Genomic DNA, 91,044 nt, shown 5'->3' with positions numbered 1-91,044 from the left:
GACGTCGGCGGCGCGGGCGCGCGCTTGGTCGAGCCCCTGCACGGTGGCCTCGAGGTCGCCGGTGCCCAGCGTCGCGCGCAGGGCGTGCAGCGGCGCGGTCACGTCACCACGCCGCGGGGTCGAGCGCGTCGCCCGCGTGCCGGTCGGCGTCGCGGTAGGCGGCTGCCGTCGCGCGCACCGTGTCGGCGGCCGCCGACAAGCGCGTCCCGAGTACGCGCGCCGCGTCGGCCTGGCGGTCCAGCGCGGCGATCAGCGCCGCGACGAAGCGGGTGCCGGTGGGTCCGAAGACGCTCGCCCCCGGGGCGACGACGCGCAGATCGGCTGCGATGCCTGCCAGTGCGGTGGCGTGCCGCGCCTGGGCCGCGGCGAGGTGATTCAGGGCGGGGATGTCAGCGTGCACGTTCGGTATGACGCGGCCGAGCGCCATTCGGTTCCACTAGGGTTCGACCCCATGGACGTCCGGATCGTCGATCACCCCCTGGCCGCTGCCCGGCTGACCACGCTGCGCGACGCGCGCACCGACAACGCCGGATTCCGCGCCGCCCTGCGCGACCTGACCATGATGCTGGTCTACGAGGCCACCCGGGCCGCGGCCAGCGAGCCCATCCGCGTGCGCACGCCCGTCGCCGACACCGAGGGCTCCCGGCTGGCCACCCCGCCGCTGCTGGTGCCCGTGTTGCGCGCGGGCCTGGGCATGGTGGACCAGGCCCACGCCCTGATCCCGGAGGCGCAGGTGGGCTTCGTCGGCATCGCGCGCGACGAGACCACCACGCTGCCAACGCCGTATCTCGAGTCGCTGCCCGACGACCTGAGCGCCAAGCCCGTGCTGGTGCTCGACCCGATGCTCGCGACCGGCGGCTCGATGGCCCACACCCTGGGCCTGCTGAAGGCGCGCCGTGCCGTCGACATCACCGCCGTGTGCGTGGTGTGTGCGCCGCAGGGCATCGCCGCGCTGGAGCGCGTGGTGCCCGACCTGAAGCTCGTCACCGCCGCCGTCGACGCGGGGCTCAACGAGCACGCCTACATCGTGCCCGGGCTCGGCGACGCGGGAGACCGGCAGTTCGGCCCGAGGTAGCTCCGCGTCAGATCCGAGGCAGGTCCGTGGTGCGCCGGTCGGCTCGCCGACACGCCGCTCGTTGCCTCGCCCCCCGGCGTGTCGCGTCAGCAATCGTGCGCTCGGCGGCCGTGGTCGGAAAGGTCGCGGTCGGAAAGGTCCCGGTCGGAGAGGTCATGTGAGCGCGCGTACCGCCTCGGACAACTCGGTCAGCAGGGCCTCGGCGTGCGCCATGGCCGGGGGCACGTCGTCGGTCGGGGGCAAGCGGATCTCCAGGTAGCACTTGAGCTTCGGCTCGGTTCCCGACGGCCGCACCACCACGCGCGCGGAGGCCCCGGCGCTGGTGAACACCAGCGCATCGGTGCGCCCGCGGCCGCGCCGGTGGTTCAGGTCCTCGACCGTCACGGGGTGACCCGCGAGGCTCGAGGGCGGGTCGGTGCGCAGCCGTGCCATGACGTCACGCGCCTGCGCCACGTCGTCGAAGCGGCGCGACACCGCCGACGTGACGTGCACGCCGTGGCGGGCGAACAGGCCGGCCAGGGCGGCGGGCACCGTGCGGCCCGCCCGACGCAGCGCGGCCACCAGGTCGCAGACGAGCACGGCGGCGGAGATGCCGTCCTTGTCCCGGACGGCCGCCGGGTCGACGCAGTGTCCGATGGCCTCCTCGTAGGCGTACAGCAGCGTCATGCCCGGCAGGTCCGCGTCGGCGCGCGCCAGCCACTTGAAGCCGGTGAGGGTCTCGACGTGCTGGGCGCCGTAGCCGGCGGCGATGGCTCCCAGCATGCGTGAGGACACCACGGTGCTGGCCACCACCGAGGCCCGCGCGACGTCGGGGTCAGCGTTTGACAGCACGTAATCGCCCAGAAGCCAACCGGTTTCGTCGCCCGACAGCATGCGCCAGCCGGTGTCGGTGGGGATGCCGACGGCGCAGCGGTCGGCATCGGGATCCAGGGCGATCGCGACGTCGGCGTCGACGTCGGCCGCCAGCGCCAGCAGCAGGTCGGTGGCGCCCGGCTCCTCCGGGTTGGGGAACGCGACGGTGCGAAAGTCGGGGTCGGGTGCGAACTGCTCGGTGACGACGTGGACGTCGGTGATGCCCGCCGCGTTGAGCACCTGCAGCGCCACCTCGCCGCCCACGCCGTGCAGGGCCGTCAGTGCCACGCGCACGTCACCGGCCCCGCGGCGCACGCCGGCCGCGCGCCGGACGTAGTCGTGCACCAGTGCGGTGTCGGTGGGCTCGGTGTCCGCGTGCGCCGGGTGCGCGGGCGCCTCGGCCATCGCGGCCTCGATCTCGCGATCGGTGGGGCTGATGATCTGCAGTCCACCCTCGGCGAACACCTTGTACCCGTTGTCGCCCTTGGGGTTGTGGGAGGCCGTGATCTGCACGCCGGCCACCGCGCGGGTGCGCCGTACCGCGTAGACGACCACCGGGGTGGGCACCGGGTCGGGTAGTAGCGTCACCGAGAATCCCTGGGCGGCAAGCACTTCGGCAGTAGCCAGCGCGAACTCGTCGGACTGGTGCCGGGCGTCACGGCCGACGACGACCGTCGACCCGGCGAGGCAACGGTCCTGCAGCACGCGCGCCAGCGCCCACGTCGCGCGTTCCACGGTGGCCACGTTCATGCCGTCCGGTCCGTCGCGCAGTGGCCCGCGCAGGCCGGCGGTACCGAACTCCAGGTGGGTCATGCACTCATTCTGGGGTGCGGCCGGGTGGGGTGCGGCCGGGTGGGGTGCGGCCGGGTGGGGTGTGGCCGGGCGCGGGCGGACCCTCGGCCAGTTTTCGCAACACCGGCGCCACCAGCATCAGCAGGTCGATCTCGAGGTCGGTCAACGTCTCGCGCATCGCGTCGTGCAGCCACGCGTCACGCTCGGCGCGGTCGGCCTCCAGCAGGGCCGTGCCGTCGGCGGTCACCTCGATGAGCTGTCGACGCCGGTCGTCGCTGTCGGTGCGGCGGGCCACCAGGCCGCGGGCGGCCAGCTGGTTGATGCTCTCGGTGAGCGACTGCACGCGCACGTGCATGCGGATGGCCAGTTCGGCCGGCGTGGTGACGCCGGTGCGGCTCACCTCGCCGAGCACCTGCTGTTGGGAGAGCGTGAGGCCGTTGTCGCTGCGGTGTCTGCGCAGCTGGCGGGTCAACGCCATGATCGATTCCCGCAGTTCGGTCGCCGCATGGATGCCGGGTTCACGCATTACCAAGTCATACCTTAATGATTCCGCGAGTCATAGCAGATTGTGATCGTGAAATACGAAGTCCATACTTGGCTTCATGCTGAAGTGGGTGCTGCTGGCGGTCACCACGGTCGCCGTGACCGTTCCGCTCACCCTCATCGGGGTGCCGTCGGCCGCCCTGTTCGCAGCCCTGGTCGTGGGCATCGCCCTGGCCCTCGCGTCACTGGCACCTGCCCGGGTACCCCGGATCGCCGGGCTCGCCGCGCAGGGCGTGCTCGGCGTCTACATCGGCACCATGGTCCACCGCGACGCGCTCGACGCCCTCGGCCCGGACTGGGCGATCGTGCTGGGCGTCGCCGTCGCCACCCTGGCGCTCAGCGTCCTCGCCGGCGCCCTGCTGGGCCTGCACCGCGACGTCACCCCGCTCACCGGATCGCTGGCGCTGGTGGCCGGCGGCGCGTCCGGGCTGGTGGCCATCGCGCGCGAACTCGGCGGCGACGACCGCGTGGTCGCCGTCGTGCAGTACCTGCGGGTCGCGCTGATCACGGCGTCGATGCCCGTCGTGGTCACCGTGGTCTACCACGCCGAACGCACCGATCACGCCGCGCCGGTGCAGGACACCGGGTCCCTGCCCTGGTATCTCGGCGTCGCCATGCTCGTCGTCATCGTCGCAGTCGGCACCGTCGCCGGCAGGCTGGTGAGACTGCCCGGCGCCGGACTCCTCGGCCCCATGGCGGTGACCATCGCACTGGAGCTGACCGGCACCTCCTTCGGGCTCTCGGTGCCGCTGGTGCTGGTGCAGTTGGGCTACGCCGTCATCGGCTGGCAGGCCGGGGTCAGCTTCACCAGGGAGTCCCTGCGCGCCATCGGCAGGGCCCTGCCTGCCGCGCTGGCGCTCATCGTCTTCCTCAACGTCGCGTGCGCCGGCCTGGGCGTGGTGTTGGCCGAGGTCGCCGGGATCAGCCCGCTGGAGGGCTACCTGTCGACCAGCCCCGGCGGCATCTACGCCGTGCTTGCGACCGCGGTCGAAACCGGCTCCAACGTCACGTTCATCGTGGCGGCGCAGGTGGTGCGGGTACTGCTGATGCTGTTCGCCGCACCGCTGCTGGCGCGCGGCCTCGCGGCGCTCACCCGGCGCTACAGGCGCGACAGCACGTCGGCCAGCAGCGAACCCATCCGCGTCGCCGACTGACGGCCGGCCTCGAGCACCTCGGCGTGCGACAGCGGCTGACCCGTCATGCCCGCCGCCAAGTTCGTCACCAGCGACACCGCGAGCACCTCGGCGCCGGCGGCCCGGGCGGCGATGGTCTCGTGCACGGTCGACATGCCGACCAGGTCGGCGCCCAGCGTGCGCAGCATGCGGATCTCGGCGGGCGTCTCGTAGTGCGGGCCGGGTAGGCCCGCGTACACCCCCTCGACCAGCGTCGGGTCGACGGCGGTCGCCAGCGCGCGCAGCCGCGGCGAGTAGGCATCCACCAGGTCGACGAACTGGGCCCCGACGAGCGGCGACCGGGCCGTGAGGTTGAGGTGATCGCTGACCAGCACGGGCTGGCCCACCGCGTACTCGGGACGCAGGCCGCCCGCCGCGTTGGTCAGCACGACGGTGCGCGCGCCGGCCGCGCACGCGGTGCGCACCGGGTGGACCACGTGAGCGAGGTCGTGGCCCTCGTAGGCGTGGATGCGGCCCAGCAGCACCAGCACCCGCGTCCCCGCGACCGTCACCGCGAGGACCGTCCCGCCGTGACCCTGTGCCGTCGGCGGGCGGAACCCCGGCAGGTCGGCCATGGGGATCGTCGCGTGGGGCTCGCCCAATCGCGCTGCCGCGGGCACCCATCCGGAGCCCAGGACGACGGCGGCGTCGAAGCGGCGGCCGCCCGTGCGTTCGACGATCGCGTCGGCAGCGGCGGTGGCGGTGGCGTCGTTCACGGCCCGTGGATCGGTCACGGACAGCAGCCTACGGACCACGGGAGGAGCGGTTTGCCCGCCGGTGAGATACTGCGGAGATGCCCACCGCCAGCGCCTCGACCGTCGTCGAGGAGACCGTGCGTCGTCGCGGCGGTGATCTCGTCGCGCTGTCGCACGACATCCACGCCGAACCGGAGTTGGCGTTCCACGAACACCGCAGCTGCGCCAAGACCCAGGCCCTGGTCGCCGAACGGGGCTTCGAGATCACGGCGGGGGTCGCCGGCCTCGACACCGCCTTCCGGGCCAGCTTCGGCAGCGGATCGCTCGTCGTCGGCGTGTGCGCGGAGTACGACGCGCTGCCCGAGATCGGGCACGCGTGCGGACACAACGTCATCGCCGCGTCCGCCGTCGGCACCGCGTTGGCGCTCGCCGACGTGGCCGACGACCTCGACCTGACGGTGGTGCTGCTGGGCACCCCCGCCGAGGAGGCCGGCGGCGGCAAGGTGCTGATGCTGGAGGCGGGCGCGTTCGACGACGTCGCGGCCGCGGTGATGCTGCACCCCGGTCCGATCGACATCGCCAGGGCGCGCTCGCTGGCCCTGTCGCAGGTCGCCGTGAGTTACCTCGGTCGGGAATCGCACGCCGCGGTGGCGCCGCACCTGGGCCTCAACGCCGGGGATGCCATCACGGTCGCGCAGGTCGCCATCGGCCTGCTCCGTCAGCAGTTCGCCCCCGGTCAGATGACCCACGGCATCGTCACCAGCGGCGGGCAGGCCGCCAACGTCATCCCCGGCCACGCCGAGATGGCCTACACGATGCGCGCCAACGATGCCGCGTCGCTACGCGAACTGGAGAGCCGCATGTCGGACTGCTTCCTGTCCGGTGCCATCGCCACCGGATGCGAGCACCGGGTGGAACCCACCGAGCCCGCCTACCACGAGCTGACGCCCGACGCGTGGCTCGCGGAGACGTTCCGCGCCGAGATGGTGCGCCTGGGTCGCACGCCGGTGGGCCCGGAGGTCGAGCAGGCCTTCCCCCTGGGCAGCACCGACATGGGCAATGTGACGCAACTGCTGCCCGGCATCCATCCCGTCGTCGGCATCGACGCGGGCGGCGCCTCGGTGCACCAGCCGGGCTTCGCCGCCGCGGCGGCCGGCCCCAGCGCCGACGCGGCGGTGGTCGAGGGCGCGGTGATGCTGGCGCGCACGGTGACGCGACTGGCCGAGACGCCCGACGAACGCGACCGGGTGCTGGCCCACCTCGAGCGGCGGCGCGCGTGAACCTCACCCAACACACCGACGCCTGGCTGGCCGCCCACGGCGACGAGCTGATCGCCTGGCGCAGGCACCTGCACCGCAACCCCGAGCTGGGGCGCCAGGAGTTCGCGACGACGCAGTTCGTCGCTTCGCGGCTGGCCGACGCCGGCCTGAACCCCAAGGTGCTGCCCGGCGGCACGGGACTCACGTGCGACATCGGGCCCGAGGGTCCGCGGGTGGCCCTGCGCGCCGACATGGATGCGCTGCCGATGACCGAACGCACGGGCGCGGAGTACGCGTCGCTCGTTCCCGGTGTCGCGCACGCGTGTGGACACGACGGGCACACCTCGGTGCTGCTGGGGACGGCGCTGGCGTTGGCGTCGGCGCCGGAACTCCCGGTCGGCGTGCGGCTGGTGTTCCAGGCCGCCGAGGAACTGATGCCGGGCGGTGCCATCGACGCCGTCGCCGCCGGTGTGCTCAACGGGGTGTCGCGGATCTTCGCGCTGCACTGCGATCCGCGCCTGGAGGTCGGCAAGGTGGCCACGATCGTGGGGCCCATCACGTCGGCGGCCGACCAGGTCGAGATCACCGTGCAGTCGCCCGGCGGGCACACCTCGCGGCCGCACCTGACCGGCGACCTGGTGTACGCGCTCGGCACGCTGATCACCGGCGTGCCCGGGGTGTTGTCGCGGCGCGTCGACCCCCGCAACAGCACGATCATGGTGTGGGGTGCGGTGAACGCCGGGCTGGCCGCCAACGCGATTCCGCAGACGGGCACGCTGGCGGGCACCATCCGCACCGCCAGCCGCGAGGCGTGGGTCGCGATGGAGGACCTGGTCGGTGAGATCGTCGCGGCGCTGCTGACCCCGCTGCAGGTCGAGTACGCGGTGAACTACCGCCGCGGCGTGCCGCCGGTGGTCAACGAGGAAACCGCGACCCGCATCCTGGTGCATGCGATCGAGGCGATCGGTCCGGATGCGCTGGCCGACACCCGCCAGTCCGGGGGCGGCGAGGACTTCTCCTGGTATCTCGAGGAGGTGCCCGGTGCCATGGCGCGCTTGGGCGTGTGGTCGGGCCGCGGCCCGCAGCTGGACCTGCACCAGCCGACGTTCGATCTGGACGAGCGGGCGCTGGCCGTGGGGGTGCGGGTGATGACGAACGTGGTCGCGCAGAGCGCGCTGGTCTGACGGGGCGCAGAGCGCGCTGGTCTGACGGGGCGCAGAGCGCGCTGGTCTGATGGGGCGCAGCGCGCGCTGGTCTGACGGGGCGCAGCGCGCGCCGGTCTAACCCGTGGTGCCCGGTCCGACGTTGCTCGACGGCCGCGTCCGCAGGTCGTGCACGTACTCCGCCGGTGCGCCGGCGATCTCGGCGGCCTCCGCCATGACGCCCAGGTAGCGGGCCGACGGGATGCCGCCCTCCCACGCGTCGACGACGTAGAGCCACGCCAGCACCGGGTCGGTGTCGGTGTCCGACGAGGTGCGCTCGACGCGGCAGCGGATCTTCTTGTGAAAGCCCAACTCGGAGCCTTCCCAGCGGTCGAGGTTCTCCTCGTCCTCCTTGGTCATGTCGTAGAGCACGACGAAGACCTTGGAGTCGGGGTCCTCGACCAGGGTCGCGAGCGCGCCCTCCCAGCCGATGTCGGCGCCGCCGAACGTCAGCCGCCACCCGTGGAGCCAACCGGTCCCGGCCATGGGGGAGTGCGGCGCGCGTTCCAGCATCTGCTCGGGATGCATGTTCGACCCGTACGCGGCGTAGAGCGGCACCCGACAAGACTAAGCGTTGACCGACGGGCGCGACCGGTGGGTCTAAGGGTTAGATGGAGTCGTGGTTACCCGCATCGTGATCATCGGTGGCGGCCCGGCCGGTTACGAGGCCGCACTGGTCGCCGCCAGCCGTGGACCCGACGTCGCCCAGGTCACCGTCGTCGACGCCGACGGCATCGGCGGGGCGTGCGTGCTCTGGGACTGCGTGCCGTCCAAGACGTTCATCGCGTCCACCGGCGTGCGTACCGAGCTGCGCCGCGCCAACGGTCTCGGTTTCGACATCGCGATCGAGGACGCCAAGATCTCGCTCGAGCAGATCCACAACCGCGTCAAGACACTGGCCCGCTCCCAGTCCGCCGACATCGGCTCCAACCTGCTGCGGGAGGGCGTGACGGTGGTCGCGGGCCGCGGCGAGCTGGTCGACGACGTGCCCGGCATGGCGCACCACCGGGTGAAGGTCACCACGCCCGACGGCAAGGTCGGCGTGCTCAAGGCCGACGTGGTGCTGATCTCGACCGGTGCCAGCCCCCGCGTGCTGCCCGGGGCGGTACCCGACGGCGAACGCATCCTGAACTGGCGTCAGCTCTACGATCTGACCGAGTTGCCGTCGCATCTGATCATCGTGGGTTCCGGGGTCACGGGCGCGGAGTTCTGCAGCGCGTACACCGAGCTGGGGGTGCAGGTGACGGTGGTGGCCAGCCGCGACCAGATCCTGCCGCACGAGGACTCCGACGCCGCCGCCGTGCTCGAGGAGGCCTTCAACGAACGCGGCGTCAAGCTCGTCAAGAACGCGCGGGCGGATTCGGTGACCCGGACCGGCGACGGGGTCCGCGTGGCCCTCGCCGACGGCCGCGTCGTCGAGGGCAGCCACGCGCTGATGACGGTGGGCTCGGTGCCCAACACCGGTGGTCTGGGCCTGGAACGGGTGGGCATCGAGCTGGGTCGTGGCGATTACATTCCGGTGGACCGGGTCTCGCGGACCACGGCGGCGGGCATCTACGCCGCAGGGGACTGCACGGGTCTGCTGCCGCTGGCGTCGGTCGCGGCGATGCAGGGCCGCATCGCGATGTATCACGCGCTGGGCGAGGGGGTGTCGCCGATTCGGCTGCGCACCGTCGCCGCGGCCGTGTTCACGCGGCCCGAGATCGCCGCGGTGGGCGTCCCGCAGACCAAGATCGACGACGGCACCGTGCCTGCGCGGACCTTGATGTTGCCGCTGACCACCAATGCGCGCGCCAAGATGTCGCTGCTGCGAAGGGGTTTCGTCAAGATCTTCTGCAGGCCCGCCACCGGTGTGGTGATCGGCGGGGTGGTGGTGGCACCCATCGCCTCGGAGTTGATCCTGCCCATCGGGTTGGCGGTGCAGAACAACCTCAGCGTCACCGACCTGGCGCAGACGCTGTCGGTGTATCCGTCGCTGTCGGGTTCGATCGTCGAGGCCGCCCGCCGACTGATGGCTCACGACGACTTGGACTGAGCATCCGACGCCGACGACCACGACAAGAGCGACACGACCCAGAAAGGAACTCGGCGTGAACGATCCGATCCCCGGTCCTGGCAGCGGGCAGACCCTCCTCGGCCCGCAGCAGCGGGCCACCGCGTGGGAGAGGCTGGGCAGCGAGCAGTTCGACGTCGTCGTGATCGGGGGTGGGGTGGTGGGCGCGGGTGCCGCGCTCGACGCCGCGACCCGCGGGCTCAAGGTGGCGCTGGTGGAGGCGCGCGACTTCGCCTCGGGGACGTCGAGCCGCAGCAGCAAGATGTTCCATGGCGGGTTGCGCTACCTGGAGCAGCTGGAGTTCGGTCTGGTGCGCGAGGCGCTGCACGAGCGCGAGCTGTCGCTGACGACGCTGGCGCCGCACCTGGTCAAGCCGCTGCCGTTCCTGTTCCCGCTGACGCAGCGGTTCTGGGAGCGGCCGTACGTGGCGGCCGGCATCTTCCTCTACGACCAGCTGGGCGGCGCGAAATCCGTTCCTGCGCAGAAGCATCTGTTGAAGGCCGGGGCGCTGCGGCTGGCGCCGGGACTCAAGCGCAGCTCGCTCATCGGCGGCATCCGGTACTACGACACGGTGGTCGATGACGCGCGGCACACCACGACCGTGGCGCGCACCGCCGCCCACTACGGCGCCGTGGTGCGCACCTCGACGCAGGTGGTGGCGTTGCTGCGCGAGGGTGACCGGGTGACCGGCGTGCGCATCCGCGACTCGGAGAACGGCGCCACCACCGAGGTGCACGGGCACGTGGTGGTGAACGCGACCGGCGTGTGGACCGACGAGATCCAGGCCCTGTCCAAGCAGCGCGGCCGATTCCGCGTGCGGGCGTCCAAGGGCGTGCACATCGTGGTGCCCCGCGATCGCATCGTCAGCGAGGTCGCGATCATCCTGCGCACCGAGAAGTCGGTGCTGTTCGTGATCCCGTGGGGCACGCACTGGATCATCGGAACCACCGACACCGACTGGAATCTCGACCTCGCGCATCCCGCGGCGACGAAGGCCGACATCGACTACATCCTCGGTCACGTCAACACCGTGCTGGCGACGCCGCTCACCCACGACGACATCGACGGGGTGTACGCGGGGCTGCGGCCGCTGCTGGCCGGCGAGAGCGAGGAGACCTCCAAGCTCTCCCGCGAGCACGCCGTGGCCGTGCCGTCGCCGGGGTTGGTGGCGATCGCGGGCGGCAAGTACACCACCTACCGCGTCATGGCCGAGGACGCCATCGACGCGGCGGCCGAGTTCGTGCCCACCCGGGTGGCGCCGTCGATCACCGAGAAGGTGCCGCTGATGGGTGCCGACGGTTACTTCGCGTTGGTGAACCAGACCGAGCACGTCGGCAACCACTACGGCCTGCACCCGTACCGCGTGCGGCACCTGCTGGACCGCTACGGATCGCTGATCGGGGAGGTGCTCGACCTCGCCGACGGCAAGCCGGAACTGTTGACGCCCATCACCGAGGCGCCGGTGTACCTCAAGGTGGAGGCGGTGTACGCCGCGGCTGCCGAGGGGGCGCTGCACCTCGAGGACATCCTGGCCCGTCGCATGCGGATCTCGATCGAATACCCGCACCGCGGCGTCGACTGCGCGCAGGAGGTCGCCGAGGCGGTGGCGCCGGTGCTGGGGTGGTCTGCCGACGACGTCGACCGCGAGGTGTCGACGTATCGCGCGCGGGTCGAGGCCGAGGTGCGGTCGCAGACCCAGCCCGACGACGAGTCCGCCGACGCGTTGCGCGCGGCCGCGCCGGAGGCCCGCTCCGAGATCCTGGAACCGGTGCCGCTGAATTGAGGCCCGGCTTCGAGGGGATCGGCCCGGCCCGGGTGCGCGTCCACGGCGGGCGGTTGGTCGACGAGTTCGAGCGACGGTTCGGCGCCGGCGCGAAGGTGCTTGCCGGTGAGGTGTTCTCGGCCGACGGTACGCCGTACGACGCAGCGACGGTGCTGCCCGCGGGTGCGCGGGTGTACCTCTACCGCGATCTGCCCGACGAGGTGCCGGTGCCGTTCGACGTGCCGGTGCTGCACCGCGACGACGACGTCGTGGTGGTGGACAAGCCGCACTTCCTGGCGACCATGCCGCGCGGCGCGCACGTGGTGCAGACCGCGCTGGTGCGGCTGCGGCGGTCCCTGGACCTGCCCGAGCTGAGCCCCGCGCACCGGTTGGATCGGCTCACCGCCGGGGTGCTGCTGTTCACGGTGCGGCGCGAGGTGCGGGGCGCCTACCAGACGATGTTCGCCCGCGGCGAGGTGCACAAGACCTATCTGGCGCGGGCCGGGGTGGATCCGGCGCGCACGTTCCCCGTGACGGTGCGCAGCCGCATCGTCAAGCAGCGCAGCCGGTTGCAGGCGTTCGAGGAGGACGGTGAGCCCAACGCCGAGACCGTGGTCGAGCACCTCGGTGACGGGCTGTACCGGCTGACGCCGCACACGGGACGCACCCACCAGCTGCGCGTGCACATGGCGTCGCTGGGCCTGCCGATCGTCGACGATCCGCTGTATCCGCGGGTCGTCGAGGTGGCGGCCGGCGACTTCAGTCGCCCGCTGCGGCTGCTGGCGCACACCCTGGCCTTCGACGATCCGCTCACCGGACGGCCGCGGACGTTCACCAGCGCCCGGACGCTCGCCGACGCGTGACGTTTTCGTCGAATCCGGCGTCGACGCGAGCGGCGCGGGCGCACCATGATCCGATGGCGACGAGACGTTGCGCGACGGTGTTGGCGGCGCTGCTGCTGTGCGGTGGCGCCGGTGTGGTCGCGGCCCCGCAGGCCGGCGCCGTGTGCGGGTCGATCGGCGGCAGGCACGTGGACGTGAGCGGCTGTTCGGATCCGCTGTCCGAGCTCGACGGCGTGCTCGCCCCACCGCCACCCCCACCGCCGCCGCCGGGCGCGCCACCACCACCGCCGCCGCCGGTGTACGTGCCGCCGCCCCCCGCGCCCAACGTCAGCGTCTGTGCCAACGTGGGCCGGCGCATCAGCGTCAGCGGGTGCATATGAGCGGGCTCGCGCCGACCGCCGAACAATTGGCGGCGCTTCGGCGGCGTCCGGCCGGGGAACCGGTGGTGATGGTCAATCTCCTGCGTTTCGGCGTCGCCGGCGGCCGGGAGCACTACCTGAGGTACGCGCGGGAGGTCATGCCGCACCTGGAACGTGCCGGGGCCACGGTGCGGTATGCCGGCACGGCGCCGACGGTCGTCATCGGTGAGGGGAGCGGCCCGAATGGGACGCCGTGCTGGTGGTCGAGTATCCCTCGCCCCAGGCGTTTCTCGACATGATCGCCGATCCGGACTATCTGGAGGTGCACGCGCACCGGGCGGCCGCGCTGGAGCGCGGCGACCTGATCGCCACGTCGAATTGGGCGATGGCCGACTGACCCACTCCGTCGTCGGCTTGACACGTGTTCTACTGGCGGCATGGATCGCTCTGCCTTCGACCGGCTCTTCGACTTGACCGACCGCACCGTCATCGTGACGGGCGGCACCCGCGGCATCGGGTTGGCCCTCGCCGAGGGCTTCGTGCTCGCCGGCGCCCGTGTCGTGGTGTCCAGCCGCAAGCTCGACGCCTGCGAGCAGGCCGCCGAACATCTGCGCGGCCTGGGCGGACAGGCGATCGGGGTACCTGCGCATCTGGGCAGCGTCGAGGACCTGGACGTCGTGGTGGAGCGCACCGTTGCGGAGTTCGGCGGCATCGACGTCGTGGTGAACAACGCCGCCAACGCGCTGGCGCAGCCGCTGGGGGAGATGACGGTCGAGGCGTGGGCCAAGTCCAACGAGGTGAACGTCCGCGGGCCGGTGTTCTTGACGCAGAAGGCGTTGCCGCACTTGCGGCGCAGCCCGCACGCCGCCGTGCTCAACATGGTCTCGGTGGGGGCGTTCCTGTTCGCGCCGAGCCTGTCGATGTACGCCGCGGGCAAGGCTGCCCTGATGTCCTACACCCGTTCCATGGCAGCCGAATTCGCCGGCGACGGCATCCGCGTCAACGCGATCGCGCCGGGGCCGGTGGACACCGACATGATGCGCAACAACCCGCAGGCGGCCATCGATCACATGGTGGGCGGCACGCTGCTCAAGCGGCTGGCGACGGCCGACGAGATGGTGGGCGCGGCGCTGCTGTTGTGTTCGGATGCGGGCAGTTACATGACGGGGACGGTCGTCATCGTGGACGGCGGCGGGACGCCGCGCTAACCCCGCGGGCGCTGGGTGAAGGCCAGGGTGGCCGCGCGCAGTTCACCGGAGGTCGACGCCAGGATCTGGCTGCGGTTCTCGACGTGCAGCGCGGCTCGCAGGCTGGGGGCCTCGAGGTTGGCCCACAGCACCTGTTTGGTGGATTCGACGCCGAAGGTCCCGTAGCCGCACAGGGTTTCGGCGATCGCGAGCGCGTCGTCGATCACCGAGCCCTCGGCCAGGCGGGACACCAGCCCGATGCGCAGCGCCTCCTCGGCGTCGACGGTGCGGGCTGTGAGGATGAGGTCGAATGCCTGGCCGGCGCCGACGACGCGGGGCAGGGTGTAGCTGACGCCGATGTCGGCGCCGCCGAGGCCCAGCTTGATGAACTGGGTGCAGAACCGGGCCTGCGCGCCGGCGATGCGGATGTCGGACGCCAGTGCCAGCGCGAAGCCGCCGCCGTAGGCGGGGCCGTTGACGGCGGCGATCACGGGTTGGCGCAATTCGGTGAGCTTGGTGGTGAGTTCGGCGATGCGCTCCTGCCATCGCATGCCGCCGCGCGGCGCGTCGAGGCCGCCGGTGGCGGCGTCGGGGAACGGCTCGGTGAGGTCCAGCCCGGAGCAGAAGCCGCGACCGGCTCCGGTGAGTACGACCACGCGGCAGGTGTCGTCGGCCCGGAGGGCGTCGAGGGCGCGGTGCAGGTCCTCGACCAGCTCGTGGTTGAGGGCGTTGAGCTTGTCCGGCCGATCGAGGGTCAGGACCACGACGGCGGGGTGCGGACGGCTCGTCTCGAGGGTCGCCATGTGCTCACCCTAGGGGGTGTCGCTGCGCCACTCCGAGATGCCGACGACGATCATGCGCAGTTGTTTGACGGCGATGCGCCGGATCTCGTCGAGTGCCGCGGCGTCGTTGGCGTCCTCGACGGCTTCGGCGATCGAGATCATGGCGTTGACGAACAGCGTGGCCAGGATGTTCAGGTCCTCGCTGCTCCACTCGTTGAGCCCCGGGAAGCGGGCCAGGTCGATCGCGAGTTCGGAGGTGATGAGCCGGATCTCGGTGCGGATGGCGTAGCGCAGGACCGTGAGTCCGCTGCTGCGTTCGCGGCCGATGAACAGCCAGTTCTCGCGGCGTTCGTTGACGCTGGCGATCAGGATGTCGACGGAGGATTCGATGACGCGGTTGGGGTCGAGTTTGCCGGCGCGGGCGCCGCGCAGCATGTCTCGCAGCGCCCGGAACGACTCGTCGATGAGGACGAGGCCGAGGGCCTCCATCGACTCGAAGTGCCGGTAGAAGGCGGCGGGGACGATGCCCGCCTCGCGGGTGACCTCGCGCAGGCTGAGCGCGCTGAAGCTGCGGTTGTCCAGGAGGCGCAGCGCGGCCGACACGATGGCGCGGCGAGTGACCTCCTTGCGCTCCTCGCGTGACAGACCGTCCCGCGACGAGCGGGACGAGTGTGACTTGGGAGTACGACTGTTCACTGTGTGTGAACTGTACCACGAACAGCCGAAACCCCTTGACGATCTGCGCCCGCCGGGCGCACGGTGTACACATGTTCACTCAATCACCGACGCTCCGGCTACGCGATCGAGTGCTCCGCTCGCCGCTGGTCGAGCTGCTGACCGGACCACACGGGGTCGACCGCTTCACCGAACTCGTCGAGCCCACCTGGACCCTTTCGGACGCCCGCGCCAAGATCGTCGCGGTACGCCGCGACACCCCGCGCAGCGTCACGCTGACCCTCGAACCGAACCACGTGTTCACCGCCGGACCGGCGGTGCGCGCGGGCCAGCACGTCAACCTCACCGTCGAGGTGAACGGCCGCCGGTACACGCGGTGCTACTCGCCCGCGAACGCCGAGGGTGCCCGACACCTCGAGCTGACCGTCGGCGTACACGACGGCGGCGTGGTGTCCACCTACCTGTTCGAGCACGCCCGGCCCGGGATGGTCGTGGGCCTCGACGGCGTGGGCGGCGACTTCGTCCTGCCCGCCGTTCGTCCCAAGCGCATCCTGTTCGTCTCCGGCGGCAGCGGCATCACGCCCGTGCTGTCGATGCTGCGCACCCTGCTGGCCGAGGGACACGACGGCGAGATCGCGTTCGTGCACTACGCCCGCAGCCGGGAAGAGGCCTGCTACCGCGAGGGCCTCGACGGGCTGGCCGGCGTCCGGGTGCTGCACGGTTACACGCGCAGCGCCGACGCCGGCGACCTGGCCGGGCGCTTCGACGCCGATCACCTCGCCGCGGCCATGCCGAACCCGGACGCCGTGTTCGTCTGCGGGCCGCCCGCACTGGTCGAGGCCGTCGAGGCGCACTGCCCGCAGGCGTCGTCGGAGAGCTTCGTGCCCCCGGTCTTCACCGTGCCCGCCGAGGCCTCCGGCGGCCAGATGACGTTCACCGCCAGTGGCGTCGACGTCGTCGACGACGGTCGCTCGATCCTCGAGCAGGCCGAGGCCGCCGGGCTGCGACCCGAGAACGGATGCCGCATGGGCATCTGCCACACCTGCACCCGCCGCAAGACCGGTGGTGCCGTGAAGAACCTGATCACGGGGGCCGTGTCGGCCGCCGATTCCGAGGACGTCCAGATCTGCGTCACCGCACCGCTCGGTGACGTCGAGATCGACATCTGACCATCCCCACGAGAGGAGAACAGTCATGACTGCCATGCTCGATCGCTCCACCGAAACCACCACCGAAGCCACCACCGAAACCACCACCAGGACCCCGGCGCCCGGCGGCGTCAGCAAGTCCGTCAACGGCACGGTCATCAGCCTGAGCCCCGAGCAGGTCGAGGCGTTCGGCCGCGACCTGGACGCGATCCGCGAGCGCGTGATCGCCGACCTCGGCGAGCGCGACCTCACCTACATCCGCCGCGTCATCAAGGCGCAGCGCGGTCTCGAGGTGGGGGGGCGTGCCCTGCTGTGGGCCGGGGTCCTGCCGCCCGCGTGGATCGCCGGCACCGCGATGCTCGCGCTGTCGAAGATCCTCGACAACATGGAGATCGGCCACAACGTCATGCACGGCCAGTACGACTGGACCGGTGACCCGAGCCTGGCCAGTCGAGACTTCGAGTGGGACTCGGCCTGCCCCAGCGACCAGTGGCGGCACTCGCACAACTACATGCATCACACCTACACCAACATCGTCGGCATGGACCGCGACGTGGGCTACGGCATCCTGCGCATGAGCGAGGACCAGAAGTGGGTGCCGTACTACCGCGGCAACGCGGTGTACGCGTTCCTGCTCATGGTGCTGTTCCAGTACGGGGTGGCACTGCACGAACTGGAGACCGAGCGCATCCGCGCCGGGGAGATCACCATCGCCGACAAGCGGGAGATCCTGGCGGGCATCTGGAAGAAGGTGCGACGCCAGACCCTCAAGGACTACGTGGCGTTCCCGCTGCTGTCGGGTCCGTTCGCGCCGTTCACGTTCGCGGGCAACATGACCGCGAACCTCATCCGCAACGTCTGGTCCTACGCCATCATCTTCTGCGGACACTTTCCCGAAGGCGTGCAGGAGTTCTCGATCGAGGAGACCCAGAACGAGTCGCGCGGGCAGTGGTACTTTCGGCAGCTGCTGGGTTCGGCGAACCTCACGGGCGGCAAGCTGTTCCACGTCCTGAGCGGCAACCTGTCCTTCCAGATCGAACACCACCTGTTCCCCGACATCCCGGCCCATCGGCACGCCGACATCGCCAAGGAGGTCCAGGAGATCTGCGAACGCTACGGTCTGCCCTACAACAAGGGTCCGTTGCCCAAGCAGTTCGCCACGGTGGTGCGCAAGATCATCACGCTGGGCCGCAAGCCCGCCACCCAGGAGGCGTCGGCCGCGTGAGGCGACGCGGCGGGTGCGCGGCGTAAGTCGACTGACAATGAGCGTTTCCCCTAGCTCGGTTAAGTAGCTCCCAGCAGGTCAGCGACGTGGCTTTGCTGCCAGCTAGTTGGCATCGCAAGGGACCCGGTGGCGTTCCCTGCAGAATCCTGTGAGTCCTTCCCGCAACGCGTCGTCGACGACGTACGTTTCAGTGCGTCAGCAACGATGCTGCATCGGGGGATGGTCGACAGGGGGGCCAATTAATGCATGCTACAAAGTCATACGCCCGCGCCGGGGTGGCGATGATGGGGGCCGGCGTCATCGTCGCCACGTCCGCGATGAATCCGGCAGTGGATCTGGCAAAGGATCAGCGCAGTGCGCAGGTGCGGCTGGCCGCGGTCGTCGACGCGGCTCACCTCGCTCAGACGCAGGCCGTGGGCCAGGCGCTGCGCGCGTTCGACCCGGTAGCTGCGTTGCAGGCATTCGTGCAGGGCACGCTGCTGGCGTTCGAACGTCCGGGGCCGGTGCCCTACACGCCGGTCGGCGATCCCGTCGACGGCGTCGCGCACGTCGGCGAAGGTGTCGCCGCCACGGGTCTGCGCGCGGGTGCCGCCGTCGTCAGCCTGGCCGGTGGCGTCGGCGCGCTGTTCCAGGCGGCGTTGGCCGGCGATGGCGCAGCAGCGCTCGAGGCGTTCGTGACCAACGTCGTCGACGGCCCGCTGTGGGTCGTCGACCCCACGCTGTATGCGCTGCGGGACGCACTGCCCGCCCCCCTCGGCGGCGCGGGCGGCTTCATCGAGACGGTCCGCGACCAGATCTGGCGCGCCGCACAGGAGGTCAGCGGCGGGCTGTTGGATCCGGCCGGGGTCGTGCGTGACTTCGTCGACGGCACGCTGCTGGCGTTCCAGCGTCCGGGGCCGGTGCCCTACACCGCACCCACCGGGCCGCTCAACGGCGTTGCCCTGGTGGCGCAGGGGGCCGTCGCCTCCGGGATGCGGTTGGCCATGGCGACCGTGACCCTGCCGCTCGGATTCGTCGACGTGCTGCCCCAGATCGTCGCGGGCAATGGTGCGCAGGCGCTTTCGGCGTTCCTGGAGAACGTGGTGGACGGCTCGCTGTGGATCGCCGATCCGGCGCTGTACGGACTGCGCGATGCGCTGCCTGCGCCGTTCGGCGGCCCGGGGGCGCTCGTCGAGAACCTGCGCAATGCCGTGTGGGCCGCCACCGAGCAGATCAACGCGGCCATCGGCCAGATCTTGGGGGTGGCGCCGGCCGCCGCGGCATCGAGCGCCGCCATGGCCGGTGGCGCGTCCGAGGCCTCGGATGCCGCGGCCATCGCGGCCGTGCCCGCTGCGCGGGCACGGCTCGTCGCCATCGGCACCGGCACGTCGACCGTCGACGACACCGGATCGGTCGCCGTGCAGGCGCCGGAGGCCGAGGAGCCGGCGGCCGCGCAGGCCGAGGATCAGCCAGCGGTCGAGAAGCCCCAGGAGCAGTCGGCGGTCGAGAAGCCGAAGGACGTGCCCGCGGCCGAGAAGCCGAAGGACGAGCCCGCGGCCGAGAAGTCCACGGAGCAGCCCACGGCCGAGAAGCCGAAGGACGAACCGAAGGGTGGGAAGTCCGCGACCGACGACGTGCGTACCGCCGACCGATCGGGAGTCAAGAGCGCCAAGCCCAGCAGCGAACCGGTGAAGCCCGTCAAGCCCGCTACGCCCGCCAAGTCGACCGACGACAAGCAGGCCGACACGGACTCGTCGTCGGACGGCCCCTCGGGCGGCGACGCCTGACGCGAAGATCAGGTCAGGTCTGACAGGCCGGACACCAGAACGAGATCCGCTCGGTGCCGACGACGTCGGCCCGGTCGGACTCGATGGTGGTGCCGCACCGGCGGCACGGCCTCCCGACCCGGCCGTAGACCCAGAGGTCGCGGCCGGGTCGGGTGTCGCCGGTGGTGGTGCGGTTGACGCGGGAACGGTTGAGCCACAGCATGTCCCGGGCTCGCTGTACCACCCGCAGCGGGTCCTTCACCTGCTGCACGGGCGTCGCGGGGCGGTGACCGAACACGAAGCACAGTTCGTTGGCGTAGACGTTGCCCACGCCCGCCATGACCCGTTGGTCGAGCAGCGTCTCGGCCAGGGGCCGGTCGGGATCCGCCACCAGGGACTCGGCGGCCCGTCGAGGCTCCCAGTCGCCGCCGAGCAGATCCGGGCCCAGGTGGGCCACCGCGTCCATGTCACGATCGCGCGGCAGGATCTCGAGGACGCCCAGATCCACGCCGGCCGCGCGAGAATCGCTCGTCTCCAACAGGATTCGCACCTTGTACTCGGGCACCCGGCGGATCTGGCCGCCGACGAGCCAGGCGCCGTCCATCTTCAGATGCGAGTGGATGCTGGCGTCGCCGGCCCGGATGAACAGGTGCTTGCCGCGGCTGAGCACCTCGTCGACCACGCATCCGGTGAGGTCGACGGTGGCGAACGTCGGCACGCGCACGTCGCAGCGGGTCAGCGTGCGGCCTTCGAGCGCCTCGCGCAGCTTGGCCGCGGTGCGGTAGACGGTGTCGCCTTCTGGCATGCCGCCACGGTACCCCGGACGGGTCGGCACGTTACGCCGGCGTTTCGGGTGTGAGCCACCGATAACGTGAACGTAGTCCGCCGATGACCAGCCCGTAATCCGGCCGGACTTTGATCGAGGTGACCGCTCGACCTCGAAACCTGGAGCCCCGCAATGGCGTTTGACGACACGATCACCGAGAACATCAAGACCTCGCTCGCCGAGATCCCGCATCCTTCGTTGCCCAAGGGGTCCAGCATCTACGGCGGCACCAAGATCTTCCCCGACTACCAGGCCGAGGAGGGGGAGTCCTACTTCACGCTGGTGCACGGCATCGCCCACGAGTCCTCGGTGAGCTTCGTCGCCGTGCTGCAGGCCACCCGGGCGTTGCGCAAGGGCTTCGACTCCGCCCTGTACTTCTACGGTCCCGGTGCCATCAACTGCCTTGCGACCCGCGGCTTCCCGAAGACCGGGGATTCGGGCTTCCCGGGTGAGCAGAACATCAACGACGCCCTGGCGACGTTCATCTCCGAGGGCGGAACGGTGTTCTGCTGCCGGTTCGGCCTCGCGCTGCACGGCGGGCGGGAAGAAGACCTGATCGAGGGCGTCATCCCGGCGCATCCGCTCGACGTGCAGGACGCGCTCATCCACTATGCCCGCAAGGGCGCCATCATCAACTCGACCTACATGGTGTGACGTCGTGGCCACCACACTGGCTGCCGCGGCGGCGAACTTCACCCGGGACTTGGAACAGAACTACGCGCTCATCGAATCGCTGACGGCCCAGGCACGCGCCCGCGGCGTCGACTTCCTGGTACTGCCCGAGGCGGCCATCGGCGGTTACCTGTCATCGCTGGGCAACCACGGTGACACCGTCAAGACCACCGCACGGTCGCTTCCTCCGGCCATCCGACTCGACGGACCCGAACTGACCCGCGTGCGCGCCATCGCCGGTGACCTCCTGGTGGCCATCGGGTTCTGTGAACTCGACGACGACGGCGAGACCCGGTACAACGCGGCAGCGGTCCTCGACGGCGGGCAGATCTACGGCACGTACCGCAAGGTGCATCAGCCGTTGGGTGAGGGCATGTCCTATTCGGCCGGGTCCGACTACGGCGTCTTCGACACGCCCGTGGGCCACGTGGGTCTCCAGATCTGTTACGACAAGGCGTTTCCCGAGGCCGCGCGCATCATGGCGCTCAAGGGTGCGCAGATCATCGCGAGCTTGTCCGCGTGGCCGGCAGCGCGCACCGCGACCGCCGCCAACCTGCAGGACGATCGGTGGACCTACCGGTTCAACCTGTTCGATGCGGCGCGGGCGCTGGACAATCAGGTGTTCTGGATCGCCTCCAACCAGAGCGGTACCTTCGGGTCGCTGCGGTACGTCGGCAATGCCAAGGTCGTGGACCCGGGCGGCAATACCCTGGCCACGACGTCGCTCGGCAGCGGCATGGCCGTGGCCGAGGTGGATCTGGACGCCACGTTCCGCACCATGCGCGCCGGCATGTTTCACCTTCGCGACCGCAGACCCGACGTCTACGGGCCGGTGACCGACACCGATGACCTGCAATCGTGGCGGGAGCTGACCCATGCCTGAGATGACGTTCGACGTGCGCTGGCCCGACGGCCGCACCCAGCGGTGCTATTCACCGAGTTTGGTGATGCACGACTTCCTGTCCGTGGACGCCGACTACACCGTGTCCGACTTCCGGCGGCGCGCGACGGCGGCACTGCACGAGGCCAGTGAGCGGGTGCGCACCACGTACGGGTTCGCGTGCACGTCGGCGGCAGCCACGTCCGAGCAGATCGTCGCCACGGCGGCTCGGCACGCCGACGATGCCACCGTGCGGGTCACCGCCATGCATCCGGGTCTGGGGGAATGGTGACCGGGCACGTGGACACCGCCATCATCGGCGGCGGGCAGGCGGGGCTGTCGGTGAGTTGGTACCTGAGCCGGGCAGGCGTCGACCATCAGGTGCTCGAAGCGCACACACCCGTGCACGCCTGGGCCGACACCCGGTGGGACAACTTCACGCTGGTGACCCCGAACTGGCACTGTCGCCTGCCCGGGTACGCCTACGCCGGCGACGATCCCGACGGATTCATGACGCGCGACGAGGTGGTGGCCTGGCTCGACGGGTGGCTGCAGACGTTCACGCCACCAGTGCGCACCCATACCCGTGTGTCCCGCCTGAAGGCCGGCCGCGCAGGGGGATTCGAGCTGACGTTGCGGACCGCCGCGGGTGAAGACACCCTCGTCTGCCGCAACGCCGTGGTGGCCACCGGCGGGTATCCGGTTCCCGTGCTGCCGCCGTTCGCCGCGGCGCTGGACCCCGCCGTCACCCAGCTCCATTCCGAGCAGTACCGCAATGCCGGCCAGCTTCCCGGCGGCGCGGTCCTGGTGGTGGGCACCGGGCAGTCGGGCGCGCAGATCGCCGAGGACCTGCACCTCGCCGGACGGCAGGTACACCTGGCCGTGGGCGGGGCACCGCGGGTCGCCCGGCGCTATCGCGGGCGGGACTGCATGACGTGGCTGGCCGAGATGGGGCTCTACGACAAGGCAGCTCCCGAGTATCCCGGTGGCAAGGCCGCGATCGAGAAGACCAACCACTACGTGACCGGGCGCGACGGAGGCCGCGACATCGACCTGCGGCGGTTCGCGACGGAGGGCATGCGGCTCTACGGCAGCCTCGCCGATGGCAAGGACGCTCGACTGCGCTTCGAGCCGACCCTGCGTGCGGCACTGGATCATGCCGACTCCGTGTACGACTCGATCTGCGCGGACATCGACGCGCACATCGAGCGCGAGGGTCTCGTGGCACCGGCGCCCACGCGGTACGTTCCCGTCTGGGAACCCGACCGTGAAGTGACCGAGCTGGACCTCGCGGCGGCCGGCGTCACCAGCATCGTGTGGGCGATCGGCTACCGACCGGACTACCGGTGGATCGAGGTCAGTGCGTTCGACGGGGGTGGCCGACCGCTGCAGAATCGCGGCATCACCAGCGTGCCCGGTCTGTCGTTCATCGGGCTGCCCTGGATGCACACGTGGGGTTCCGGTCGGTTCCTCGGCATCGACGCCGACGCCCGGCACGTCGCCGAACACGTCATCGCACGACGAGGAAGGAGTGCGGCATGACCATCCCGTCACCCACCCACACGTCGACGCGAGTCGACCTCGCGCTGCTGGGTTTTCGCGGTCGACCGCCCGTGAGCCGGACGGCCGGCGCCGGCCCGAGTGCTGACGGGCACCTGGTGATCGACGGTCTGAACGCCGCGATTCCGCGCAACGACGACAGTCCGTTCGTGTTCGACGGTGCCCGCGTGCTGCGCGACGGCGAGGACACCGGCTTGGACGTCGAGGTGATCGACCGTCCTGCGTTCTACGACCTCACCACCGCCGACGGTGTGCCCTACGAGAAGCTGGCCCGGCTGCACGGTCGGAACGTGTTGGCCACCACGGTGGTACAGACCTGCGTGCGTTACGTCGAGGACCAGCGGTGTCGGTTCTGCTCCATCGAGGAATCGTTGCGCTCGGGAGCGACCACCGCGGTCAAACGGCCCGCCGAACTCGCCGAGGTGGCCGAGGCCGCAGTCCGGCTCGACGGCGTGACGCAGATGGTGATGACCACCGGCACGTCGGCGGGCAGTGACCGCGGTGCCCGTCACCTCGCTCGGTGCGTGCGGGCGGTGAAGGCGGTCGTACCCCACCTGCCGATCCAGGTCCAGTGCGAGCCGCCCGCGGATCTCGCCGTGCTCACGGAGTTGCGCGACGCCGGAGCCGACGCGATCGGCATCCACGTGGAGTCGCTGGACGACGACGTGCGCCGCCGGTGGATGCCGGGGAAGGCGACGGTGCCCATGACGGCCTATCGGGCGGCGTGGCGTGAGGCGGTGCGCGTGTTCGGCCGCAATCGGGTGTCCACCTACCTGCTGGTCGGTCTCGGTGAGGACGCTGACGAGATGATCTCTGGTGCAGGAGATCTCATCGACATGGGCGTCTATCCGTTCGTGGTGCCGTTCCGGCCGCACGGGGGCACGCTGGCGGTCGACGTCGACGGTGCCACCGCGCCCGACGCGGCGGTCGTGGAGCGGGTGTCGCGCGCGGTGGCCGGTGCGTTGCGGGCCGCGGGCATGGCCGGCGCGGACCAGCTGGCCGGGTGCGCGGCATGCGGCGCGTGCGGCGTCCTGCAGAACGTCGGGGGATGAAGGCGGTGCACACCGAGCTGTCGATCCTCGCGGGTGGGCCGCGCACCACCTCGGCCTACCTCATCGGTCCGGCCGCCGATGCGGCGCAGCTCGCGGCCTACCGGAGGCTGCGCGCGCAGGAGTTCGTCCGTACGCAACGACTCTTCGCGGGATCCGACCGCGACGACGTCGACGACGACCCCCGGACCGTCGTCCTGGTCGCGGTGGCCGACGGCGGATCCGTGCTCGGAGGTGTCCGGCTGGCTCCGGTGTGCGATCCCGACATCGGCTGGTGGACCGGCAGTCGCCTGGTGACCTCACACGCGGCACGCGCCGGCGGCGTCGGCGCCGCACTGGTGCGGGCGGCGTGCGCGTACGCCGAGGGAGCCGGGGTGCTGCGGTTCGAGGCCGCCGTGCAACGACGCCACGTGCCGCTGTTCGCCGGCATCGGATGGGAGACGGGTGGTCCGTGCACCGTCGCGGGCACCACTCACGAGCTGATGCGGTGGCCGCTACGCGGGGCGCAGCGGCTGGCCGACGCCACCAAGTCGTTCCTGGGCGACGCGCTGGCGGGGCTGCGGGCGGTGCCCGGCGGTCTCGGACCGGCCGGGTTCGTCGGCGACGACGGCGTACCGCTGCCGGGCAGCGACGTCGTGGCCGCATGTGATGCGATCATCCCGTCCATGGTCGAACGGGATCCGGAATGGGCGGGGTGGTGCTCGGTGCTCGTCAACGTCAACGACCTGACGGCGATGGGTGCGGTTCCCATCGGGCTTCTCGACGCGGTGGGAGCGCCCAACCGGTCGCTGCTCACCCGGATCCTGCGTGGTGTCGCCGCCGCGTCGGCCGCGTGGAACGTGCCGGTGCTGGGCGGCCACACGCAGCTGGGGGTGCCCGCCGCGCTCGCGGTGACCGCGCTCGGGCGCACCCGGACCCCCGTGCCCGCCGGCGGTGGCCGCATCGGCGACGAGCTTCGCCTGACGGTCGACGTCACCGGCGGATGGCGTCCCGGATACCAGGGGCGGCAGTGGGATTCGACGAGTGGCCGTACGCCTGCCGACCTCGCGCGGCTGGCGCGCCGGGTCAGCGACGCCGCACCGCGGGCGGCGAAGGACGTCAGCATGGCCGGCATCGTCGGGACCGCGGGCATGCTGGCCGAGGCATCGGGCACCGGCGTCGACGTCGACGTGCAGCAGGTGCCCCGGCCGGTGCATGTCGACGTGGGACCCTGGCTGACGTGCTTTCCCGGATACGGCATGCTCACGGTGGGCGGAACCGTTCCCGAGGCGCCCGCCGGCGTGGCGAGTGCGGTCTGCGGCCGACTGACCTCGCGCCCCGGGGTGCGGCTGTCGTGGCCCGACGGCGTGACCACCGCGGCGGTGGCGACCGGGGTGACGGGGCTGGGCAGGGCCTGACGTGACGCTCGTGTCGGTGGGAGCCGTCGCCGCGAACTTCGGCCGCGACGTCGACCGCGGCGTGGCCAAGGTGGTGGGCATCATCGAGACCGCCCGCCACGAGGGCGTGCAACTGCTGGTGTTCCCGGACGCCTGCCTGGGCGGCTACCTCGGCGACCTGCGCGCGCCGGACCCGGGTGACCAGCCGCCTGCGCTCGATCCCGACGGTCCGGAGATCGCCGCGATCATCGCGGCCGCCGGCCCCATGACGGTGTGCGTCGGATACGCCGAGGAGGCGCCGCGGGGCCGGTACAACGCCGCGATCTGCGTCTCCGGCGACGGGGTGCTGGGGACGCATCGCAAGGTGCATCAGCCCGCGGGCGAGGGACTGGCCTACCTCGCCGGGGACGGATTCGGCGCCTTCGACACCCCCGTCGGTCGCCTCGGCATGCTGATCGACTACGACAAGACGTTCCCCGAGTCGGCCCGCGCGCTGGCGCTCGACGACGCCCAGATCATCGCGGCGCTGTCCGCCTGGCCGGCCAGCGTCACCGACCGGGCGTCGCGGCTGCCCGCCGACCGGCAGGCGCGGCTGTTCGATCTCTACGACTGCGCTCGCGCGGCCGAGAATCAGGTGGTGGTCGTGTCGTCCAACCTCACCGGGGTGATGGGGGCACTGCGCTTCCTTGGACAGGCCAAGGTGGTGGGACCCGGTGGCGACGTGCTGGCAGGCACCGGGTCGAAGGGGGGACTGGCCAAGGTCACGCTCGACGTCGACGCCGAGATCGCGCGGGCCCGAAAGGTGTTGAACCACCTCGCCGAACGGCGTACCGACGCCTATGGGCCCAGGGGGTGAGACGTGCGCATCGCGTTGCTCACCTATTCGACCAAACCGCGCGGCGGCGTGGTGCACACGCTGTACCTGGCCGAGGCACTGGCCGATCTCGGGCACCAGGTGACGGTATGGTCGCTGGCCCGCCGCGGCGATCGCGGCTTCTTCCGCGACGTCGCCCAGACCGTGCGGGTGCGGCTGGTGGACTTCCCGGATCGCGACGAGACCGTCACCCAGCGGATCGTGCGGTCGATCGAATTGTTGGGCAGCGCCTTTCGCCAAGAGTCCGCCGACTTCGACGTGGTGCACGCCCAGGATTGCATCAGCGCCAACGCCGTCGGCGCCTGCGTGCGCACCATCCACCACCTCGACGAGTTCACGACGCCGGTGCTGGCCGAGTGCCACGAGTCGGCCGTGGTGCGCCCCTATGCCCGCATCTGCGTCTCGGCGGCGGTGGCGGCCGAGGTGTCGGCCCGCTGGCAGCTGCACCCCACCGTCATCCCCAACGGTGTGTGCGCCCAGCGCTTCGTCGACGCGGCGGCGGCGACGCCGGCCGCCCACGCCGCCCGCGCTCGCTGGCAACGGGAGCTGGGTCGCTACGTCCTGGCCGTCGGCGGCATCGAGCCGCGCAAGGGCACCCTCGACCTCGTGGAGTCGTTCGCGTTGCTGCGCCGTCGGTGTCCCGACGTCGCACTGGTGATCGCCGGTGGCGAGACGCTCTTCGACTATCGCGACTACCGCGCGGCGTTCGATGCGCGGTGCGCCGAACTCGGGGTGGCGCCGATCATCCTCGGCGCAGTGGCCGACGCTGAGTTGCCCAGCCTGGTGGCCGCGTCGACGGCCTTCGCGTTCCCGTCGACGAAGGAGGGCTTCGGCCTCGCCGCCATGGAGGCACTGGCTACCGGCCGGCCGGTGGTCGCACGCGACCTGCCCGTGCTGCGCGAGGTGTTCGGGTCCACCGTGGTGTACGCGCGCACGCCCGCCCAGTTCAGCGCACGGTTGGCGCAGGCCGTCGCCGGCCACGTGTCGGCGACCGGTGGGCGCGCGCTCGCCGAGTCGCTGACGTGGGAGGCGGCGGCCCGCGCGCACGTCGAGTTCTATCTCTCACACCCGCGGATCGTTTGACGCGCGGCCGCAGCGGATACCGCAGTGCACATGTCCGAGCAGACCAACGCCGATCACGTCGAGAACGTCGCGCCGGGCGACGTCGTCACGCTGGACCACGGAGAGCGCACCGGCACGTACCGGGTGGTGCACGTCGATGCGGGTGACCCGAACTACCTGCTGACGCTCGAGACCGACGGCGGCGAGACGTTCGACCTGGAGCTGCCCGCGCAGGCCATCGTCACGCGCACGCTGGAGTCGAAGTGGGAGTCGCCTCAGAGCCCGACGCCGCACTCGGGCGACTAGCGGATGTCGATGGCGCGCAGCGCGCGTTCGGCGTCCGCGACCAGCCGTCCCACCAGCGGACCGGCATCGTCGAGATCGTGGATCAGGTCCACCGCCTCGCCCGCCCACACCGGGAGGTAGTCGGGATCGCCGCGCTGGACGCCTGCGGCGTATTCCGCCTTGGCGGCGGCGTCGAAGCGCAGCGCGTCCTCGTGGTCGTGCCAGCGGTCGGTGAACGCGTTGCGCAGCGTGCGCGCGGTGAACCGCCGCGGCCACGGGGAATCGTTGACCACGTCCAGAACGCGGTCACGCGTGGTGCCCGCCGCCGTGGCCGCGACGACGGCCGCGGCCTCGTACTCGCTGACCAGCGCCTGGCGCGTCGCCTCGAACCGCGTGCCCAACATCGCGCCCGAGGCGCCGAGAACCAGCGCGGCCGCCAAGCCCCTGCCGTCGGCGATGCCGCCCGCAGCCACCACCGGAACGTCCCCGGCGAGGTCGACGACGGCGGGCACGAACGGCAGCGTGGCACGTCCCTCCCCGTGGCCGCCTGCCTCGGCGCCTTGGACGACCACCGCGTCGGCGCCGACGTCGAGCGCACGACGGGCATCGTCGAGCGTGGTCACCTGCACCAGCAGCGGGATGCCCGCCGCCCGTACCGCGGGGGCGAACGGCGTCGGGTCGCCGAAGGACAGCATGATGGCAGCCGGGCGCTGCGCGATCACCCAGTCCACCGTCGCCTGGTCGGCTGACCAGCTCAACAAACCTACGCCCCAACGCTTTTCGGTCGTGGTGCGGGCCAGCGAGACCTGGCTTCGAAGCCAGCCCAGGTCTCCGCTGCCCACCAGGCCGAGTCCGCCGCCCTCGGCCACCGCGGCGGCCAGCGCGCCCCCGGCGACGTCGCCCATCGGTGCGTTGAGCACGGGGTGCTCGATGCCCAGCAGCGCGGTGAGTGCGGTGTGCAGACCCATGCCTGCACTGTAGGCACGTGCGTCAGGCGCTGACGAGCGCGGCATCCTGGTGGCGGTGCTGGCGCACCACGACCGCGAAGTAGAACGCGTACGCGAACGCGCAGCTGGTGAACAGGCTGGAGACGAAGAACAGCCATGGGCGCCGGATGCCGCGTCGGTACCCGTCCCACACCGTGAACAGCGGGAGCAGGATCACGTTGATGATGGTGTAGTCCTGACTCGCCGACGCCGCCGCGGGATTGGCGTATCCCAGGGCGATGAACTGCTGCCAGCTGCCCGGTCCCCAGAACGGGTTGCCGCCTGCGACGGCGTATTCGGCGACGAAGCGGTGGTTGAAGTAGTAGCCCAGCGCGATCGAGGCGACGCCCACGACGTAGAGCGCAACCTCCATCGCGGACGCCGGCGGACCCGCCGCGGGCCGCCGGAAGATCTGCGGGTTGGCCCGGACGATCCAGGCGACGACGGCCATGCCGAGGGCCAGGTGGACGGCGAGCGAGACCATGCGGGCAGTATGGGCGGCCGAGGGCGATGTTTCGTCAAATTTGACGAAACATGGGGTTCAGCCGCGCGCGGCCCGGTCGGCGTTCGCGTGGATGGCGTCGTGGCAGAAGGTGGCAAGACCGGGGAGCCCGAAGGATTCGTCATAGGTCGCGACGTACCGCGGATCGCCGACGTACTGATCGCCCAGGCAGCGGTGAAACGACGGCGGGCAGTCGTAGAACCAGCGCTCGACGTGACGCCGGTGACGCTCCGCGGCATCCATCGCCGCGTCCGAATCCGCGGGCAGCCCCGCACGGAACGCGTCGGCCAGCGCCTTCTCGATCGCCTCGCCCTCGGCCTTGAGCTGGAGCCACTCCGCCTTGCCGTACGTCTTCGTGCGGCGTTGCGACTCCTGCCACTGCGGGGTCTCGCCCCACCGCTGCTCGGCCTCGGCCTGATAGTCGTCGAAGGTGTCGCCGAACAGGTCGCGCATGTCGTCGTGAGTCATCGGGGTGTTCGTCATGGCCTTCTCCAATGCCTGATCGATGGCCTCGACGAGCGTGGTCAGCTCGTCGAGTTGGGCTGCGACACGGTCGCGCTGGCGGCGCAGGTGGCTGACCTCGTCGCCGCCGGTCAGCAGCTCGGCGATCTCGTCGAGGGACAGCTCGAGGCGGCGGTAGACGATGATCTGGGACAGCCGCGTCAGGTCGGCGTCCGTGTACACCCGGTACCCGGACGTCGTGCGCCGGCTCGGCGTCAGCAACCCGACGTGGTCGTAATGGTGCAGCGTCCGCACCGTGATTCCGAAGCGCTGCGCGACCTCGCCGACCGTCAGCTCGTCCATCCGCACCTCCTGCGTCACACCGCCGTTGTCCCGCATCACCCCGCCGAGTGTGGTCCCTGACGCGGTGTGAGGGTCAAGTGGCTGGCCGAGGCCGCTGGTCAGCGCAGCCGCAACCCGCGGGGCGTCCGCGAGAACCCCGCCGCCACCAGCGCGTCGGCCACCGCCGCGTGCTCGGGGGTGGGGCTCAGCACGGCCTCGCCGTTGACCTTCTCGACCAGCAGTAACTGCAACCGCCCCGCACCCACCAGGTCGACGAGCGCCACCGCGGCCGCGCGCTGGGCCTCGGCGTCGTCGGAGTACGACAGCAGCGTGCGACCGCCCCGCTCGAGGAACCACGTCAACTCGCCGTCGACCAGCACCACCAGGGCACCCGCCTTGCGGCCGGGCCGATGGGTGCCCTGCGCGGGCCACGGCAGCGCCGCGCCGTACGGGTTGGCGGGATCGGCGGCGGCCAGCACCACCGCCTGGTATCGGCGCGTCTCGGCGTCGACGTCGTCGAGGTAGGTGCGGAGCCGATCGACCGTGGAGGCCACGGCGAACTGCGCCCCACCCAGGGACTCGACGAAGTAGCCGCGCTGGCAGCGACCAGCCTCCTCGAACGCGCTGAGCACCTTGTAGAGCATGGCGAACCCGCCGGTGACGTCCTGGGCCGAGCCCTTCGTCAACACGCCGTACCGGGTGAGCAGCAGCTCGGCCTGGAAGCTGCTCCGGATGGTCGAATCGGGTTCTGCGGCAGGTAGCGCCGACCATCGCCCGGCGACCGTGGGATCGGTCTGCCGCGTCTGCGCGTGGGCGACGCTGTAGCGCGACAGGCGCGGCGGGCGCTTGCGCTGGCGGTGCGCCCCGCCGCGACTGCGGGTCCCGCCCAGGATCGCGCGCACCGGCGCGAACGTGTCGCCGGTGACCCACCCTGCCCAGATCAGTTCCCACAGTGCCTGTTTCACGCTCTCGTCGGTGCCCGCCGCACTGAGCTGCCGGAAGAAGTACGCCCCGCCCCCCGACAGGGTGTCCATGATCTCGCGGTGGGTGTCGGTGAACTCGATCTCGGCGGGCGCGGCCAGCGTCAGCGGCGCGGCGTCGGCCGCGTGGAAGGCGATCCACCCGTCCGACCCGGCGATGGGCCCCGCACCCGACCAGGTGACCTCGCCGGAGGCCAGCAGCTCGTCGAGCATCGCCGGCTGGTAGTCGCGCACGCGTTGGGCGAACACCAGGGGTTCGACGGCCGACGCCGGCATCGCGACGCCCGACAACTGGTCGATCACCGTGGCGAGCCCGTCGATCCCGGAGTTGCGGGTGGAGCCGACGTGCTGCCACGCAGGCAGGAACCGCGCGAACGCCGCGGTGCTGACGGGCTCGACCTGGGCGCGCAGCGCCGCCAGCGAGCGGCGCCGCAGGATCTTGAGTACGTCGGCGTCACACCACTGTTCGCCGCCGCCGGGCAGGTCGGTGAACTCGCCCCGCACCAGCTTGCCGTCGACGGCCATGCGGCCCAGCACGTCGGCGGTGACCCGCAGTCCCAACCCGAAACGCGTCGCCGCGTCGGCGGTGGTGAAGGGGCCGCGGGTGCGCGCGTAACGGCCGACGAGTTCGCCGAGCGGGTCGCGGACGGTCTCGGTGAAGGTCGCGGGCACGCCCACGGGCACGGCGATGCCGACGCCGTCGCGCAGTAGACCCATGTCCTCGATGGCGACCCACCACGTCTCGCCGGCGAACGACACCTGCCACGCCCGGCGGGCCGTGCGCAGGCCCTCCAGCCAGCCGCCCACATCGTCGGCCGTACACCGTTGCGCCACTTCGGCTTCCGTGAGTGGGCCGAGCAGTCGCAGCAGGTCGGCGACCCCCTCGGCGTCGCGCGCCGCCCGGTCCGGAGCCAGGTGCTGCAACTGGGCGACGGTCGACTCGATGACGCGCGGATCCAGCAGGTCGCGCAGTTCCACGCGGCCCAGCAGCTCCGAGAGCAGCACGGTGTCCAGCGACAGCGCCGCGGCGCGCCGCTCGGCGAGCGGGCTGTCGCCCTCGTACATGAACGCGCCGACGTAGCCGAACAGCAGCGAGGCCGCGAACGGTGACGGCGTCGCGGTCTCGACCTCCAGCACGCGGACGCGCCGATTGGCGATGCGCGTCATCAGCTCGACGAGCGTGGGCACGTCGTAGACGTCCTGCAGACACTCGCGCACGGTCTCGAGCACGATGGGGAAGTCGGGGTACTTGCGGGCGACGTCGAGGAGCTGTGCGGCGCGCTGGCGTTGGTGCCACAGCGGGGAGCGTTTGCCGGGGTGCTTGCGGGGCAGCAGCAGCGCGCGGGCCGCGCACTCCCGGAACCGCGAGGCGAACAGTGCCGAGCCGCCGACCTCGGCGGTGACGAGCGGCTCGATCTCGTCGGCGTCGAACACGAACAACTCGGCGCCCGGTGCCACGTCGTCGGTGTCGGGCAGGCGCACGATGATGCCGTCGTCGGAGGCGGTGGGCTTCTCGTCGATGCCGTAGCGCTCCCGCAGCCGCCGACCCACCGCCAGCGCGAGCGGACCGTGCACGCGCAAGCCGTAGGGGGAGTGCAGGATGACGCGCCAGTCTCCGAGTTCGTCGCGGAAGCGCTCCACCAGGAACGTGGTGTCGGTGGGCACCGTCCCGGTGGCCTCGCGCTGCTCGGTGAGCAGCTGATGCAGGTTGTCGGTGGCGAAGTCGTTGAAGCCCATCGTCGCGCAGCGCTCGTCGAACTTCTCGCGCGGCAGTACCGCGAGCTGGCCGGTGAATTCGCCGATGGCCGCGCCGAGTTCGGCGGGGCGTCCCACGCCGTCACCGCGCCAGAACGGCAGGCGGGCCGGTTCGCCGGGCGCCGGGATCACCAGGACGCGATCGTGGGTGATCTCGGTGATCCGCCAGCTGGTGGCGCCGAGCGAGATGACGTCGCCCGGCCGGGACTCGTACACCATCTCCTCGTCGAGTTCCCCGACGCGGGAGGGCTTCTCGGTGTCGGCGTTGGTGGCGAGGAACACGGCGAACAACCCGCGGTCGGGAATGGCGCCGCCGGAGGTGACGGCCAGCCGCTGCGCCCCGGGGCGGGCGGTGAGGGTGCCGTCGTCACGGTCGTAGACCAGGCGGGGGCGCAATTCGGCGAACTCGGTGGACGGATACTTGCCGCTGAGCAGGTCCAGCGTGGCCTCGAAGGCGCTGCGCGGCAACGTGGCGAAGGGGGCCGAGCGGCGCACGACCTCGAACCAGCGGTCGGCGTCGACGGGTTCGAGCGCCGCGGCGGCGACGGTGTGCTGGGCCAGCACGTCGAGAGGGTTGGCGGGCACGCGCAAGGTCTCGATCTCGCCGGTGAGCATGCGCTGCACGGTGACGGCGCAGTCGATCAGGTCGGTGCGATGCTTGGGGAACAGCACGCCCCGCGACACCTCGCCCACCTGGTGTCCGGCACGCCCGACGCGCTGCAAACCGCTGGCCACCGACGGCGGCGCCTCCACCTGGATCACCAGGTCGACCGAACCCATGTCGATGCCGAGTTCGAGGCTCGAGGTCGCGACCACGGCGCGCAGGCGACCGCTCTTGAGGTCCTCCTCGACGATGGCGCGCTGCTCCTTGCTGACCGAGCCGTGATGCGCCTTGGCCAGCAGGGGTGCGGCTCCCGACGCTTGACCGCTGCCCATGACGTGGGCCGGTGCGCCGCCGCCCACCTGCGGGTTGTGGCCTTCGGGCGCCTCGAGGCCCAGGCGCTCGGCGTGGATCTCGTTGAGCCGCGACGTCAGCCGCTCCGCGAGCCGCCGGGAGTTCGCGAAGACGATCGAGCTGCGGTGCGACTCGATGAGGTCGACGATGCGTTCCTCGACGTCGGGCCAGATGGTGTTGTTCTCCAGGTTGGCCATGTCGGGCACCGGCACCTGGACCGCGAGGTCCCACGTCTTGCCCGCGGGCGGGGCGACGATCGTGGTGGGCGAAGCCCCCGACAGGAACCGGGCGACCTCTTCCGGCGGGCGCACCGTGGCCGACAACCCGATGCGCTGCGCCGGCGTGCCGAGCAACTGGTCGAGCCGTTCCAGCGACAGGGCCAGATGTGCGCCGCGCTTGGTGCCCGCGACGGCGTGCACCTCGTCGACGATCACGGTGGTGACGTCGGTCAGCGACTCGCGGGCCGCCGAGGTCAACATGAGGAACAGCGACTCGGGGGTGGTGATGAGGATGTCCGGCGGCTTGCTGACGAGTTCGCGCCTGCGGGCGGGCGTGGTGTCGCCCGAGCGGACGCCGACACTGATGGCCGGGACGGGGGTGCCGAGCCGCTCGGCCACCCGGGTGATGCCGATCAGCGGGGTCGACAGGTTGCGCTCGACGTCGACGGCCAGCGCCTTCAGCGGTGACACGTAGAGCACGCGGGTGCCGGGCCGGGGTGCCTGCTCACGCGGCGGTTCGGTGGCCAGCCGGTCGATGGCCCACAGGAACGCCGCCAGCGTCTTGCCGGATCCGGTGGGCGCGATGACCAGCGTGTCGTCACCCTTGGCGATGGCCTGCCAGGCCTGGGCCTGGGCGGCCGTGGGCTCGGCGAACGTGCCCGTGAACCATTCCCGGGTGACGGCGCTGAACGGCGCCATGGGAGATGGTGCGGAGGTCATCGGTCCATGGTGCCCGGCACCCCCGACAAATCCATGGTGCCCGGCACCCCCGACAAATCCATGGTGCCCGGCACCCCCGACAAATCCATGGTGCCCGGCACCCCCAACGAATCCACGGTGCCCGGCACCCCCGACGAACCAGTCGAACTGGTCATCCCGGCCGCCGCCCGGGTCAGCGGTGGTCCGGGGACACCGCGGCGGCCAGCGCGTCCGGGATGCCGGGCACGCGGGCGATGGCGTCGAGCAGCGCGTGGGCGCAGGAGTCGGCGAGTCGCCCCGGGTCCAGCGACGGGTCCAACACCCGCTGCCGGCACAGCTCGAAGGTGAACGCCAGCCAGCCGTAGACGATGACCCGCAGGTCGCGCTCCAACGTGGCGTCGAGCCCGGGACCGACGGCCTCGGAGATGCGGGTGGCGATGCGGTCGGCCTGGCGGTCGTTGTCGATGTCGTCGATGCCGCGCAGCACCGGATCGGTGCGGACCATCCCCATGTAGGCGGCCCACGCGCCGTGCGGATGCGCCTCGTCGTAGCGCACGTAGGCCAGCACACCGGTGCGCAGTTGGTCGAACAGGCTCTGACCCGGCTGGGGTGGGGTGTTGGTGGCCTCGAACAGGCGCTCGGCCTCGGCCCGCACGACGGCTGCGAAGAACGCCTTCTTGTCCGGGAAGTAGTGGTACATCAGCGCGCGCGAGACGCCGGCCCGCTCGGCGATCTCGTCGATGCGCACCTCGTCGTAGGGGCGCTGCCCGAAGACCTCGGCACCGAGCGCGAGCAACTCGTTGCGGCGGTCGTCGGGGGACAGCCGCCGGCGCGCTGGTTCGGCCATGCGGGTCATCCTAGGGTGGGTGTCCCCGGTGACCAGCGGGGCGGCCTCCCGGGGCCATCGCCGGGCAGGTGTTGCCCCGCCCGGCTCTGCCCCGGGAAGGGCCGATTCATGCGTGCGGCTGGCCTGTAGGTCGCGGTGGGCCCTGCGGCGTCGGCGAGGCCGAACGTCGCGCGGACTGTGACGATGATCTGGCCGGTATAGCGGCTTGCAGACTTCTCCCGTGCGGCAGTCGAATTCGACGGTCGTGCGGTAGAAGTGAGTCCGATACGGCCGCGTAGTGCCCATCTCCGCCTGTCGTTGGTGTTTTCTCCGAGACGAACTCAGACGGGGCCGCCCCGCCGTGATCTTCCATCGATGGTCGGAGCCGCCGTTCCCTCGCATTGCGCCCGTCGTATACCGAGTCCCAGAACCTGGTTTCGGCCATCGCCTTCACCCCCGCGGCTTCTCAGCTCGATGTCAATGGGTCTCTGGCGTGGTGGCCAGTACGAGCCGCGCGAACGTCGCCACGCCCGTCCCCAATCTCCATGTTTCGACTTGCGTTTCTGCGAGTCCCGGTACGTTGAGCAAACCTCGGCATCGAGGCAAGGGTAGGGGGGCCCATGGGGATAGCTGCTGGTTGGTACGACGATCCGTGGAGTCAGGCGGATTTGCGATGGTGGGACGGTCGACAGTGGACGGGGCGCACGGCGACGACTACCCATGGTGCGGCGACCACGGGTCGGCCGGCGAACCCGTCTCCGCCGGGTATCGAGCATCTGATCGGTCGTAACGGCCGGATCGCGGTCATCGACGTCGAGACAACCGGTGTGTACAACAGCGACCGGATCGTCGAAATTGCGATCCTGACGTTGGACTGCGACGGTCGCGTTCTCGATGAGTTCGAGACCCTCGTCCAGCCACTGCGGGACGTCGGGCCCACATGGATTCACGGCATCGAAGCGAGCATGGTGCGTCCAGCACCAACGTTTGCCGAGGTCGCACATCACATCGCAGCGCGGCTGAACGGAGCCGTAATCGCCGGCCATAACGTCCGATTCGACATGCGGATGATCGGCACCGAGTTGCTGGACGCCGGAATCGACATCGAATGGGGGACGGGGCTCGACACTCTTCGAGTCACCGGATGCAAGCTCGGTCAAGCGTGCGAGGAACACGGGATCGTGCTCGACGACGCGCACCGCGCCATTGCCGATGCGCGAGCCACCGCACGACTTCTGTTCGCAACCCGCAATCAATATGTCGACCGATGCTCGCCGGCGACTGCCGCACCGCTGCACGTCACGCCGTTGCGCGTGCATGCCCGAGAAGGGCGCGTCGAGGTGCTTCCGCCTGCACCGTACTTGGCCGACCTGGCCCGTGGAATGCATACGAGCATCGACGTCGCCCCCTACGTCCAATTGTTGGACGGCGCGATGGCCGATCTGAAGCTGACACCCGACGAGAGGGAGGCGCTGAGCGCACTCGCCGCCGATCTCGGCCTTGACGAGCGTGCGGTGGCGCGTGCCCACCGCGAGTTCGTGAACGGACTCGTCGACGCCGCACTCGAGGACGGCGTCGTCACCGACGACGAGCACGAACAACTCTGTCGGGCGGCAGCACTCCTGCAGGTCGACACGAAGCCAGTGATGAGCAGGATCGATCACTACCGCGCCGTCGCTGGCCACCTCGAACTGAAGCCGGGCATGACAGTGTGCTTCACCGGTCAGGGCCGATTAGACGGTGAGAATGTCAGCCGAGCGATGCAGGAACAGATGGCGCAGAAGTATGGCTTGATCGTCGCAAAGTCGGTGACGAAAAAGGGACCCGACATCGTTGTCGCCGCCGACGGGGAATCGCGATCGACAAAGGCTCTCAGGGCTAGACAGGTCGGCATTCCAATCTGTTCCTTCTCCGATTTCTTCGCTGCACTCAACGATGGAACCGCTGTGCCCTCGGCCCGTACGGCCTTGGGTGGAGTAGCGCTGGTGTGCGTCAAATGCGGAGGTTCATGGATGGCTCCCCGTCAGGCCGTTGGGTCGATCTGCCTGGACTGCTCGCGAGATGATCTTCTGCAACGCACCACGAATGCAGCGGAACGGATTCCGAGCGCCAAGGTTGCGACGGCGGTAGTGCTGCTTGTGTGTGCCGAATGCGGGTCTGAGTGGCAGCGGCCAAGAATGCGGGGTCGTAGACCGACCGCGTGTCCTGACTGCGCACCGAAGCTACAGCCCTCATGACCGCGGTCTATCAGTCGGCCGCGGTGGTCGACGCCGCTGACGGCAGCGTCATCGTGTGGCAGGTCGACATGAGCGCGGATGCTGGGCTGACTCGCATGTCCGGGGGTTGGGTGATCGACTCGAACGCCCGCGTCGCACTGCGAAGCCTGACGCAGGGGCGATACCTAGTCGCAACGTCGACGGGAGTGAAGGCATGCGCCAAGGCCGACGCCGGAAGCCATGCCGGAATGATCCACCTTGCGCTCGTGATAGACGCTGTCGCAGCCGAGATCTCAGAGCTACAAGCAACCTTTGATCGAGCATTGTCGAACTCGAGGACGAAGCTGATCGCACCGAAGTGGCCTTGGCTGCCGCCGCTGATCGATCTCGAAGATCCGCCGTACGATCGGAACGCGCCGGGGGGTGTGGCTGCCGCCCTGGGTATCGCACGTTGGCTCGAAGCCCTGGCGTTGGCCTGGGAATCGCTTGAGCAGCAACGCCTCGCCCGTCGATATCTGCGGGGGAAAGAGACGACACAGCGGCCGTTGCCGATCTATGTCGCAAGCTAGGGCAGAGCGGCCGTGAGTACCAATCAGAGCTAGAGGTGAACTGCATGGTCGCTGGAAGCGCTGCGTCTTCGCCCGGCAGAGGGGGCAGGACGCCAAAGGTGAAACTGCGGAACCCGCCCGATGCGTCCCGTGGATCGCGGGCGCACCGCGGACGATTCGCGGCCGCGACGCCCGCTCTCTTGACCCCTGCCGCATGGGCTCGCAGTCCGTGTCGTGAATCATGCGCCCCCGGGCCGCATCGGCTCCTCAGCCTGGAGGGAGCGCGAATGTGGGCCGGCCGTGAGCAGACGCACCCTTGCCAGCCGCGGGGAAGTCCGTTAGGGATGGGTCATGGCAGATGGACCCGCGGAACTCGGTTCGTTCCTGCGAGCGAGGCGTGAGGCGGTGACGCCGCAGGACGTCGGCCTTGTGCCCGGTGACGGCCGGCGGGTGCGGGGCCTTCGTCGAGAAGAGCTGGCTCTCCTCGCCGGATTGAGCACCGACTACTACCGACGGCTCGAACAGGGCCGGGAGCACCGGCCGTCGCTACAGGTGCTTCGGGCGCTCGCCCGCGCGCTGCGGCTCGACGCGCACGCGACCGCCTACCTCGTCTCGCTGGTCCATCCCGTTCCCCTCGCGATGCCGGTTCAATCGACCACGGTCTCGCCGGGGGTCGCGCTCCTGCTCGATTCCGGCTTGCGCGTCCCGGCGATCGTCGTCGACATCGGACTCGACATCCTCAAGATCAACGCGATGGCCGAAGCCATGTACAGCGGCTTCAGCGCGACCGACAACCTCGCCCGCATGGTGTTCCTGGACCCTGCCGCCGAAGACTTCTACACGGAGTGGCATCAGGTGGCCACTCAGGTCGTCGGCAACCTCCGTGCAGGCCTCACCCGGTTCCCGAACGACGACCGCGTCGCCGCGGTGGTCGACGAGATCTCCGCCCGCAGTTCCGTGTTCGCCGAACTGTGGGCGACCCATCACGTCCGTCCGCGCACCAGCGAGGACAAGGTGTTCCATCATCCGCGAGTCGGCGAGCTACACCTGCACTTCGAGGCGCTCGAGGTGGCGGATGCGCCCGACCAGCGGCTGTTCGTCTACTGTCCGCTGGAGAACGGGTCGTCTCCCGACGCCGTTGCGCTGCTTCGGTCGCTGACGGCGGCGGCTGCGTCGCCGTAGCCGAGAGTTGTTGGCGGCAAACGGAGTTCGCCACCCCGTGTGCCGCCGCGGGGTGATCAACCGGCAGCCGCGGTGAGCTGGTCGATCTGTTCCGGTGTCAACCGCACGTCGGCGGCGGCCACGTTCTCTTCGAGATGGGTGCGGCGCGAGGTGCCGGGGATGGGCAGCATCGCCGGGGAGAGGTGCAACAACCACGCGATCGCCACCTGCCCCACGGTGCACCCGTGCGCGCGGGCGACGTCGGCGAGCGCCTGGTGGGCCTCTGCCAACCCGCCCTGCGCCACCGGCGCCCACGGAATGAAGGCGAGCCCATCGCGTTCGCACACCTTCAGGATGTCGTCGGCACTGCGGTCCATCACGTTGAACCGGCTTTGGACGCTGACGATGTCGGCGATCTGTCGTGCCTCGTCGAGCTGCTCCACCGTGCATTGCGACATGCCGATCTCGCGGATCTTGCCCTCGTCCTGCAGTGCCTTGAGTTCACCGATCTGTTCCGACAGCGGCACTTTGGGATCCACGCGGTGCAACTGCAGCAGATCGATCTGCTCGACCCTCAGCCGGCGCATGCTCATCAACACCTGTTGCCGCAGGTATTCGGGTCGTCCGACCGGCGGCCAGGCCGCCGGGCCGAGGCGCTTCGGCCCGGACTCGGTGTCGATGACATCGGGACCGTTCCGGGTCAGGCCCGCCTTCGTCGCGATGACGACGTCATCGGGGTACGGATGCAGCGCCTCGCGCACGATCTCTTCGGCGACGTGCGGGCCATAGGAGTCGGCGGTGTCGATGAACCGAACGCCAAGGTCGACCGCGCGACGAGCCACCGCGATGCACTCGTCCCTATCCTCGGGTTCGCCCCAGATCCCGCGGCCCGTGAACCTCATCGAACCGAAACCCAGGCGTGGCACCGTCTTACCGGCGATGCCGATCGTCTGCGGGTTCGCCTTCTCCATTGCGTCTACCTCCACTTGACCATGTTGTAAAACCCATTCGGGCCCGGGTCGACCGGCGCCACCGCGACCACGCTAAGTGCCCTGCGGAGGGCGTGAGGGGGAGTGCTGCACCCCCTCGACCTGGTGGCCGACCGAACCGCCGACGAGCTGCGTGGTCTCGCCCCGAGCGGACGCATCGAATTCGCGGAACATCCTGGTGAAGTACTCCGGCTGCTCCTCGGGCACCCAGTGGCCGCAGTCCGGGACGAGCTGATCCGTCACCGTATGGGCGACCTCTTCGCACATCGCCCGGAAGTGTCGGGCGAGAGGATTGCATGCGCCCCCCGACGCCAGCACCGGGACGGTGAGCTTGCCGTGTCGTCGAAGCGCGGTGCGATTGTCGTCGGCGTCGCGGTCGAGTTCCCGGTAGGTCTCACACATCGCGCGGATGGCTCCCGGGGCTTCGTACGCGCGGGTGTAGACGTCGAGGTCGTCGTCGGAGATGGCATCCGGTTGATGGGTCAGCTCGTCGAAGAATCGGTTGACGTACCACCGTTCACGTCCGTGCACGAGGTACACGGCGACGTCCGGGTTGGCGTGAAAGGAGAACTGCCAGGCCGACTTCTGAGCCACGCGCCATTCGTAGTAGGCAGTCCCCGGCAGCGGAGCCTCCATCAGGGTGAGGCTCGTGACGTCCTCGCGGTAGCGCAGCGCGAAACTCAGGGCCAGCATGGACCCGACATCGTGGCCGACGAGTGAGAAGGGCTCGGCCACGCCCAGGGTGTCGCGCACCAGACCGTGGACGTCACCGGCCATGGTCCACTTGTCGTATCCGTCTCGCGGTTTGTCGGACGCACCCGCGCCGCGATGGTCGGGCATGATCACCCGGTAGCCGGCAGCGGCCAGCGGCACCATGACCTTGCGCCACTCGTACCGGGTTTGGGGGGCGCCGTGCAGGAGTACGACGGTCTTCGTCGGTTCCGGTGGAGACGCCACCGTGTAACCGATGCGAACCGTCTGGTCCGGTCCGACCCAGGCGCGACCGTGATGGACGGCGACGTCGTCGGCTGTGGTCATGTCTTGCGCCTTCCCGTGTGCGTGCTCGCAGGCCGCCAGTGTCGCGCCGGCGCCGCCGCGAACGGGGGGAACGCGTCGGCCCCCCAGCGCGCCCGGATCACCGCTAGGTCCCCGGCCCACCTGACGGCGCCCACCGTGGGCGGCGCGCACCAGGTGGGGCAACCGTGGTGTCACCGTCCGAGATCGACGAGGGTCATCGCGCTCATCGACCGCTTTCCCGGCGGCGCCGACCGATCGCGGCTACTCTGCCCGCCATGGGTGTGCGTGCCGGTCTGCTGACGGCGTCGATCGCGGTGGCGGCGTGTGCGGCGTGCGGCGTCTCCCAGGGGGCCGTCGCCTCGTCGGTCCTGCGCACCCCCGCGGCCTACCCGGTGGCGGCGCCTGGCGGTGCCGACGTGACGCTCGGCGCGGCCACCGTCGCCGCCCAGGCCACCCTGGACCGCTTCGGCGACGGCGACTTCGCCGGCGTGTGGGACCACATGGCCCGCGACGTCCGCGACGGCATCTCCAAGGCCGACTTCGTGACCTTCTACCAGACGTGCAAGAAGCCCGGGCCACGCGTCGCGGTCACCGGGGTGCGGCTGCAGCCCGACGGTCAGGCCGTCGTGGCGATGACCTCACACGGCGTCGAGCGCTACCGCTACCTCGTCTACGAGGACGGCGCCTGGGCCATGCGGGCCACCGACGACTTCGCCGCCCACCTGGGCCAGCCGGTGTCGAGGATCATCGACGAGGAGCGCGCGGCCGGGCTGTGCTGACCCGCGGGTCTCAGGCCAGACCCGACTGGTACCGCCGCATGCCGGTGAGCCACCGCTCGTAGTCGGCACCCTTCTGCCGATACATGTCCAGCACCGCCGGGTGCGGCAACACCAGGAAGGTGCCCGACCGGACGGCCTGAACCGTGGCCGCGGCCACCTGGTCCGGGCTCAGCACGTCACCGGCGTTGCGCACCGCCGCCGCTGCCAGCCGCGCCGTGGCGTCCGACGAATCGGTGATGCCGTCGAGCAGCGGGGTGGCCACGCCCATCGGGCACACGCACGACACCCCGACGCCTTGGCCGCCGTAGGTGATCGCCAGCCACTCCGCGAAGCCGACCGCGGCATGCTTGGTCACCGCGTAACCCGCCGCGCCCAGCTGCGTCAGCAGCCCGGCCGCCGAGGCGACCGTCACGAAGTGCCCGCTGCCCCGGCGCACCCAGTCGGGAATCACCGCCTTGGCCGCGCGCACGTGGGCCCGGACGTTGACGTCGATCACCGCGTCCCAGTCGGCCTCGTCGTCGCCCAGGCCCGGTGGCCCGATGATGCCGGCGTTGGCCACGTAGACGTCGACGGGCCCGAACCGCTCGGTCGCCGCCGCCACCATGGCCGCGATGCCCTCCGTCGACGCGGCGTCGGCCGCGATGCCCGTGGCCCGACCGCCTGCGGCCACGATCCGTGCCGCCGTTGCGTCGACGCCGGCCTGCGTCAGGTCACCGACGACCACCGCCGCCCCCGCCGCGGCGAATGCGGTCGCCAGGGCCCGCCCGATCCCGGACGCGGCACCCGTGACCACGACGACGCGGTCGGTGAGTTCCATGACGGGTGGCCGCCCTAGACCGTCTTGGCCAGCCGGTCGGCGAGCAGCGTGGCGAACCGCGCCGGGTCGTCGAGCGCGCCCCCCTCGGCCAGCAGCGCGGCACCGTAGAGCAGCTCGGCGGTCTCGGGCAGCTCGGCAGACTCCGGTGACTCGGCCAGTGCCCGGCGCAGCCCGGTGACCAGGGGATGGTCGGGGTTGATCTCCAGCGTGCGCTTGCCGACGGGGACGTCCTGGCCCGACGCGCGGTACATGCGCGCCAGCTGCGGTGTGATGCCGAAGGTGTCGGTGATGAGGCACGCGGGCGACGACGTCAGTCGCGTCGACAGGCGCACCTCCTTGACGTGCTCGTCGAGCGTCTCCTGCAACCAGGACAGCAGCGCCGCGAACTCCTCGCGCTGGGCGTCGTCGGCCTGCTCGTCGGCCGAGCCGAGATCCACCTCGCCCTTGGCGACCGACTGCAGTGCGTGGGAGTCGAACTCACCGACCTGCTCCACCCACACCTCGTCGACGGGGTCGGTGAGCAGCAGCACCTCGAAACCCTTGGCCTTGAACGCCTCCAGATGCGGGGAGCGCTCCAGCAGCTGCCGCGACTCGCCGGTCGCGTAGTAGATCTGCTCCTGCCCGTCCTTCATCCGGCCGACGTAATCGGCCAGCGTCGTCGGCTCGTCGCCGGCAGTCGACGCGAACGACGACACCCGCAGCAGCGTCTCGCGGTTGTCGGTGTCGGAGAGCAGGCCCTCCTTGAGGACCCGGCCGAACTGCGTCCAGAACGTGGTGTAGTCCTGCGGCCGGTTGGTCTGCAGATCGGAGATCGCCGCCAGCACCTTCTTGGTGAGGCTGCGGCGGATCACCTTGATCTGGCGGTCCTGCTGCAGGATCTCGCGAGACACGTTGAGCGACATGTCCTGTGCGTCGACGACGCCCTTGACGAACCGCAGGTACTCCGGCATCAGCTCGTCGCAGTCGCCCATGATGAACACGCGCTTGACGTACAGCTGCACGCCGACGCGGCTGTCGCGGTTGAACAGGTCGAACGGTGCCTGCGACGGAATGAACAGCAGCGCCTGGTATTCGAACGTGCCCTCGGCCTTCATGGCGATGACCTCGAGGGGCTCGTCCCAGGCGTGGGCGACGTGCTTGTAGAACTGCGAGTACTCCTCCGCGGACACCTCGCTCTTGGGCTTGGCCCACAGCGCGGTCCGGGAGTTCAGCGTCTCGGTCTCCACCGTGACGGTCGGCTCCCCATCCTCGTCCCCGTTCTCGCCGCTCTTCTCGGCGGGCGGCACCGGCTTCTCCACGTCCATGCGGATGGGCCAGGAGATGAAGTCGGAGTACTTCTTCACCAGCTCGCGCAGCTTCCACGGCGACGTGTAGTCGCCCAGCGCGTCGTCGGCGTCGGCCGGCTTGAGGTGCAGCGTCACCGACGTGCCCTGCGGCGCGTCGGCGACGCTGCCGATGGTGTAGGTGCCGTCGCCGGTGGACTCCCACCGCGTGCCCGTCGACTCGCCGGCCTTCCGCGTCACCAGCGTCACCGTGTCGGCCACCATGAACGTCGAGTAGAACCCGATGCCGAACTGGCCGATGAGGTCGTCGGCCTCGCCCTGCTGCTTGGCCTCGCTGAGCTTGCGACGCAGCTCGCCGGTGCCGGACCTGGCGAGCGTGCCGATCAGGTCGACCACCTCGTCGCGGGTCATGCCGATGCCGTTGTCGCGCACCGTCAGCGTGCGCACCGCATCGGGGCCCTCACCGCTGGAGCCGACCTCGAGTTGCACGTGCAGATCCGAGGTGTCGACGTCGAGGTCCTTGTCGCGGAACGCCTCGAGCCGCAACTTGTCCAACGCGTCGGACGCGTTCGAGATCAACTCACGAAGGAACGAATCCTTGTTGGAGTAGATGGAGTGCACCATCAACTGCAACAGCTGACGGGCCTCGGCCTGGAATTCCCTCTGCTCGACCTGCTCGCTCACGCCGACATCTTACGAATCGTCGGCTCAGCCGAAGCGCACGCCCTGAGCCAACGGCAGCTCGGAGGAGTAGTTGACGGTGTTCGTGGCGCGACGCATGTACGCCTTCCACGAATCGGAGCCCGACTCCCGCCCGCCGCCGGTCTGCTTCTCCCCGCCGAAGGCGCCGCCGATCTCCGCGCCCGAGGTGCCGATGTTGACGTTCGCGATGCCGCAGTCGGAGCCGTCGGCCGCCATGAACCGCTCGGCCTCGCGGACGTCGGTCGTGAAGATCGCCGACGACAGGCCTTGTGGCACCGCGTTGTTCATCTCGATCGCGTCCTCGAGATCGTCGTAGGTGAGCACGTAGAGGATGGGTGCGAACGTCTCGTCGTGGACCACGGCGGTCTGGCCGGGCATGCGCACCACGGCGGGCCGCACGTAGAAGGCGCCCTCGCCCCGGTCACCGCCGACGGCGCAGCGTTGGCCGCCGACCACCTCGCCGCCGTCGGCGGCGGCGCGCTCCAGCGCGTCGACCATGTCGCGGTGGGCGCGCTCGTGGATCAGCGGACCGACCAGGGTGCCGTCGGCGGCCGGATCGCCGACGGGCAGGCTCTCGTAGGCCTTGGTGATGCGCTCGACGAGCGTGTCGACCACCGACCGGTGGGCGATCACGCGGCGCAGCGTCGTGCAGCGCTGCCCGGCCGTGCCTGCGGCGGAGAACACGATGCCGCGCACGGCCAGGTCGAGATCGGCCGACGGCGTGACGATGGCGGCGTTGTTGCCACCCAACTCCAGCAGCACCTTGCCGAAGCGGGCCGCTACGCGCGGGCCGATCTCGCGGCCCATCCGCACCGAGCCGGTGGCGCTGAGCAGCGCCACCCGGGGATCGTCGACCAGTTGCTCGCCGATGCCGCGCCCGCCCAGGACGAGGCGGCTGACGTCGGCGGGCGCACCGCAGTCGGCGGCCGCGCGCGCGATCAGCGCCTGGCAGGCGATGGCGGTCAAGGGGGTCAGTTCGGATGGCTTCCACACGACGGTGTCCCCGCAGACCAACGCGATGGCCGTGTTCCACGACCACACGGCGACCGGGAAGTTGAATGCCGTGATGACACCGACGACGCCGACGGGATGCCACGTCTCCATTAGCCGGTGGCCGGGACGCTCGGAGGCGATCGTCTTGCCGTACAGCTGGCGCGACAGCCCCACCGCGAACTGGCAGACGTCGATCATCTCCTGCACCTCGCCGAGGGCCTCGGAGGTGATCTTGCCCGCTTCGATGCTCACCAGGGTCGCCAGCTCGGCCTTGTGCTCCACCAGCAGCTCACCCAGGCGGGCGACCAGCGCGCCGCGCACCGGTGCGGGGGTGACGCGCCAGGCCCGGAACGCCTCGGCCGCGGCCGCGACGGCGGCGTCGACGTCGTCGGCGTCCGCCTCGGCGACGGAGAACAGCACGTCGCCCGTGATCGGCGTGCTCGCGGGCAGACCGTCTGCACCGGGCTCGCCGAGCGGGACGTCGGCGCCGATCGCGTGCAGCGCCGTGCGGGCCCGGTCGCGCAGCGCGTCGGCGGTCGGGAGGGCCGCGTCGGACTGCGCGGTGGAGCGAATGTCGTCGTGCATGGTGGTCATCGTGCCGCTTTCTGGGGGACGTGCTGCTGGGGAACGGGGTTTCGGGGACGCTCAGGCACTAATGTCTGCGGCCATGACGGCCGCCGACGATCTCGACGACATCGACCGCCTGCTGGTGCGAGCGCTGGTGGCCGACGGGCGGGCCACGTTGGCGCAGTTGGCCGCCGGTGCGGGGCTGTCGGTGTCGGCAGTGCAGTCGCGGGTGCGCAGGCTGGAGGCCCGCGGCGTGGTCACGGGATACCGGGCGAGGATCGATCCCGAAGCGGTCGGCAACATGCTGTCGGCCTTCGTTGCCATCTCACCTCTCGATCCGAGCCAACCCGACGATGCGCCGGCGCGACTCGAACACCTCGAGGCGATCGAGTCGTGCCACTCCGTGGCGGGCGAGGAGAGCTACGTGCTGCTGGTTCGCGTCCCGACTGCACGTGCCCTGGAGGACCTGCTCCAGCAGATCCGTACCGCGGCCAACGTCCGCACCCGAAGCACGATCATCCTACAAACTTTTTACGAGGGACGCGACGTCGTGCCGTAAAAGATACGGCAGATGGGTCGATAGGCCGTAAATATTGCGTTAGGATCGCGGCATGACCGCTGTCCTGCCTGCCCGTGCCGTAACGCCCGACGACGTGCACGACGTGCTGCGTCGCAGCATCCTGACCGACGGTTTCGACCTCGTCCTCGACGTCGAGAACTCCCGGGGATCGCATCTGGTCGACGCACGCACCGGCGACGCCTACCTCGACATGTTCACGTTCTTCGCGTCCTCGGCGCTCGGGATGAACCACCCGCGGCTGGCCGAGGACACCCAGTTCCGCGCCGAACTGGCGGCCGCCGCACTCAACAAGCCCAGCAACTCCGACGTCTACAGCGTGCCCATGGCCCGATTCGTCGACGCGTTCCGGCGCGTGCTCGGTGATCCCGCGCTGCCGCACCTGTTCTTTGTCGACGGCGGCGCGTTGGCGGTGGAGAACGCGCTCAAGGTGGCGTTCGACTGGAAGAGCCGCCGCAACGAATCCCTCGGGCTGAGCCCGGAACTGGGCACCAAGGTGCTGCACCTGCGCGGCGCGTTCCACGGCCGCAGCGGCTACACCATGTCGCTGACCAACACCGACCCCAACAAGGTGGCCCGGTTCCCCAAGTTCGACTGGCCCCGCATCGACGCGCCCTACGTGCGTCCGGGCGCCGACATGGCCGCGCTGGAGGCCGAGAGCCTGCGCCAGGCGCGCGCGGCATTCGAGGCCAACCCGCACGACGTCGCCTGCTTCATCGCCGAGCCCATCCAGGGCGAGGGCGGCGACCGGCACCTGCGGCCCGAGTTCTTCGCCGCCATGCGCGCACTGTGCGACGAGTTCGACGCCCTGCTCATCTTCGACGAGGTGCAGACCGGCTGCGGCATCACCGGCACCGCCTGGGCCTACCAGCAGCTCGGCGTGACCCCCGACGTGGTGGCCTTCGGCAAGAAGACGCAGGTGTGCGGCGTGATGGCAGGCGGCCGCGTCGACGAGGTGGCCGACAACGTGTTCGCCGTCAGCTCGCGGATCAACTCGACCTGGGGTGGCAACCTCGCCGACATGGTGCGCGCTCGCCGCATCCTCGAGGTCATCGAGGAGGACGACCTGCTGGCGCGCGCCGCCGATCTCGGCGCACACCTGCTGCGCCGGCTCACGGAGCTGGCCGCCGACCATCCCGAGCTGGTGCTCGCCCCCCGTGGACGGGGCCTGATGTGCGCCTTCGGCATGCCGACCGCAGCGCTGCGCGACGAGCTGATCCGGCGACTGTGGGACGCGCGCGTCATCATGCTCGCCAGCGGGCCCGACAGCGTGCGGTTCCGGCCGGCGCTGACGGTGACGAGGGCCGAACTCGACGCCGCCGTCGACGCCGTCGCCGCGGTGCTCGCCGACCTCACCCCGGCGGTCTGACCGTCAGGGACCGGATGGTCGACGCCAGCCGCGGCAGGTCGTCGCCACCCACCAGCACGCACCCGTGACGCTCGGCGAGCCGCCGCGCGGCGGGGGTGAACTGGTGGTTGGTGACGACCATCGTCTGCGTGCAGTCCTGCATCGGGGCGCCGGCCACCACCTCCTGCACGGCGCCCGCACCCACCGGACGTGACTGCCGCTTGCACTGGATGGCGAGCCGGTGTGGCCGGGTGCCCACGATGACGTCGACCCCCCAGTCGCCCGACAGCGACGTCATGATGACGGGCACACCGCACGTGCGCGCGACGCGCGCGACGTGGTCCTCGAACTCGGTGCCCGACATCGCCACCATCCCCGCGGCCGGATGTTCGCGCGCCGCGGCGGTCCCGAGACCCCGCACGAGGCCTGCGATGAATCGCGGCAGCGCGGCCACCACGGCGGGTGCCAGCGCGCCGACGGCGAGGCTGAGCCACGGGCCCGCCCCCGCCAGGTGGGCGACCACCGCGGCCGCCACCGCCACGGACACCACGAACACCAGCGCCATCACGTCACCCGGCCACCGATCACGACGCGGATGCTAGGCCAGGCCCCGGACATGCCGGCCCCCGTCGCAGGCCCCGTCGCCAACGCGTCACGGCCGACTCGTCACCGGTGACCCGTGCGACCACCTAATCTGCACCCATGACCGAGTCGCCGCCCGTCGAACGAGCGCTTGCCGGCGGGCAGCCGCAACGCGTCGGGTGGTTCCGATTCTTCTTCGCCGACGAACGGTGGGAATGGTCGGCGCAAGTGGAGCGGATGCACGGCTACGAGCCGGGGACCGCGGAACCGACCACCGAGCTGGTGCTGTCGCACAAACACCCCGACGACTACGGGCAGGTGGCCGCGACGCTCGACGAAATCCGGCGCACCTCCGGAGCTTTCAGCACGCGGCACCGAATCATCGACACCACGGGCGCCATCCACCACGTCGTCGTGGTGGGCAAGCAGTTGGTCGACGCGCACGGCGAGGTGGTCGGCACCGACGGTTTCTACGTCGACGTGACGCCGACCGGGACGGAGCAGGCGGAGTCCGACGGCGAGCGGGACACCGCCCGGCGCGAGTCCAGCGTCCATCAGGCGGTGGCCGGGATCGCGCAGGCCCGCAGCGGAATCGAGCAGGCGAAGGGCATGCTGATGCTGGTCTATCGCATCTCGGCGGACTCCGCCTTCGAACTGCTCAGGTGGCGCTCCCAGGAGACCAACGTGAAGCTGCGGGAATTCGCCGAGCGACTCGTGGCGGACTTCCTGGCGCTGCGCTACGACGAACACCTCCCGGAGCGCTCCGCCTACGACCAACTGCTGCTGACCGCCCACATGCGCGTGGGCCAGACACCAGCGGACCCGGCCGGATCTGGGAATCCGACCGGGTCCGGGGAGTGACGCTGATCAGCCGCGCTGCTGGTGGGCTTCCTGACGCTTCTCGGCGGCAGCGGCGCCTGCACGCGCGGCCTCGGCCTCGGCCTCCTTCTTGGCGGCGTCGCGCTGCGCTTCGGCCTTGTCCTGCTGGGCCTTGCCCTCGTCGATGAGTTCGTCGCGGCCGGTCACGGTGCCGACGACCTCCTTGGCCTTGCCCTTGACGTCCTCGACGACGCCCTTGACGGCCTCTGCAGGACCACTGTTGCTGTCAGCCACGGTTGACTCCTTCGCTGTGGATGCCGGACGGTGCGGGCACCGGACGGGGTGTGTACGTGGTGCAGACATGCCCGATCGTGATCGCGACCAAACGCGCCTCCCAGGTCAGCGGCCGATTGTCACGCGAATCACGAGGTACGGCAACACGTTCCACGTGGCTGGCCGGGGCCGTCGGCGGCGACGGCAACGACCGGTCCGCCGTGGGTTTGAAGGTGACTGCGGCGGGCAACCACTCGCTCGCGGCGCACCCGCCTGCCGGGCGAGGGTCCACCCGTCGCCGGGCGGCGGGCTGTCACGGGCGGCACGGACCCGGTGACGGTCGAGCGCATGCACACGCTTTGCTGGTGGGTGGCACCCGCCCCCACCAGCGGATTACGGGAGAGTTCATGGTTAGCTGGAGTTCCGCCGAGGGTAGTCTCGCGTGGAGATCGGCAGGAGGGCGCGTGACAGAGGTGGACGACAAGGTCGAGTTCCGGGTAGCCGCCAAGTTGGAGAACCTGGCCATCGTGCGCACCCTGGTCGCCGCGGTGGGCACGTTCGAGGACCTGGATTCCGACACGGTGTCGGACCTGCGACTCGCGGTGGACGAAGCGTGTACCCGGCTGATCCGGTCCGCGGTGCCCGGTGCCACGCTGGTCGTGGCGGTCTGCCCCACGATGGACGACCTCGTGATCGACGCGTCCACGGCATGCTCGACGCCCGACATCATGGAACCCGGCAGCTTCAGCTGGCACGTGCTCAGTTCGTTGACCGACGACCTCAAGACGTACTCCGACGGGTCCGGGCCGGACGGCGGCCAGATCGTCGGCATCTCGATGTCGACGAGACGTGTGAGTTCTCTGCGGTGACGACGTCGTCCTCCCAGGGTTCGCGTTCGAACTCGGAGTACGCGGACGTCATCGGCATGTTCCGCGAACTCGCCACGCTCGAGCCCGGCTCGAGCGGATTCACCCGACAGCGTGACCGCATCGTCGAACGCTGCCTGCCGCTGGCCGACCACATCGCCCGCCGCTTCGATGGTCGCGGGGAGCCGCGTGACGACCTGGTGCAGGTCGCTCGCGTCGGTCTGGTCAACGCCGTCATCCGCTTCAACGTCGACGCGGGCTCGGACTTCGTGTCGTTCGCCGTGCCGACCATCATGGGCGAGGTGCGCAGGCACTTCCGGGACAACAGCTGGTCGGTCAAGGTGCCGCGACGGCTCAAGGAACTGCACCTGCGGCTCGGTGCGGCGACGGCGGAGATGTCACAGCGCCTCGGCAGGGCGCCCACGCCCACCGAACTGGCCGCCGAACTCGAGATGGACCGCGAGGAAGTGGTCGAGGGCCTCGTCGCGGGAAGCTCGTACAACACGATGTCGATCGACGGTGGCGGCAGCGGCTCCGAGGAGGCGCCCGCCATCGCCGACACGCTCGGCGACATGGACGCCAACCTCGACCGCATCGAGAATCGCGAGGCGCTGCGGCCGCTGCTGGAGTCGTTGCCCGAGCGCGAGCGCACCGTGCTGGTGCTGCGGTTCTTCGAGTCGCTGACCCAGACGCAGATCGCCGAGCGCGTCGGCATCTCGCAGATGCACGTGTCGCGGCTGCTGGCGAAGTCGCTGGCCCAGCTGCGCGACCAAATGGAGTGACCACCGCAGGCGTCGTGCTGGCGGCCGGGGCGGGCAGCCGCTTCGGCATGCCGAAAGTGCTTGCCCACGAAGGCCGTTGGCTCCAACTGGCCGTCGACTCGTTGGCGGCGGGTGGGTGCGACGACGTCGTGGTGGTGCTCGGTGCCGCCGTCGTGGACGTTCCCGAACCCGCCCGTGCCGTGGTCGCGGCGGACTGGCGCACCGGCGCGGGGGCGTCGCTGCGGGCCGGCCTGGCGGCCGTGGCCACCGCCGAGATCGTGGCGATCCGCCTGATCGACACCCCCGACATCGGCGCCGACGTGGTGCGGCGCGTCGTGGCGGCCGCGGGGGAGACCGGGCTGGCGCGCGCGACCTACGGCGGCGCCCCGGGGCACCCGGTGGTGCTGTACCGCACCCACGTGCCGGACCTGCTGACGGCGTTGACCGGCGACCACGGAGCGCGCGCCTACCTGGCGGGACGCGACGACGTGGTGACCGTCGAGTGCGGCGACCTGGCGACCGGCGCCGACCACGACCGACTTGACTAGAGCAGACCCAGCGCGGCGACCGCGGAGCGCTCGTCGAGCAGTTCGGCGACCGAGGCGTCGATGCGCCGGCGGGAGAACTCGTTGATCTCCAAGCCCTCGACGACCTGCCAGGCGCCGTCGACCGCCCGCACGGGCAACGACGTCACGACTCCCTCGGGAATGCCGTACACGCCGGGGGAGGGCAGGGCGACCGACGTCCAGTCGGCCGGCTCGGTGCCGTCCACCCAGTCGCGCACGTGGTCGATGGCGGCGTTGGCCGCCGACGCCGCCGACGACGTGCCGCGGGCGTTGATGATCGCCGTTCCGCGCCCGGCCACGGTGGGGATGAAGTCGTTGGTCAACCACTGCGTGTCCGCCGCGATGTCCGCACCCGGCCGTCCGCCGACCACCGCATGGAAGACGTCGGGGTACATCGTCGGAGAATGGTTGCCCCACACGGTCACTCGCGAGACGTCGGTGACGTGCACGCCGGCGTGCGCGGCCAGGGCCGCCACCGCACGATTGTGGTCGAGCCGGGTGAGCGCCGTGAATCGCTCCCGCGGGATGTCCGGTGCGTGGGCCGACGCCACCGCGGCGTTGGTGTTGGCGGGGTTGCCCACCACGACCACGCGGACGTCGTCGGCCGCACCCCGATTGAGCGCCGCCCCCGCGGCGGCGAAGGTCTCGGCGTTGGTCGCCAACAGGTCGGCGCGCTCCATGCCCTTGGTTCGCGGCTTGGCGCCCACCAGCAGCGCCACGTCGACGCCGTCGAAGGCGCGTACCGGATCGTCGTGGATCTCGACGTCGACCAACAGGTCGAAGGCGCTGTCCACGAGTTCCATCACCACGCCCTCGGCGGCTCGCAGCGCTCCAGGCAGCTCCAGGAGCCGCAACCGGATGGGGACCGAGCGGCCCAGCAGCGCGCCGGCCCCGATGCGGAACAGGGCGGCGTAGCCGATCTGGCCGGCGGCGCCGGTCACCGTCACCGTCCTGGGGACGCTCACGTGTGCACCTCCAGTCCCAGCACGGCCAACGCCCACCGGCGCACGGTGTCCTCGGAGATGGCGCCCGCGTCCTCGAACCCCGGCCGTGACCGGCTCTGCAGGAACCCGCTCACCGGATCCAGGATGACCTCGGCCATCAGCTCGCCGGTGGTCGGCTCGCACACCGCCCACGTGTAGCGGGTGCCGTCGGCCCAGCCGTCCTCGGCGTCCTCGACGTAGGCCAGGTCCGTCTCGCCCAGATCGGCGAGTGCGGGTCGGTCGTCGATGCGATCGTCGTAGCGCAGCCCACGCAGATACCACTGGCCGTTGTTGATTTCGACGGGTTCCACGCGCCCAGCGTCTCACGAGCCCCGAAACGCCGAAACTGCGGCCAGATCGGCGAATTGAAGCTCGTCGCGATCCGGGCCGCAGTCTCGGGTGTGGTACTAGTCCTTGATCTCGGCGAGCACGGTGCCCTGCGTGACCGCAGCGCCCGGAGCGACCGCGAGACCGGTGATGATGCCGTCCTTGTGCGCGGTGACCGGGTTCTCCATCTTCATGGCCTCGAGCACCACCACGAGTTCGCCCGCCGACACGGTCTGGCCCTCCTCGACGGCGACCTTGACCACGGTGCCCTGCATGGGCGCGGTGACCGAGTCGCCCGAGGCGGCGGCACCGCCCGTTGCGCCGCGCTTGCGGGGCTTGGGCTTCTTGCGGATCACGCCGCCGGGTGCCGGGGCCGCGCCGCCGCCGAGGGCGAGGTCGCCGGGCAGCGACACCTCGACGCGGCGTCCGCCGACCTCGACGACGACCTTCTGCCGGGGCAGGTTGTCCTCGTCCTCGATCGCCTCGCCGCCGGTGAAGGGCTCGACGGTGTTGTTCCACTCCGTCTCGATCCAGCGGGTGTGCACGTCGAACTTCTCGCCGTCGCCGATGAACGCCGGGTCGGCGGTCACGGCGCGGTGGAACGGGATGACGGTGGCCAGACCCTCGACGTTGAACTCGGCGAGCGCGCGTCGGCTACGGGCCAGCGCCTCCTCGCGCGTGGCGCCGGAGACGATGAGCTTGGCCAGCATCGAGTCGAACTGGCCGCCGATGACCGAACCGGACTCCACGCCCGAGTCCATGCGCACACCCGGGCCGGTGGGCGGCTCGAACTTCGTGACCGGGCCGGGGGCGGGCAGGAAGCCGCGGCCGGCGTCCTCGCCGTTGATGCGGAACTCGAAGGAGTGGCCGCGCGGCGTCGGGTCCTCGGTGATGTCCAGCGGCTCGCCGTTGGCGATCTTGAACTGCTGCAGCACCAGGTCGATGCCCGAGGTCTCCTCGGTGACCGGGTGTTCCACCTGCAGGCGGGTGTTGACCTCCAGGAAGCTGATCAGCCCGTCCTGGCCCACCAAGTACTCCACGGTGCCGGCACCGTAGTAGCCGGCCTCCTTGCAGATGCGCTTGGCGGACTCGTGGATCTCCTTGCGCTGCGCGTCGGTCAGGAAGGGGGCCGGGGCCTCCTCGACGAGCTTCTGGAAGCGGCGCTGCAGCGAGCAGTCGCGCGTGCCCGCGACGACGACGTTGCCGTGGGTGTCGGCGATGACCTGGGCCTCGACGTGGCGCGGCTTGTCCAGGTAGCGCTCGACGAAGCACTCGCCGCGGCCGAACGCCGCCACGGCTTCACGGGTGGCCGAGTCGAACAGCTCGGGGATCTCCTCCAGCGTGCGCGCGACCTTCATGCCGCGACCGCCACCACCGAACGCGGCCTTGATGGCGATCGGCAGACCGTGCTCCTTGGCGAACGCCAGGATCTCGTCGGCATCCTTGACCGGATCCGGCGTGCCCGGCACCAGCGGGGCCTGCGCGCGAGCGGCGATATGGCGGGCGGTGACCTTGTCACCGAGGTCGCGGATGGACTGCGGGCTGGGCCCGATCCAGATCAACCCGGCATCCAGCACGGCCTGGGCGAAGTCGGCGTTCTCGCTCAGGAAGCCGTAGCCGGGGTGCACGGCGTTGGCGCCGGACTTCGCGGCGGCGTCGAGCAGCTTCTCGAACACCAGGTAGGACTCGGCCGAGGTCTGCCCGCCCAGGGCGAAGGCCTCGTCGGCCAGCCGCACGTGCGGTGCGTCGGCGTCTGGATCGGCATACACGGCAACGCTGGCCAGCCCGGCATCCTTCGCTGCCCGGATGACCCGGACGGCGATCTCCCCGCGGTTGGCTACGAGCACCTTGGAGATCTTCGAACTGGCGTGGTTGGCCACGGCGCCTCCTGACGGCAGATTCTCTAAGAAATGTCTTTAAGAATGTAACTCGGGCAGTTTATGCGGCGCGACACCAGCCCCGGCGAGGCGGGCACCCTACCCGCCGGTAGGAAAGAGGTGCATCCCGGCGACCGGGGCGGGTCCTGGGCTCTTCGAGCATGGGGGCAGGCATCGTCATGATCGTCATCGGCCTGGTGGTGGGGGGCCTGGGGTTCGCGTTTCCGAAACAGGCGTGGTGGGCCACGCAGGCCTGGAAGTTCCGCAACCCGGAGGCCAACGAGCCCAGTGACGCCGCCTACGCCATGTCGAGGCTCGGGGCGCTGGTCTGCCGTGGAGTCCGGCATTCGCGTCTTGGAACCGGAGAACGACTACGAGATATTCCCGTGCTTCGTGACGACGAAGGAGACTCCGCTACCCGGCGGGGGAGTGCAGGCAGACTTCGAATTGTTCTGGGGGCCGCGACGTTTGGCCGACATGGGGAATGAGTCGGACTGCCGCATCGATGCCAGGATGGTCGTGGCCGAGTCCTCGGTGGGACCCAGGGGGGCGGGAAGTCCGCTGACGACCGACTCTCCCATCAGTGACGTCGATGGCATCGTGTTGCGCGCGGCGGCGCCAGGCAACGCGGTGCCGTCGCTGCCCGCGGCGCCGCCAGGCAGACGGTAGGAGATGGTGCCGGTGCGCTGACTATCCCTGGCGCAGGCGGCGTTTGATGCGGGCCAGCATCGCCGACATGCCGCGCAGCCGCAGCGGGCTGATCAGCGTGCCCAACCCCAGCTCCGCATAGAAGTCGTCGGGCACCGCCAGGATCTCGTCGGCGGGCAACCCGTCCAGCCCCGCGGCGAGGATCGCCGCGAACCCGCGCGTCGTCGGCGCTTCGGCGGGCGCACTGAAGAACAACCGCACGTGGTCGCGGTCGTCGGCGTCGACGTGCAGGAACAGCGGAGACTGGCACTCCGGTACCGGTTCCATCGCCGCTTCTTCCAAATCGCTTGGCAGCGGCGGCAATTCGTTGGCGAATTCCAACAGGAGCTGAAGCTTGTCCTGGCCGGTGACGTCGGCGAAGTCCGACACCACCTCCGCCAGGGCCGGGGGCATGCTCACCGGGACGTCACCGCCGGGATCACTCGGCGCCCGGCGCCGCGCCGGGCTCTTCGCCCACGGCCACCGGCACCCGCACGGCGTTGCCCCACTCCGTCCAAGAGCCGTCGTAGTTGCGCACGCCCGGCAACCCCAGCAGGTGCGTCAACACGAACCACGTGTGGCTGGAACGCTCGCCGATGCGGCAATACACCACCGTGCGGTCCTCGGGCGTCAAGAAGCCGTACAGCTCGTCGAGTTCGGCCCGCGACCGGAACCGGCCATGATCCCCGGCGGCCTTCGCCCACGGGATCGAGATCGCCGTCGGGATGTGGCCGCCGCGCAGCGCGCCCTCCTCGGGGTAATCCGGCATGTGGGTGCGCTCACCGGTGTACTCCTGCGGCGACCGCACGTCGATCAGCGGCTGCGTGCCCAGCACCTCGAGCACGTCGTCCTTGAAGGCGCGGATGGCGGCGTCGTTGCGCTCCACGACCGGATAACCGGTGGTCTCCTTGGACGGCACGTCGAGCGTGGTGTCCCGGCCGTCGGACACCCAGAGATCGCGGCCACCGTCGAGCAGGCGGACGTCCTCGTGGCCGAACAGCGTGAACACCCACAGGGCGTAGGCGGCCCACCAGTTGCTCTTGTCGCCGTAGATCACCACGGTGTCGTCACGCTTGATGCCCTTGCGGTTCATCAACTCCGCGAACCGGGCGCCGTCGATGTAATCCCGCTCGCGCGGGTCGTTGAGGTCGACGTGCCAGTCGATCTTCACCGCGCCCGGGATGTGCCCGGTGTCGTACAACAGGACGTCCTCGTCGGACTCGACGATCGAGAGGCCGGGCCTGCCGATGTTGCCTGCCAGCCAGTCGGCCGTGACGAGGCGCTCGGGATGGGCGTATGCGGCCAGGGAGGGGTGTGGGTCTGCGGGTAGCGACACGCCGCCCAGCCTACTGGCACCGCGGCCGGGTGTTAGACGGGGTTTGCGGCCCACAGCGCGGCCACCGACACCCCCACGCCCTGCAGCAACCTGCGCACCAGCGGCAGCCCGATCCCGATCACCGCCGACGGATCCCCGTCCACGCCCTCGACGAACCAGCCGCCCCGCCCGTCGATGGTGAACCCGCCCGCAACCCCCAGCGGCTCGCCCGAGGTGACGTATGCCGCGAGGTCGGCCTCCGACGGTGCGCCGAAGTGCACGCGCGTGACGGCCGACTCGGTCGCCTGGTGGGCGACCGCGCCGTCGAACACCCGGACCAGGCAGTGCCCGGTGAACAACTCGGCCGTCCGGCCGGCCATCTCCCGCCAGCCCGCCGTCGCGGCATCGGCCGTGTGCGGCTTGCCCCACAGCCGACCGTCGCGGTAGAGCATCGAATCGCAGCCCACCACCACGCAGTCGGCGGCGACGGCCGCGGGCAGCTCGGGGAGCACCGCGGTGGCCTTGGCGGCCGCCAACGCCGTCGTGACCCGGTCCGGGCCCGCGTCGGCGGGCAGCGCGGCCACCACGGCGTCCTCGTCGACACCCGACACGATCACCAGGGGATCGACGCCGGCACTCGTCAGCACCTGGCGCCTCCCGGGAGAGGCCGACGCCAGGACCAGACGCGTCATCGGCGCATGTGCAAGCGCTCCACCAACGTCACGCGCTGCCAGCTGAAGACCGAATAGCGCAGCTTGTCCACCGGATGGCCCCAGAGGTCGCGGCCCTGCGGCTCGAGATCGGCCGACGAGACCCCCGACTGCGATCCCGCGAGCACGGCGACCAGCGCGGCCACCTCGTCGTCGGTGGGCTTGCCCTTGAGGATCTGGATCACCGGGTCGGCGGCGGGCGTCTCGCCAGTCCCGTCCACCGCGCCGGTTGCCTCGCTGGTGCTGTCCTCGGTCACGCTTGCCTCGCTCGCTCCGCTCACAGTCGCTGAATCGCTCGCTCCGCTCACAGTCGCTGAATCGCTCGCTCCGCTCACAGTCGCTGAATCGCTCGCTCCGCTCACAGCGGAATGTTCCCGTGCTTCTTCGGCGGCAGCTGCTGAATCTTGCGCTCCAACAACCGCAACGACGCTGCCACGTAACCGCGGGTGTGCGACGGCGGGATGACCGCGTCGACGTAACCGCGCTCTGCCGCGATGTACGGGTTCACCAGCGTGTCCTCGTACTCCTGCTGCAACTGCAGGCGCAGCGCGTCGACGTCCTCGCCGTCCTGCGCGGCCTTCTTGAGCTGCTGGCGGTAGACGAATCCGACCGCGCCGGACGCGCCCATCACCGCGATCTGGGCGCTGGGCCAGGCCACCACCACGTCGGCGCCCATGTCCTTGGAGCCCATCACGCAGTACGCCCCGCCGTAGGACTTGCGGGTGATGACGGTGACCTTGGCGACCGTCGCCTCACCGTAGGCGTACAGCAGCTTGGCGCCGCGTCGGATGATGCCGTTGTACTCCTGATCGGTGCCGGGCAGGAAGCCTGGCACGTCGACCAGCAGCACGATCGGGATGTTGAAGCAGTCACACGTGCGGATGAACCGCGCGGCCTTCTCGGAGGCGTTGATGTCGAGGCAGCCCGCGAACTGCGTGGGCTGATTGGCCACGATGCCGACCGTGCGGCCGTCGACCCGGCCGAAGCCGACGATGATGTTCTGCGCGTAACCGGCCTGCACCTCGAGGAACTCGTCGTCGTCGAGGATGCGCGAGATGACCTCGTGCATGTCGTACGGCTGGTTCGGCGAATCGGGGATCAGCGTGTCGAGCTCGAGGTCCTCGGAGTTGAGGTTGTCCTCGACCGCACCGGGGTGCGGCGGCGCGGCGTACCGCGGCGGATCGGCGTAGTTGTTGCTCGGCAGGTAGCTCAGCAGGTCCCGCACGTAGTCGAACGCGTCCTGCTCGCCCGAGGCGACGTAGTGCGCGGTGCCCGACTTCGCCATGTGGGTGTGGGCGCCGCCCAGCTCCTCCATGGTGACGTCCTCGCCGGTGACGGTCTTGATGACGTCGGGGCCGGTGATGAACATCTGGCTGGTCTGGTCCACCATCACCACGAAGTCGGTGAGGGCGGGGGAGTACACGTGGCCGCCCGCGGCCGCACCCATGATCAGCGAGATCTGCGGGATGACGCCCGAGGCCAAGATGTTGTTGCGGAAGATCTGGCTGTACAGACCCAGCGAGACGACGCCCTCCTGGATACGGGCGCCCGCGCCGTCGTTGATGCCGATCAGCGGGCGGCCGGTCTTGATGGCCAACTGCTGCACCTTGACGATCTTCTCGCCGTACACCTCGCCGAGGCTGCCGCCGAACACCGTGGCGTCCTGGCTGAAGATGCAGACGTCGCGGCCGTCGATGGTGCCGTAGCCGGTCACCACGCCGTCGCCGACGGGACGGTTCTGCTGCAAGCCGAAGTTGGTGCTGCGGTGGCGGGCCAGCGCGTCGAGTTCGACGAACGAGCCCTCGTCGAGCAGCGCCAGGATGCGTTCGCGCGCCGTGAGCTTGCCCTTGGCGTGCGTCTTCTCGACGGCCTCCTCGCCCACCGGGTGCAACGACTCCTCGGTGCGCTTGCGCAGGTCGGCGAGCTTGCCTGCGGTCGTGTGGATGTCGATCTCGTGGGAACCGGCGGGTTCGGTGACGCTGGTCATGGATTGGATGGTAGCGACCCCCGTCGCCGAATTCTTAAGCAGCCCTTAATTCCGGCTTTCGCGTCCGCCTCGCGTGCCGTGATCGGTAGGTGGTCGAGCGGGGTCGAGCGGGGTTATGGTGACCGGTGAACCGCGACAGGAGCAAACACTGATGTTCGTCGAACCGCAGGTATCCGATCCGGAAGCCATCGCCCGCAAGCAGGCCGTAAACCCCAAGGTGCGGCTGCGGGGACGCATGAATTGGGTCACCGACGACGAGGGCAACATCCTCGACTACGAGTTGCCCGGAGAAAAGGTGTGGCACCGGCTGCGCGACCTGTACGCGGCGCTGTTCTACAACTCCGTGGTCACGCACATCCCGTTCCACTTCATCCGGCTGGGCTACCTGCGCCTGTTCGGCGCGTCGATCGGCAAGGGGACGGCGATCAACCGCGGCACCGGCGTCTGGTCCATCCCCTACCTCGTCATCGGGGACCGGGTCTCGATCGGGTTCCGCTGCCTGCTCGACGCGCGTGCGGCGATCGCGATCGGCGACGACGTGGTGATCGCCAGCGACACCCACATCATCGCCGGCGGTCACGACTTCAATCACCCGAACTTCCCGCCCGCGCCCAACCCGCTGGACCCGGTGGTGATCGACGACTACGTGTGGATCGGCAGCCGGGCCATGATCATGCCGTGCCTGCTGGGCCGTGGCGCCGTGGTGGCCGCGCACGCCGTGGTCACCGGTGAAGTGCCACCGTTGGCGGTCGTCGGCGGCGTGCCCGCGAAGGTCATCTCGCAGCGCAACCCCGAGGCGCTGCGCTACAGCGGCAAGTACAAGGTGCCGTTCTTCTGAGCCGTCGTCGCCCATAGCTGACAGCAAACGAATCGGCCGACTCGCGCCGCGCCCGGTCTGTCGGACGTGAATATTTGCCAACGACACGTCATCGCGGGGCGGCCACGGGTCCGAGCTGCCGGGAACTCCCGCGAGTGGCGGTGTAAGGTTATTGCCGACTTGGTCGGTGCGCCGACGCGGCGGGCCCACGGTCGGCAAGGTGAGTCACGACACTGGATCCAGGCGAGGGAAGAGCGACGTGGTGGGAGAGCGCACGGTCGACGGCCGCGGCACGCCGCGCGTGGCCATCGCGCACGACTACCTGACGCAACTGGGCGGCGCCGAGAAGACCGTACTGGCCATGAGCAGGGCGTTTCCGGATGCGCCGATCTACACGATGCTGTACGACCCCGACGCCACGTTCCCGGAGTTCAAGGATCTCGACGTCCGGGTGGCGGCATTCGACCGGATCCACCCCTTCCGCAAGCACCACCGCGCCGCCCTGCCGGTCCTGCCCCTGGTGGCACGGTCGGTGCGCATCGACGCCGACGTGGTGCTCGCCAGCAGCAGCGGCTGGGCGCACGGATTCCGCACCACCGGCCGCAAGCTCGTTTACTGTCACGCCCCGGCGCGGTGGCTCTACCAGTCCGAGACCTACCTCGGCAGCAACGGTGGCGCGGTGACGCGACTGGGCTTGCGCGCGGTGTCCGGCTACCTCAAGAAGTGGGACCGCAAGGCCGCGCTGAGCGGCGACCGCTACCTGGCCAACTCCACCGAGATCCAAGGCCGCATCCGCGAGGCCTACGGCATCGACGCCGACGTCGTGTTCCCGCCCGTCGCGCAGACCGCACCGGACGCCCTCGAACCGATGCCCGACGTGCGCCGGTGGCTGGCCCCGGCCACCGCGGAGGACGCCGCGCCCGGCGCCGGCCACGACGCGGCGATCGACGGTTCGTTCTACCTCGTGGTGTCGCGGCTGCTGCCGTACAAGAACGTCGACGAGATCATCACCGCGTTCGCCGACACCGACCGCAAGCTGGTGGTGGTGGGGCGCGGGCCGGAAGCCGACCGGTTACGCGCGCTCAAGACACCCAACGTGACCATGCTCAGCGATCTCACCGACGGCCAACTCGCCTGGCTGTACGCCCACTGCCGGGCCATCATCGCCGCGAGCTACGAGGACTACGGCCTGACCCCCCTGGAAGCGGGCGCCTGGGGCAAGCCCGCCATCGCGCTGCGGTTCGGCGGCTTCCTGGACACCATCGCCGAAGGCGTCAGCGGCAGCTACTTCGACGAGCCGACGGCCCGCGCCATCCGCGCGGCCGTCGACCGCTTCGAGGAGAATGCGTTCGACCCCGACGCGGTGCGCAACCACGTCAACCGGTTCAGCCAGGCCGTCTTCACCGAGAAACTGCACCATGCCGTCGGCGAACTGGCCGCGCGGTAACCCGTCCCAACCCACGTCAGGAGCGACAGCGGTGAGCGTCGAACCCGCGAAGGCCGACCCGGAGAAGGTCGCCAAGAAGAAGGCGGCGGCCCCGGGCCTCAAGCTCCCCCCGGAGCCGTCGTACGACCTGCAACCCGACGGCCGCGTGGCGAACTACCGCATGCAGGACATGCCGTTGCCGCGCAAGCTGCGCAACCGCATCGGCCAGGTGCTGTTCAACCTGATCGTCACGCACATCCCGTTCCACTTCATCCGGCAGGGCTTCCTGCGGCTCTTCGGCGCCACCATCGGCAGCAACTCGTGCATCATGCTGGGCACCAGCATCCTCGACATCGAGTTCCTCACCATCGGGGACAACACCTCCATCGGGGCGCGCTGCCTGCTCGACGCCCGCGCCGGCCTCTACATCGGCAACGACGTCACCATCGCCAGCGACGTGCAGTTCATCGGCGGCGGCCACGACGTCAACCACCCCGACTTCCTCCCGGTGCCCGACCCGACCGTGGTCGAGGACTACGTGTGGATCGCCAGCCGCGCCATGGTGCTGCCCGCCCACGTCCAACGCGGTGCCGTGGTGGCCGCGCAGGCGCTGGTGAACAAGGACATCGGCGAATGCGAGATCGTCGGCGGCGTCCCGGCCAAGGTCATCGGCAAGCGTGACCCGGCGGCGCTGAAGTACAAGGGCGGCTACCGCCCCCTGTTCTGCTGATGAGCGCAACGCTCTCCGACTACCGGCTGGTCTTCGTCGGTCCCCGGCTCGGCCAGACGGCCGTCGGCGACTACGCCGAGGACATCGTCACCGCCGTGCGGCCGTACTTCCGCGAGGTGCTCCAGGTGCGCACGGGCGGCCCCGGCAGCGACACGCTGTCCGACGTCCGCAGGCACCGCGCGGCCGTCGCGCGCCACGTCGCAGGCGCGCCGGCGGGCCGCGTGCTCGTGCACGCCGAGCTGTCCACGGCCTCGCTGTCCCCCTTCTGGGCCACCACCGGGCTGCGCGGCGTCCCCGTCACCGCCACGGTGCACGACCCGCCCCAGGGCGTCTGGATGCCGCTGCGCACCCGGTTCGTCGGCGGCTCCCGCCTGCTCAACCATGGCATCCACTACCCGGCCCGCCCGTTGAGCCGCAAACTCGAGGGCGCCGTGTACCGCGGGCGCACCCTGTTCGCGCTCACCGAGACGGGCCGTCGCTCGATCGCCCGCGTCTACCCGGACACCGACACCCGCTACATCCCGCACGTCGTGCGGGACCGCCCCGACATCCGCCCCGCCCACGAACGGCCGCGGGCCGTCGGCTTCTTCGGCCACGTCTACCGCGGCAAGGGATTCGAACAGATCGAGGCACTTCGGCGAATGCTGCCCGACGACATCGGGATTCGCGTCGCCGGCCGCGGCACCCAGGATCTGCCCGCCGTTGCGGGCGTCGACGTGCTCGGGCCCGTCGACGGGCCGTCCGAAGACGCGTTCTTCGAATCCGTCCAGGCCATCGTGGTGCCCTACGGCAAGCGGCACTTCTACGCGGAGAGCTTCGCCGCCTCGGGCGTCGTCGCGCACTCGACGGCCTACGCCACACCGCAGATCTGCACCGACTACGCCGCCCTCGCCGAACTCGACGAGAGCGTCGGCGCCGTCGTCGTCCGCGTCGCCGACGGCGCCACCGGCGTCACCGACGCGCTCGCCGGGGCCATCACCGCGCTGCTCGACGCTCCCGATCGCGTCCGTGCCCTCGGCGAGAGCGCCGCCCGCACCCGCGCGCAACGGTCCGCGGTCCGCACCGCCGAGGCGTTCACCGACGCGTGGTCGGAGATCCTGGACCGCCGTGGCTGAGCACATCCCGCCCGACCCGCCCGTGCCGCCCGTCGAACCGCTCGGTGCGACGGCGCCCGAGCAGGATGCCCTGGGCGCCGAGCCGCACGGGGAGAGCAAGCGCCGCAACCTGTTCAAGAGCATCGTCGGCATCGTGTGGATGTACGGAGCCCGCGGCGTCGGGCTGCTGTGGACGTTCGCCATGATCGGCAAGCTGGGCATCAGCGACTACGGCCTCTACGCCATGGCGTTCGCGGCGGCCACCATCGTGGGCCCCACGCTGGACAACCCGTGGGCCGTGCGCGCCATGCGGGAATCCGAGGAGCGGTTCAACCGCGAACGCACCAGCCGCTACCTGGTGGGCGTCACCCTGCTCGCCGGCGGGGTCGCCCTGATCCCGTTCTCGTTCATCGGATTCCTGGGACTGATGGTCGCCGGCGGCGAGATCACCGTCAACGCCTACATCAGCCGCGACACCCGCGACGGGCACCCCGACCGCGTCTACCGGTGGGGCGCCGGCAGGCAGTTCACCGGCGTCGGGTTGGCGTGCCTCTACCTGTTCACCGCACCCGATCCCACGCTCGTCACGGCCTGCCTGCTGTACTGCGCGCCGTACGCGGTGTTCGTGGTGCTCGCCGGACTGGCCGTGCGCGGACACCGACCCGGCCTGCCCGGCAGCCCGCGGTTGATGTTCATCCTCATGGGAGAGATGGGCTTTGGCACCACGCTCTACCTGCAGGGTGACGTGCTGCTGCTGGGCTGGCTCACCAACACCGAGGTCGTCGGCTACTACAACATCGGGCTCATGCTCACCACCGCGCTGGCCGCGCTCGGCCAGTCGTTCGCCATGACCTACCACGAACCCCTCCGCAAGAGCGGCGGCGACCTGTCGGCCGCACCCAAGCCGTGGACCACCATCAAGCTCGGCCTCGCGGTGGGCATCGTCGTCATCGTGGTCGGCATCGGCTGCCTGCTCTCGCCGGCGCCACCCGTCGTCGGCATCGTCATGCTCATCATGGCCGGGTTCTGCACGGTGCGCACCATCATCGCGATCCTGCAGGTGATCCTCTACGCCCAGCACCGCGACCGCTTGCGGTTCTTCGCCGCGCTGCTGCTCATCCCGTTCAAGTTCGTACTGCTGGCGGTGCTGGTGTGGGCCGGGCTGGGCGCAGTGGGTGCGGCCATCGCGACGACGGTGGCCGACGTCGCCCTGCTCGCCGTGTTCGCGTTCGCGCTCTACGGCCGCAAACGGGTGGGCGCATGACCCGCGTCACCTATCTGCTGTCGAAGGACCCCGTCCTCGAACACGGCGGCGACGTCGAACTGTCGCGGCTCACGATGGGGCTGGCGGCCACCGACTTCGAGGTGTCGGCCATCTGCTACTCGGCCGCATCCGGCTCCGCGACACTCGAACTCGACGGTCATCGAATCCCGCTGACCCGCGTGCCCAAGCCCGCCATCAACCCGGCGCGGCTGCTGCTGGACTCGGTGCGCACCCGGCGCAGCCTGGTACACGTCCGGTTCGACGGCGAGGACATGGTGCGCGCGATCGACGCGACGACTGCCGACGTGTTCGTCGCCGAGCACAGCTACATGGCCGAATCCTTCCTGCGCAGCAGCCATGCCGGGCGCACGCGGTTCGTGGTCAGCACGCACGTGCCCGAGGCGCTGGTGTGGCGCGCCACCCGCGGCGCGTTGGGGCGCATCGAGGGGCCGCGCCTGGTGCGCGACGAACTGCGCGTCGCCCGCACGGCCGACGCGGTCGCCACGTTCGACGCCGACGAGGCCGAGGCCCTGCGCGCCCAGGGGGTGGCCGACGCCCGCTGGCTGGACCTGCGGTTGCCGCCGGGGGCGCCGGTCGACGTGGCCGACACGGCAAAGCGCCTGGTGCTCATGGGCACCCGTGACTGGCCGCCCAACCAGGAGGCGTTCCTGTGGGCGCTGCGGCTGTGGCCGCGCATCGCGGCGGGAATCGACGGTGCCGAACTGTGCGTCATCGGCGCGAAGAAGAGCGGCGCCGCCGAGGAACCGTTGCCCGCGGGTGTGCGGGATCTCGGGTTCGTCGACGACCTGCCCGGCTTCCTGGCCTCGTGCCGCGCCATGATCGCGCCCATCAAGACCGGCGGCGGGGTGCGCGTCAAGCTGCTCGACGCCATCCGGATGGGGCTACCCGTCGTCGGGACCCGCGCCGCCATCGGATCGCTCGACCGCGTCTTCGACCTCGACGCCCATGACGACGACGACGCCTTCGTCGCCGAGTGCCGACGCCTGCTCACCGACGTCGACGCCGCCGTCACCGCGGGACGGGCGCTGTACGAGGCGAATCGGGAGTACTGGCTTGCCGAGCAAGGGCGTCGCGCGGTGGCGTCCCTGCTGGCGGGTCGGGAACCGGATCCTCGGCGGTCGTAGCGCAGCCGACCGGATCGGGGTGCTCGGCGCGAACTGCCGTCGCAGCGACCCCGGGGGCCGTCGTCACCGTGCCGTGCTGGAAGTCCATGCTCGAGGTGTCGCCGACGCGGCGCTCGGCACCCACCGCGAGCCCCAGATCCGGGGTCCACGCCGCGGCGATGGCCGCCGAGCCCGCCCAGGCGCACGTCTGCGGCGAGAACCAGATGCGCAGTGCCGCAGGACCGTCGAAGTCCTGGTAACCGCTTGCGAACGGTCCCGTCGGCGCCGCCGCGAGCCCCAGTGCGGTGGCGGCCACCGGGTTGGGCGACGCGACGAATCCCGCCGGTGTCTCGTATACCGTTGCCGCCGTGCGGATCTGCGCCCACGTCGTCGGGTTCGCGCGAAACACCGGGCTGAGCACGCTGCCCAACCGCTGGTCGGTGACCGCGGCGAACCTCGTCTGCTCGGGTGCCGAGACGATCTGGTCGACCGGCGCGGACGGCACGAAAGCAGGTCCCGCGTAGGGCAACTGCCGCCAGCTGGTGAGCAGATCGACGACGGCACGCCTGCCCTGGCCGACGATCCCGTCGGAGCCCTCGGCGGGGTCGTAGTCGGTGGCCCAGATTCGCTTGTCGGCATCCCCGTTGTCCATCATCAGCAGTCGCAACCCGATGAGTTGGTTGACGGGGGAGTGCGGCAGCGGCAGGCCGGCGGAGAACGGCACCGCACCGGTGCGGGGATGAAACCCCAATGCGTCGAACGATCCCGCGGCGCCGGCGGCGTACATCCGGCGCAGGAACTCCACCGGATCCAAGACCCCGGTCGCGGAGGCCAGCGCGCCGCAGAGCACCACGACCGCGGGGTCGGCGGCCTTGACCGCGGGATACACCGCGCGCAGCAGCGCCACGTAGGACCGCGCGTCGGGCGGCCCGGACGGCGAGAGGTTGGGGTCGCTGCCCACCTCGACGGCGGCGAGCCTGCCCCGGAAGCGGGTGACCGTCGCCGCCACGAAGGCCGCGAACTCGGCCGCTGCCGCCGTCGTCGTGGCGATCGTCGTCACCGTCTCCGCGGGCGCACTCGCGGCGCCTGGCCACGCCGGGCCAGCGGTCACGACGCCCACCACGGCCAGGCCCCGCGCCGCCGCCGCGTCGACGGTCCGGTCCACCGACGTCCAGTCCGTGAGGGTGGGACGCACGGCAGCCCACGGGATCGCCAGTCGCACGACGCGGATCCCGGACGCCCGGATCGCGTCCAAGGCGTCGTCGAGATCGGTCTGCCCCATGCCGAACGTCCGCAGCGCCGTCACGCCGACCGTCGACGGCCTGACGTCGATGGTGGTCGCGGGGACCGCGGTCACCCGGCGGGGCGGATGCGGCTGGGCCACCAGGCCGACGACCACCACACACCCCAGCGCGGTGAGGATGCCAGGCAGCGACGTCGCGAACGCACGACGCTGCCTGCGGCGTCCGACCAGTCTCACCGCCGCTCCAGGGTGTCGAAGGATCTGCCCGGTCAGTGTGACCGACGCTCGCGGTGATCGCCGCCCACGCCGCGGTGTGTCGGCGGTGTTCCTGGCAAATACCCGCGAGAATCGCCCAACGCGATCCGTTCGGCGTCGCGCGGGGCCGGTTCGCGCCGGTGATGGGTATGCTCGGCTGCGCATCCCGCTGCCGGACGGACCGGCCACGGCCACGGCAAATCGTTAGCGGAGAGGGTGGCCGGCAACGCATGGCACCGCGGGGTCGCCGGAAGTCGAGACGGTCGTTGCCAGCGGCAAATCCTGACTTCTGCGTCCGAAGCGGCGTGCTGACGGCGTCGGCCGCTACTCTATGACTTGTTTGCGCGGCGCTATCGAGGAGGACTGGGCATTGTCTGTCATGGAATATCTGCGCATCTTGCGCAGGTACTGGCCGATCGTCGTCGTAGCGACCCTGATCGGAGCCGGCGCGGGCTACGCCACGAGCTACTTCTCCACGCCCGAATACCAGTCGAAGGCCACGCTGTTCGTCGCCACGCAGAACGGCACGTCGGTTGCTGAGGCGTACCAGAACAACCTGTTCTCCCAGGAACGCGTGGTCTCGTACGCCAGCCTCGCCACCAGCGAGCAGGTCGCCGCGCGGGCCGTCGACCAGCTGAAGGCCTCCATCACCCCCGGCGAGCTGCGCTCCAAGATCACCGCCACCCCCATCGACAAGACGGTCATGCTGACGGTTGCCGTGACCGACCCGGATCCCGCGCAGGCCCAGGCCTATGCGGGTGCGGTGTCGGATCAGCTGGTGAACCTCATCGGCGAACTGGAGACCTCACGCCGCGGAGGCACCCCGGCCGCGGGCGCCGTGGTCGTCGACGACGCCGACTATCCCACCAAGGCCACCGGCCTGGGATGGCCGATGCTGACCGCGCTCGGCGCCGTCGCCGGTCTGGTCGTCGGCTTCCTGCTGGCCATCCTCGCCGGCGTGCTCGACAAGCGGCTGCGTGGTCGCGAGCCCATCGAGGAGGCCACCGGGGCCACCCTGCTGGGGGCGCTGCCCACCGACGCGGCACGCCGCGCATCGGCCGTCGTCGACCTGTCCGACGGCGGCAACTACGCCGAGTCGCTGCGCGAGCTGCGCAACAACCTGCGGTTCGCCGCGGGTCCGAACGGCGCACCGCCCAAGGTCATCGCCGTCACCAGCCCCGCCAAGGGGGAGGGCCGCACCAGCGTGGCCGTGGACCTCGGCCTGGCGCTCGCGGAGTCCGGCCGGTCGGTGGTCGTCGTCGACGGCGACCTCTACGACGGGGACGTGGCCGCGGCGCTGCCCCTGGACCGGGCCGCACGGCACCGGGCGGACGCCCGCGGCGTCAGCACCGTGCTGTCGGGCGAGCACCACCTCGCCGAGAGCGTCATCGGCGACGTCACGGTGGCGGGCACCACCATCGCCGTCCTGCCCGCGGGCCCCGTCCCGCCCCGTCCCGCCGCGCTGTGGGCGCACGACACCGCCAGCGCGCTGCTGGCCGAGCTGGCGCGCACCTTCGACTACGTCGTGATCGACACCCCGCCGCTCGGCGCGCACAGCGAGGGCGCCAACATCGCCGCACTCGGCGACGGCGCGATCCTGCTCGCCAAGGTGCGCTCGACCCGGGCCACCGCGCTGAAGCGGGCCGTGCAGACGTTGCGCGGCGCCCACGTGCACCTCATCGGAACGGTCGCCACGTTCGAACCCGCCGGCCTCGCCGGCCGCCGCCACGGCAAGCCCGGCGCGTCGTCGTCCTCGACCGGTGGGGCCCCCGACGACACCCGCGGCGGCGAGCACGCCGACGACTCCGACGACGCGCCCACCGCACGGGTCGCGGCGTCGCGGGTGGCCAAGCCCCGCTCGACGTCGAGCACCGACGCCGGCGAAAGCCGTTGACGCGGTGGCCCGCCGGATCGGCATCCTGCTGTGCGCGGGTCTGCTCGCCCTCCTGACGGGTTGCGCGCATCCCGCGCCACCGCCACCGTCGGCGGCCGATCGCCCACCGCGCACGCTGGAACCGCTGTTCGACGGCGCTCCCGTCCTGCCGCCCGCCGACATGTCCGGCACCGGTCCCGGCTCACTCGTCGACGCGCAGCCGTTGCAGTTCTCCGAGGGCATCGACCAGGTGAGCGCCACGGCCGTCAAGATGACCTACCGCTCCACGTCCGGTCTGGACGGCCGCCCCACCGAGGTGTCCGGCGTGGTGGTGGTGCCCCCGGGAAAGCCGCCCCGTGGCGGCTGGCCCATCCTCGCGATCGGACACCTGCTCACCGGCATCATCCCGCAGTGTGCGCCGTCGCTGGCGTCCGAACTCGGGGGTTACGCCTCCGTCCTCTCGGTGTTCGCCACCGCGGGGTACGTCGTGGTGATGTCGGACTACGAGGGGCTCGGTGTCGCCAGTCAAGGGCTGCAACACCTTCCGCTGCAGGCCACGACGCTGGGGAACAACCTCGTCGACTCGGTGCGGGCCACGCGCCGCATCGCCCCCGAGACCAGCACCAAGTGGGCGGCCTACGGCATCGGGCAAGGCGGGCTGGCGTCGTGGGCCGCCGCCGACCTGGCGTCGACCTACGGCGCGGGCCTGGACATGGTCGGTGCCGTCGCACTGTCCCCACTGGCCAACATGTCGGGCATGGTCGACCTGGCCGAGCGCGGTGAGCTGCCGCGTGAGCTGTACTACACCTACCTCATGGTGCTTGCGGCGCAAGCCAATTCACCTCAGCAACTGGATCTGGGCGAATTCGAGGCGCCGCGCGTGCGCGATCTCGTGGACGTCACCGCCAGATGCGCTCCGCTCGATACGGATTCGTTGGTGAAGGCGGTGGAACCGCTGGGGCCCGACGACATCCGGCCGCGTGACCCGGCGGCAGCCGACCGGTTGCGGAGCCAGATCGCCGCCGCCGCGGTGCCGCTGGACGCCGGAGGACCCGCGGCACCGGTGCTCGCGGTGTACGCCACCGAGGACCCGACCGTGCCCGGCCAGTGGATCGAGGACGCCGCACGCGCGGCGTGCGAGCGCGGCAACCCGGTCCAGGTGGACCGCCGCGTCGGCGATCGCGACACCGCCAACGACATCGTGACCCAGACCGCGCTGGGCTGGCTGCAGGCCCGCTTCGACGGGCAGCCGCTCGCCGGCGCCTGCGCGGGGCTGACGTGATCCGCTCGCGCCTCGGCGCCCTGGCGTGCGCCGTGCTGACGACCGTCGCAGTCGGCGCCTGTGCCCGGCCCGCGCCGCAGGCCCCGCCGCCAGCCGACGCCGGTGTCGCGCTGCCCGGAGACTTCGGCGGATCCGGCCCCGGCACCCTCCTCAAGGCCACCACGCTGCCGCTCGTCGACCGCAGGCTGGTGGCCGCCAGCTCCATCGCCGCCCGCATCACCTACACGTCGACGTCGGGGATCACCGGCCAGCCCACGAACGTCACCGGAACGGTGTTCGCGCCCAACGGCAAACCGCCCGAGGGCGGCTGGCCCGTCATCGCGTTCGGGCACCCCACCACGGGTATCCAGCCCGGGTGCGCACCGTCGCTGTCCCCGACCCTGGCGGGACTCGCCGACACCGTGCTGCTGCTCGTCAAGGCCGGCTACGTCGTGGCGATGAGCGACTTCCAGGGTCTCGGCGATCCCGGCGACGGGTATCACCCCTACCTGGACGCGAAGACCGCCGCCTACAACCTCGTCGACTCCGCACGTGCGGCGCGCAAGGTCGTCTCGACCGCCGCCGACCGCTGGGTGGCGTTCGGTACCTCGCAGGGCGCGCAAGGAGCTTGGGCCGCCAACGAATTCGCGGGGGAGTACGGCGAGGGCATGCGCATGCTCGGGTCGGTGAGCATGTCGCCACCGTTGGACGTGACCGGCCTGGTCGACGCCGCCTCGGCGGGCACGCTCACCCCGGAACAGGTGCCCGCGTACCTGGCGTTGGTCGCCACGTACGGCAAGGAAGATCCGGCCGTCGACCTCGACGAGTACCGGCGCGGCGTCGCCGCCGCCCAGTGGGACCTCATCCTGGGCTGCGACTTCGCCACCGCCGACCAGCGCACCACGGTGCTCTCCGAGGTGACGCCGGACGACGTGCGTCCTGCCTCGCCCGCCGCCGCGGCCGCGCTGCGCGACCACCTGGCCGAGTCGCGCCTGCCCCTGCGCCCGACGACGGCACCGGCGCTGGTGATCTACGGCGGGCAGGACGCCCTGATCCTCCCCGCGTGGACCGACGCCGCCCTGGCCCGCGCGTGCGCGCTCGGCGACGTCGTCGACATCAACCTGCAGCCCGACAAGGGACATTCCGACGTCGACGTCAGCAGCGCCCTGCCGTGGGTCGCCGACCGGTTCGCCGACGCGCCCGCACCCAACAGCTGCCCGTCGTTCGTCGCGCCCGCCGGGTTCGAGACGGCAACCGGTGGACCCCAGCCCGAACAGCCGCAACCCGACGCGGTGGGCGAGGGCGAATGAGCGTCGAACGTCGGCCCATCTGATGCGCCGCGCTGCGCCGTGGGCGCTGCTGGCCGGTCTGGCCTTGGTGGTCCTCGTCGTCGTGTTGGTGGTCGTGGTCTCGCTGCGCGGCGATCAACCCGGCACCGACCAACCCCGGCCCGTCGCCGGCGCCGACCTGTCCGGCAGCGGTCCTGGCTCGCTCGTCAGCGCCACGACCATGCCGGGCTTCGCGCGCACCGGCTACGGCAGTGCGATGGACTCCGCCCGCGTGCTCTACCGGTCCACCAACGGCGACTCCGGTGCGCCGACCGAGGTGTCCGGTGCGGTGTTCGTGCCGCGGGGCACGCCCCCGGAGGGCGGCTGGCCGGTCATCTCCCTCGGGCACGGCAGCACCGGCATCGACCAACCCTGCGCACCCTCGCTGTCGACGTCGTTGCTGACGCTCGCCGAGCCCGTGTCGGGTTTCGTGAAGAACGGTTATGCGGTGGCGCTGGCCGACTTCGAGGGGCTCGGGGCCCCCGGCGTGCACCCCTACACCGACGCCAAGACCGCCGGACTGAACATGATCGACGCCGTGCGGGCGCTGCGGCACGTCTTCCCGGACGTGTCCGACCGGTGGCTGGCCTTCGGCGGTTCGCAGGGCGGAGCGGCGGCCTGGGCGGCCGACGAGCAGGCCGGCAGCCATGCCCCCGAACTCCGGTTGGTGGGGGCCATCGCCAACTCGCCGGCCGCCGACGTCACCGGGATGGTGGACAAGGCGTCGGCGGGAACGCTGACCAAGGACCAGCTGCCCGCATTCCAGGCGGTCGTGGAGTCGCTCGCGCGGTTGCATCCCGACGTCGACCGGGACGACTTCCGCCGCGGACCCGCCGCCCAGTACTGGAAGGTGGTGTCCACCTGCGCGGGCATGGACGTCCACGACCGCGATGCGGCGCTGGCGTTGATGACGCCGGCGGACGTGGCGCCACGCACCCCGGAAGCCGCAGCTCGGCTGCGGGAGCTGCTGGCGAAATGGGCTCTGCCGCAACGCAAGCTGACCGCACCGATGGTGGTGGCCTATGGTGCCGACGACACGATCATCGACGCCGAATGGACCACGAGGGCCATCGCGCGCGCCTGTGCCCTCGGCGGTACGATCTCCTACCGGATGCAACCGAACAAGGGCCATGGGGACATCGACATCGTCAGCGAGTTCCAGTGGCTGGCCGATCGATTCGCAGGGAAGCCGGCACCGGATGACTGCCCTTAGGAACTACGACGGCGACGTCGCCACCTGGCGGCGGCTGGCATTCGAGGCCAAGAGTGCGGTGAAGCGACGCGTGGCGCGCCGCGGCGTCCCCGTCGACCCGCCCCCGTTGCCGTACCTCGTGGTGCCCATCTTGGGCCAGTCGAACGCCTTCGGCATGGGCAAGGGCCTGGACCTCGCCGGGGCCGACCGCCCGCACCCTCGCGTGCACCAGTACGCCATGAGCGGTCCCGACCGGCATCGCGTGATCCTGGCCGTCGATCCGCTGATGCACGAGATCCCCGGGTACGGCGTGGGTTTCGGCACGACGTTCGGCAGGCGCCTCGCCCTCGAGACGGGGCGGCACGTGTGCCTGGTGCCCGGCGCACGCGGCGACACCTCGTTCGCGCCGAAGAACGGCTACACGTGGGACCCCACCGACACCACCACCCGCGTCAACCTGTACCGCAACGGCGTCGCCGCGATCGACGCCGTGCTCGCGCAGTATCCGGGAAGCACGGTCGCCGCGGTGCTGTGGCACCAGGGGGAGTCCGACGTCCCGCTGACCTCGGGCCCGGTGTACCAGGAGAAGCTCGACCTGGTGATCGACGACCTTCGGTCCCGCTACGGGTCGGGCACCCCCGTCGTCCTGGGCGGGATGGTGCCCGAGGAGATGGAGCGCAGTAACAAGGACTACTCGGCGATCCACGCCGTCCACGCCGACACCCCCAACCGGCATCCGCGCGCGACGTTCGTCCCGGGGCCGCGCGGGCACGTCAACGGCAGGCCCGCCGGCGACCCCGACGGGGTCGAGGACCGGCATTACGACGCCGTGGGTCAGCGCCTGCTCGGCGAGGCCATGTGGGCGGCGTTCCGCGAGACGTGTGGTGACGAACTGGCGGGGTATGTCGTCGGCTAGACGCCTGCGCACCGCGGTCGAGGCCGTGCTGGTCGTGGTCCTCGTGCTGCTGATTGACATCGGCGTAAGTGGGTACTTCCTGTTCGCGAAGGCCGAGGAAGACCCGCTGCAGCCCGCCGACGCGATCGTCGTGCTCGGTGGTGAACACGACGGCCGCGAGGACTACGGCATCACCCTTGCCAAGCAGGGTTGGGCCTCGACCGTCGTGCTGTCCAACCCGTACCTGGTTCCGGACGGCGTGATGGAGGGGGCGTGTCGAGACACCGTCGGCGTCGCGGGCCCCGTGGAAGTGCTCTGCCCGGTCCCGGACCCACTGACCACGCGCGGCGAGGCACTCATGGTCCGGCGGCTGGCCGAGGAGCGCTCGTGGTCGCGCCTCATCGTCGTCACCTGGCGTTATCACATGCCGCGCGCCCGGATGATCTTCCGGCAGTGCTTCTCGAACGCCGACGGCGCGCTGACCCTGCGGGCCGTTCCGCGGCGCTATCACTTTTCACCGCTCTTCTGGGAGTACGTGTTCGCATATCAGTGGGGCGGACTCGCGAAGGCGATGTTGCAAGGGGAATGTTCTCAAGCTGGGGGTTTGCCGAACGGGTAGCGGCGGCTGGCAAACCCTGTCATAGTGTTACCCGGGCCGGGGAAAGCCTCACGTCGGATAGCTCGCAGCAAACTAGGAGGGCAGGGAGCAGTGAGTCTGGCTGAAGAGGTCATCGCCCCCGCCAGGGCCACGCGAGGCGCGTTCGGCACGGCCGGAGGGCCGGCCGGCGGACCGCAGTGGCAGCAGCGCTACGTGCGCGCGTTGGTCGTCACCGACGTCATCGTCGTCGTGCTCGCCATGGCGGCCGCGCAAACGATCAAGCTCGGCTACTCGATCACGGCGCTCGATCCGCTGCAGATCTACTTCTCGATCCTGTCGGTGTTCGTCGCGGGCATCTGGTTGGCGCTGCTGTCGGCGTACCGCACCCGCTCGCCGCGCATCGTCGGCGCCGGCGTCGAGGAGTACCGCCGCGTGGTGTCCGCCTCGCTGGCCACCATCGGCGTCGTCGCCGTCCTCCTCATGATCTTCCGGCCGGAGTACGCCCGCGGATACCTCGCGGTGGCGTTCCCCCTCGGGCTCGCCGGTCTCGTCCTCAGCCGCAACCTGTGGCGCCACTATCTCGCCCACGAGCGGCGGCGCGGCCGCTGCGTGCAGCAGGTGCTGGCCGTCGGTGACGCGCGCGCCGTCCGCAGCCTGGTCCAGTCACTGACGCGGGGATGGGGCTACGGCTACGCCGTCATCGGTGTCTGCCTCACCGACCGCGACGCCGGACAGACCCTCGAGGTTCCCGGCGTCGGCACCCTGCCCGTCCTCGGCGACGAGGGCCGCGTTCACGACGCCATCCTCAAGGCCAACGCCGACACCGTCGCGCTGACCACCACCGACCACCTGGGTCCCGAGGGCGTGCGCGAACTGTCCTGGGATCTGCACAAGTTGGGTGTCGACCTCGTGGTCACGCCAGGCGTCGTCGACGTGGCGGGTCCGCGGCTGACCATCCGGCCGGTGGCGGGGCTGCCGCTGATCCACGTGGAGAAGCCCCAGTACAGCGGCACCAAGAAGGTGCAGAAGCTGGCGTTCGACTACCTGGTCTCGACCACCGCGCTGCTGTTCACCCTGCCGGTCATGCTGGCCGCCGCCGTCGCCATCAAGCTCACCAGCCGCGGCCCGGTGTTCTACCGTTCGGAGCGCATCGGCCTCGAGGGCCAGCCGTTCCAGATGATCAAGTTCCGCACCATGGTCGACGGTGCCGACAAGCAGGTGGTCGACCTCCTCGACGTCAACGAGAGCGAGGGTGGGGTGCTGTTCAAGATGAAGAACGACCCGCGCGTCACCCCCGTCGGCCGGCTGCTGCGCAAGTACAGCATCGACGAGCTGCCGCAGTTCCTCAACGTGCTGCGTCGTGACATGAGCGTCGTCGGCCCGCGTCCGCCGCTGCGTCGCGAGGTCGACACCTACAACGACCAGGTGCGTCGTCGGCTGCTGGTGCTGCCGGGCATCACCGGGCTGTGGCAGGTCAGCGGCCGTTCCGACCTGTCGTGGGAGGACTCGGTACGCCTGGACCTGTCCTACGTCGAGAATTGGTCCATCACCAACGACCTGCTGATCGCCGCCAAGACCGTGCGCACCATCGCCTCGGGCTCCGGAGCGTACTGACTCCGCTCCGGTCCGACCATCACGCCGCACGCCCCTCGGAATCCGAGGGGCGTGTTGCGTCGTCTACGCCGAGGGCGCTCCAGAGGGCGCTGGCCGGGGAGCCTCAGCGGTGGTCGACGCGTCACCGTTCCTCGACGATTCCCGTCGGTGAACCCCACGCGCAGGCGCGCCGTTACCTGAGGCCACCCACCTCAGGGCGAAGTCACCTCGTCAGGGCGAAGTCGCCGGGGGAGGAACCGAAGCCGGCGGACGTGGCCTGGGCGGCCTGGGTGTTCCGTTGACGCCGCAAGCGGTCGACGTACACCAGGAACGCCAGGTAGATGGAGTAGGTGAGCGCGCCCTGCGGGGTTCCGGCCAGCGGGTGGTCGAGCTGCATCTGGACGACGCACAGCCCGATGAACACCGCGCCGAACGCGGCGAGCGGGAACGACTGCTGCCGCACGGCGCGGTAGGCCAGCACGCAGCCGATGACCACCACCGCCATGAACGGCAGGAACGCCAGCAGACCACCGCGGTACAGCGTGACCAGGGGAGCGTTGGACGGGAAGTTGAACACGAACGAGTACGCGGGGTCGATGAACTCGCGACGCGCCCACCCCACCCCGGCGAACCAGTGGCCGGACATCCGCTCGGGGAACACGCGCAACGCGTCGACGCGGGCATCGGCACCCGTGTCACCCGCGCCGAACGACGTGAGCAGGCGGCGCCGTACCGGCTCGAACGCCAGCGCGGTGACCGCGGCGGCGGTCAGGAGCGCGATCAGGGACACCCGGGCGCGGGCGGCCATCGGGTGGAACACGATGAGCAGCAGCACGCCGGCCACGATCGTGAACATCGACGCGCGGCTGAGGGTCAGCACCAGTGCGGCGGTGATCACCAGCGCCAGCACTACCCGGCGCCACCCGGTGAACAGCAGCGCCGTCAGCGCCAAGGCCAGCGCCAGGTTCAGCCCCGCGCCGTTGGGCTCCACCCACGTGCCGCCCAGACGGCGCGAGGTGGGGGCGGCGTCGCCGGCGTAGGCCACGAACGCCGTCGTGTACTGCGGCAGGTAGCCGAACACCTTGAAGATGCCCAGCGTCTTGTTGCCGGGGTCCAAGAACAGCAGGAAGATGCCGTACGCACCGTTGACGGCCGCCACCACGGCGAAGATCCTGCCGAACCTCGCGAGGTCCGACGGCGCGAGTCGCGCCAGTGCCAGCATGACCAGCGTGGCGATGCCCCAGCGCACGTAGAGCGAGACGTCGGGCAGCGTGAGGCTGGCGATCGCCATCGCCACGCCGGATCCCAGGAACAGGACGAGCACCCCGACCTCGAGGGGATGCATGGACGTGGCGAACCGCGGATGGAAGAACGCGGCGACGATGGCGCCGAACGCCAGCGGCAGGTAGATGGGGAGCGAGATCCCGGGGATGCGACCGAACGCCAGGCCCGCCATGATCGCGGCGAGGCCCCAGAAGTACCAGAGGGGATGACGCAGGCCGACGTAGATGCCGACGACGAGGCCGATCACGCCCACCACGGCAAACAGTCCGATCCGACCGTAGGCGGTGCCGAGCCACACGGCGCCCAGGATCACCACGACGCCAACGACGGTGATCAGGGAATTGCGGATCACCTCGGCGCGGCTGTTCACGCCCTCATCGTGTCAGGCCGATGAGCTAAGCTCAACCGAGCGGTTCCGGCCGTGTCGTGTCGAGCGGCTGGACGTCGCCGCCGGCCGTTAGCCTGGACCCTGCCCGAGCCACCTGGCCGCATCCATCCGGAGCCGGTCCGCGACCGTCGTTAGGGGACGACCGATGAAGGCGCCCGCCGATGCCCCTCGCGTAGGCGACTACCTCTTGATCGTGGCGCGCGGCTGGGTCGTGGTGGTGGTGGCGACGGCGCTGTCGGTGGGAGTCGGTTGGCTGGCGTGGCAGTTCGGCGAGCGCGACTACACCTCCAGCAGCAAGGTCATGATCACCACACCGACCGGTGCGACGACGTTCGACGCGTTCTACGGGCTGCTGAACTCGCGCAGCCGCATCACGACGTACGAGACGCTGGTGCACGGCAACCAGGTCACGTCCCGCACCATCCAGCAGCTGGGTCTCACCGACACCCCGGACGAGCTCGCGGGCCGGGTCGTCATCCCGCCGTCGTCGAGCCCGGTGCTCGACGTGATGGTCCGCGGCAAGGATCCGGCGCAGACCCAGGCCATCGCGCAGGCGGTGACCGACAACCTGATCGCGCTGTCGGGCCAAATGGCGAAGGTCGACACGGCGGCCACCGGCTTGGTGCAGGTGGACCCCGCGGGCCCGGCGCAGCGAGTCGGATCGGCGACGCAGAGCATGACCGTCGCCGGTGGCCTCGGGCTGCTGCTCTCGGTGGTGTTCGTCATCGGCTCCGCGCTGCTGCGTGGCCGCGTACTGGGCCGTCGCCAGCTGGCCCGCGTCGTCGAGCAGGCCGGTCACACCGAGGCCGCTCCCGCCTGATGCGTCGTCCCTGGGTGATCGGCATCGCCGCAGTCGCCGTGCTCGTGCTGGTGGTCGTCGGCGTCGTGGTGGTCCGGCACGTCGAGGCCACCCGTGCTGCGACGGCCGCGCCCGTGCCCGTTCAGGGGGCCGACCTGTCGGGCGAGGGACCGGGCTCCCTGGTCAGCGCCATGTCGATGCCGGGATTCGCCGCGACGTCCGCGGGCTCCATGATGCGGGCGGCCCGCGTGACGTACCGCTCGACCGAGGGCGACACCGGCGCGCCGACGGTGGTGACGGGGACGGTGTTCGTCCCGCACGGCACCGCACCCGCGGGCGGTTGGCCGGTGATCTCCTTCGGACATGGCACCACGGGCATCGACGAGCCGTGCGCGCCGTCGCTGTCGGACACCCTTCTCGGTCAGGCCGAGACCATCGCCGGGTACACGCACGCGGGCTACGCCGTGGCGATGGCCGACTATCAGGGCCTGGGGGCGCCCGGCGTGCACCCGTACACCGATGCCCGCACGGCCGGGCTGAACATGATCGACGCCGTGCGCGCACTGCGACGGGCGTTCCCCGACGTCTCCGGCAGGTGGGCCGCCGTCGGCGGTTCACAGGGTGGCGGTGCGGCGTGGGCGGCCGACGAGCAGGCGGCGTCCTACGCTTCAGACCTCGAGCTGGTGGGCGCGGTGGCCTACGTGCCCGCCGCCGACGTCAGCGGCATCCTGGACAAGGCCGTGGCAGGCACGATGGGCAGCGATCAGCAGCTCGCCTTCGTGGCGATCGTCGAGTCGCTGGCGCGGCTGCACCCCGATCTGAACCGTGACGACTACCGGCGCGGGTCGGCGGCGGCGAACTGGGACGTGCTCGCGGCGTGTTCGGGTCCGCGGATCGGCGAACGCGGCACGCTGGCAGCCCAGCTGACCCCCGCCGACACGATGCCCGCGAATGCCCAGGCCGCGGCCCGGCTGCGGCAGTTCCTGCAGCAATGGGCACTGCCGCAGAAGCCGCTGTCGGCGCCGCTGTCGGTGGTCTACGCCGGGCGCGACGAGTTCATCGACGCCGCGTTCACCACGGCGGCCATCGCGCGGGCGTGCGCGCTCGGGGGCAACGTGACGTGGGATCTGCAGCCGGACCGGACCCACGGCACCGTCGACGTCGCGAGTCGAATCGCCTGGCTCGCCGACAGATTCGCGGGAACCCCCGCGGTCGACGAATGCCCGTCGCTAGCGTAGGGGCCGTCGTGTCGAAACGAATCCTGGCCATCGCGGCCGCCGCCGTGCTCGTCCTGGTGCAGCTCGTGGTCCTGGTGACCGTGCTGCCGTTCCTGCCGCTCGTCGGCGCGTTCGTCTACGACCAGGTGGCGCCCGGCCCCGCACCGCTGCGCACCATCGCCGACGCCGACCTGTCCGGCACCGGGCCGGGTTCGTTGCTCGAGGCCACCACGATGCCCATGGTGCAACGCAGGTGGGAGGCCAGGGGGCTGCGCGCGGCGCGGGTGGTCTACCGCTCGACCTCCGGTGACGACGGCGCATCGACGACGGTGTCGGGGTCGGTGTTCGTGCCCGACGGCCCGGCGCCGCAGGACGGCTGGCCCGTGGTGACGTTCGGACACGGCACGCTGGGCATCGACGGCGCGTGCGGGCCGTCGCTGTCACCGGACCTGTTCGCGCAGTTGCGCTACGTCGACGTGCTGACCCATCTCGGATACGCCGTGGCACTGGCCGACTACCAGGGGTTGGGCGTCAAGGGCGTGCACCCGTACCTGGATTCGCACACCGCAGGCCTCAACATGATCGACGCGGTGCGCGCATTGCGGCACACGTTCCCCGACGTCTCGGCACGGTGGGTCGCGGTCGGCGACTCCCAGGGCGGTGGCGCGGCGTGGGCGGCCAACGAGCGCGCCCGCGGGTACGCCCCCGAGTTGACGTTCCTCGGCGCGTTCGCGGCGTCGCCGGGTCCCGACATGGTGGGACTGGTGGACAAGGCGGTCGACGGTACCCTCACCTCCGACCAGCGGGCGGTGTTGCAGTCGGCCATCGAGTCGTTGGCCCGGCTGCATCCCGACCTGAATCGCGACGACTACCGCCAGCGCGGGGCGGCCGCCTACTGGAATGCGCTGACGCCGTCGTGCACCGCGGAGTCGGTGCGGCGCCGCGACGACGCGTTGAAGAACGTGGGGCCCAAGGACTTCGCTCCCGCCTCCGATGCGGCGGCGGCCCGGCTGCGCGCGTTGCTGACGCAGTGGGCGCTGCCGCAGCAGCCGCTGTCGGGGCCGCTCTACGTCTGGTACGGCGGCAAGGATCCGTTCATCGACGCCGCATGGACCACTGCGGCCATCCGACGCGCCTGCGCCATGGGCGGTGTCGTGACCATCGACTACGTTCCCGATGGCGGGCACAACCCGCCGAATGCGGAGGAGCTGGTGAGGTGGATGGCCGACAGGTTCGCGGGAAGGCCCGCCGAGAATGACTGCTGAGCGCACGCCCATCGACGAGGCCGCGCTGCGCGCACGCATCCTGGGCAGCGGGTCGCCGTGGCGCCGGATCGACGTGGTGGCCGAAACCGGTTCGACGAACGCCGATCTGGTGGCCAGGGCCGCCCGCGGTGACGCCATCGGCGGCGACGTGCTGGTGGCCGAGTATCAGACGGCGGGCCGGGGCAGGCAGGGCCGGTCGTGGGCAGATGCCAGGGGTGCGGCCGTCGCGGTGTCGGTCGGCGTCGACGGGTCGCGGGTGCCTGCCGAGCAGTGGGGCTGGCTGACGCTGGCCACGGGGGTGGCGGTGGTCGACACGGTGGCCGCCCTCGGTGGCCCCTCCGCCGGGGTGGGCCTGAAGTGGCCGAACGACGTGCTGGCCGACGGCCGCAAGCTGGCGGGGATCTTGGCCGAGGTGGCGGTGCCGCTGCGCGAGATCGTGGTGGGCGTCGGGATCAACGTGACGCTGCGCGACAGCGAGGTCGACGCGCCGGAGGCCACGTCCCTGGCGATGCTCGGCGTGCCGCGCACGGGTCGCACGGAGGTCGTCGCGGCGCTGCTGGAGCAGCTGGGTCGGCGCGTCGGCCAATGGCAGGACGCCGGGCAGGACGCCGCGGCGCGCGCCGACCTGATCCGGGACTACCGGGCGCGCAGCCTGACGCTGGGCGCACGGGTGCGCGCGATCCTGCCCGACGGCAACGAGATCGTGGGCGTGGCGGTCGACGTCGACGGGGCGGGGCGGCTGTGCATCCAGGACGCCGGCTCCGACGTGCACGTGGTGGCCGCCGGCGACGTCAAGCACCTGCGTCCGGCGTCCTGACGCCCTACTCTGCACGGTCATGGGATATCCGGACAACGTGTTGGCGGCCGACGAGCGCGTCGTGCTGCACCGGCATCCGCATTGGAAGCGCCTGCTGGGCCCGGTGCTGGTGTTGCTGCTCAGCACCGCCGTGGCGGCGTTCGGCGCGGCGGTGGTCGATCACACGTCATGGGACGGCGGCGCCAAGAACATCGTGATGATCGTCATCGGGGCGGTGTGGGTCATCGCCGTGGGCTGGCTGGTGCTGTGGCCGTTCCTCAACTGGCGGACCACGCACTTCGTGATCACGGATCGGCGGGTGATGTTTCGTCACGGGTTGCTGACGCGTTCGGGCATCGACATTCCGCTGGCCCGGATCAACAGCGTGGAGTTCCGTCACGGTCTGGTGGATCGGATGATGCGCACGGGGACGCTGATCATCGAGTCAGCGGCACAGGATCCGCTCGAGTTCACCGACATTCCGCGGGTTGAGCAGGTGCATTCCCTGCTCTATCACGAGGTCTTCGACACCCTGGGGTCCGACGAGTCGCCCAGCTGACGGGCGCGCCGGCGGCGGCGCAGCGGCGTCACCGTGCCGTCGTCGGCGGCGGGAGCGTGGGCGGCGTCCCGATGAGCCCCCCGGTGGGCCTCGTAGTCGTCTTCGAGCACCTCGGCGATGCCGCCCGCGGTGATCGTCGCCTCGATGGCCTTGTCGGAGTCGCGCGCGATCTCGTCGGGGAACACCCAGCGCCGGAACGCCCAGAACCGGAACGCCATCTGCAGCAGGTTGCCGATGATGTAGGCGGAGACGAAGTCGGCGATGTTCTCGACGGTCAGCGACACCTCGGGAACGCGCAGGCCGAGCATGTAGCTGGAGATCCACAGCGGGGCCATGCTCAGCAGGACGCCGACGCCGCTGACGCCGAAGAACAGCAGGGCCTCGTGGTGGCGTTCGCGTCCGCCGCGGTCCCGGAAGCTCCACTCCCGATTGAGGATGTAGGAGGCGATGACCGCGACGATGCCCGCGATGATCTTGGCGGTGACGGGCTTGGGCTCGAGGATCGTGAGCTTGAGGGTGAAGAAGATCGCCGAGTCGATGACGAACGTGGTGGCGCCGACGATGGCGAACTTGATCAGTTCGTGGTGCCGTTCGGCCACGGGCCGGACTGCGCGGGGTAGACGCGCAATGGTGGCATCAGCGAAAGACACAAGGAGCGAGTGTACGTAAACCATGCAGCATACGCGTACCCGTGCAGGTCGTAGTGGGTCTGGAGGCTCGTCGCGGACGTGACACGATGGCACCGTGAGCGCACCACCCGTAGTGGCCATGATCGGCGGCGGACAGCTGGCCCGCATGACCCATCAGGCCGCCATCGAACTCGGTCAGACGCTGCGCGTGCTGGCCACGACGGCCGACGAGCCGGCCGCCCAGGTGACCCCCGACGTCGTGCTGGGGGCGCACACCGACATCGACGCGTTGCGCCGTGCCGCCGAGGGGGCCGCGGTGTTGACGTTCGATCACGAGCACGTGCCCACGGCCTTGCTCGACGCGTTGGTCGCCGACGGCGTCAACGTCGCACCGCCGCCCGCGGCGCTGGTGCATGCGCAGGACAAGCTGGTGATGCGTAGGCGGCTGGCCGCCCTCGGAGCCCCGATCCCGCGGTTCGCGCACGTCACGGCCGTCGAGGACGTCGACGCGTTCGTGGCCGAGATCGGTGGGCCGGTGGTGCTCAAGACGGCGCGGGGCGGTTACGACGGCAAGGGCGTGACGCTGGCGGCCGATCTCGCCGAGGCGCGGGCGGCGGCGCAGGCGTATCTGGCGGGCGGCGCCGAGGTGCTCATCGAGGAGCGCGTCGACATGAAGCGCGAGCTGTCGGCGCTGGTGGCGCGGTCACCGTTCGGGCAGGGGGCGGCGTGGCCCGTCGTGCACACGGTGCAGCGTGACGGCGTGTGCGTGGAGGTCATCGCGCCCGCGCCGGGTCTCGGCGACGAGTTGGGGGTGGCGGCCGAGCGGCTGGGCTTGCGCCTGGCGCACGAGTTGGGGGTGGTGGGCGTGTTGGCCGTCGAGCTGTTCGAGACCCATTCGGGCGAGCTGCTGGTCAACGAGTTGGCCATGCGGCCGCACAACTCCGGTCACTGGACCCAGGACGGCGCGGGGACCAGTCAGTTCGAACAGCACCTGCGCGCGGTGCTGGACTATCCGCTGGGGTCCACCGGGCCCATCGCGCCGGTGACGGTGATGGCGAACGTGCTGGGGGGCGCGCAGACGCCCGCGATGAGCATGGACGAGCGCCTGCACCACCTGTTCGGCAGGATCCCCGAGGCGCGTGTGCACCTGTACGGCAAGGGGGAGCGGCCGGGCCGCAAGATCGGGCACGTCAACGTGTTGGGCGCGCCCGGCGGATCGCTGGAGGACGAGGGGTACGTCGCCGCGGTCCGTGAGCGGGCGGTGCGGGCAGCACACTGGTTGGCGAACGCCGAGTGGACGGACGGGTGGAATGGGCACGACCGAGACGAGTAGTGACACCGAGACGGGCAGTGACGCCGGACGTGACGCCCTGGCGCCGCGTGTCGGCGTCATCATGGGCAGTGACAGTGACTGGAACGTCATGGAGGACGCGGTCACGGCGCTGGTCGAGTTCGAGGTGCCCTTCGAGGTGGGCGTGGTGTCGGCACACCGCACCCCGGGTCGCATGCTGGACTACGCCAGGACGGCGGGCGATCGGGGCATCGAGGTGATCATCGCCGGTGCTGGCGGGGCCGCGCACCTGCCCGGCATGGTGGCGGCGGCGACGCCGCTGCCGGTGATCGGGGTGCCGGTGCCGTTGGCCCGTCTCGACGGTCTGGATTCGCTGTTGTCGATCGTGCAGATGCCGGCGGGCGTGCCGGTGGCGACGGTGTCGATCGGCGGTGCGCGCAACGCGGGGCTGCTCGCGGTGCGCATCCTCGGCGCGGCCGATCGCGGGTTGCGGGACCGCATGGAACGGTTCCAAGGCGAACTCGAATCGCTGGTGTTGCAGAAGGATGCGGCGCTGCGGGATCGGCTGCTCGGCAAGTAAGCTGCCAACCGATGAAGCGCTCTTTCGAGATGTACCGCAAAGTCGGCTACCGGTTCGTCACCGGCTTCCTGGAGCCGGGCAACCTGCCGGTCCTCGAGATCCTCGACACCGCTCAGCGGGCCCGCGGGGTCACCGGCGCCGTCGCCGAGATCGGCGTGCACCACGGCCGGCTGTTCATTCCGCTGCACCTGTTGCAGCGCGGTGCCGGGACGTCGGTGGCCATCGACCTGTTCGGCGACCAGGAACTGAACATCGACAAGTCCGGCAGCGGCGATCTGCAGAAGTTCACCGACAACGTGGCGCTGTGGTCGTCGATGGACGGCGTGGTGATCCATCAGGGTGACTCCACCAAACTGACGCCGGAGACGTTGCGGGACAAGGCGGGTGGGCCCATCCGCTTCTTCAGCGTCGACGGTGGCCACACCGCGGAGATCGTGTTCAGCGACATGCGCCTGGCCGATGCGACGCTGGCCGACGGCGGCATCGTCATCGCCGACGACGTGTTCAACCAGCAGTGGCCGGGCGTGGTGGTGGGCACGCTGCGCTACCTCGACGAGGACGCGGGCCTGGTGCCGTTCGCGGTGGGCTTCAACAAGACGCTGTTCACCCAACCCGAGTACGCGGACTACTACCGCGGCGAACTGGCCGCGGGGGTGGCGGCGAACGCGTGGTTGCAGTCGGAGGAGACGGTGTTCGCCGGGCATCCGGTGGTGTACGTCGCGCCGATGACGGCGGTGGACCTGCTGCGCAAGAGTGAGACCGCGCGCACGATCTATCACCGCACGTACAAGGAGATGGTGCGCGGACTCAACCTGGTTTCGGGTAAGCGTCGTTAACCGAAATCGGGGGTCCGTGTCGGCCGCCCCGCGTCCGTGGGTAAAGTTACCGACGAGTAGCGAGGAGTCAGCCCATGTCGATCGGTAACCCGTCGTTTGACGTTTTCCAGCTGTCGGAAGAGCACCGCGAATTGCGTTCGGTGCTACGGGATCTCTGCGAGAAGGAGATCAAGCCGCACGCCGCCGACGTCGACGAGAACGCGCGCTACACCACCGAGGCGCTCGAGGCGCTGAACTCGTCGGGGTTCTCGGCCATCCACATCCCCGAGGAGTACGGCGGCCAGGGTGGCGACTCGGTCGCGGCGTGCATCGTCATCGAAGAGGTGGCCCGGGTCTGCGCGTCGTCGTCGTTGATCCCCATCTGCAACAAGCTCGGCACCATGGGCATGCTGCTGCGCGGCTCCGAGGAGCTGAAGAAGCAGGTGCTGCCCTCGATCGGCGGCGGCCAGGCCACGGCGTCGTACGCGCTGTCCGAGCGCGAGGCCGGCAGCGACGCCGCGGCCATGCGCACCCGGGCCCGCAAGGACGGCGACGGGTGGGTGCTCAACGGCAGCAAGTGCTGGATCTCCAACGGCGGGCACTCGCAGTGGTACACCGTGATGGCCGTGACCGATCCGGACAAGGGCGCCAACGGCATCTCGGCGTTCGTCGTCCACGAGAACGACGAGGGCTTCACCGTGGGGCCCAAGGAACGCAAGATGGGCATCAAGGGTTCGCCGACCACGGACCTCTACTTCGAGGATTGCCGCATCCCCGGGGACCGCATCATCGGTGACGAGGGCACGGGCTTCAAGACCGCGTTGGCGACGCTGGATCACACCCGCCCGACCATCGGTGCCCAGGCGGTGGGCATCGCGCAGGGTGCGCTGGAGGCCGCGATCGCCTACACCAAGGAGCGCAAGCAGTTCGGCAAGTCGATCAGCGACTTCCAGAACACCCAGTTCATGCTGGCCGACATGGCGATGAAGGTCGAGGCCGCACGGTTGATGGTGTACTCGGCGGCCGCGCGCGCCGAGCGCATGGAGCCGGACCTCGGGTTCATCTCGTCGGCGTCGAAGTGCTTCGCCTCCGACGTGGCCATGGAGGTCACCACCAACGCCGTGCAGCTCTTCGGCGGGTACGGCTACACCGTGGACTTCCCGGTGGAGCGGTTCATGCGCGACGCCAAGATCACCCAGATCTACGAGGGCACCAACCAGATTCAGCGCGTCGTGATGTCGCGCGCGCTGCTGAAGTAGTCGCACGGAGCTCGTCAATTGACGCGGTGGCCTAATATCATCGCGTGCTCCGGGATGCCCTGCTGACGTCGTCTCGCACCGGGGTCGTCCCGCGGCGCCCACTACTTGCGATGGCTGCCGTCGCGATGCTGGCGGTGGGCTGCGGCAGCTCCGCCCCGTCGGCCGACGACGACGCACCGGTCCAGGAGCCGGCGCCGTCGACCCAGGTGGCCGACACGCCGAAGGCCGCCCCGCCGGCGGATCTGACGGGCTACCTGGATCAGCAGATCGACTGGCAGCAGTGCGAGGAACGCGACGACGCGGACTGCGGGTCCATCGAGGTGCCGGTGGACTACGCGCATCCCGGTGCGGCGGCCATCACCATGCCGCTGATCCGACTGCGGGCCATCGACCAGGACCACCGGATCGGCGCGCTCACGACCAATCCGGGCGGCCCCGGCGAGTCCGGCTACGACCTGGTACTCGCCGCCGACGACGATCCGGGTCTGGCCAAACTGCTGCAGCGCTACGACCTGGTGGGCTGGGACCCGCGCGGCGTGGGGCGCACCGAGGGCGTCCGGTGCCTGTCGGACGCCGACATGGACGCCTACCTGGCCACCGACTTCTCGCCGACCGACGACGCGGGCCGCGCGCGGGTGGCCGACGCGCAGCTGGCGTATGCCAGGGGCTGCCAGGCCAACGCCGGTGAGCTGCTGCCGTTCGTCGGGTCGGAGTTCGTCGCCCGCGACATGGACCTGCTGCGGTCGGCGCTGGGCGAGGAGAAGCTGAACTACGTCGGCTTCTCCGACGGCACGCTGCTGGGCCAGCTGTACGCGCAGCAGTTCCCCGATCGGGTGGGACGCATGGTGCTCGACTCGGTCGAGGACCCCTCCGGCGACGGTGGCTCGCGGACCTACCAGGAGGATTCCGACGACGACCCCGATCCGGGCACGCCCGGCGACCTGGAGGCGGCCGACGCCCAGGTGGACTCCATCCTGTCGGGATGTGCGGCGCAGCCGCAGTGCCCGCTGGGTGCCGATCCCGCGGGTGCGCAGCGGCGCCTCGACGACCTGCTCGCGCGGGTGCGCGCGACGCCGATCCCCCTGCCCGACGGCCGGGTGCTCGGGGAGAACCTGTTGCTGATCGGCGTGTTCCAGGCGACCTACGACGAGGACAGCTGGGCGACGCTCACCGACGGCATCGCCGAAGCCCTCGCCGGCGACGGTACGAAGATCGCCGGGCTCGCCGACGAATACGTCGGCCGTGGTGCCGACGGGCACTACGACCACAAGCAGGACGCCTTCTGGTCGGTGGTGTGCATGAAGGGCGATCCGGCGGAGTTCGCGCCGACCCCCGATCCGGGCCTGCTCGCGCGGATCGGCCGGGCGGCCGACCGGGCGCGGGCGACGTCGCCGCTGTTCGGTGAGAACAACACCTACAGCGGGTCGCTGTGCAGCTTCTGGCAGGTGCCGCCGTCACTGGACCCGCAGGCCATCGAGGTGACCGGCGCGCCGCCCATCCTGCTGGTGAACAACGTGGGCGACGTCGCGACGGACGTCGACGGCGCCCGCCGGGTGGCGCGGTCGCTGCGCGGCTCGGTGCTGGTCGAGAACGACCGCGCCGATCACATCGCCTTCGGCAAGGGATCGGACTGCGTCGACGACATCGTGGTGCGGTTCCTGTTCGACGGGGTGCTGCCGCCGGCGGGAACCACCTGCGGGCGTCCGTAGCGAACGTGTACGGGGCGGTGCCGCGTGGGAGCGCCGGGGCTGACATGATCTGACGTGTGACATGCGTCTCGCTCCGCGGTGGCGCGATGCTCGTCGCACTGGTGCTGCTGCTCGTCGGGTGCGGGGCACCCGCGCCGACCCCGGCGCCCCCGTCGGCCGCCGTCGCGCCGGTGCGTCTCGAGGAGGCGCCCACCACGGTCGGGTTCGCCGACTCCGATCTGGTGGACCTGCCGGTGAACCGGCTGCACCGGGCCGTGGGGCTGATGCGCGCGACGGGGGTCCGCTCGGTGCGGATCCTGATGCCGTGGGCGGGCGTCGAGCACACCCGGGGGCACTACGACTGGCTGCTGCTCGACCGGGTGGTGGACGCCGCGGCGGCGAGCGGCATGTCGGTGGTGGCCACGCTGAACTCGACGCCGCAGTGGGCGGCGGTCCCCGGGACGCCGCCGCTGGCGGGGCGGCCGACCAACCCGGCGGACTTCGCGGCGTTCGCCGGTGCGGCGGCCCAGCGTTATCGCGGACGGATCGCGGCCTACGAGGTGTGGAACGAGCCCAACGCGGCGATGTTCTTCGCTCCTGGGCCGGATGCCGGCCAGTTCGCCGCGCTGCTGAAGGCGGCCTACCCGGCGATCAAGGCGGCCGATCCGGCGGTGACGGTGGTCAGCGGCGGTCTGGGGGCCATCGTCGACCACGAGGGCGTCACCCTCGACGCGGTGAAGTTCGTCGACGCCATGTACGCCGCGGGTGCCGGCGGGGCGTTCGACGCGCTGGCCTACCACCCCTACCAATATCGAATGCCGTTCTCGGCGGCGGGTTTTCACCCCGATGCGCCCATCAACCAGGTGGCCGGCATCCGCGCGGTGATGCTGGCCAACGGCGACGGCGCCAAGAAGATCTGGGCCACCGAGTACGGCGTGCCCACCTCGGAGGTGGGGGAGGCCCAGCAGGCCGCGATGGTCGACGACATGTTGACGGCGTGGCGCACGCTGCCCTACGCCGGGCCGGTCTACCTCTACACGATGCGCGACCGCAGGACCGGCAGCGTCGACGCCGAGGACACGTTCGGGGCGTTCCGTTCCGACGGCACGCCCAAACCCGTCGTCGACGTGATCACCGCGCACGCGCGCAAGACCGGCCTCGCGGCGATCAGAGGTCCGCGGTGATCTTCTCGGTCTGCCGCCGACGCTGCTGCGCGGCGGGGTCGGGATTGGCCACCTGTACCAGTGCGGCGCCCGCGGCGAGCACCGCGAGCAGACCGTCGATCACCGCGTCGGCGTCGGTCCAGTCGCGCGTCGACGCCACCCGGTCGCCCGCGGCGAGGCCCCGCGCGGTCGCGGCGGTCGCGGCGGCGGCC

At 70.7% G+C, this 91,044-nt stretch carries 89 protein-coding genes and 2 pseudogenes; 58 read left to right on the top strand and 33 right to left on the bottom strand.

Features of this window, described 5'->3' with window-relative positions:
- Positions 1-103: 103 nt before the first annotated feature.
- Positions 104-400, bottom strand: a complete 297-nt coding sequence (locus AC30CM_RS11810; RefSeq protein WP_490117053.1) for a type VII secretion target — start codon at positions 398-400, stop codon at positions 104-106.
- Positions 401-451: 51 nt separating this feature from the next.
- Between AC30CM_RS11810 and upp the strand changes: the two genes are divergently transcribed.
- Positions 452-1,075 (top strand): uracil phosphoribosyltransferase, encoded by a 624-nt coding sequence (gene upp / locus AC30CM_RS11805; protein WP_490117052.1) that lies wholly within the window; start codon positions 452-454, stop codon positions 1,073-1,075.
- A gap of 153 nt (positions 1,076-1,228) precedes the next feature.
- Here upp and AC30CM_RS11800 read toward each other — a convergent pair.
- Positions 1,229-2,797 (bottom strand): annotated as a pseudogene (locus AC30CM_RS11800) (phospho-sugar mutase); the annotation flags it as partial.
- Positions 2,745-3,245 (bottom strand): MarR family winged helix-turn-helix transcriptional regulator, encoded by a 501-nt coding sequence (locus AC30CM_RS11795; protein WP_490117051.1) that lies wholly within the window; start codon positions 3,243-3,245, stop codon positions 2,745-2,747. The gene AC30CM_RS11795 and the pseudogene AC30CM_RS11800, both read right to left, overlap by 53 nt.
- 76 nt (positions 3,246-3,321) lie before the next feature.
- Between AC30CM_RS11795 and AC30CM_RS11790 the strand changes: the two genes are divergently transcribed.
- Positions 3,322-4,416 (top strand): AbrB family transcriptional regulator, encoded by a 1,095-nt coding sequence (locus AC30CM_RS11790; RefSeq protein ID WP_490117050.1) that lies wholly within the window; start codon positions 3,322-3,324, stop codon positions 4,414-4,416.
- On the opposite strand, the gene AC30CM_RS11785 is transcribed toward AC30CM_RS11790, so the two are convergent.
- On the bottom strand, positions 4,362-5,168 hold the full coding sequence (locus tag AC30CM_RS11785; RefSeq protein WP_490117049.1) for a purine-nucleoside phosphorylase: 807 nt from the start codon (positions 5,166-5,168) through the stop codon (positions 4,362-4,364). The two genes, AC30CM_RS11790 and AC30CM_RS11785, sit on opposite strands and share 55 nt — an antisense overlap.
- Before the next feature lie 59 nt (positions 5,169-5,227).
- On the opposite strand from AC30CM_RS11785, the gene AC30CM_RS11780 reads away from it, so the two are divergent.
- Together AC30CM_RS11780 and AC30CM_RS11775 are read left to right on the top strand one after the other, a co-directional pair.
- Complete coding sequence (locus AC30CM_RS11780) at positions 5,228-6,409, top strand: M20 family metallopeptidase (RefSeq protein ID WP_490117048.1); 1,182 nt, start codon at positions 5,228-5,230, stop codon at positions 6,407-6,409.
- Positions 6,406-7,572, top strand: a complete 1,167-nt coding sequence (locus AC30CM_RS11775) for a M20 family metallopeptidase (RefSeq protein ID WP_490117047.1) — start codon at positions 6,406-6,408, stop codon at positions 7,570-7,572. Before AC30CM_RS11780 ends, AC30CM_RS11775 begins: the two co-directional genes overlap by 4 nt.
- A 96-nt stretch (positions 7,573-7,668) precedes the next feature.
- Here AC30CM_RS11775 and AC30CM_RS11770 read toward each other — a convergent pair whose 3' ends face one another.
- Entirely contained in the window at positions 7,669-8,148 is a 480-nt protein-coding gene (locus AC30CM_RS11770) for a gamma-glutamylcyclotransferase family protein (RefSeq protein ID WP_490117046.1), read from the bottom strand.
- Between the two features lie 61 nt (positions 8,149-8,209).
- On the opposite strand from AC30CM_RS11770, the gene AC30CM_RS11765 reads away from it, so the two are divergent.
- The 6 genes from AC30CM_RS11765 (at position 8,210) to AC30CM_RS11740 (ending at position 13,814) form a co-directional block, all read left to right on the top strand.
- Positions 8,210-9,625 (top strand): NAD(P)H-quinone dehydrogenase, encoded by a 1,416-nt coding sequence (locus AC30CM_RS11765; RefSeq protein WP_490117045.1) that lies wholly within the window; start codon positions 8,210-8,212, stop codon positions 9,623-9,625.
- Positions 9,626-9,680: 55 nt separating this feature from the next.
- Positions 9,681-11,426 (top strand): glycerol-3-phosphate dehydrogenase/oxidase, encoded by a 1,746-nt coding sequence (locus tag AC30CM_RS11760; protein ID WP_490117044.1) that lies wholly within the window; start codon positions 9,681-9,683, stop codon positions 11,424-11,426.
- A gap of 32 nt (positions 11,427-11,458) precedes the next feature.
- Positions 11,459-12,268 carry a pseudouridine synthase gene (locus tag AC30CM_RS11755; RefSeq protein WP_490117043.1) on the top strand — a complete coding sequence of 270 codons (810 nt, stop codon included), beginning with the start codon at positions 11,459-11,461 and terminating at the stop codon, positions 12,266-12,268.
- A 53-nt stretch (positions 12,269-12,321) separates the two neighbouring features.
- The gene (locus tag AC30CM_RS11750; RefSeq protein WP_490117042.1) at positions 12,322-12,627 is read left to right on the top strand and encodes an RNA-binding protein; all 306 of its coding nucleotides are present in this window, start codon (positions 12,322-12,324) and stop codon (positions 12,625-12,627) included.
- A 232-nt stretch (positions 12,628-12,859) separates the two neighbouring features.
- Positions 12,860-13,003 (top strand): DUF1330 domain-containing protein, encoded by a 144-nt coding sequence (locus tag AC30CM_RS11745; protein ID WP_490117041.1) that lies wholly within the window; start codon positions 12,860-12,862, stop codon positions 13,001-13,003.
- Between the two features lie 40 nt (positions 13,004-13,043).
- Positions 13,044-13,814 (top strand): SDR family NAD(P)-dependent oxidoreductase, encoded by a 771-nt coding sequence (locus AC30CM_RS11740; RefSeq protein ID WP_490117040.1) that lies wholly within the window; start codon positions 13,044-13,046, stop codon positions 13,812-13,814.
- Here the strand turns inward: AC30CM_RS11740 and AC30CM_RS11735 are convergent.
- Positions 13,811-14,596, bottom strand: coding sequence for an enoyl-CoA hydratase/isomerase family protein (locus AC30CM_RS11735; RefSeq protein WP_490117039.1), 786 nt, complete (start codon positions 14,594-14,596; stop codon positions 13,811-13,813). The genes AC30CM_RS11740 and AC30CM_RS11735 overlap by 4 nt on opposite strands.
- A gap of 9 nt (positions 14,597-14,605) precedes the next feature.
- Positions 14,606-15,271, bottom strand: coding sequence for a TetR family transcriptional regulator (locus AC30CM_RS11730; protein WP_490117038.1), 666 nt, complete (start codon positions 15,269-15,271; stop codon positions 14,606-14,608).
- Positions 15,272-15,342: 71 nt separating this feature from the next.
- Between AC30CM_RS11730 and AC30CM_RS11725 the strand changes: the two genes are divergently transcribed.
- From AC30CM_RS11725 to AC30CM_RS11715, 3 genes are all read left to right on the top strand, one after another.
- Entirely contained in the window at positions 15,343-16,419 is a 1,077-nt protein-coding gene (locus AC30CM_RS11725) for a ferredoxin reductase (RefSeq protein ID WP_490117037.1), read from the top strand.
- Positions 16,420-16,444: 25 nt separating this feature from the next.
- Positions 16,445-17,623: a fatty acid desaturase family protein gene (locus AC30CM_RS11720; RefSeq protein ID WP_490117036.1), complete on the top strand. Its 1,179-nt coding sequence runs from the start codon at positions 16,445-16,447 to the stop codon at positions 17,621-17,623.
- Between the two features lie 329 nt (positions 17,624-17,952).
- Positions 17,953-19,389 (top strand): hypothetical protein, encoded by a 1,437-nt coding sequence (locus AC30CM_RS11715; protein ID WP_490117035.1) that lies wholly within the window; start codon positions 17,953-17,955, stop codon positions 19,387-19,389.
- Positions 19,390-19,402: 13 nt separating this feature from the next.
- On the opposite strand, the gene nei2 is transcribed toward AC30CM_RS11715, so the two are convergent.
- Positions 19,403-20,173: an endonuclease VIII Nei2 gene (gene nei2, locus AC30CM_RS11710; protein WP_490117034.1), complete on the bottom strand. Its 771-nt coding sequence runs from the start codon at positions 20,171-20,173 to the stop codon at positions 19,403-19,405.
- A 153-nt stretch (positions 20,174-20,326) separates the two neighbouring features.
- Here nei2 and AC30CM_RS11705 point away from each other — a divergent pair, with 153 nt between their 5' ends.
- Genes AC30CM_RS11705 through AC30CM_RS11665 form a run of 9 tightly spaced genes read left to right on the top strand, consistent with a single transcriptional unit; the run spans position 20,327 to position 27,973 of the window.
- Entirely contained in the window at positions 20,327-20,848 is a 522-nt protein-coding gene (locus AC30CM_RS11705) for an MSMEG_0572/Sll0783 family nitrogen starvation response protein (RefSeq protein ID WP_490117033.1), read from the top strand.
- Positions 20,805-21,749 carry a carbon-nitrogen hydrolase family protein gene (locus AC30CM_RS11700; RefSeq protein ID WP_490117032.1) on the top strand — a complete coding sequence of 315 codons (945 nt, stop codon included), beginning with the start codon at positions 20,805-20,807 and terminating at the stop codon, positions 21,747-21,749. The genes AC30CM_RS11705 and AC30CM_RS11700 overlap by 44 nt, the downstream gene beginning before the upstream one ends.
- Positions 21,742-22,038: an MSMEG_0570 family nitrogen starvation response protein gene (locus AC30CM_RS11695; RefSeq protein ID WP_490117031.1), complete on the top strand. Its 297-nt coding sequence runs from the start codon at positions 21,742-21,744 to the stop codon at positions 22,036-22,038. Before AC30CM_RS11700 ends, AC30CM_RS11695 begins: the two co-directional genes overlap by 8 nt.
- Entirely contained in the window at positions 22,032-23,288 is a 1,257-nt protein-coding gene (locus tag AC30CM_RS11690) for an MSMEG_0569 family flavin-dependent oxidoreductase (protein WP_490117030.1), read from the top strand. The genes AC30CM_RS11695 and AC30CM_RS11690 overlap by 7 nt, the downstream gene beginning before the upstream one ends.
- Complete coding sequence (locus tag AC30CM_RS11685; protein ID WP_490117029.1) at positions 23,285-24,358, top strand: MSMEG_0568 family radical SAM protein; 1,074 nt, start codon at positions 23,285-23,287, stop codon at positions 24,356-24,358. Before AC30CM_RS11690 ends, AC30CM_RS11685 begins: the two co-directional genes overlap by 4 nt.
- Complete coding sequence (locus AC30CM_RS11680; RefSeq protein WP_490117028.1) at positions 24,355-25,752, top strand: MSMEG_0567/sll0787 family protein; 1,398 nt, start codon at positions 24,355-24,357, stop codon at positions 25,750-25,752. The genes AC30CM_RS11685 and AC30CM_RS11680 overlap by 4 nt, the downstream gene beginning before the upstream one ends.
- A 10-nt stretch (positions 25,753-25,762) precedes the next feature.
- Complete coding sequence (locus tag AC30CM_RS11675) at positions 25,763-26,587, top strand: carbon-nitrogen hydrolase family protein (RefSeq protein WP_490117060.1); 825 nt, start codon at positions 25,763-25,765, stop codon at positions 26,585-26,587.
- Between the two features lie 3 nt (positions 26,588-26,590).
- Complete coding sequence (locus AC30CM_RS11670) at positions 26,591-27,688, top strand: MSMEG_0565 family glycosyltransferase (protein WP_490117027.1); 1,098 nt, start codon at positions 26,591-26,593, stop codon at positions 27,686-27,688.
- A 30-nt stretch (positions 27,689-27,718) separates the two neighbouring features.
- Positions 27,719-27,973 carry a hypothetical protein gene (locus AC30CM_RS11665; RefSeq protein ID WP_490117026.1) on the top strand — a complete coding sequence of 85 codons (255 nt, stop codon included), beginning with the start codon at positions 27,719-27,721 and terminating at the stop codon, positions 27,971-27,973.
- Here the strand turns inward: AC30CM_RS11665 and AC30CM_RS11660 are convergent.
- The 6 genes from AC30CM_RS11660 to AC30CM_RS11635 all read right to left on the bottom strand — a co-directional run bounded on the left by AC30CM_RS11660 (position 27,970) and on the right by AC30CM_RS11635 (position 35,677).
- Entirely contained in the window at positions 27,970-28,920 is a 951-nt protein-coding gene (locus AC30CM_RS11660; protein ID WP_490117025.1) for an NAD(P)H-dependent flavin oxidoreductase, read from the bottom strand. The two genes, AC30CM_RS11665 and AC30CM_RS11660, sit on opposite strands and share 4 nt — an antisense overlap.
- 22 nt (positions 28,921-28,942) lie before the next feature.
- Positions 28,943-29,422: a DUF2834 domain-containing protein gene (locus AC30CM_RS11655; protein WP_490117024.1), complete on the bottom strand. Its 480-nt coding sequence runs from the start codon at positions 29,420-29,422 to the stop codon at positions 28,943-28,945.
- A gap of 57 nt (positions 29,423-29,479) precedes the next feature.
- Entirely contained in the window at positions 29,480-30,244 is a 765-nt protein-coding gene (locus tag AC30CM_RS11650; protein ID WP_490117059.1) for a MerR family transcriptional regulator, read from the bottom strand.
- Positions 30,245-30,342: 98 nt separating this feature from the next.
- Positions 30,343-34,851: an ATP-dependent helicase gene (locus AC30CM_RS11645; RefSeq protein ID WP_490117023.1), complete on the bottom strand. Its 4,509-nt coding sequence runs from the start codon at positions 34,849-34,851 to the stop codon at positions 30,343-30,345.
- Positions 34,848-35,006: a hypothetical protein gene (locus AC30CM_RS11640; protein WP_490117022.1), complete on the bottom strand. Its 159-nt coding sequence runs from the start codon at positions 35,004-35,006 to the stop codon at positions 34,848-34,850. Before AC30CM_RS11640 ends, AC30CM_RS11645 begins: the two co-directional genes overlap by 4 nt.
- Before the next feature lie 17 nt (positions 35,007-35,023).
- Positions 35,024-35,677 carry a TetR/AcrR family transcriptional regulator gene (locus AC30CM_RS11635; protein WP_490117021.1) on the bottom strand — a complete coding sequence of 218 codons (654 nt, stop codon included), beginning with the start codon at positions 35,675-35,677 and terminating at the stop codon, positions 35,024-35,026.
- Positions 35,678-36,276: 599 nt separating this feature from the next.
- Between AC30CM_RS11635 and AC30CM_RS11630 the strand changes: the two genes are divergently transcribed.
- From AC30CM_RS11630 to AC30CM_RS11620, 3 genes are all read left to right on the top strand, one after another.
- Complete coding sequence (locus AC30CM_RS11630) at positions 36,277-37,893, top strand: exonuclease domain-containing protein (RefSeq protein ID WP_490117020.1); 1,617 nt, start codon at positions 36,277-36,279, stop codon at positions 37,891-37,893.
- Positions 37,890-38,441, top strand: a complete 552-nt coding sequence (locus AC30CM_RS11625) for a hypothetical protein (RefSeq protein WP_490117019.1) — start codon at positions 37,890-37,892, stop codon at positions 38,439-38,441. The genes AC30CM_RS11630 and AC30CM_RS11625 overlap by 4 nt, the downstream gene beginning before the upstream one ends.
- A gap of 330 nt (positions 38,442-38,771) precedes the next feature.
- Entirely contained in the window at positions 38,772-39,602 is an 831-nt protein-coding gene (locus tag AC30CM_RS11620) for a helix-turn-helix domain-containing protein (protein ID WP_490117018.1), read from the top strand.
- 56 nt (positions 39,603-39,658) lie between these two features.
- On the opposite strand, the gene AC30CM_RS11615 is transcribed toward AC30CM_RS11620, so the two are convergent.
- Both AC30CM_RS11615 and AC30CM_RS11610 read right to left on the bottom strand, forming a co-directional pair.
- Complete coding sequence (locus tag AC30CM_RS11615; protein ID WP_490117058.1) at positions 39,659-40,552, bottom strand: aldo/keto reductase; 894 nt, start codon at positions 40,550-40,552, stop codon at positions 39,659-39,661.
- Between the two features lie 72 nt (positions 40,553-40,624).
- Entirely contained in the window at positions 40,625-41,608 is a 984-nt protein-coding gene (locus AC30CM_RS11610; RefSeq protein ID WP_490117017.1) for an alpha/beta fold hydrolase, read from the bottom strand.
- A gap of 254 nt (positions 41,609-41,862) precedes the next feature.
- On the opposite strand from AC30CM_RS11610, the gene AC30CM_RS11605 reads away from it, so the two are divergent.
- Positions 41,863-42,366 carry a hypothetical protein gene (locus AC30CM_RS11605; protein WP_490117016.1) on the top strand — a complete coding sequence of 168 codons (504 nt, stop codon included), beginning with the start codon at positions 41,863-41,865 and terminating at the stop codon, positions 42,364-42,366.
- 10 nt (positions 42,367-42,376) lie between these two features.
- Here AC30CM_RS11605 and AC30CM_RS11600 read toward each other — a convergent pair whose 3' ends face one another.
- Genes AC30CM_RS11600 through amaB form a run of 3 tightly spaced genes read right to left on the bottom strand, consistent with a single transcriptional unit; the run spans position 42,377 to position 46,746 of the window.
- Complete coding sequence (locus AC30CM_RS11600; protein ID WP_490117015.1) at positions 42,377-43,183, bottom strand: SDR family oxidoreductase; 807 nt, start codon at positions 43,181-43,183, stop codon at positions 42,377-42,379.
- A 14-nt stretch (positions 43,184-43,197) separates the two neighbouring features.
- Positions 43,198-45,150, bottom strand: coding sequence for a molecular chaperone HtpG (htpG, locus tag AC30CM_RS11595; RefSeq protein WP_490117014.1), 1,953 nt, complete (start codon positions 45,148-45,150; stop codon positions 43,198-43,200).
- A gap of 24 nt (positions 45,151-45,174) precedes the next feature.
- Entirely contained in the window at positions 45,175-46,746 is a 1,572-nt protein-coding gene (amaB, locus tag AC30CM_RS11590) for an L-piperidine-6-carboxylate dehydrogenase (protein ID WP_490117013.1), read from the bottom strand.
- An 82-nt stretch (positions 46,747-46,828) separates the two neighbouring features.
- Here amaB and AC30CM_RS11585 point away from each other — a divergent pair, with 82 nt between their 5' ends.
- Both AC30CM_RS11585 and lat read left to right on the top strand, forming a co-directional pair.
- Positions 46,829-47,287, top strand: a complete 459-nt coding sequence (locus AC30CM_RS11585) for an Lrp/AsnC family transcriptional regulator (RefSeq protein ID WP_490117012.1) — start codon at positions 46,829-46,831, stop codon at positions 47,285-47,287.
- 52 nt (positions 47,288-47,339) lie between these two features.
- Positions 47,340-48,674, top strand: coding sequence for an L-lysine 6-transaminase (gene lat, locus AC30CM_RS11580; RefSeq protein WP_490117011.1), 1,335 nt, complete (start codon positions 47,340-47,342; stop codon positions 48,672-48,674).
- Here the strand turns inward: lat and AC30CM_RS11575 are convergent.
- The gene (locus AC30CM_RS11575; RefSeq protein ID WP_490117010.1) at positions 48,658-49,218 is read right to left on the bottom strand and encodes a restriction endonuclease; all 561 of its coding nucleotides are present in this window, start codon (positions 49,216-49,218) and stop codon (positions 48,658-48,660) included. The genes lat and AC30CM_RS11575 overlap by 17 nt on opposite strands.
- Before the next feature lie 137 nt (positions 49,219-49,355).
- On the opposite strand from AC30CM_RS11575, the gene AC30CM_RS11570 reads away from it, so the two are divergent.
- On the top strand, positions 49,356-50,096 hold the full coding sequence (locus AC30CM_RS11570) for a PAS and ANTAR domain-containing protein (protein ID WP_490117009.1): 741 nt from the start codon (positions 49,356-49,358) through the stop codon (positions 50,094-50,096).
- A gap of 6 nt (positions 50,097-50,102) precedes the next feature.
- Here the strand turns inward: AC30CM_RS11570 and mbp1 are convergent, their stop codons facing one another.
- A complete protein-coding gene (gene mbp1, locus AC30CM_RS11565; protein ID WP_490117008.1) occupies positions 50,103-50,348 on the bottom strand; it encodes a microaggregate-binding protein 1 in 246 nt (81 codons plus the stop codon).
- A gap of 443 nt (positions 50,349-50,791) precedes the next feature.
- Between mbp1 and AC30CM_RS11560 the strand changes: the two genes are divergently transcribed.
- Genes AC30CM_RS11560 through AC30CM_RS11550 form a run of 3 tightly spaced genes read left to right on the top strand, consistent with a single transcriptional unit; the run spans position 50,792 to position 52,502 of the window.
- Entirely contained in the window at positions 50,792-51,196 is a 405-nt protein-coding gene (locus tag AC30CM_RS11560) for an ATP-binding protein (protein ID WP_490117007.1), read from the top strand.
- A 56-nt stretch (positions 51,197-51,252) separates the two neighbouring features.
- Positions 51,253-51,975: an RNA polymerase sigma factor SigF gene (locus tag AC30CM_RS11555; protein WP_490117057.1), complete on the top strand. Its 723-nt coding sequence runs from the start codon at positions 51,253-51,255 to the stop codon at positions 51,973-51,975.
- A complete protein-coding gene (locus AC30CM_RS11550) occupies positions 51,972-52,502 on the top strand; it encodes a nucleotidyltransferase family protein (RefSeq protein WP_490117006.1) in 531 nt (176 codons plus the stop codon). Before AC30CM_RS11555 ends, AC30CM_RS11550 begins: the two co-directional genes overlap by 4 nt.
- On the opposite strand, the gene AC30CM_RS11545 is transcribed toward AC30CM_RS11550, so the two are convergent.
- From AC30CM_RS11545 to AC30CM_RS11535, 3 genes are all read right to left on the bottom strand, one after another.
- Entirely contained in the window at positions 52,499-53,485 is a 987-nt protein-coding gene (locus AC30CM_RS11545) for a malate dehydrogenase (RefSeq protein ID WP_490117005.1), read from the bottom strand. The two genes, AC30CM_RS11550 and AC30CM_RS11545, sit on opposite strands and share 4 nt — an antisense overlap.
- On the bottom strand, positions 53,482-53,814 hold the full coding sequence (locus AC30CM_RS11540) for a hypothetical protein (protein ID WP_490117004.1): 333 nt from the start codon (positions 53,812-53,814) through the stop codon (positions 53,482-53,484). The genes AC30CM_RS11545 and AC30CM_RS11540 overlap by 4 nt, the downstream gene beginning before the upstream one ends.
- 96 nt (positions 53,815-53,910) lie before the next feature.
- The gene (locus AC30CM_RS11535; protein ID WP_490117003.1) at positions 53,911-55,710 is read right to left on the bottom strand and encodes an acetyl/propionyl/methylcrotonyl-CoA carboxylase subunit alpha; all 1,800 of its coding nucleotides are present in this window, start codon (positions 55,708-55,710) and stop codon (positions 53,911-53,913) included.
- A 158-nt stretch (positions 55,711-55,868) separates the two neighbouring features.
- Here AC30CM_RS11535 and AC30CM_RS11530 point away from each other — a divergent pair, with 158 nt between their 5' ends.
- Positions 55,869-56,195, top strand: a complete 327-nt coding sequence (locus AC30CM_RS11530; protein WP_490117002.1) for a DUF6199 family natural product biosynthesis protein — start codon at positions 55,869-55,871, stop codon at positions 56,193-56,195.
- The gene (locus AC30CM_RS11525) at positions 56,185-56,376 is read left to right on the top strand and encodes a hypothetical protein (RefSeq protein ID WP_490117061.1); all 192 of its coding nucleotides are present in this window, start codon (positions 56,185-56,187) and stop codon (positions 56,374-56,376) included. The genes AC30CM_RS11530 and AC30CM_RS11525 overlap by 11 nt, the downstream gene beginning before the upstream one ends.
- Positions 56,377-56,397: 21 nt before the next feature.
- On the opposite strand, the gene AC30CM_RS11520 is transcribed toward AC30CM_RS11525, so the two are convergent.
- From AC30CM_RS11520 to AC30CM_RS11500, 5 genes are all read right to left on the bottom strand, one after another.
- Positions 56,398-56,808 (bottom strand): SufE family protein, encoded by a 411-nt coding sequence (locus AC30CM_RS11520; protein ID WP_490117056.1) that lies wholly within the window; start codon positions 56,806-56,808, stop codon positions 56,398-56,400.
- A gap of 25 nt (positions 56,809-56,833) precedes the next feature.
- Positions 56,834-57,730 (bottom strand): sulfurtransferase, encoded by an 897-nt coding sequence (locus AC30CM_RS11515; RefSeq protein ID WP_490117001.1) that lies wholly within the window; start codon positions 57,728-57,730, stop codon positions 56,834-56,836.
- Positions 57,731-57,762: 32 nt separating this feature from the next.
- Positions 57,763-58,401, bottom strand: a complete 639-nt coding sequence (locus AC30CM_RS11510) for a Maf family protein (RefSeq protein WP_490117000.1) — start codon at positions 58,399-58,401, stop codon at positions 57,763-57,765.
- On the bottom strand, positions 58,398-58,676 hold the full coding sequence (locus AC30CM_RS11505; protein WP_490116999.1) for an acyl-CoA carboxylase subunit epsilon: 279 nt from the start codon (positions 58,674-58,676) through the stop codon (positions 58,398-58,400). Before AC30CM_RS11505 ends, AC30CM_RS11510 begins: the two co-directional genes overlap by 4 nt.
- 101 nt (positions 58,677-58,777) lie before the next feature.
- Entirely contained in the window at positions 58,778-60,406 is a 1,629-nt protein-coding gene (locus AC30CM_RS11500) for an acyl-CoA carboxylase subunit beta (RefSeq protein ID WP_490116998.1), read from the bottom strand.
- Between the two features lie 151 nt (positions 60,407-60,557).
- Between AC30CM_RS11500 and AC30CM_RS11495 the strand changes: the two genes are divergently transcribed.
- The 6 genes from AC30CM_RS11495 (at position 60,558) to AC30CM_RS11470 (ending at position 66,882) form a co-directional block, all read left to right on the top strand.
- The gene (locus AC30CM_RS11495) at positions 60,558-61,244 is read left to right on the top strand and encodes an acyltransferase (RefSeq protein ID WP_490116997.1); all 687 of its coding nucleotides are present in this window, start codon (positions 60,558-60,560) and stop codon (positions 61,242-61,244) included.
- A gap of 241 nt (positions 61,245-61,485) precedes the next feature.
- The gene (locus AC30CM_RS11490; RefSeq protein WP_490116996.1) at positions 61,486-62,670 is read left to right on the top strand and encodes a glycosyltransferase; all 1,185 of its coding nucleotides are present in this window, start codon (positions 61,486-61,488) and stop codon (positions 62,668-62,670) included.
- Positions 62,671-62,701: 31 nt separating this feature from the next.
- Positions 62,702-63,379: an acyltransferase gene (locus tag AC30CM_RS11485; protein ID WP_490116995.1), complete on the top strand. Its 678-nt coding sequence runs from the start codon at positions 62,702-62,704 to the stop codon at positions 63,377-63,379.
- Positions 63,379-64,494: a glycosyltransferase family protein gene (locus tag AC30CM_RS11480; protein ID WP_490116994.1), complete on the top strand. Its 1,116-nt coding sequence runs from the start codon at positions 63,379-63,381 to the stop codon at positions 64,492-64,494. The genes AC30CM_RS11485 and AC30CM_RS11480 overlap by 1 nt, the downstream gene beginning before the upstream one ends.
- Entirely contained in the window at positions 64,487-65,737 is a 1,251-nt protein-coding gene (locus AC30CM_RS11475) for a lipopolysaccharide biosynthesis protein (protein WP_490116993.1), read from the top strand. Before AC30CM_RS11480 ends, AC30CM_RS11475 begins: the two co-directional genes overlap by 8 nt.
- A complete protein-coding gene (locus AC30CM_RS11470) occupies positions 65,734-66,882 on the top strand; it encodes a glycosyltransferase (RefSeq protein ID WP_490116992.1) in 1,149 nt (382 codons plus the stop codon). Before AC30CM_RS11475 ends, AC30CM_RS11470 begins: the two co-directional genes overlap by 4 nt.
- On the opposite strand, the gene AC30CM_RS11465 is transcribed toward AC30CM_RS11470, so the two are convergent.
- A complete protein-coding gene (locus AC30CM_RS11465; RefSeq protein WP_490116991.1) occupies positions 66,767-68,341 on the bottom strand; it encodes a hypothetical protein in 1,575 nt (524 codons plus the stop codon). The genes AC30CM_RS11470 and AC30CM_RS11465 overlap by 116 nt on opposite strands.
- Before the next feature lie 397 nt (positions 68,342-68,738).
- Here AC30CM_RS11465 and AC30CM_RS11460 point away from each other — a divergent pair, with 397 nt between their 5' ends.
- From AC30CM_RS11460 to AC30CM_RS11430, 7 genes are all read left to right on the top strand, one after another.
- A complete protein-coding gene (locus AC30CM_RS11460) occupies positions 68,739-70,253 on the top strand; it encodes a tyrosine-protein kinase domain-containing protein (protein WP_490117055.1) in 1,515 nt (504 codons plus the stop codon).
- A 4-nt stretch (positions 70,254-70,257) separates the two neighbouring features.
- A complete protein-coding gene (locus AC30CM_RS11455) occupies positions 70,258-71,514 on the top strand; it encodes a lipase family protein (RefSeq protein ID WP_490116990.1) in 1,257 nt (418 codons plus the stop codon).
- A complete protein-coding gene (locus AC30CM_RS11450; RefSeq protein ID WP_490116989.1) occupies positions 71,511-72,803 on the top strand; it encodes a lipase family protein in 1,293 nt (430 codons plus the stop codon). The genes AC30CM_RS11455 and AC30CM_RS11450 overlap by 4 nt, the downstream gene beginning before the upstream one ends.
- A gap of 22 nt (positions 72,804-72,825) precedes the next feature.
- Positions 72,826-74,034, top strand: a complete 1,209-nt coding sequence (locus AC30CM_RS11445; protein WP_490116988.1) for a lipase family protein — start codon at positions 72,826-72,828, stop codon at positions 74,032-74,034.
- On the top strand, positions 74,021-74,929 hold the full coding sequence (locus AC30CM_RS11440) for a sialate O-acetylesterase (protein WP_490116987.1): 909 nt from the start codon (positions 74,021-74,023) through the stop codon (positions 74,927-74,929). The genes AC30CM_RS11445 and AC30CM_RS11440 overlap by 14 nt, the downstream gene beginning before the upstream one ends.
- A gap of 25 nt (positions 74,930-74,954) precedes the next feature.
- Entirely contained in the window at positions 74,955-75,527 is a 573-nt protein-coding gene (locus AC30CM_RS11435; RefSeq protein ID WP_490116986.1) for a YdcF family protein, read from the top strand.
- Between the two features lie 90 nt (positions 75,528-75,617).
- On the top strand, positions 75,618-77,120 hold the full coding sequence (locus AC30CM_RS11430; RefSeq protein WP_490116985.1) for a sugar transferase: 1,503 nt from the start codon (positions 75,618-75,620) through the stop codon (positions 77,118-77,120).
- A 202-nt stretch (positions 77,121-77,322) separates the two neighbouring features.
- Here AC30CM_RS11430 and AC30CM_RS11425 read toward each other — a convergent pair whose 3' ends face one another.
- On the bottom strand, positions 77,323-78,753 hold the full coding sequence (locus AC30CM_RS11425; RefSeq protein ID WP_490116984.1) for an O-antigen ligase family protein: 1,431 nt from the start codon (positions 78,751-78,753) through the stop codon (positions 77,323-77,325).
- Positions 78,754-78,916: 163 nt separating this feature from the next.
- Between AC30CM_RS11425 and AC30CM_RS11420 the strand changes: the two genes are divergently transcribed.
- From AC30CM_RS11420 to AC30CM_RS11400, 5 genes are read left to right on the top strand one after another with little or no spacing between them, the layout of a single operon-like run.
- Positions 78,917-79,591 (top strand): YveK family protein, encoded by a 675-nt coding sequence (locus AC30CM_RS11420; RefSeq protein WP_490116983.1) that lies wholly within the window; start codon positions 78,917-78,919, stop codon positions 79,589-79,591.
- Positions 79,591-80,808 (top strand): lipase family protein, encoded by a 1,218-nt coding sequence (locus tag AC30CM_RS11415; RefSeq protein WP_490116982.1) that lies wholly within the window; start codon positions 79,591-79,593, stop codon positions 80,806-80,808. The genes AC30CM_RS11420 and AC30CM_RS11415 overlap by 1 nt, the downstream gene beginning before the upstream one ends.
- Before the next feature lie 8 nt (positions 80,809-80,816).
- Complete coding sequence (locus AC30CM_RS11410; RefSeq protein ID WP_490116981.1) at positions 80,817-82,052, top strand: lipase family protein; 1,236 nt, start codon at positions 80,817-80,819, stop codon at positions 82,050-82,052.
- Complete coding sequence (locus AC30CM_RS11405) at positions 82,042-82,869, top strand: biotin--[acetyl-CoA-carboxylase] ligase (RefSeq protein WP_490116980.1); 828 nt, start codon at positions 82,042-82,044, stop codon at positions 82,867-82,869. The genes AC30CM_RS11410 and AC30CM_RS11405 overlap by 11 nt, the downstream gene beginning before the upstream one ends.
- 19 nt (positions 82,870-82,888) lie before the next feature.
- Positions 82,889-83,407 carry a PH domain-containing protein gene (locus tag AC30CM_RS11400; RefSeq protein ID WP_490116979.1) on the top strand — a complete coding sequence of 173 codons (519 nt, stop codon included), beginning with the start codon at positions 82,889-82,891 and terminating at the stop codon, positions 83,405-83,407.
- Here AC30CM_RS11400 and AC30CM_RS11395 read toward each other — a convergent pair.
- Positions 83,362-84,057 carry a GtrA family protein gene (locus tag AC30CM_RS11395; RefSeq protein WP_490116978.1) on the bottom strand — a complete coding sequence of 232 codons (696 nt, stop codon included), beginning with the start codon at positions 84,055-84,057 and terminating at the stop codon, positions 83,362-83,364. The genes AC30CM_RS11400 and AC30CM_RS11395 overlap by 46 nt on opposite strands.
- Positions 84,058-84,175: 118 nt before the next feature.
- Here AC30CM_RS11395 and AC30CM_RS11390 point away from each other — a divergent pair, with 118 nt between their 5' ends.
- The 6 genes from AC30CM_RS11390 (at position 84,176) to AC30CM_RS11365 (ending at position 90,853) form a co-directional block, all read left to right on the top strand.
- On the top strand, positions 84,176-85,369 hold the full coding sequence (locus tag AC30CM_RS11390; RefSeq protein WP_490117054.1) for a 5-(carboxyamino)imidazole ribonucleotide synthase: 1,194 nt from the start codon (positions 84,176-84,178) through the stop codon (positions 85,367-85,369).
- Positions 85,347-85,907 carry a 5-(carboxyamino)imidazole ribonucleotide mutase gene (gene purE, locus AC30CM_RS11385; protein ID WP_490116977.1) on the top strand — a complete coding sequence of 187 codons (561 nt, stop codon included), beginning with the start codon at positions 85,347-85,349 and terminating at the stop codon, positions 85,905-85,907. The genes AC30CM_RS11390 and purE overlap by 23 nt, the downstream gene beginning before the upstream one ends.
- Positions 85,908-85,918: 11 nt before the next feature.
- Complete coding sequence (locus AC30CM_RS11380; protein ID WP_490116976.1) at positions 85,919-86,743, top strand: class I SAM-dependent methyltransferase; 825 nt, start codon at positions 85,919-85,921, stop codon at positions 86,741-86,743.
- Between the two features lie 74 nt (positions 86,744-86,817).
- Positions 86,818-87,981 (top strand): acyl-CoA dehydrogenase, encoded by a 1,164-nt coding sequence (locus AC30CM_RS11375; RefSeq protein WP_490116975.1) that lies wholly within the window; start codon positions 86,818-86,820, stop codon positions 87,979-87,981.
- A 110-nt stretch (positions 87,982-88,091) separates the two neighbouring features.
- A complete protein-coding gene (locus AC30CM_RS11370; RefSeq protein WP_490116974.1) occupies positions 88,092-89,690 on the top strand; it encodes an alpha/beta hydrolase in 1,599 nt (532 codons plus the stop codon).
- 86 nt (positions 89,691-89,776) lie between these two features.
- A complete protein-coding gene (locus AC30CM_RS11365) occupies positions 89,777-90,853 on the top strand; it encodes a cellulase family glycosylhydrolase (RefSeq protein ID WP_490116973.1) in 1,077 nt (358 codons plus the stop codon).
- Here AC30CM_RS11365 and AC30CM_RS11360 read toward each other — a convergent pair.
- Positions 90,837-91,044: pseudogene (locus AC30CM_RS11360) on the bottom strand (TIGR03089 family protein); the annotation flags it as partial. The gene AC30CM_RS11365 and the pseudogene AC30CM_RS11360 overlap by 17 nt on opposite strands.

Source organism: Mycobacterium sp. DHQP2018-32-09 (assembly GCF_058148405.1).
The sequence above is the reverse complement of the archived record's forward strand: the minus strand, read 5'-3'. Positions and strand labels throughout refer to the sequence as shown.

Coding starts and splice junctions, on each gene's coding strand:
- AC30CM_RS11520 (WP_490117056.1), bottom strand. CDS start 56,808: ATGCCCCCGGCCCTGGCGGAGGTGGTGTCGGACTTCGCCGACGTCACC.
- lat (WP_490117011.1), top strand. CDS start 47,340: ATGACCGCTGTCCTGCCTGCCCGTGCCGTAACGCCCGACGACGTGCAC.
- AC30CM_RS11665 (WP_490117026.1), top strand. CDS start 27,719: ATGTCCGAGCAGACCAACGCCGATCACGTCGAGAACGTCGCGCCGGGC.
- AC30CM_RS11620 (WP_490117018.1), top strand. CDS start 38,772: ATGGCAGATGGACCCGCGGAACTCGGTTCGTTCCTGCGAGCGAGGCGT.
- AC30CM_RS11390 (WP_490117054.1), top strand. CDS start 84,176: ATGATCGGCGGCGGACAGCTGGCCCGCATGACCCATCAGGCCGCCATC.
- AC30CM_RS11415 (WP_490116982.1), top strand. CDS start 79,591: ATGCGTCGTCCCTGGGTGATCGGCATCGCCGCAGTCGCCGTGCTCGTG.
- AC30CM_RS11630 (WP_490117020.1), top strand. CDS start 36,277: ATGGGGATAGCTGCTGGTTGGTACGACGATCCGTGGAGTCAGGCGGAT.
- AC30CM_RS11525 (WP_490117061.1), top strand. CDS start 56,185: ATGGGGAATGAGTCGGACTGCCGCATCGATGCCAGGATGGTCGTGGCC.
- AC30CM_RS11740 (WP_490117040.1), top strand. CDS start 13,044: ATGGATCGCTCTGCCTTCGACCGGCTCTTCGACTTGACCGACCGCACC.
- AC30CM_RS11735 (WP_490117039.1), bottom strand. CDS start 14,596: ATGGCGACCCTCGAGACGAGCCGTCCGCACCCCGCCGTCGTGGTCCTG.
- AC30CM_RS11440 (WP_490116987.1), top strand. CDS start 74,021: ATGACTGCCCTTAGGAACTACGACGGCGACGTCGCCACCTGGCGGCGG.
- AC30CM_RS11570 (WP_490117009.1), top strand. CDS start 49,356: ATGACCGAGTCGCCGCCCGTCGAACGAGCGCTTGCCGGCGGGCAGCCG.
- AC30CM_RS11365 (WP_490116973.1), top strand. CDS start 89,777: ATGCTCGTCGCACTGGTGCTGCTGCTCGTCGGGTGCGGGGCACCCGCG.
- AC30CM_RS11555 (WP_490117057.1), top strand. CDS start 51,253: ATGTTCCGCGAACTCGCCACGCTCGAGCCCGGCTCGAGCGGATTCACC.
- AC30CM_RS11400 (WP_490116979.1), top strand. CDS start 82,889: ATGGGATATCCGGACAACGTGTTGGCGGCCGACGAGCGCGTCGTGCTG.
- AC30CM_RS11480 (WP_490116994.1), top strand. CDS start 63,379: ATGAGCGCAACGCTCTCCGACTACCGGCTGGTCTTCGTCGGTCCCCGG.
- AC30CM_RS11530 (WP_490117002.1), top strand. CDS start 55,869: ATGGGGGCAGGCATCGTCATGATCGTCATCGGCCTGGTGGTGGGGGGC.
- AC30CM_RS11700 (WP_490117032.1), top strand. CDS start 20,805: ATGCCCGCAAGGGCGCCATCATCAACTCGACCTACATGGTGTGACGTC.
- AC30CM_RS11500 (WP_490116998.1), bottom strand. CDS start 60,406: ATGACCAGCGTCACCGAACCCGCCGGTTCCCACGAGATCGACATCCAC.
- AC30CM_RS11605 (WP_490117016.1), top strand. CDS start 41,863: ATGGGTGTGCGTGCCGGTCTGCTGACGGCGTCGATCGCGGTGGCGGCG.
- AC30CM_RS11660 (WP_490117025.1), bottom strand. CDS start 28,920: ATGGGTCTGCACACCGCACTCACCGCGCTGCTGGGCATCGAGCACCCC.
- AC30CM_RS11720 (WP_490117036.1), top strand. CDS start 16,445: ATGACTGCCATGCTCGATCGCTCCACCGAAACCACCACCGAAGCCACC.
- AC30CM_RS11635 (WP_490117021.1), bottom strand. CDS start 35,677: ATGGCCGAACCAGCGCGCCGGCGGCTGTCCCCCGACGACCGCCGCAAC.
- AC30CM_RS11405 (WP_490116980.1), top strand. CDS start 82,042: ATGACTGCTGAGCGCACGCCCATCGACGAGGCCGCGCTGCGCGCACGC.
- AC30CM_RS11375 (WP_490116975.1), top strand. CDS start 86,818: ATGTCGATCGGTAACCCGTCGTTTGACGTTTTCCAGCTGTCGGAAGAG.
- AC30CM_RS11750 (WP_490117042.1), top strand. CDS start 12,322: ATGGCGACGAGACGTTGCGCGACGGTGTTGGCGGCGCTGCTGCTGTGC.
- AC30CM_RS11420 (WP_490116983.1), top strand. CDS start 78,917: ATGAAGGCGCCCGCCGATGCCCCTCGCGTAGGCGACTACCTCTTGATC.
- AC30CM_RS11370 (WP_490116974.1), top strand. CDS start 88,092: ATGGCTGCCGTCGCGATGCTGGCGGTGGGCTGCGGCAGCTCCGCCCCG.
- amaB (WP_490117013.1), bottom strand. CDS start 46,746: ATGCACGACGACATTCGCTCCACCGCGCAGTCCGACGCGGCCCTCCCG.
- purE (WP_490116977.1), top strand. CDS start 85,347: ATGGGCACGACCGAGACGAGTAGTGACACCGAGACGGGCAGTGACGCC.
- AC30CM_RS11625 (WP_490117019.1), top strand. CDS start 37,890: ATGACCGCGGTCTATCAGTCGGCCGCGGTGGTCGACGCCGCTGACGGC.
- AC30CM_RS11460 (WP_490117055.1), top strand. CDS start 68,739: ATGGAATATCTGCGCATCTTGCGCAGGTACTGGCCGATCGTCGTCGTA.
- AC30CM_RS11510 (WP_490117000.1), bottom strand. CDS start 58,401: ATGACGCGTCTGGTCCTGGCGTCGGCCTCTCCCGGGAGGCGCCAGGTG.
- AC30CM_RS11645 (WP_490117023.1), bottom strand. CDS start 34,851: ATGACCTCCGCACCATCTCCCATGGCGCCGTTCAGCGCCGTCACCCGG.
- AC30CM_RS11790 (WP_490117050.1), top strand. CDS start 3,322: ATGCTGAAGTGGGTGCTGCTGGCGGTCACCACGGTCGCCGTGACCGTT.
- AC30CM_RS11610 (WP_490117017.1), bottom strand. CDS start 41,608: ATGACCACAGCCGACGACGTCGCCGTCCATCACGGTCGCGCCTGGGTC.
- AC30CM_RS11650 (WP_490117059.1), bottom strand. CDS start 30,244: ATGGACGAGCTGACGGTCGGCGAGGTCGCGCAGCGCTTCGGAATCACG.
- AC30CM_RS11680 (WP_490117028.1), top strand. CDS start 24,355: ATGAAGGCGGTGCACACCGAGCTGTCGATCCTCGCGGGTGGGCCGCGC.
- upp (WP_490117052.1), top strand. CDS start 452: ATGGACGTCCGGATCGTCGATCACCCCCTGGCCGCTGCCCGGCTGACC.
- AC30CM_RS11380 (WP_490116976.1), top strand. CDS start 85,919: ATGAAGCGCTCTTTCGAGATGTACCGCAAAGTCGGCTACCGGTTCGTC.
- nei2 (WP_490117034.1), bottom strand. CDS start 20,173: ATGCCAGAAGGCGACACCGTCTACCGCACCGCGGCCAAGCTGCGCGAG.
- AC30CM_RS11705 (WP_490117033.1), top strand. CDS start 20,327: ATGGCGTTTGACGACACGATCACCGAGAACATCAAGACCTCGCTCGCC.
- AC30CM_RS11445 (WP_490116988.1), top strand. CDS start 72,826: ATGCGCCGCGCTGCGCCGTGGGCGCTGCTGGCCGGTCTGGCCTTGGTG.
- AC30CM_RS11470 (WP_490116992.1), top strand. CDS start 65,734: ATGACCCGCGTCACCTATCTGCTGTCGAAGGACCCCGTCCTCGAACAC.
- AC30CM_RS11725 (WP_490117037.1), top strand. CDS start 15,343: ATGTTCACTCAATCACCGACGCTCCGGCTACGCGATCGAGTGCTCCGC.
- AC30CM_RS11690 (WP_490117030.1), top strand. CDS start 22,032: ATGGTGACCGGGCACGTGGACACCGCCATCATCGGCGGCGGGCAGGCG.
- AC30CM_RS11795 (WP_490117051.1), bottom strand. CDS start 3,245: ATGCGTGAACCCGGCATCCATGCGGCGACCGAACTGCGGGAATCGATC.
- AC30CM_RS11615 (WP_490117058.1), bottom strand. CDS start 40,552: ATGGAGAAGGCGAACCCGCAGACGATCGGCATCGCCGGTAAGACGGTG.
- AC30CM_RS11695 (WP_490117031.1), top strand. CDS start 21,742: ATGCCTGAGATGACGTTCGACGTGCGCTGGCCCGACGGCCGCACCCAG.
- AC30CM_RS11655 (WP_490117024.1), bottom strand. CDS start 29,422: ATGGTCTCGCTCGCCGTCCACCTGGCCCTCGGCATGGCCGTCGTCGCC.
- AC30CM_RS11495 (WP_490116997.1), top strand. CDS start 60,558: ATGTTCGTCGAACCGCAGGTATCCGATCCGGAAGCCATCGCCCGCAAG.
- AC30CM_RS11585 (WP_490117012.1), top strand. CDS start 46,829: ATGACGGCCGCCGACGATCTCGACGACATCGACCGCCTGCTGGTGCGA.
- AC30CM_RS11600 (WP_490117015.1), bottom strand. CDS start 43,183: ATGGAACTCACCGACCGCGTCGTCGTGGTCACGGGTGCCGCGTCCGGG.
- AC30CM_RS11685 (WP_490117029.1), top strand. CDS start 23,285: ATGACCATCCCGTCACCCACCCACACGTCGACGCGAGTCGACCTCGCG.
- AC30CM_RS11640 (WP_490117022.1), bottom strand. CDS start 35,006: ATGACCAGTTCGACTGGTTCGTCGGGGGTGCCGGGCACCGTGGATTCG.
- AC30CM_RS11780 (WP_490117048.1), top strand. CDS start 5,228: ATGCCCACCGCCAGCGCCTCGACCGTCGTCGAGGAGACCGTGCGTCGT.
- AC30CM_RS11575 (WP_490117010.1), bottom strand. CDS start 49,218: ATGGCGCTGGTGTTCGTGGTGTCCGTGGCGGTGGCGGCCGCGGTGGTC.